This is a genomic window from Altibacter sp. (assembly GCF_019913785.1).
Lineage (GTDB): Bacteria > Bacteroidota > Bacteroidia > Flavobacteriales > Flavobacteriaceae > Altibacter.
Genome location: NZ_JAIOHK010000055.1, coordinates 1 through 115343, shown reverse-complemented (window position 1 = coordinate 115343; position 115343 = coordinate 1). Strand labels below are relative to the sequence as shown.

The following is a 115343-nucleotide window of genomic DNA, read 5'->3' as shown; positions in this document are numbered from 1 at the left end:
TCATTAGGTCTTGGGTCCAAGGAGGATCGAAAGTGATTTCCACTTCGGCATCCTTGACCAGCTTGATGGACCTCACCTTATCTTCAACCTCGGCAGGTAATGACTCGGCTACTGGGCAATTGGGCGTCGTTAGTGTCATTAATACTTTCACCTCGAAGTCGTCATTTACCATTACATCGTAAATTAGTCCTAGTTCGTAGATATCTACGGGGATTTCCGGATCGTAAATGGTCTTTAGCACCTTGACGATCTTTTCGCCTAATTCGGTTGTGTCTATTTCAGTTGTTGTTGACATTGTTAACTATTTAAGTTGTGCTTGATATGCAACAGCATATAATTTCATTTGCTTGATCATCGAAACCAATCCGTTTGCACGGGTTGGGGACAAGTGGTCTTTTAAACCTATTTCATCAATAAAGTTAGTATTTGCATTAAGGATGGCTTCTGGTTTTTGATTGGTAAAAACTCGTATGAGTATGGCAACAATACCCTTTGTAATTATGGCATCGCTATCGGCAGTGAATACTACATAGTCTCCTTTTAATTCGGCATGCAACCAAACCTTAGATTGACATCCTTTGATGAGGCGGTCATCTGTTTTGAGTTTGGGATCAATGATGGGTAATGTTTTGCCTAACTCGATCATATATTCGTACTTCTGCATCCAGTCGTCAAACAAGGAAAACTCATCGATCAATTCTTTCTGTATCTCCTCAATGGTCATATTTAATTTTCTTTATTTAAATCTTTTTTTGCCGTGAGTAGCACACTTCTATCTGTCTTTGAATACAGTGTGAGTACACCTTCCTCTATAGAATAGGATCCTGTATTTCGCAACGCCTCCATAAATTTGGTTTCAATAACCATGGTAGATTCGTCACAGTACATTTCGGTTTGCCCTACATCGCTAAAGGACAAAGCGTATAAATCCAGTGAATAATTTCCGAAGAATGAATTACAACCCGTATTTCCGCGAATGGTCTTATCCAACCCTGCGAATGAGATATAGACCTTTTTGTCGCCAGCTGCTGCAATCGCTTGACCACCTACATTTGAAATGGTGTATGTCCCCGATAATTGTACATTTCCTGCCACGTCGATTACTTTTTTGGTTTCATCACAACTGCTAACTACAATGGTGAGTATAAAGGTTGTTAATAAGCTTAGGAACTTCATAGTATAATATTTAGGTTAGCATTAATTTTGCTTTGATAACGCCTTGTACCAGGCTGTCTACTTCCTCTATTGTATTGTAAAAAGAAAAGGAAGCTCGTACAGTACCCGGAATATTGAAATAATCCATGATGGGTTGAGCACAATGATGCCCGGTTCGAACCGCAATACCAAGTTTATCAATTATAGTACCAATATCGTAAGGGTGTATACCATCAATATTGAATGATATGACAGAAGTCTTTTCGGAACCAGTGCCATAAATCTTCAATCCTTCGATAGCTAATAACTCCTTGGTCGCATAGTCCAATAGCATTTTTTCATGTGCCGCAATAGCATTAAATCCAATACTGTTAAGGTAATCAATTGCTGCGCCAAATGCAATTCCACCACAAATATTAGGAGTTCCGGCTTCAAATTTATGGGGTAGATCGGCATAGGTCGTTTTCTCGAAAGTTACCTCCTTTATCATTTCCCCGCCCCCTTGGTATGGAGGCATTTTGCGAAGCCAATCCTCTTTTCCATATAATATGCCAACTCCGGTGGGGCCACACATCTTATGAGCAGAGGTCACATAAAAGTCGACATCCAGATCTATTAGATCGGGCTTGATGTGAGAACAGGACTGCGCCCCATCGATCAAGACTGCCGCACCTATGGCATGTGCTTTTTCAATGATTTTTTTAATTGGGTTTATGGTTCCCAAGGCGTTAGAAATATGATTTACAAAAACCAGTTTAGTCTTTTCTGAAAGCAATTCTTCATAGGCTGAAAGGATCAATACACCCTCTTCATTTATGGGAATGACTTTAAGAATAGCACCGCTGCGTTCGCATAACATTTGCCAGGGCACTATATTAGAATGGTGCTCTAGCGCCGAAACAATAATTTCATCACCCTTATTCAGTAATGTGGAAAACCCATTGGCCACCAGGTTGATACCGTGGGTAGTTCCCGAAGTAAAAATCACCTCGTGCAAGTGGGCTATATTGAAGTGGGTTTGTATCTTCTTTCGCGCCATCTCGTAAGCGTCTGTAGCTTCTTGAGACAGGGTATGCACACCTCTATGGATATTGGCGTTGTAATTGCTGTAATAATCCACGATGCAGTCAATTACTACTTGAGGCTTTTGTGAAGTGGCTGCATTGTCTAAATATACCAGCGGATATCCATTTACCTTTCGTTGAAGTATGGGAAAATCGTTTCGTATTTTTTGAACATCGAAAGCCATTAACTAGGGAGCGTATTTATAGTTTATACTTCGAATCCTAAGTTTACCCCAATTTTATGGGCGATTAACTTATTGATACGTCTTTTCAACTCAGGAATTTTAACGCTTTCTAAGACCGTATTGGCAAAGGCATACATGAGCAAAGCGCGAGCTTCTTTTTTTGCAATTCCCCGTGAACGCATATAAAATAAGGCATCCTCATCTAACTGACCAATGGTGCAACCATGTGAACATTTCACATCATCGGCAAAGATTTCTAGTTGTGGTTTTGCATTAATAGTGGCCTTATCGTCTACCAAAATATTGTTGTTTTGCTGAAAGGCATCTGTTTTTTGTGCATCTTTTTCAACGATAACTCTACCGTTAAAAACTCCCGTTGAAGCATCGCCGAAAATACCTTTGTAGTCTTGATGACTCTCACAATTGGGAGCAATATGATGTACCAAGGTGTTATGGTCAACATGTTGTTTGTTTTCCAAAATGGTGACTCCTTTTAGGGTTGAATTACAATACTCTCCATTTTGATAGAAGTTCAAGTTGTTTCGGGTTAATTTTCCCCCGAAAGAAAACGTGTGTACCTTACAATTGCTTTCGCGTTCTTGGGCAATATAGGTATTGTCTATCAATGAGGCTGAAGCTACATTGTTTTGTATTTTATAATAATCAACAAAGGCTCGTTTTTCAGCAAAAATTTCGGTCACACTGTTGGTGAGCACTTCATTTTTAGACAAGCTTTGGTGTCGTTCAATAATTTGGACGTGTGCATTTTCTCCAACAACAATTAAATTCCTGGGTTGTAAGAATACCGCCGCTTCATTTCCTGTTGAGAAATAAAGGATCTCAATAGGCTTTTCAACTTCCTTATGCTTCGGAATATGAATATAGGCTCCTTCTTTAGCAAAGGCTGTATTGAGAGACGTGAGGCTGTCATCTTCAGCAATTTTGTTATAATAGGCTTCTATAACGGGCTTGTATTTCGTCTTGTTCAATGCCGAAGACATCAAACAAACATCTATTTGATCGTGGGTAGTTTCAGAATGAAAAGAACTGTAGACTCCATCGACAAAAACAACTTTATAGGTGTCGATATCGTGAAGAAAATACTTCTTCACATCTTTAAAATCAATGGATTTATCTAATTGCTTCGGAAAAACACTGTAATCATTTTTCAACAAGGCATTTAAGGATGTATACTTCCAGGCCTCTTCTTTTTTGGTGGGAAACCCCTTTTGCTCGAAATTCTTGATTGCCTTATTTCGAAGCTCATGTATAGGAGAGTCCGCTTCCAAATTATCTTCGAAAGCGAGGTAGGAGGAAAGTAATTTTTCTTTTAAACTCATAAATTCAATCATCAAATTGCCGTTAGGCATTCACTTCTTCTTTAATCCAATCGTAGCCTCTTTCTTCTAATTCATGGGCCAATTCTTTTCCGCCGGACTTTACAATTTTACCGTCCATTATTACGTGTACAAAATCGGGAATTATATAATCTAACAAACGCTGATAGTGGGTTATAACCACCACGGCGTTGTCTTTATTTTTGAAGGTATTCACGCCGTTTGCCACTACTTTTAGTGCGTCAATATCAAGGCCCGAATCGGTCTCATCTAAAATGGCCAGTTTGGGTTCCATCATAGCCATTTGGAAGATTTCATTTCTCTTTTTCTCTCCTCCGGAAAAGCCCTCGTTCAACGAACGGGATAAAAATTTACGATCGATTTCCAGGAGATCTGCCTTTTCTTTGATAAGCTTTAGCATTTCACTAGCGGGCATATCGTTCATCCCTTTTGCCTTTCGGGTTTCGTTGATAGCGGTTTTTATAAAATTGGTAACGGAAACTCCGGGTATCTCAACCGGGTATTGAAAGGATAGAAAAACACCTTTGTGGGCTCTTTCTTCAGGATCGAGTTCGGTGATATCTTCACCATACAGGGTAAGTTCCCCTTTACTGACCTCAAACTCATCTTTTCCGGCAATTACCGAAGCCAAGGTGCTTTTTCCGGAACCATTTGGCCCCATAATAGCATGGACTTCTCCGGCTTTTACTTCCAGGTTGATACCTTTTAAGATATCTTTTTCCTCAACACCAGCGTGCAAATCTTTAATGTGTAACATGTTTAGCTTTTCTTATCTTCAATTTTAACGTCGGCTTTTGCCGGTACGGGACTCACTTCGAGAATTTCAGTAATGGTTAAGATCTGATCCCAACCTTCTTGGTCTTTTTCTTTATGTGACACGGTCCCCTTTACAATAACAGGCACCATATCGAATTCATCTGTTTTAATGGGTGCCACGCGCTCCCCCAATTTTGCAGCCATCTCGTCCATTTTCACTCCAAAAATGTAAGTGTCTCCTTTAAGTACTGCCGCATCGGCCATATAGATAAACTCACCTTTATACATTTTACTTGGAACATAATTGGCACTGTCTTCTGTTTCCGCAGTGTTGTCTACGGTCTTTTCTTCAGAATTTTTACAAGCAAATACAAAAATTGAAAGCGTAAATAGCAAAAAGATTTTTTTCATGACGATTACTTTATTTAATTAACCAACTGAGCCTTCAAGGCTTATTTCTAATAGTTTTTGTGCTTCCACGGCAAATTCCATGGGCAGCTTGTTTAACACTTCTTTACTAAATCCATTTACAATCAGCGCAATAGCTTTTTCGGTATTAATACCTCGCTGATTGCAATAAAATATTTGATCTTCACCAATTTTGCTGGTGGTAGCCTCATGTTCTACCTGTGCCGTCTTATTTTTTACTTCTATATACGGAAAAGTATGCGCGCCACAGTCATTTCCCATTAATAACGAATCGCATTGTGAAAAATTACGAGCATTATCGGCTTTGGGGTTAATTTTTACCAAACCGCGGTAGCTGTTCTGTGATTTTCCGGCCGAAATACCTTTGGAAATGATAGTGCTCTTCGTGTTTTTACCAATATGAATCATCTTCGTTCCGGTATCGGCTTGTTGGTAATTGTTTGTTACAGCGATCGAATAAAATTCACCAATTGAATTATCTCCTTTTAGTATACAGCTCGGGTATTTCCAGGTAACAGCGCTTCCTGTTTCAACCTGTGTCCAAGATATCTTCGCATTGGCTTCACAGATACCTCGCTTGGTTACAAAATTGTAAACTCCTCCTTTTCCATCTTTTCCGCCGGGATACCAGTTCTGGACCGTAGAATACTTAATTTCGGCATTGTCCAATGCAATGAGTTCGACCACAGCGGCATGCAATTGGTTTTCATCTCGGCTAGGCGCTGTACAACCTTCTAAATAGCTCACATAACTTCCCTCATCGGCAATAACTAGGGTGCGCTCGAATTGTCCGGTACCGGCTTGATTGATTCGGAAATAAGTGGATAATTCCATTGGGCACCGCACCCCTTTCGGGATATAACAAAAGGATCCATCACTAAACACCGCACTGTTCAAGGCGGCATAGAAATTATCGCGTTGTGGGACGACACTTCCAATATATTTTTTAACAAGTTCTGGATGTTCTTTTATGGCTTCGGAAATAGAGCAGAAAATAATTCCTTTTTTGGCCAAGGTTTTCTTAAAAGTAGTGGCCACCGAAACCGAATCCATCACAATATCTACCGCTACTCCGGCTAATTTTTTCTGTTCATCTAACGAAATACCCAATCTTTTGAAGGTGTCTAAGAGTTCCGGATCTACTTCGTCTATACTGTTGTATTTGGGCTTTTTATTGGGCGCCGAATAGTAGGAGATATTTTGGAAATTTGGTTTTTCATAGTGCACATTGGCCCATTCGGGTTCCACCATTTCTTGCCAATAGCGAAAGGCTTCCAAACGCCAAGTAGTCATCCATTCGGGTTCTTCTTTCTTTTCTGAAATGGCCCGAACAATACCTTCGTTTAAACCAACAGGAAATGTGTCGGACTCTATATCGGTATAAAATCCGTATTCGTACTCTTTGGTTTCGAGTTCTTTCTTTAAATCGTCTTCTGTAAACTTACCCATCTTTCTTTTTCAGCAATTATTAAAGTGAAAAACTTTCACCGCAACCACAGGTTCTGTTGGCATTGGGATTGTTAAATACAAATCCCTTTCCGTTAAGTCCGCCACTGTATTCCAAGGTAGTACCTACGAGGTACAAAAAGCTTTTTTTGTCTACCACAATTTTAACCTGATTTTCTTCGAAAAGCTTATCGGTATCTCCCAAGGTCTTGTCGAAAGTAAGTTCGTAAGACAGCCCGGAACACCCACCACTTCTCACACCAACGCGTACAAAGTCATTGGCTACATTATAGCCTTCTTCAGACATAAGCTGCGAAATTCTGGTTTTTGCAGTGTCACTAACTTTAATCATTTAAAATAGATTTATTCTAAATTAGAGTGCAAATATAAGCTAAATCGGCTGTTAAACCATGATTCGGAAAGAATTTAAACTTATGGTATAATAGATTTAGGTAATAATTAACAATTCACTTTTAAGGTGTTGAAAAGCAAGTATTAATACTGTGGAAATTCGATATACTTATTTTAATTGGGATCTTGAAAATCTGGATTTGAAATAAACGAAGGATCTGAGAGGCTCAGCAAAAATGCCTTGAGATCTGCTTTGTCTTGTTCGGTTAGATGAACACCTCCTGCAGATACAGTTTTCATTAAGGGATCGATGGTTTCTGAATAAACCAGTCCTTCGCTATAGTGATTGATCACTTCTTCCAGCGTAGCAAATCTCCCATCATGCATGTACGGTGCAGTGTACGCTAAATTCCGAAGCGAAGGTGACTTAAATTGTCCAAATTCTCTGGGGTCACCGGTTACCATACCTCGCCCTCGATCTGTAAAACTAGCATCTAAACCGTTGTTATGAAAGATATTATCTGTCCAAAGCGGACTGTTAGGATTCCCGTGACAGTGGAAGCAATCACCCCTGCCTTCATCCAAAAATACATTCAGGCCGTTTAATTCGGAAGGGGTTAATTCAACCTCTCCACGAGTATATTTATCAAATTTTGAATTGGCAGATATAAGTGTGCGTTCAAATTGTGCAATCGCCTTAGTCACCATCGTAGAATCAATTGTTGAGGTTCCAAATGCTGCTAAAAAGAGATCGGGATATTCCGAATCGGCCTGCAAACTAGCAACGGCATTCGGCCAAGTATTTTTCATCTCTACAGGATTAACTACGGGGCCGAAGGCCTGATCCTCGACGCTGGTTGCACGTCCATCCCAAAAGAAAAGTTCATTAAAATTCCAAGCAACGTTAAAAATAGGCATTGAATTACGGGTACCAATACTTCCATCAATGCCCACGCTAAATTGTCTTGGATCTGTGAATGCGTTTTCGGGGTTGTGGCAGGTGGAACAGGATTGTGTTCCGTCTCCAGAAAGGATAGGATCGAAAAAGAGTTTTCTTCCCAAGGCAATTCCTTCCACCGTTTGTGGATTGTCTGCCGGTATGACCGGATCGATCAATTTGTCTTGAAACAACTGCGGAATCACTAGCGGACTTGGAGTTGCCTCATATGGGTCTCCACCATCACCTCCTGTACTACAGGAGATGATCGTTAGAGATACGAGTATTGCTATTATAGTTAAGCGCATGTTATAAAATCATTTTAGTTTTGTGTCACGGCACCTTTACTGAAAACGGTAGCACCATTTTCCGACATCATTACTTGAGCATCGAAGTTCGGCATTAAAACAGTGTGAAGTATATTTAAATCCCATTCGTGAGGATTGTCATACCATTCGGCTACGTTCATTTTTACTTCAATTTCGGTGTTATTTGCTATGGTCACTGTTCCAAGGTTTACTTCGAAAGAAGTGTCTTGTAGTGTTATAGGCGTTGTGCTCGCATCGGCCGCTCTAATGGCGTGATATGCATACCCTACCTCGGCAGCTGTATTGTCGATGAACTTACCTTCCATACGCATATAGTGATAACCACCACCAAGCATCATGGGAACATTCCAACCACCGTCGGCTGAATTTAAATCCTGATAGACACCATCAATATTATCTTCATCATCAAAACCAAAGGTAAAGGAAACGGTATAGTCTCCGGGTGGAACCTGTATATTGGGGGTGAACATCAAGTTAGTTTCTTCTCTCACATTTACCAAGTTATAGTCTCCTGCATCATACACATCACCATTCGCATTGGTAAATGTAATATCAGAAATCAAGTATACCAATTTTGAAAGACTCAATTCCTCTCCATGTGCATTGGTGTATTGAATTACTTCAAAATCTGAGTTTTCGATGGCACTGCCATCCCAGTTATGCGTAAATAGAAAATCAACATTTACAGGTGTGCTGCTATTATCGTCATCGTTATTGCAACTCATGGCCACCATGGCAATCATTGCAAATAGGGCAATTTTTTTCATTTAATAATAAGTTAGGTTTTTAATTATTTGATCTTTATTAGTAATAAATCCTTAATTCCTCGATTGGATGGAATATCAAAATCATTGCTCTCGGTATTTCCAACAGCAACAATTTTATTGTCTGGAGTTTCAATAGCCGCGGTTGCAAAATCGAGACCCGAACCACCGGCTGTTATTTGAAACTTAAGCTCACCTTGCTCGCTAATCTTATAGATCCAGGCATCATTTTGACCGCGATTTACGGTAATATCACCGTTGGCACTTCGGGTGGAGCCGGCAACCAAATATTCGCCATTTGAGATTGGAAGAATACTTCTACCCGACTCAAATTGATCGCCACCAAAGCTTTTTTGCCAAATTAGATTTCCGCTATCGTTAAACTTTACCGCCCACGCATCGGCATTACCCAATGGATTGCTAACATCTTTGTCTTCACTTCGAGAATCACCTACTAAGATATAATTTCCATCATTCGATTTGGTAACAGCATATCCTACATCAATTTCGGAACCACCAAAAGATTTGGTCCACAGCAGGTCGCCGTTTTCGGTTAAGCGCACTGCCCAATAGTCATAGCTTCCTTTGTCATCGGTAATATCAAAATCGGCACTTTCGGAAGCACCTACCATCAAAAACCCGCCATCGGAGGTTTCTAAGGCATCATAACTTCTGTCGTTGTTAGAGCCTCCAAAATAACGTCTCCACTGCTTTGTTCCGTTGGCATTCAGCTTTATGGCCCAGTATTCTCCTACGCCGTGCAGTCCACTCTTGGATTCGATAGGATCTTCACCATCTACGAGGTCGCTCCCGGGGCAAAGATTGGCACCGCATGCACTTACATCGAAGAATCCGGTTAGAAAATAACCGCCATCGGAAGTTTGAAATGCATCATAGGCTTGGTCGCTTCCGGGAAAACCAAAATTGAGATCCCATTGAATAGCACCCTCGCTATTCACTTTAACAATCCAGTAATCATGAAAACCTTCATTCCCCGATACATCGCCATCGTTACTGGCACTATAGCCCGATAGAAGATATCCTCCATCGTTGGTCTTAGAGATTCGAGATCCTTTTTCATCTTCAGTACCCCCGTAGGTTTTACTCCAAACTAATTCCCCTTCGGGAGAAAGTTTCAGCAACCAATAATCTGCATCAATTCCGGCCTTATCTGTGATGTCTCCATCATTACTACGTGTAGAACCAAAAACAATATAGGATCCATCGGCAGTTTGAAGAATTGCTGATGCTTCATCTTCTCCGCTTCCTCCAAAGGTTTTAACATATTCTAATTCGCCAAGGAATCCAGTTGGGGGGTCATCATCGTTGGGAGTCCCACCGTCATCCTTTCCACAGGAAAACAGCACTCCTAAGATCATAAACACTCCAATAAGATTTAAATTTTTCGTTTTTTTCAATAGCATAGGTTATTTGGGGGTTAATTCACTACCAATCTTCTTGTAGTGTTATCGTTAATTTTTACCAAGTACATTCCGGCGGTCAAGTTCGAAACATCGATACTTTCGGAAATACTATCTTCAAAAGACCTATCTAAGACTTGTTGTCCCAAAAGATTAAAAATAGTTACTTGCGAAATTTTATTTTCTTTTGAAGTAATGGTCACCATATTATCGGCTGGGTTAGGAACCATTAAAAATTCGTTGGCTGCAATATCGTTAACTGCTAAGCTCGCATCTTTAACAAGCGTAAATCCATTCGATCCGGAGATTACAATATTTCCACTTGCAAAAAACGGGTATACATTCCAGCTACCGTTGTAATTTGCATTGTTATTACTTGGATATGAATCAAAAAATCCTGATTCCGACATATTTTGATTAGCAAGGTCACTTATGTCCATAACACGCAGTCCTGCGGAGTAATTGGCTAGATAAAAAGTGTCTCCAATTACATATCCGTTGTGATCGACAGAAGGAGTTGTTCCATAATATTCGAAGGAAAAAGAAGGATTATCTAAATCGGATACATCAAAAATCACGGTTCGGGTATTAAATCCAAAGTCGAATTCGTCTCCTTCATCCCCTAACAAAAAGTAATTGCGATCATCGGTCAACCAACCTTGATGTGTATAGCCAACTGAAGGATACACTATTGTTGATATAAGTTGTGGATTGGCCTTGTTGGTTACATCCACTATAGCCACATGTGTTTCGTTGCTGCCAAAAAATATTTCTTTTCCCACGTGCTCGGTATCGGGGCCATCATAAATAATAACTTGTGCGTCGTGTGTATATCCTTCACCTGCATATCCTCCTGCAGCTACCGGATTAAGCGGGTCTTGAATATTAATGAAATGAGGGCCTCCACTAAAGGTGTTGTTTCCTACTGCATAGGCATAACCAGTTTCTTCATTAATCACAATATTGTGACTACTTCCAAAACCACTGTAATGTTGATCTTCGGTGAAGGTAGCGGGTGGATTTGCCACATTTCTTAATTTGGTTAAATCGAAAATCTGCATACCGTGATTTCCGTTTACATCACTAACAATAAAAGCATAATTATTATACACTTTTACATCTCTCCAAGAACTCGATCCAGTAGAGGTATTTAATTTTCCAAGATAGGTTGGATTGGTAGGTGTTGAAATATCAAAAAAAGCGGTTCCATTGTTTAAACATATAATCGCGTATTCGGTGCCATCATCGGGATCGGTCCAGCCCCAAGAGTCGTTTGCTCCCGAAGCACCCATTATTCCAGAAACAATGTGTGTTTGTAAATCATATCCACTGCAGGGATATCCGGCTGCAATTCCTCCAACACATGGAGTTTGACTAATGGCGACTGCGGTTACCATGCTTATTAATAGGGGTAGTAATTTTTTCATTAGTTTGATTTTATTTAGATGTAAAAATAATTATATCAGTACACTAAGCCTAACGTAAAAGGTTAAAACTTAGTGCTGCGTAGTGAACAAGCCGTTAAATTTTTAATAAAGTACTCTTCTCGACTATTTTTTAATAATCTTTTTGGTAGTGTTGTCGTTGATCGTTACAAAATACATGCCTTTAGAAAAGGACGAAATATCAATGGTCTTATTGGTAACATTGATAGCTGATTCTGAAAACAACACCTTTCCAAGCATGTCAATAATCCGAACACTTGAAATCGACTGATGTGCGGATTCTATTTGTAATATTTCCGAAGCGGGATTTGGATAAACAGCAAACTCCCCCTGAGATAAATCGTTGATGGCAAGTATCGAAGGACTCACAAGAAAGAAACCGCCACTGCGATCTGTAATAATAACTTTCCCATTACTAAAATAAGGGTACACATTCCATGCACCATTGTAACTAGCGTTATTATCTGCCGGATAGGTGTCGAAGTAACCCGTTTCTACCATATTGTCATTAGCGATACCGCTAATGTCGATTCTGCGAAACCCAGCCGCATAATTTGCCAAATAATAGGTGCCGTCTAAAACATATCCATTGTGATCTATTGCAGTAGTAGGACCGAAATATTCAAAGTCTTGCTGCGGATTATCCAGATCGCTGAGGTCGAAAATTATCGTACGTGTATTAAACCCGACATCCGATTCATCAAACTCATCTCCTAAAAGAAAGTACCGTTGATCTTCAGTAAACCAGCCTTGGTGCGTATACCCTACATTAGAATACGACAAGGTAGATATACTAATAGGATTATTTTTATCAGTCACATCGACAATAGAAACAATTTGCTCGCTACCACTGGCACTAATTAATATTTCATGACCGGTATAATCTGAATCGGGCCCGTTATATGTTACCACTTGTGCATCGTGCGTATAGCCATTAGATGCAAATCCTCCTGCATCCACCGGATTCAATGGATCTTGTATGTTTACAAAATGAGTGCCTCCACCATAGGTGTTAGCTCCAACACCGTAAGCATAACCGGTATCTTCATTGATCACAATATTGTGTGCGCCTCCAAAACCATTAAAATGAGCATCGTTGTTGAACGTTACAGGGGGATTGGCTACCGAACGCAAACGGGTTAAATCGAAAATTTGTATCCCGTGATTGGACGCTTCACTCACGATAAAAGCATAATTATTATATGTTTTGATGTCCCGCCAAGTGCTGCTGCTGGTTTGTGTAGGAAGTTTGCCTAAATATATAGGATTGACAGGGTCTGAAATTTTAATGAATGCGGTTCCATCTTCTAGGCCTACCAAGGCGTATTCATCTCCGTTATCGGGATCTGTCCAACCCCATGAATCATTGGCTCCCGACGCATTCATGGTGCCTAAACTAATATGCGCTTGTAAATCGTAACCACTGCATGGGTAGCCTCCTGCAAATCCTCCTGTACATGGAGTTTGGGCAATAGCAATCATACTCGTAGCTGCAATTAAAAGGGAAAGTAACTTTTTCATCAAAATTTTATTTTTTTGTAAGGTGCGTAAAGCTAATAATAAAAAACCATTATGACTAACATAACGCGTTAAAAATTAATGCTCTACTAACTTACTAGGTCAATAAACACGCTACTTTTTGATGATTTTCGCAACGGTGTTGTCATTAACTTTTACAAAATAAATTCCTTTAGAGAAACTAGATACATCGATGGTTTTTACTTCAGAATTTATATTTTTTTCTGAAAAAAGGAGGTTCCCTAATACACCTGAAATTGAAATAGCGGAAATAGGAGTCCCTTTTGAATTGATCGTTATTTGTTCTGAAGCCGGGTTAGGATATACGGCAAAATCATCTTTAACCATTTGATCTTCAATTCCAAGTGCCGAAGGTCTTACCAAAAGGAACCCTTGGGTTCGATCACTAATTACTATATTTCCGCTATCAAAAAAGGGGTACACATTCCAAGCTCCATTATATCCTGCATTATTATCCGGAATATACGAATCAAATGAACCTTCTTCGGTCATGTTTTGATTGGCCAGATCGGATATATTGACTACCCGTAGCCCGGCTGCGTTGTTAGAAAGGTAAAACTTGTCACCCTTTACATATCCATTGTGGTCGGTTGCCGCTGTTGGGCCGGTATAGGCAAAATGAAACTGTGGATTATCAAGGTCGTTGAAATCGAAAATTAAAGTTCGGGTATCAATTCCCAGATTTATTTCATCGGCCTCGTCACCTAAAAGAAAATACCGATGGTCTTCGGTTAGCCACCCTTGGTGTGTGTATTCAACATTGGCATAGGCAATGGTGGATATGGTCTGTGGGCTTCCTTTATCGGTTACATCCACAATAACAATTTGTGATTCGTTACTGCCGAATAGGATTTCACGCCCTGTATAATCGGTATCCGGGCCGTTGTAGATAACCACCTGTGCATCGTGGCAATAGCCTTCGGCCGAATAGCCGCCTTCTCCTACAGGGACTAAGGGATTCTGAATATTAATAAAGTGTGGTCCGCCACTATTGGCATCGGTACCAACACCATAAGCATAGCCCGTAGCCTCATTGATAACAATGTTATGTGCTGCTCCAAAACCGCTATAATGTGCATCTTCCGTAAAGGTAACCGGCGGATTGTTTACAGTCCGCAATCTGGTTAGATCGAATATCTGTACACCGTGGCCTGCATCTTCGCTTACAATAAAGGCGTAGTTGTTATAAGTCTTGGCATCCCTCCAGGTACTACTACTGTTTTCAGTTGGGAGTTTTCCCAGATAGACAGGATTGATAGGATCTGAAATGTCAATGAATGCGGTTCCTTCAATCAGGCAAATAATGGCGTACTCTTTTCCGTCCTGAGGGTCGGTCCATCCCCAAGAATCATTTGCTCTGGTAGAATTCATGCTTGCTAAGGGAATTTGGGAGAGCAGGTCATAGCCATTACAGTCGAAGGGTCCGGCCATCCCGCCTTCACAGGGTGTTTGAGCGGTGATTGTGAACGATATAAGGCCTATAAAAAGCGGAAGAAATATTTTCATCAAAAAGAGTTTTTAATCAAAGTTTGCTAAAACTACCAATAAAAAAGCACCAACCATAACCAAAAGGTTAAAAGTTAGTGCTTTTTCAAAATTATAATCGTTGGTACTAGGCCTAAGCGCTTAGTTTTTAATGATCTTCTTCGTAGTACTGTTATTGATCTTTACAAAGTACATTCCCTTCGAAAATCCTGAAATGTCAATAGTTGTAGTTTCTGAATCGATCGTATTGGCAGTATATACCTGCTTTCCTAATACGTCCATAATGGCAACCGATGAAAGATTTACATGCTTCGAACTTATTGTTATAACATTTGAAGTCGGATTTGGATAAATAGCCAAACCACTTTCCAAATTAACATCGTTGGTGCCAAGCACCTCTTCTACCGTAAGCTCGAAGGTACAGGTATTTGTATTTCCTGAACCATCTGTTACTTCACAGCTAATAGTGTATGTTCCCACTGTTAATTGAGTTCCCGGAGTAGGATTTTGTGTAATCACTAGTCCAGCCGCACAATTGTCGGTGGCAGTAACCACTCCGGTGGTGTCATAATTAGGAACTGTATAATAAGGGTTGCCGGAGTCATATCCTACCGTAAAGTCTGCAGGACATGTAATAGCAGGATCAATATCGTCTACAACAGTTACTGTTGCCGTGCAATAGTCTCTGTTTCCGAAGTCGTCATATACCTCTAGCTGAACCGTATTAGCTCCTAAATCACCACAATCAAAGGTGTCATCACAAAGCAGGAAATAAACGGTTCCGCTGTTGTCTGTAGAGCCATCGTTAATTTGAGCCGCTGTAACCGAAGCATTTCCGTTTGCATCTAACATAATTGTTACATCTTGACAATTTGCTACAGGCTCTATTAGATCACTTGTTGCTGCTTTTACTAAAAGGAAGCCTCTGTTAATATCACTGATAACAATATTTCCACTCGCAAAATAGGGGAATACACTCCAGGCGCCGCTAAAATTGGCATTGTTATTATTTGGGTAACTGTCAAAATAGCCTTCTTCAGAGATATTCTGATTCGCGATATCGGATATGTCGATAACTCGAAGCCCGGCTCTGTAATTTGCCATATAGTACTTCGTTCCCTTCACATAACCATTGTGGTCAATCGCAGGCGTAGGACCTGTATATTCGAAATGGTGTTGCGGGTTGTCTAAATCGGTGAAATCGAAAATGATCGTACGGGTGTTAAATCCAATATTTTGTTCATCTAATTCATCTCCTAAAATAAAATAGGTCTGATCTTCGGTAAACCATCCTTGGTGGGTATATGCCACATTTGAATAACTAATATTTGAAATTCCAACCGGATTTCCTTTGTCGGTAATATCGACAATCACCACTTGTGACTCATTGCTGCCAATTAGGATTTCTCTTCCGGCATAATCGGCATCCGGACCACAGTAGGTTACTACTTGGGCATCATGGCTATAGGAGCCTAAGGAATATCCCCCTTCGCCAACTGGATTCAAAGGATTTTGAATATTTACAAAGTGAGGGCCGCCATTAAACGATCCTGTTCCAACTCCATAAGCATAGCCCGTATCTTCATTGATCACCAGGTTATGTGCACTTCCAAAGCCGTTGTAATGAGCGTCTTCGGTAAAGGTAATCGGTGGATTGTTTACATTTCGCAATCGGGTAAGATCGAATACTTGCATCCCGTGGTTGTTTGCCTCACTAACTACAAAGGCATAGTTGTTATACACTTTAATATCTCTCCAGGTAGAACTGTTTGTATGTGTTGGAAGTTTTCCAAGGTATACCGGGTTTACTGGGTCTGATATATCGATAAAGGCAGTTCCGTTGTCTAAACCTACCAGTGCGTATTCATCACCATTTGAAGGGTCTGTCCAACCCCAAGAGTCATTACCGGCGCCGGCATTTAAATCGCCCAAAGAAAATTCGGACTGTAGGTTATAACCACTGCAAGGGTAAGGACCTGCAGATCCTCCGGCACAAGGGGTTTGCGCATTCGCAAAACCAAAGCCTAATGCTAAGATGGGGAGTAATAGTTTTTTCATTTGTTGGTTTTTAAATTACAATAATAAGATGGTAACGATAAAATTGAATTAATAGTACATATAATTCAACAAAAACACAGGTTTTAATGAATTATATTCAAAAAAAGAGCTTTTGGGACGCCAAAAATATGAAAAATTCAATATAGCACAATATGAATTATGTTAAATAATAAGCAGCCTTTAGGTCTCTTAGTCGGGTGAAATTCAAGCGAATTGATCTTTGGATTTTTGCCTTAATTGAATATGAAACCGTATTTTTGTCGCCTGCTAAAATAGTTATCATGTTAGAAGATAAAAATCCCTTAAAAACCAATATATCTCAGTTGGGAGAATTTGGATTGATTGACCACCTTACCAAGAATTTCAAACTGAAACAAAAAACTAGTATTCGGGGAATAGGTGATGATGCGGCAGTAATTGCTGTTGAAAAGGGTATGCAGTTGGTCGTTTCAACCGATTTACTAGTGGAAGGGGTTCATTTCGATCTTAGCTATGTCCCATTAAAACACTTGGGGTATAAAGCCGTTGTGGTGAACCTGTCCGATATCTACGCGATGAATGCTACGGCCACACAAATTACGGTTTCTATTGCAGTTTCTAATCGGTTTCCTGTCGAAGCTTTGGAAGAAATATACGCGGGTATTGCTACGGCAGCCAAATTGTACCATGTCGATGTGGTAGGGGGAGATACCACCTCTTCAACCACCGGATTGTTGATTAGCGTTACGGCAATTGGTCAAGCAAAACCAGAGGTCTTGGTATATCGCGATGGAGCCAAAGAAAATGACCTGTTGGTGGTTAGTGGCGACCTGGGCGCAGCCTATTTAGGATTACAAGTGCTGGAACGTGAAAAAGAAGTTTTTAAGGTGAACCCAAATTCACAACCCGATCTAGAACCTTATACCTACCTCATTGAACGCCAATTAAAACCTGAGGCCAGAAAGGATATTCCAAAATTGTTGGCCGATTTAGGAGTGCAGCCAACAGCAATGATAGACATTAGCGACGGACTGTCATCCGAAATACTCCATATTTGCAAACAGTCTGAAGTGGGTTGCAATTTATACGAAGATAAAATTCCTTTAGATCCTCAAGTAATAAGTACTTCCGAAGAATTTAAATTGGACAGCACAACGATTGCCCTGAGCGGAGGCGAAGATTACGAGTTACTATTTACGATAAGTACCGAGGATTTCCCAAAAATAAAAGCGAATCCGCATCTTACCGTGATTGGACATATAACGCATAAAAAAGAGGGAACTCATTTGATCACTCGGGCAAATACAAAGATTCCTTTAATCGCTAGAGGATGGAACGCATTACAAGAAGACTAGTTTAAGAGGCGGCCTGTTTGGTAAAATGTCTTTCAAAAAATTGATGGTTGCTCTGCCAGTATTTGGTAAGTTTCACCATACGGCCATACCCGTCCGTCGTGTACCGCTGCTTACAATGTAAACATTCGTATTCCTCGATAAGAAGTTTCTCTTTTTTAATGGGGATATAGGTATGCCCTTTTAGTTTACAAACAATTTTCTTCATAAGCTATTGGATGGTGACTCGGTTGGTTCTTTTCTGAAAAAATTCTGCAACATTGGTATTTACCTCTCTGATCTTTTGAGTAAGGATTTCCAGTTTTCCACTTTGGTTATCAGTCACTTCGCGACCGCAGTGGGTACATTTGTATTCGTTAATATGGTTGGTAACTTTTCGGGTCACTGTGTAGTGGTGACCAATCGTGGCGCAGAAAACGCCCATTAGCGAAACCGATGTTTTTGGGGATGTATTGCTCATGGTTTTCAGTTTTTATTTTGTTAAATATATAAAAATAACAATACAAAAATCGTTTAAAAGCAAAATTATTCGATGAAATGCAAAAAATTAACAATTTCCTCCTTCTGTTCAATATGACTCATATGCCCTCCCGATACTTTTATTAGCGTAGCGTTGCAAAATTTAGCCCAGATTGCAGCTATTTCAAATGGCATTATGGGATCTTCGGTGGCGCAGATCATATATTTTTTCTTGCTGAATTGTTTTAAAACCGAAGTCCTGTCCTGGCGATCCTTCATACCTTTTATAGCGGCAATAATCCCGGCCAACGGAAACCGAAGCGCTATATTTTTTATAGTGGTTATTTCCGAAGCATATACTTTTTGAGAGCCTTCGGCAAATAAATTGGTGATGGCCATACTGATAAATGCCGTAGGATTCTTTTCAATAACCGAAAGAGCCCGCACCCGATTCTCCTTCCGTTCCGCCGAATCTTCAGCAGGGGTCGAATTCAATAGTACCAAGCTGGTGACCTCAGCTTCAAATAATTCGGCATACGCTAGTGCCACATAACCTCCCATGGAATGACCCACAAAAATCGCTTCAGAAATTTTTAGATGCTGCAATACAAATCGTACCGCATGGGCCATCTGTTCCATCGAATGGGTTTCAGACAAGATGCCACTTTTTCCATGACCGGGTAGGTCGATCGCTACTACCTTATAGTTCTGTGAGATTTCGGGAATTAATTCTTTCCACATCTCACTGCTTTCAAGAAATCCGTGGAGTAGTACCATCACAGGCCCCTGACCGGCAACCGTATAAAAGAGTGAGGTGTTGTGATAGTTCAGCTTCATTTTTTTATATTCGGCAACAAATATCTGTCAATGAACCACAGCAAGCAAACCTTTGTCACTGCTTTTGCACTTTTCTCACTTTTCTTTGGCGCCGGAAATTTAATTCTCCCACCTTTTTTAGGGTATAATGCCGGAGAAAGCTGGTTGTGGGTTAGCTTGGGTTTTGCTGTTTCCGCAGTGCTCATCCCTATTTTGGCAATCTATGGCTACGCTCGGATACAAGGTACCATGCTCGATTTTGCCGGCAAAGTATCACCTGTCTTTGCCATGGGGTATGCTGTTATGGTCTATGTTATTTCTGCAGCACTGCCATCCCCCAGAACTGCCTCCGTAGCCTATGAAATGGCCATACAGCCCTATTTTGATATTTCGTCATTATGGGCTAGCACCATCTATTTTGTCTTGGTATTAATGTGCGTCCTAAACCGCACGAAGCTGCTTGACCTCATAGGGAAATTTTTAACTCCGTTAATTATTGTCAGTCTATTGATCATTATTTCCTTCGGTCTTTTTGGCAATGTGGAACCCTTACGCGCCTCCATTTTTGAGAATTCTTTTGCTGAAGGCATTTTAGAAGGGTATCAAACCTTTGATGCCATTGGAGGAGTTGTGGTGGGTGGTGTGATTGTGATTTCTTTTAGGTTACAAGGGAGGTATAATTATACAGAGAAGAAACGGATGATTGCCAGATCGGGTTTGTTCGCCGGACTGGGATTGTTAATTATCTATGGAGGGCTAATAGCTCTAGGAGCCAGATATAGCGGGACCCTCGAGATTGAGAATCGGACCGAATTATTAACAGTACTAAGTACCCAAACTCTTGGAAATATTGGAACCGCATTTTTAGGGGTGTTGGTGGCGCTTGCCTGTTTTACGACAGCCGTCGGGATTGTAACCGGAACGGCCGATTTTGTAAAGGGCATAGCGGGTAATTCTCCAATCGCCTATAGGGTCACAGCGGTATTGGCGTGTGTTCTTGGGGTAGCCGTGGGACAATTTGATGTACATTATATTATAGACATAGCCGTTCCTGCGTTGATGTTCATTTACCCGATTACCATAGTATTAATCTTACTGAATTTAACTCCTAATCGCTATGCTTCAAAAAGGGTGTTTAGGGCGGTGACAATTGTGGCCATCCTTTTTAGCATACCCGATTTTTTAGAGGTTTTAATTTCTGAAGAAACCGTAACAGCGATAAAAAACTGGATTCCCTTTTCAAAAAATAGTTTGGGATGGGTGCTGCCGGCCTTACTTACTTTTGCGGTTGCCAATATGATCCGGTCATTCCGAAACGCATAAGACCGCTAATTTTTGTTTGCAACCTTGTAGTGAGAAGTCAATTAGACAACGAATTATAGTAGTTTACAATCTTTAACAAATCTTCTTGGCTCGTTATTTTGAGGTTGTTGGATGCTATATAGTCTTTAATGGAATTCTTTTTTTCGGTAAAAAGGGCATAGAACTGTTTTTTCCTTCTCGGGATCTCCACTAGGGTTTTATCAATTTTGAAATAGAAAATATCTCTCATTCTTCTGAAGCTATTTGGGGTTCCATTAACAAATGAGCTAGCTGCTTTTTTCTCCTTTATAAAGGAGACGGATTCCTTTTTAAGCAGCGTACATTTCTGTGTATCGTCTTTCGAGAGAATAACAAAAAAACCGATCGTTCCATTCATTTCATAAGCGCGATATGTTTTTTCGCCCAAGATTATATACAGGAAGTTGGATTTTTTTTTGAGTAAATAATAATCTACGCCATCTTCGAGTAATGACACTTCCATATTATCTGTAAATGCATTGTATCTGGCTAGGGCAGTTTCCATATATTCAAACTCCGGGGTATAAAACTTGCCGATAGGAAGATTTTTATTTGCTCCAACAGCATTGTCTATATATGGCGACCCTTCAATATGTTCATAGGTAAGGGTTTTGGGATTCGACTCTAGAGAGAGGTTTGAAGAATTTAGATTATCAAATATGGAAACATTCGAACCGGTGATCACTTGACCGCTACCCTGTGTGGGAATCTGACCAATGGAATTAGAAAAAATAAGCAGGAACAAAAAGATTTGAAAAGTTTGTTTCATTGCTACATTTTTGTTTTAGGACAGTTTCAATACTAAAAATACAAAAAATAAGCGCTTTTCAAATTGAAAACGAGGTGTTTAACTTTTGCTATGCATCAAGGCCTCTATCTCATCGGCTTCAATGGGAATATTGCCCATCAGGTTGAATGGCGCACCTTTTTTCTGAATCACCACATCGTCCTCTAGTCTTATTCCGAAACCTTCTTCCGGAATATAGATACCCGGTTCTACCGTAAAGACCATATTGGCTTTCATAGGTTCCCACAAAATTCCGTAGTCGTGAGTATCAAGCCCCATATGGTGGGAGGTACCGTGCATAAAGTATTTTTTGTAGGCGGGCCAGTCTGGGTTTTCGTTTTTCACATCGGCCTTGTCAATAAGCTTCAGTTTTAATAATTCGGAAGTCATTAATTTCCCCACTTCCACATGGTATTCTTTCCAAAAAGCACCCGGAACCAGCATTTTTGTAGCTTCATTTTTTACATGTAAAACGGCATTATAGACCTCGCGTTGCCGTTTTGTAAATTTTCCGTCAACGGGAATGGTTCGGGTCATATCACTACTGTAGTTGGCATATTCGGCTCCTACATCCAATAAGATAAGATCCCCTTTTTTACACTGTTGATTGTTCTCTATATAGTGTAGTACATTGGCGTTGTTTCCGCTGGCGACAATAGGCGTATAGGCAAATCCTTTGGAACGATTCCGAAGAAACTCATGCATAAATTCGGCTTCGATCTCATATTCCCAAACGCCGGGTTTTACAAAATTAAGGATACGCCGGAAGCCTTTTTCGGTAATATTACAGGCGGTTTGTAACAAATCGATCTCAATGGCATCTTTTACCGAACGAAGTCGTTGTAAGATGGGATTGCTCTTTGCCCAGCTATGTGCCGGAAACTTTTCCTTCGTATGTTTTATGAATCGGTCTTCCCGGGTTTCGGTCTCGACCGATTGACGGTAGTGCTCATTGGTGTTAAAGTAGATGGTATCGGCCTGTGTCATCAATTCAAAAAATACCTTTTCGAATTCGCTTAGCCAATAGACCGTTTTAATACCACTTACCACCAAAGCCCGATCTTTGGTCAATTTCTCTCCTTCCCATACGGCAATATGATCGTTGGTTTCCTTCAGAAAAAGCACCTCCCGATTTTTTGCATCCGCTGCCTCCGGGAATAGCAGCAAAATACTTTCCTCTTGATCCACACCGCTTAAAAATAAAATATCCCTGTGTTGCTGAAACGGCATCGTGCTATCTGCACTAATAGGATATTGATCGTTACTGTTAAAAACAGCCAGACTCTTCGGCTGCATCTGCGCCATAAAGTTCTTGCGGTTCTTGATGTATAAGGCGTTGTCTATTGGATGGTATTTCATGGGTTGCAGTTCAGAATTTGTTCAAAAATAAGGAATTTAAAATATCTAGGGTAGCACTCTTTATATGAAAATGAAACACGGCCCCTTGCCCTGATGAGAGAGCTATCGAAGCGATCAATTTTAAAGCTTAATGAAGATGCCAATCGGCAAGGTCGAATGGAGACCCACGGCGTACAATTTTTGTGTTTTTCAGCTAGAGAAAGGATTGAAAAGTCTTTCTGTTATAATTTAGAATAACATCCATCCATACTGAAGCACATTGCTGGTACATCGCTCTTCACCCATTCTTCAAAAGAGGAGGTTTTAGGGTGTATTCGGCCACAGCAGTATTAGCCATCATAAAATTTTGCAAACCAATCGCATTTCAGTAAATTCCACTTTCTAAATTTTCAACTTCATGAAAAAGCTATTCTTCCTTACTTTTTTCCTTGCTACGCTGATTTCTTTTGCACAACAAGCTGCCACTTCTGTAAACGATGTGGAAGCAGGATTGGCTCAAAAGGCCTTGTTTACAGAAAATTCCATCGTTAAAAACCTTCCCTTTAAGAACATTGGCCCTACCATTATGAGTGGCCGTGTAGTTGGTTTTGCGGTTAATCCCGATAATCCTATAGAATTTTATGTAGGCTACGCCAGTGGCGGAGTATGGCATACCAAAAACAACGGAACGAGTTTTAGTCCAATTTTGGACGGCAGTCCTACACAAAATGTAGGGTGTTTGGCTATGGATTGGAAAAACAACACTCTATGGGTTGGAACCGGTGAAGTAAATGCTTCTCGGTCTTCGTATGCTGGAATTGGTTTGCTGAAATCTTCAGACAATGGAAAAACCTGGGAAAATGTTGGCTTGAAAGACTCACATCATATTAGCAGTATTTTAATCAATCCGAACAATTCGAATGAAGTGGTTGTAGGGGTCTTGGGACATTTATATTCTACCAATGACGAACGGGGTATTTACAAGACCATGGATGGTGGAAAATCCTGGAATAAGACCTTGTTTGTGAACAATCAATCCGGGATCATTGAATTGGAGCGGGATCCGAATAATTTTAATCTGATGTACGCTGCTGCATGGGACAAGGATCGTAAAGCCTGGAATTTTACCGGAAACGGGGAAGGTAGCGGAATCTATAAGAGTACCGATGCAGGAAATACCTGGACCAAGGTTTCGTTGGATGGTAGTGGCTTTCCCCAGGGTAAGGGTGTAGGACGCATTGGGTTGGCCATCTATGACGCCAATACCGTATACGCCATTCATGACAATCAGGCGAGACGTGAAGGAGATGACGCCTCCGATACGAAAAGTGATGTGCTTTCGAAAGACGATTTTAAAGCAATGACAGCCACTCAATTTCTTGCATTGGAAAATGATAAATTAAACAAGTATTTACGCACCAATGGATTTCAGGAAAAATACAAGGCGGAAAATGTAAAGAATATGGTGAGAGGAGGTACGGTGAAACCGGTCGATTTGGCCAAGTACCTGGAAGATGCCAATTCGATGTTGTTTGATACGCCGGTCATAGGTGCTGAGGTCTATAAAAGTACCGACTCAGGAAAGACCTGGCATAAAACACACGATGGCTTCCTCGATGGGATCTATTATTCGTACGGCTATTACTTTGGAAAAATTCACGTGGATCCAAATAATAAGGACGGAATTTATATTTACGGGGTTCCAATTTTGAAATCCAAAGACGGCGGAAAATCGTTTACTTCTATAGATGCAGACAATGTACATGTCGATCATCATGCGCTGTGGATCAATCCGAAATTACCGGGGCATTTGATTGATGGAAATGACGGCGGAATAAATATTAGTTATGACGATGGGGCAAACTGGATCAAGAACAATGCGCCTTCCGTAGGACAATTCTATGCTATTAACGTGGATAATGAGGAACCGTACAATGTGTATGGAGGCCTTCAGGACAATGGTGTTTGGGTAGGGCCGCACGATTATGAGGCAGGGCCATACTGGCATCAAAGTGGACAGTATCCTTATAAAATGATCCTTGGTGGCGATGGTATGCAGGTTCAAATTGACAACCGTAATAGCGATGTGGTTTATACCGGATTTCAATTCGGAAATTATTACAGAATCAATCGCAAAACCGATACATACGATTACATCCAGCCGAAGCATGAGTTGGGTGATAGTCCGTATCGTTTTAATTGGCAGACGCCTATTTTGTTGAGTCCGCACAACCAAGATATTTTATATTACGGTGGAAATAAATTGATGCGAAGTATGAATCAGGGAACCGATTGGGAAGCCATTTCTGGAGACTTGACGCAAGGCGGAAAACCCGGGAATGTGGCCTATGGAACTTTGACATCGATAAGTGAATCTAAATTCCAATTTGGACTATTGTATACCGGTAGCGATGATGGGATGGTATATGTTTCTAGAAACGGGGGAGGAAACTGGACCAATATCTCAACTACCTTCCCGAAGGAGCTGTGGGTAAGTAGGGTGATTGCTTCTGCGCACAAAAAGGAACGCGTTTATGTAAGTCTGAATGGCTACCGTTGGGACGATTTTAAGCCGTATGTATATGTAAGTGAGAATTATGGAGCTACTTGGCAATCCATTGGCGGAAGTCTTCCCACCTCACCGGTAAATGTTATTAAGGAAGATCCCGAAAATGAAAATCTGCTCTATGTGGGGACAGACAACGGGGCATATGTTTCTTATAATAGAGGAGAAAACTGGGAAGCATTTTCCAAGGGATTACCCAATGTGGCAGTGCACGATCTGGTGATACAGGCGAAGGCAAAGGATCTGGTGGTAGGTACCCATGGCCGCTCTATTTATGTGGCCGATGTATCCTTGCTTCAGCAATTAAATGCATCAAATAGGAACGATTTACTTCTTGCTGAAGTTTCTGCCATTGATGCCTCACGACGTTGGGGTGATAGTTTCAGTCCGTGGAGCGAGCCAAGAGAACCATCGGTATCGCTTCAGGTGTTCGCCCCTGAAAGTGGAAAAGTAAAGGTGTCCATTCAAACCGAAGACGGAAAAGAAATCCAGCAATTTTCTGCCGAAGTTGACAAGGGATTGAATGTGCTTTCGTATGATGTAACCGTTTCAGAAAAGGGAGTAAAGACATTGGAAAAAACCGGGACAACGTGGAAAAAAGCAAAAAATAATAAGTACTATACACCCAAAGGAAAATATAGCATTGTGATTTCTCAGAATGGTAAAACAGCAAAAGCTACCTTTGAAGTTAAATAGTGTTTATAACAGTTCTAAATAGGAAGTAAACAAATGAGATTGTTTGGCAAAAATGGCAGTGCGCCGTATTTTTGTTGTATAATTTCTCTTTAAAAGAAAATCATAATGGGAATACTCTCCTCTTCAATAGCCAGAAAGGTTGCTATGGCACTTTCGGGCTTGTTTCTTGTATTTTTTCTTGCACAACATTTTACAATCAACCTCACCTCGATAATTGCCCCGGATACCTTTAATAGCTGGTCTCATTTTATGGGAACAAACGGCTTGGTACAGTATCTGTTACAGCCGGTGTTAATCTTTGGGGTTGTCTTTCATTTTGTGATGGGATTTGTTCTCGAATTGAAAAACCGAAACGCACGCGCCATTGGTTACCAAGCGTATAAAGGAAATGCTAGTTCTAGTTGGGCCTCCCGGAATATGATTATTTCAGGAGTGGTGATCCTAGCTTTTTTAGGGTTACACTTCTACGATTTTTGGATTCCTGAAATCGTTCATAAGTATTTTGAGTCGAACCCGGAAGACCCCACTAGATATTATGCCGAGACCGTTCATAAGTTTGAGAGTCCGGTACGGGTTGGACTGTATGTATTCGCCTTTGTGTTATTAGCCTTGCACTTATGGCATGGCTTTTCATCTGCTTTTCAAAGTATGGGATTCAACAATGCGTATTCCAAAGCCTTGAAAGGTTTTACCAAACTATTTGCGGTGATCATTCCGTTAGGGTTTATTTTCATTGCACTATATCATCATTTTAATCAATTACCCCACTAAACAAGCACGCTATGTCGATATTAGATTCTAAAATACCTAAAGGACCCTTAGCCGATAAGTGGACAAATTATAAAAATAAGATCAATCTGGTCAATCCTGCCAATAAGCGAAACATAGATATAATCGTGGTGGGCACAGGTCTTGCAGGGGGAAGTGCTGCTGCTACCTTAGCCGAGCTAGGCTATAACGTAAAGGCATATTGTTATCAGGATTCACCAAGAAGGGCACATTCTATTGCTGCTCAGGGTGGTATCAATGCCGCAAAGAATTATCAGGGTGATGGAGACTCTACTTACCGCCTTTTTTACGATACCGTGAAAGGAGGAGACTATCGTTCTCGTGAAGCCAATGTGTATCGATTGGCCGAGGTGTCGGCAAATATTATCGATCAATGTGTGGCACAAGGCGTGCCGTTTGCACGCGATTATGGAGGTTTGTTAGACAACCGTTCCTTTGGAGGCGTCTTGGTTTCCCGAACTTTTTACGCCAAAGGACAAACCGGACAACAGCTGTTGTTAGGGGCGTATTCGGCGATGAATCGTCAAATTGCGCGTGGTAAGATAAAGATGTACAATCGACATGAAATGCTCGATGTAGTAAAGATCAACGGCAAGGCAAGAGGAATCATAGCCCGAAATTTGGTTACTGGTGAGATTGAACGTCATTCGGCGCATGCCGTGGTAATCGCTTCAGGAGGGTATGGGAATGTCTATTTCTTATCGACCAATGCCATGGGCTCTAACGCCACTGCTGCCTGGAAAATTCACAAGAAAGGCGCCTTTTTTGCCAATCCGTGTTATACACAAATTCACCCAACCTGTATCCCGCGTTCGGGAGATTATCAGTCTAAATTGACCTTGATGTCTGAATCGCTTCGGAATGACGGGCGTATTTGGGTTCCGAAGAAAATGGAGGATGTATTGGCGATCCGTGAAGGAACGTTGAAACCCACTCAGATACTCGAAGAAGATCGCGATTATTATCTCGAGCGTCGCTATCCAGCATTCGGGAATCTGGTGCCTCGTGATGTGGCTTCCAGAGCCGCCAAAGAACGTTGTGATGCTGGCTTCGGAGTGAATGCCACAGGGGAAGCGGTGTATTTGGACTTTACATCGGCCATTCAGCGCTACGGTACGGAACAGGCAAAGTTGCATCATATTGAAAACCCTTCCGAAACAAAAATCACAGAACTCGGTGAGGCGGTCGTGGAAGAAAAGTATGGAAACCTTTTCCAAATGTACGAGAAGATCGTAGATGAAAACCCGTATAAGACACCTATGATGATTTATCCGGCGACCCATTACACCATGGGAGGCGTTTGGGTGGACTACAACCTAATGACAACGGTCGATGGCCTGTATTGTATTGGCGAAGCTAATTTCTCGGATCACGGAGCTAACCGGCTAGGGGCTTCGGCGCTTATGCAAGGTTTGGCCGATGGCTATTTTGTCTTGCCGTATACCATTGGGGATTATCTGGCGAATGATATTAGAACCGGAAAGATACCTACCAATACACCCGAATTTGATGCTGCGGAAAAAGAGGTTACGGATAAAATCAATTTCTTCGTCAATAATAAAGGAGAACACTCTGTAGATTATTACCATAAAAAACTAGGTAAGATCATGTGGGATAAGGTTGGAATGGCTAGAAACGCTAAAGGATTGACCGAAGCCATGGCCGAGATCAAAGCCTTACGTGAGGATTTTTGGAAAAATGTAAAAGTGCCCGGATCGTCGAATGAAATGAACCCCGAATTGGAAAAAGCAGGTCGTGTGGCCGATTTCTTAGAGCTAGGTGAATTGTTTGCAAAAGATGCACTGATGCGGGAAGAATCCTGTGGTGGACATTTCAGGGAAGAATCGGTCGAATTGGACGGGGAGCAAAAGGGAGAAGCCAAACGGAACGATGTTGATTATGCTTTCGTGGCTGCTTGGGAGTACAAAGGAGATCCGGGAGCGGCGGTGCTACACAAAGAGGATCTAGAATTTAAAGATATTGAGTTAAAACAACGTTCGTATAAATAGAAGACAGTATGAATCTTACATTAAAAATTTGGAGACAGAAAGACGCTGAGACGAAGGGTAAAATGGTCGTTTATAAGGTGACCGATATTTCGGAACATATGTCTTTTTTGGAAATGATGGATGTCCTTAACGAACAGTTGGTCAATTCGAATGAAGAACCGGTGGCCTTTGATCACGACTGTAGAGAAGGAATTTGTGGTATGTGTTCTATGCAGATCAATGGGGAGCCACACGGTCCGGATAGGGGAGTTACAACCTGTCAACTTCATATGCGGATGTTCAAGGATGGTGATACCATCACAATAGAACCTTTTAGAGCAAAGGCATTTCCGGTCATTAAGGACTTAGTTGTTGATAGAAGTTCGTTCGAACGAATTCAGCAGGCTGGAGGGTTTATTTCGGTAAATACTTCCGGAAATACGCAGGATGCCAACGCAATCCCAATTCCGAAGTATGCTGCAGATGAGGCTATGGATTCTGCTACCTGTATTGGATGTGGGGCCTGTGTAGCCGCTTGTAAAAACGCATCGGCCATGTTGTTTGTAGGAGCTAAGGTGTCTCAGTATGCGCTATTACCACAAGGGCGTGTTGAAGCGACAGAGCGGGTTCTAAATATGGTGGAGCAAATGGACAAGGAAGGCTTTGGAAATTGCACCAATACAGGTGCCTGCGAAATTGAATGTCCCAAAGGCATTTCCCTAGAAAATATTGCGCGGCTAAACAGAGAGTATTTGAGTGCGAGCTTGAAGGGGTAGTTAAATAGCTTTCAAATTAAAGCTACCTTTCTGGTACTGGGGAGTTCCGGACAAATTCTTGGAGATAGTTTGAATAAATTTTGTTACATCGTATGGTTTTACGATTATATCGTTCATGCCCGATTCCAATATACTATAACGCATTTCTTCAACTTCAACAGCCGTTAGCGCCAAGATAGGCGTCGTTGTATTAAATGTTCTAATTTCCTTCGTGGCAGTTATTCCGTTGACAATAGGCATATTAATATCCATCAAGATAAGGTCAAAGCTTTCCTTTTTCGCATAGTCAATAGCAATTTGACCATTTTCTGCGATCACGCAGTTCATATTATTCTTTTCAATAATTTTCTTGGTAACTATTTGATTGATTCGGTTATCCTCTACAATTAGAATACGTTTGCCTTTTAAAAAGCTGGTGTCAAGTAAGGCCGGAACCACTTCCTTTTGATTTTCAGCCACAATGCCATATTCCAATATAAATGAAAACATGGACCCTTTCCCCGATTCACTTTTTAGGGAAATGCTGGCGTTGTCTAATTGCAACAATTTTTTAACAATGGGAAGCCCTAATCCGGTGCCTTGATATTTGTAATTGTGGTTGTCTAATTGTGAGAATTCTTCAAAAATACGCTCTTGCTTTTCGTGGGGAATTCCTATCCCGGTATCTCGAATATAAAATTTAATCCCCGTCTTATCGGTTGTTTGCTTAGTTGTTTCAGCGATGATATATATGTTACCGTCTTCAGTAAACTTACAGGCGTTACCAATAAGGTTCATTAAAATTTGTGACAGGCGTACCGAATTTCCGTAAATAAGCTCGGGCACCGAGTCGGAGATATGAATGTGAATTTCGTTGCTATTTTGAATACGCATATACTCAAAGGACGAAGCAATCTTTTTGATAAGCTCCCGCAGACTAAAGGTAGTTTGCTCATTCTCGATGGTGTTTGAATCTATTTTGTTAATTTGTAACACATCGTTGATCAGAGCCAAAAGATAGTCGGCTGAAAATTTTAGAGACTTGAGGTCCTTTAAATGACTTTTAAGCGATTTGTCTTCCAGGAGGATGGTTGTTAATCCTATAACACCATAGAGTGGGGTTCGCAATTCATGACTTATGGTGGAAAAAAAGGTGCTCTTGGCCTTGGCTAGCTTTTCACTTTCTTCTTTGGCTTTTAAATATTCTTTGTTTTTTTCTTTCAATTTTAATACCAGATCCTTTCTGTTGCGATATGCGAAAAACAATGCGACAAATAATATTAAGAAGATGGCAAATCCAATGATCAAGAAGGAATTTAAGCGACTTTTATTCTTTACTATTTCGGCCTGCAATTGGTATTGTATTTCGGCTTCTTCCACATCTTTTCGGTATTCTTCTACCTGAAAATTGGCTGAAACTGCTTCTACCTCAGAAGAGATAATCTTTTGCTGATTTTCAGCTAGAAATTCCTCATACTGCATTCGGGCGGTATATGCCTCCTTAAATTTATTTTGCTCAAATAAATTTTCACTGTAATAGTAATACGCATCTTCCAATATCAAGACTAGCTGACTTTCTTCCGCAATTTTGATAGCCTTCTTGAAATAGGCATTGGCCATATCGAATTTTTTTACCTGAAAATAGTACTGTCCTAATAGGCTTTCCAAACCGGCTTCGTAACCGGGATCTCCATAGGGAATAAACTTTTTGGCCTTTATTATATGAAGATAGGCTCGTTTAAAATCTTTATTCTCCAGCGCGGTTAAAATAGTGTTGTAATGCGCCTTTGCCAGCCCGTTCGAATCTTTCAATTTTTCGAATAGTTCGATGGATTTGTCATGATATTCAAAAGCATGGTCTGCACTATTTCCAGTAATCGAATAAATATTGGCCAGATCCATATAAGTTTGGGCTTTGGCGGTATCATTTTTGGAAAGATGTGCTTGTTTTTCCGATTTCTCGAAACTCTCCTGCGCCAATAAAGTGTCGCCTAAAACAAGATAGTCATAGGCTAAATTGCGATACCCCTTATGTTTATAATAGGGCTCATCTATTTCCAGCGCTAGCTTCAAGAGTTCAAAGTTTAGAGCAAGATCTTTGCGATAATCACCGTTGTTATAATGTTGGTTGGAAGAGTCCATCAAACGCTCAAAGCGTTCTTTCTGAATTGATTTTTCTGAATCATCGAATCCCTGCGAGAACAAGAAATTTTGTCCGCTTGCGGGGAATATAACCATAGAAAACAACAAGAAATAGAAAAATTTCTTCATTGGTTAAGTACATTTGGGGAGGGCAATATACGTTTTTTCCTACAAAAACAATAAAAAAATCAATTTAGGGCTTGACAATTAATAACTTACAATCATGCACAACATCTTAGATTCAAAACTTCCAACAATCACTACCTCAATATTTTCCGTAATGAGTAAAATGGCATCCGATTATAAAGCCCTAAATCTATCTCAGGGTTTTCCTAATTTTCAGAGTGATCCACTCTTAATCGACCTGGTTGCTAAGGCCATGCGCGATGGATACAATCAATATGCCCCCATGGCTGGGGACATAGGATTAAGAGAGGAAATTTCAAAAAAGATGAAGTCCCTATATAATAAAGTGTACAATCCAATTTCGGAAATTACCGTTACAGCGGGTGCTACACAGGCCATCTTTACAGCCATAGCGGCCGTTGTAAATAAAGGCGATGAAGTCATCATCTTTACACCGGCCTATGATTGTTATGCGCCTGCTATCCAATTGTTTGGAGGAGTTGTAATTCCAATTCAATTGCAAGCGCCAAACTATCAACCCAACTGGAGCGAAGTAAGTGCTAAGATTAGCCCAAAAACAAAACTGATCATTATAAATTCTCCCCACAACCCCAGCGGAATGGTTTTTTCTGAAAACGATATGCTTCAGCTACAGCAATTAGCCGAAAAACACAATTTATTGGTCATAAGTGATGAGGTGTACGAACATATAATTTTTGATGGTTTACCGCATGAAAGTGCTGCCAAATATACCTCACTTTCGCTACGAACCTTTATAACCGCTTCTTTCGGAAAGACCTTTCACAATACCGGGTGGAAGATGGGCTATTGTGTTGCGCCAGAAATCCTTATGAAAGAGTTTCAGAAGGTGCATCAATACAATGTATTTTGTGTAAATCATCCCATTCAGAAGGCATTGACGACCTACCTTCAAAAACCTGAGCACTACCTTCAGCTTTCGGCTTTCTATCAAGAGAAACGGGATTTCTTTCTCAACGCGATAAAAGGCTCCAGATTTAGGATAATTCCCGCTAAGGGCACTTATTTTCAGTTGTTGGATTTTTCTGAAATTTCTTCTGAAAGTGATATTGCCTTTGCCGAACGACTTACAAAAAGACATAAGATAGCAACCATTCCCACTTCAGTATTTAACGCAAATGGCGAAGATTTTAAACACATAAGAGTGTGTTTTGCCAAAACGGAAGCGACACTAAAGGAAGCAGCCGAGATACTGCGAACGATTTAATCGAAAAAAGCAATACAGAAAGTTACATCTTATCAGTTTTATCGATAATTAAATTGCAACATACAATTGAAGCGGCTGGAATACACTGTTTTAATTTATTAATTTTAGGCTAATACTTACACTAAACTAAAAACAATTTAAATTATGGACGATACAAACAGCTACAACTTGAATGAAAATGGTGATATGGCCAAATGCCCATTTATGGGTGGAACTCAAAATAAAACCGCTGGTGGAGGTACTTCAAATAGCGATTGGTGGCCCAACCAGTTGAAGTTGAATATTCTCCGACAACATACCTCCAAATCGGATCCTATGAAACCCGGGTTTAACTACGCCAAGGAATTCAAGAACCTCGATTTGAAGGCTATAAAAAAGGATCTCTACAAATTAATGACAGACTCTCAAGGCTGGTGGCCGGCAGATTACGGTCACTATGGACCACTGTTTATACGTATGGCTTGGCACAGCGCCGGCACCTATCGCATACGTGACGGTCGTGGAGGCGGTGGCTCTGGGAGTCAACGATTTGCCCCACTTAACAGCTGGCCGGATAACGGCAACCTCGACAAAGCACGCCTGTTGTTATGGCCTATCAAGAAGAAATACGGCAAGAAAATTTCTTGGGCAGACTTACTGATTCTCGCCGGTAATTGTGCCTTGGAGTCTATGGGCTTTGATACTTTCGGATTTGCCGGAGGACGTGAAGATGTTTGGGAGCCTGAGCAAGATATCTATTGGGGTTCAGAAACAGAATGGCTTGGAGATAAGCGATATTCAGGCGATCGGGAACTTGAAAATCCGCTGGGTGCTGTCCAAATGGGACTTATCTACGTAAATCCTGAAGGTCCAAACGGCAAACCCGATCCGCTTGCATCGGCTAAGGATATTCGGGAGACATTTGGTCGCATGGCGATGAACGACGAAGAAACCGTGGCGCTTATAGCCGGAGGACACACTTTCGGAAAGGCGCATGGCGCTGCTGACCCCGGCAAGTACGTAGGTAGAGAACCGGCTGCAGCAGGTATCGAAGAACAGAGTTTAGGATGGAAGAATACATTTGGCAGTGGTCATGGAGACGATACAATTACGAGTGGTATTGAAGGTGCCTGGACTCCAAACCCGATTCAATGGGATCACGATTATTTTAAAATGCTGTTCGATTACGACTGGGAACTGACTAAGAGTCCGGCCGGGGCACACCAATGGACTCCTACTGCCGCCTCCAAGGCGAGAACCGCACCGAGAGCCGGAGATGCTAGCAAGACACAAGCACTTATGATGACTACGGCAGATATGGCACTAAAAATGGATCCTATCTATGCGCCAATTTCGAGACGTTTTCTTGAAAATCCGACTGAGTTTGCAGATGCCTTTGCGAAAGCCTGGTATAAATTGACACATAGGGATATGGGCCCAATTTCGCGTTATTTGGGACCCGAAGTTCCCGCAGAAGAACTTATTTGGCAGGATCCTATTCCGGCTGTTTCTCATTCGTTAGTTACCAATGAAGATATTGCTTCTTTAAAGCACACAATTCTTAACTCAGAACTTGCTATTAGCCAATTGGTTACAACTGCTTGGGCTTCGGCAGCCACCTATCGAGACTCGGACAAGCGCGGAGGTGCCAATGGAGCTCGCATTCGTTTAAGTCCGCAGAAACATTGGGAGGTAAATAACCCTGCTGAGCTTTTAAAAACCTTGGCTGTATTGGAAGGAATTCAGAAAGAATTTAATAGCGCTCAATCTAAGGGTAAAAAAGTTTCCTTGGCAGACCTCATAGTATTAGGAGGATGCGCCGCCGTTGAGCAAGCCGCTAAAAATGCTGGTCACAATGTAGAAGTGCCGTTTACCCCCGGTAGAACAGATGCGTCACAGGAACAGACCGATGTCGCATCCTTTGCGGTTCTTGAACCGGTTGCAGACGGATTCAGAAATTATCTGAAAAAAGGACAGCAGGCTTCTGCGGAAGAATTGCTAGTGGACAAAGCACAACTTATGACACTTACGATTCCCGAAATGACAGTACTTGTTGGTGGAATGCGTGTACTAGGAGCCAATTTCGATCAGTCGAAAAAGGGTGTTTTTACAAGGGATTCAGAAAAACTAAATAATAAGTTCTTTCTAAACCTCCTCGATATGGGAACGACTTGGAAGGCGATTTCAGATGATCAAAATGTATTTGAGGGTCGTGACCGTAAAACAGGTGAACTGAAATGGAAGGGCACTCGTGTAGATCTAATTTTTGGGTCAAATTCTGAGTTAAGGGCGATTGCTGAGGTGTACGCCTGTGATGATTCGCGGGAGCAATTTGTAAAAGACTTCGTCGCTGCATGGGCTAAGGTGATGGAGCTGGATCGATTCGATCTGGCGTAGGGACAGATGTACCACTGAAAACGAAAATAATTCCTTAGCTTAGGTATTTTAACCGGAGCTAAGGAATTTAATTATTATTTGGACCACACAATTATGCAAAAAACACTTACCGTTACCATTATACAAGCAGATCTCCATTGGGAAAATCCTGTGGCGAATCGCACGCAGTTTTCAGAAAAAATCAAAAATATTTCTGGAAAGACAGATCTCATCGTCCTTCCTGAAATGTTTACAACCGGTTTTACCATGAATGCCGAAAAACTTTCAGAAGAGGACAACGGTGAGACACTACAGTGGATGATTTCCGAAGCGAAAAAAAATAACGCTGCGATTACGGGAAGTATAATCATTTCAGAAAATAATACTTTTTATAATCGCCTCTTTTTTGTGTTTCCCAACGGAACATACAAGATCTATGACAAGCGCCACACCTTTACATTGGCCGGTGAGGATAAGACCTATACGGCGGGAACACAACGATTGATCGTTGATTACAAAGGATTTAAGATCTGCCCGTTGATTTGCTATGACCTTCGCTTTCCGGTCTGGGCTCGCAATACCGAGAACTACGACCTCTTACTTTACGTAGCCAATTGGCCGGTAAAACGAATCGTCGCCTGGGATGTGTTGCTGAAGGCACGCGCCATCGAAAATATGAGCTATTGTATTGGTGTGAATCGAGTGGGACTGGATGGAACCGGCCATGAATATACAGGACATTCTGCGGTATACGATGTTCTGGGAAATTGCATTTCTACGCCCAATTTTGAAAAGGAACTTATTGAAACGGTGGTGTTAGAAAAGGAGCATATTGATACTCACCGAAAGCACCTTCAGTTCCTAAATGACCGAGATCACTTCAATCTAAATTAAAAGTTTCATTAAGACTCCAATTGGCTAAAATTTCCAATTGAACGGGGTAATAGATTATTTTTTCGGGCTGTAGTTTCGCTAAGAAATTACCGGTATCCCATATGCCATTTCGATTTTTATCCAAAACAATCCGCACATAATAATTTCCCGGAATGATATAATCAAAATACACCGTATTGGTTGCTGAAGGAATTTGTTCTGAAATTACTTTAAATTTAGGGTTCACCAGTTGTACAATTTTTGGAATCGAATCGGCAGAATTTACCGCAAGAGAAAGGGTGCCATAATCTGAAGCGACCTTCGTCCTAACAGCAAACCGTATGGAATCATTCTGTGCCTCGTAAAAATCGGTTAAAGCACCTGGAAGTAGCTGTATGACGTAGGCCTGTTCTTCGGTCTTGGGGAAGGCGATTTCGGCAAGATTATATTTGGTGTTTAGTTGTGCTGAAGCCGGAATTTGTACGGAATCCTTGTCAATGATCTTGATTTTTTCTGCATCGATAGCCACTAGAGGCGTGTTTGCGATCAGTTTTAATGTATCTCTTGGAAGTACTACTCCGGTGGTAATGGCACTCACCGAAAGCGAATCTTTATACAGATCTCGTATCCGTAGGTTTAGGCTGTCGGTCACCTCTTTATTGGTAGCAACGAAGAGCAGGGAGTCGTTTTCCACGGTTGGTTTAAACCAATAATGTAGGGTGTCTGTTTTCAGATCATGAAATAGTCTCGATTCAAATTCGGCAGCAACCTCCGATTTTAAATCGATGGATAATTCTTTTATATCCCCCTCAAAACCAAAGAGTATATGGTTTTTAGATACGTGTTTGGGCCGCGTAATGGAATATGCAGGATTTTCTTTAAACAGCGTCAGTTGATAGGTACTGTCCGTAGGAAGCGTAATCACCTGCTCTACAAACCCTATTTTATCGGTTTTTGGTTGAAAGGTATAGTCGTTATTCTTTTCTTTTAATGCCACCAGTTTGTAATTGCCCTCCTTTAAATTGGAAAGCTCGAACGTATTTGTAGTATCTCGTGTTGAAGTAATGTACATGGGTTTTTCCGAAAAGACCATCGAATCTTTGTACGTTTCGTTTACTTCGTACAGTAAAATCGTGGTAGGGCTTTCCGGTTTTGCCAGCAAGGCGTCGGCAATATTGCCCGAAAGTTTTAGACTGTCAATATAGGTTCCGGTTGAAAAAACATACTTAAAGTAATCGTATGCATTTTCTTCGTTGTTATCGACTATACTCTGTCCAAAATTGAAGGAATAGGTAGTGTTCGGCAGTAAGGTATCTGAAATTTTGATCTTGATAAATTTTGAAGTGCTCAAGGGGGTGATTACGGGAGGATACTTGAGCGGTGGGGAAATTATAAGGTTGGATTGAAGGTTTTTCAGTTTTATATATTCATCAAAATAGATTCGTATTTCAGAATCGGTGAAATTTATACTGAAATTTTCGGGAACACTTTTTACAATTACCGGAGGGATAGAATCCTTTTTTCCTCCTGAAGGGGTGCCTTTCTTGGCACAATCCACGAAAGACAGCAAAAACAGGATTGCAATTGGAATGTACAACAGGCGGTGTTTCATAAAGGCAAAAGTAGTAAGATTTTTTGAAGTCTAATCGCCATTTAAAGGATCATTTCTTTAGTGAGTTTTAGGCAATGGCTATGGTCGCGAGGCTTACTTTTGCATCGGTATTTTTTAGTAAGCGAAGGGTGCAATTTTCCAAGGTAGCTCCTGTGGTAACAATGTCATCCACCAAAAGGATGTGTTTGTTGTGTATGGCATCCAGCTGCTGTACTGTAAATTGTTCATCCACTTCAAAGCGGGTAAAACGCTTTTTAAAAACCTGCGAGTTGGTTTTGGTAATTTTGATCAGGACATCATCCCGATAAGGAACATGCAACGATTTAGCGATTTCTTTTCCGAAGCCGGCCACCTGATTGTACCCTCTTTTTTTCAGTCTTTGTTTGTGAAGTGGAACCGGAATTACCAGTTCGATTTGTTGGTAACGTGGAATTTCAGCTAATTCGGCACCCAGCCATTGACCAAAGAACGCGCTAATCTCCTCTTGCCCTTTGTATTTTAAATTGTGCAATATATGCTGAGTGAGTCCCTTTTTCTGAAATTGAAGCAGGGCAGTGGCAGATTCAATTTGGCATCTTCCATAAAAAATCTTTTTCATGGCCTCATTTCCGGTTCGGTGATGGCAGGCAAGTGGGAGTGCGTGTATACACTGTGTGCAGAGGGTTTTCTCCTCCTTTAATAGCACTTCTTGGCATCCATTACAAACCTTTGGAAACAAGATATTTAACATAATTTAATAATTTTTCTAAATTTTTACCATTTTGTAAACGTTTCCGTCTACTTTCTCGCAGTACTTTAGCACTCTAAATCTATTATAACCTTTTAATTATGAGTACAGAAAATAACAGTACAAAATTTAAAATATTAATCGGAGTACTTTCCGCATTGTTGATCGCACTAGCGGTTTATACGGTAACACTTTACAACGATAGTAAAAATACGGTAACCGGACTAGAGAAGCAAAAAACTGAAATTCAGAACGAATTGGAGGAGTTGATCACCAATTATGACGAGATTATTCAGGACAACCAGTTAAAGGACAAAGATTTGTTGGCAGCCAGAGAACGAATTGAAAGTTTGTTGGATTCTGTCAAAGGAATGGAAGCGAATATTGGTCTTATTGAGCGCTACAAGGCCGAAGTAGGTAGATTGAAAATAGAGCGCAAGATGCTGTTCAAAAGAGCAGATAGTTTAATTGCAGCTAACGAAATGTTAGCGCTTGAGCGCGACAGTACCAATGTGGTATTGAGCAATACCATTAAAGTGGTAGATTCTGTGAGTCAGAAAAACGTCGCAATGGCCGAAACCATTAAAAAAGGATCGGTAGTAAATGCGATTGATCTTCGCGGTGAAGCAGTTATTATCAGAAATAGTGGAAAAGTGGTTGATACCAAACGTTCTAGTCGCGCCGATAAAGTAAGAGCTTGTTTCACATTAACACCAAATCCAATTGCTGAAAAAGGAGACAGAACCTTGCTTATTCAGGTTATCAATCCAAAAAACAACCTCTTGGGTTCGAAGGCAACACTACAGTTAGAAGATAAGACACTTAACTATAGTACTAGTACCAAAGTGTTCTATGAGAATGAAGAATTAGATGTGTGTGTGCTTGTTGATGCCAAAGAAGAAGATCTTATTGAAGGAAGATATACCATCAATGTTTTTGACGGAGGCAAACAGGTGGCAACTACCACTATGGAGCTGAAGTAAAAAAATGATTTAAAAAAGTGAAACCGCTGCGATGTTATCGTAGCGGTTTTTTTATTTTTGCGCCATGGCAAACAACGAAGATCAATTCAAGAAGGTAATATCGCACGCAAAGGAGTATGGATACATTTTTGCGTCTAGTGAAATTTACGACGGACTTAGTGCTGTATACGACTACGGTCAAAACGGAGTAGAGCTCAAAAAGAACATACGAGAGTATTGGTGGAAGAGTATGGTGAACATGCACCAAAACATTGTTGGAATCGATGCGGCTATTTTAATGCATCCAACTACTTGGAAAGCTTCAGGTCACGTAGATGCATTTAACGATCCGCTTATCGATAATAAAGATTCAAAAAAGCGTTATCGCGCCGATGTATTGATTGAGGACTATGCCGAAAAATTGCATCAGAAAGCCGAAAAAGAAATTGAGAAAGCACGGAAACGCTTTGGTGATAGTTTCGATGAAGCCCAGTTTGTTGCTACCAACGAGCGTGTAATTCGGTATAAAACCGAACAGCGCGAAGTCTTGGAACGTATGGCGCGTTCTTTGGAAACAGAAAATTTGGCCGATGTAAAGGCGCTGATCGAAGAACTGGGAATTGCCGATCCCGATACCGGAAGTAAGAATTGGACCGATGTACGACAGTTCAACCTAATGTTTGGCACCAAATTGGGTGCTTCGGCAGATAGTGCTATGGACTTGTATCTTCGTCCAGAAACAGCCCAAGGAATCTTTGTAAATTTTCTAAATGTTCAGAAATCGGGGAGAATGAAAATTCCATTTGGAATTGCTCAAACTGGGAAGGCATTCCGCAATGAAATAGTGGCGCGCCAGTTCATCTTCCGAATGCGAGAATTCGAACAGATGGAAATGCAATTTTTTGTACGCCCTGGCGAGGAGATGAAATGGTACAATTACTGGAAAGAAACTCGGTTGCATTGGCACCTTTCCTTAGGAATGGGTGAAGAGAATTACCGTTTCCATGATCACGAGAAGCTAGCACACTATGCCAATGCTGCAGCCGATATTGAATTTAATTTTCCGTTCGGATTTAAAGAATTAGAAGGGATTCATTCCCGAACCGATTTCGATTTAAAGGCACATGAAGAATTTAGCGGTAAAAAACTTCAATTCTTCGATCATGAATTGAATAAGAATTACACACCTTATGTAGTCGAGACATCCATTGGTTTAGATAGAATGTTTCTAGCCGTAATGAGCAATGCCCTTCAAGAAGAAACCTTGGAAGATGGCAGCAGCCGAACAGTGCTTAAAATCCCGTCCATCCTTGCCCCGGTAAAAGCGGCGGTATTACCCCTGGTTAAAAAAGATGGCCTTCCGGAAATTGCACAGACGATCATCGATGACTTACAGTGGGATTACAATGTTAGTTACGATGAAAAGGATGCAGTAGGGCGACGCTATCGACGTCAAGATGCAGCCGGGACCCCGTTTTGTATTACGGTAGACCATCAAACAAAGGAGGATAATACAGTTACCATTCGCTACCGGGATACTATGGAACAAGAACGAATTGGGATTTCGGAAGTTTCTGAAAAAATAAAAGAAAGCATATCGTTTAAAATCTGGCTTAAATAGCTGGTTTTTAAAATATAATACTATAAAAGCGGAGTTTTACTCCGCTCTTTTTTGTATATCGACAATGGATATGGGGTTAGCTTTTTCACATCGGTTCATCATGCGAAGCCCATTGTAAGTGACCCAAACTTTCGTCCCATCGATACTGAATTGAGCATCCTTGTCATTCAAATTGATAGGATCTAAAAAAGTAGTTGTGTCTTCCAGTTTAAGTGTCACTGGGCAATCACCCTCAATTTGTGATACCACTACGATCGCTTTTTGATAGCCTGCATCTGTCATTTTGGAAGCTGTTGCTGCTATTTCAGCCTTAGAAAGACTATTTTCTGTTCCCTCCTTTGAGCTTTTAGTAGAGGTGCAACTCGAAACAATAGTCAACGCAAAAATTACGAGTGTTGTTTTAAGATAATTCATAAAATACGGTATTGTAAATATTGGGGTTGAAGGTACAAATAATGTGCCGTTTGGAATTGTTGTTTGAAGAGGATTAGCCCTTTTGAAGTTAATTCTCTAGTACACTAATAGGGTTTCTTTTTTGTAAAAGTCTGAAAAACAAGCAAATAAATCAATTAATTATTTTTTTTACCCTGTGGAATTTTGAAAAATAGTTATTATTTTGAAGACCCTTAAACAAACCATAAACTACTATTAACTAAACACGTATGTATGAAATCTAAAATTTCTTTATTATTAATGTTGTTTGCAGTCGTCTTTGTTACTACTGCACAAGAAAATGGAGGTGAGAAAGCCAGTTATGTTGGCAAGATCACTTCAATCGATTATGTCCCCTCTATTGCTTCCAGAGGAACCAATTTGGTTCCGGCGAATACCGAAGAAAAAGAAGCGAAGGATGGAAGATCTTCCAGAGCCCGAGCGGTAATTGGAAAGGACAAACAGACTGAAAATGATTACTTTTTTGTAAATCAGGACCCCCTAACTCAAAAATTACAAGGAAAGGCTCCTACACTGGTTTTCGATGCATATACATCGGGTTCACAACCAACCGATCCTTCTATGGCGGTAGGGCCTGACCACGTGATTGTGGTATTTAATACTGGTTTCAGAATTTTCGATAAAGACGGAAACCCATTGACCGGACAAATTTCTCCGAATCCAACAATTTTCCCAAATGGAGGTTGCTGTGATCTTACTGCTTCGTACGACTCGGCGGCAGATAGATGGGTGCTTTCGTTCTTAGGGGGAGGTGCACAGGTAGCCGTTTCGGACGGACCAGATCCAATTAATGATGGATGGTATAACTACAATGTGCCTCAAATTTCAGATTACCAGAAACTTTCTGTTTGGAGTGATGGGTATTATATCACAGAAAATACAGGAAGTGCTAACAAGGTTCATGTCTTAGAGCGTGATCAAATGTTATTGGGAAATGCAGCCGGACTTCAGTCTTTTAACTTACCCGGTATTGTAACGAGTGGCTTCCACAGTCCACAGGCGTTAAACGTTACCGATGATACGATGCCGGCTCCCGGAAATTGTCCAATTATCTATATGCAAGATGATGCTTGGGGCGGAGTGACCACAGACCATATTAAGGTTTGGACTATCAATGTTGACTGGGCTACACCAGCTAATTCAACTGTTTCTGCTCCAAATGAATTAACGACAACTCCTTATATTTCTGTATTTGATGGAGGTAGTTTTTCAAACTTGACCCAACCGGGTGGAGCTACACCAATTGATGCGTTACAAGCTACTATTATGAACCAAGCTCAATTTAGAAAGTTTGGAAGCCATAACTCAGCGGTATTCAACTTTGTGGTAGACGTTGATGCTACTTCCGGCGAACATGCCGGAATTCGATGGTTCGAATTGCGTCAAACAGGAGATGGACAACCGTGGAGTATCCACCAAGAAGGAACCTATACAGCACCTGATAATAAGCACGCATGGCACGCCAGTATGATGATGGACGTACAAGGAAATATTGGAATGGGATATACCGGAATGACCATTGATCCTAATGACCCAAATCCTGTACGTGTAAGTTCGTATTACACAGGGCGATTTGCGAATGACCCTATCAATACCATGACTATAGCCGAAGAGTTAATCGCCAATGGAAACCAGAATATTCCAGGATTGCGTTATGGAGACTACAGCAAGATTGATATTGACCCATTTAACGACAAGACCTTCTGGTTTATCAACGAGTATATGAATTCAGGTCGTAAAGGTGTGGTGGGAGTGTTCCAAATTGCACCTAACTTTAACAACGACTTGGGCGTTGTAAATTTAGTCAGCCCTGTTACCGGGACACTAACCAATTCAGAAACAGTAACGGTTACTATATTTAATTACGGGCAATTGCCTGCTACAGGATTTAACGTAACATTCCAAGTGGATGGCGGCCCGGTAATTTCGGAACCCTATGTAGGTTCTATTCCGTCTTCTACAACGGCTCAGTTTACCTTTGCTGCGACAGCAGATTTATCGAATGTAGGACAGACCTATACCATTACAACTGGGACTGTTTACGGAGCCGATGAGGACAACTCAAATAATTCAATTTCGGTAGATGTTACGCATTTGCAACCAAACGATATTGGAGTAATCGCTATTACCTCTCCTACTTCAGGAACCAATTTGTCGAATGCTGAACCAATTACCGTTCAAATTAACAACTTTGGAGGGGCAACTCAGACAAATTTCGATGTGAGTTATGATCTAGACGGAAATGTAGTAAATGAAGTAGTGCCTGGTCCCTTAGCCGGAAACTCTTCAATGTCCTATACGTTTGCTCAAACGGGTGACTTTTTCGCTTTTGGTTCATATAACCTGAGCGCTACCACTTCCTTGGCAGGAGATAGTGATACGACGAATGACGCTACTTCCGTTGTTATTAACAATGCGAACTGTACACCATCTATGGATTGTTCGTTTGGAGACGGATTCCAATTGTTTAGTGTGACCGATATCAACAACCCATCTGGTTGTGAAGGATATGCAGATTTCACCAATTTGGTCGCCAATATGGAAGCCGATACCACCTATGATCTAACTGTAACCACCGGTTATGGAGATCAATTTGTAAAGGTTTGGATTGATTTTAATGATGACTTTATTTTCACTGCCGATGAAGTAGTTGTAGATAACTATGAAATCGCAAGCGGTCAGGGATCCGGTACGTATACCGAAACCATGGATTTAGTAGTTCCGGCGGGAGCTGCTGCCGGACAGCATATTATGAGAGCCAAAACCAATTGGAATGCTCCGGTGCCCAACGATCCTTGTGACGAAACTACTTACGGAGAAACAGAAGACTATTCGGCCAATATTGGATCTTTAGGTGTTAACGACAACCTTTTAGAGGATGCTCACTTTAGTGTTATTGAAACGGCGAACAATATCTTTGATGTTACCTTGAGCAATACAAGTTTTGATGACAAATTGGAGCTTCAAGTGTATAATATCTTAGGTCAGAGAATGTTGTACTACCGTGTTGAAAAGGAAAATAATATGTATCAATATCAACTGGATATGTCGTACGCATCAAGTGGCGTTTACCTTGTAAAACTAGGAAATGCAAATGGAGGAAAAGTTAAACGAATCGTCGTTAAATAATTTTTTCTGAATTACATTCCATTTCATAAAAAAGAGCCCTCAAGCAATTGAGGGCTCTTTTTAGTTTAAAAGAAGGCTCTTAGCTGAATGCTTCCGGTATGAATAGTAGCAGATTCTTTACTCTTTCTTCCGAAGTAGGAAAGGTTGGCATCTAAATACTTTGTGATTCGTTTCTGAAGCAACAGACTCCAGGTAAAATTTACGCCCGGCTGAAGCCCTTCCAGCATTTGATAGGCTACCGGAGAGAATGGGCTTCCGGTAAATGCATTGTCTATATAATTGAATTCACCATTCAATGAAATTTTTTGCACATTGCTATAGGCAAATGAGAATCCTAATTTTTGTTGCTCTAGCGCCTCCATTTCACCTATGGTATTGTCTTCATTTAAAAAACCGTAGAACACATCAAATCGTGTTTGCGCATTTAATAAATAGGAAATCTTAGGGGCTATTTCATAATTTTCCAATTCGTAGTTTCTGGCCGTAAAGTTTTCAGAAGTACTTTCATTACTGCCAAGAGTTCCTTTTAGGTTGAGGAGCCAACTTTCCCAAAATTTATGGTTAAAGTTCAATTGATGGCTTTTTAATCTGTTTTGCTGAAGTCCTAATGACAATAAATTATCACTTGAAGAAGAAATATAGGTATAACTCGTTGTGTATTTCTGCCTGCCGCGATTAAAAAAAAGCGCATTTCTAAAATTCAACACCAGTCCCAATTGATCATCACCCCCATCTTCAAAGGGGTTAATATTGAAGGCATCATTTTTACGTCGCACTTTTCGGTCTAATACATAAGAAGTCTGGTTGTAAAAATGCGATAGGAACTTTTTAAATCCGGTGGCGTTTTCCCAAGTCCTAGGATTTAAGGTGAGGATCTGACTCAATTTATTTTCCCGAATTTTTACAAACACCTGATTGGGAAGCAGTACTCGGATATATTCTGCCTCATCCTGGAATTGAGCTACTTCAAACTCCCCCAAGTCCTGAATGCCGTCGTTGTTGTAGTCGATCCAGGTGAAAATTCCTTCCCCGGGTTCTACCTTTACATAGGTGAATTCTTGTTGTGGAATCACCCCGTTATTGGCAGATATAGCAGTATTGATATTGATACCGCCCTTGAGTAAATTCTGGTTGTACAACAATCGCGAGTTCAATGATTTTTCATCTTCATTGGTCCCAAACGCATCTTTTAAAACCCGATAATTGGCAAAGATCGAAAGCTGAGTGTTTTGAGTGTTTATGAGTCGCGACTTGGCGAAAAAGGTGTTGGATGTATTTACCTTTTGAAGGAACCCGTTCCGAAGGCTATCGTTCACTTGAAACCGGTAACCGGCTTCCACATAAACATTGGTGCTGTCCCCTTTTCCGGCAAACAGTTCGTAGGCACCATACTTCTGACTGTTGAAAGTAAGGCTGTCCGTGGGGATATTCCGAATCTGATTATCCTCCAAACTAAGCTTGCCACCTACCCATGCTTTATGAAACGAATAGGCCGTGTTATTGTGAATTCGGATAAATTTCGAGTCCAAGGAATCTCCGGTTCCTTTTAAATAGCTCGCATTGGTTTGAGATGCTAATTTTCCGAAACGCAGGTGGGTAGTAACCACATGACGATTGCCACTGTAGTTTTCCGAGAATTCCAATTTCTGAAATTCGTACGTTCCACCCCCTATTTTTGGATGTTGAAGTTCAACGCCTGATATTAGAAAGGTCTGGTTGCCCATGGGGGATACCAAATTCCAATCGCGGCCAAACTCCACATTATAGACCCGCTCCACATTTCTGAAATCCTTGTTTACAAAATCAACCGAAGCAATCCCGTCTATTCGCAAACTGTCTGTTGAGGTAAATAATCGTTGTTTTCCTGAAAGCCTTCCTGCAAAACCATCATTATTTCCATCATCTAGATCAGAGAAAAGGTTTAGGTCCCTTTTGCTGCCGGCCAATTCGAAATCTATAATTGTCTTCTCGGAAGGATGGTAGCTCCCCAACACACCTCCAATTTGCAGTTTGTTAGGTGCCGTGAGTTGGATAATGGGTTCGTAATTCCCCTGGGGCAAGCCTCCAACCGGAGGTATGTATTCGAAAATACGACTAATGGCACTGTTATCACTTATCACATAATTCCCTTGGTTATCCCCTACCAAAGTAAAGCGCACATTGAATAATTCGTCGTTGGGATCATTTGAAAAAACAAAGACCTCAATCCCGTTTATCGTTTCTTTCTTATACAGAATTTTATTTTCTGAATAGGTATCAGGAACCGCCGAAGGAGCCGTCATATTTTCACGATCATCACCGGCAGCCTGTAAAATAGCTACCTGCTCTTCCGATAGATTTTGTTGTAATGGTTGGTTTTTCGAATCACTTTCAGAATAGACATACACGCCCACATCGAAGCTGTCATTACTGTATTTTCCACCTCCATAGCCAATAAACCGGGTATAATTTCTATCGGTAAACTGATATTCCACCGTGATCCTCATATTTGCGGTAATAGGATAGGTGGGGTTAAATTTTAGCTCTCCGGCATTGTAATCAATCACATAATCTTCATTCTCCCCTCGGTTAAGGAGTAGGCCATTCACATAGACTCGTTCACTCCCCGAAACAATAAGAATAAATAATTCTCCATTCGGACCAATCAATTTATAGGGTCCCTGATTACCCTCCTGACCGGTAAATTTACTTTCGGCAAAAACCCCGCGTACCAATGCTCCTGCTAAAAACGCACTGGTCTTAGATCCATCTTGATGCGTGAGCGTTCCGCCCAATGAAATACCCTGTACTTTTTTATTGAATTTTCCGAAATAACTATCCTGATTTTGTAGATCTACATCCCCGGCTCGGATATTCCAATTAGCTCCGTAAAGCTCCATAAAAATTTGATCAAATTCATCCAAACTTTGAGAATACCCCCCTTCCTGAGTGGGGATATTAGCATCCTGAATAGACGCTCGAATGGACACCTTATCACTTAGCTTTCCTGTAATTTGCAGATCGAGTTCCGAATTTACCACGGCGTTTTGATTGTTTCCAATAGTAACACCTCTGGAAATACTTCCCGCCGTACTAAGTCCGTCAAATGGGGTAAATTCTCGCTGCGTGGTACTTTCCTCAAGCGAATACAATTTTTCGATGGCTCCGGTATTTTCAACAATTATTTTTGGGTCGAGACCAAAATAATCTTTGGTTAAAAAGTCGGGATACCTAAGATATGCTATGTTGATAGAATCATGCATTCCTTTGGCCTTTTCAGAAAGAATTAGAATCGAATTTTTGAAATCAATCTGGTAGTCGAGAGAATCGATTAGATTTCCGGCTCGGTCTAAAATTTGAAATCGCGCCGAATTAATACTCACACTGTCAATTACAATGGTATCCTGTACGGCAACTTTTTTGCTTCGGAAATTAGAAGTCGCGTCTTGCGCATAGCCAAAGCCAACAACAAAAAGCAGAAAAAAAGAAAGACACAACTTCATTAGGTATACAACTTAACACAAGGCCGTTTATTTTGTTGATTGTTTTTTAAAATCTTTTTGGCGATGTTCCCTGTAAAAATACAATGTTATTTAATTTAGTAGTTCAAATTGAAAAGTACTTCCATGAAGATTATTTCGTACAACGTCAATGGCATACGAGCAGCCATGAAAAAAGGTTTTATCCAATGGCTTCAAGCCTCAAATCCCGATGTGATCTGTATTCAGGAGACCAAGGCCATGCAGGAACAGGTCGAGATCACCGAAATAGAGAATGCGGGATATCCCTATCACTATTGGTACAGTGCCCAAAAAAAAGGCTATAGTGGAGTAGCTATTTTTTCGAAAATCGAACCCAAGCATGTGGAATATGGTACCGGGATTGATTATATGGACTTTGAGGGACGGAACATTCGGTTGGATTTTGATCAATTGTCCGTGATGAGTCTATACCTTCCCAGTGGAACAAATATGGATCGACTGGATCACAAACTAACCTATATGGCCGATTTTCAACAGTATGTCAATGCCTTGAAGAAAGACATTCCAAATTTGGTGATCTGTGGCGATTATAATATTTGTCACAAGGCAATCGATATACACGATCCAGTTCGAAACGCCAAAGTTTCGGGCTTTCTACCTGTAGAGCGAGAATGGCTGGGTAATTTTATTGACAGTGGCTTTATCGATTCCTTCCGCCATTTCAATAAAGAACCTCATAATTATACGTGGTGGAGCTATCGCGCCAATTCGAGAGCCAATAACAAAGGCTGGCGTATCGATTACAATATGGTTGCCCAACCCCTGCAAGAAAATCTAAAACGCGCCGTTATATTATCGGAGGCGGAACACAGTGATCACTGTCCACATATGGTAGAATTCCAATTTTAAGTGAATGGGATTTCCGACTGATTTTTTTACACATTTGAAGCAATACAACTATGTCGAGATCAAAGGAGGCTTAGACCGAATCACCTTTCTCGAAATTTGGATGGTGGCAGTGGGAGAACGTGTTTTCGCCAGAAGCTGGAACAAAAGTGAACGCAGTTGGTTTACTGCATTTTTAGAAACAGGAGTTGGAGAACTGAAATACGGACAAACGGTTCTGAGTGTTTCCGGGGTGAAAGTGGAAAAAGAAGATAAAATACAACCATTCGTTCACGATGCATATCGCAAGCGATTTACCGAAAAAGAAAATATCTATTACGTCGATGGAATCACCCAACCCGAATACGAGGCGTATACGATGGAATTTTTTACCAAATAAAACAAACCTACTATGAAATTGATGTTACAAAAAGCTTTCTTCGGAATTGCACTAGCAAGTCTTTTGACTTCCTGTGTTTCTTCACAAATTTACGACGACCTGAAAAGTAAGTACGACTTGTTAAAAACCGAAAACGAATCACTCATGTCACAATTGGATGCTTCGGAAGGCAATGGCGATCGATTTACCGTGGCAAATCTGCGCGAGGAGATTGAAAAGCTCAATGCAGAGAAAAGTAGATTGGCAATGGAATTGGCCGCTTCCGAAAGCAATTACGAGCGACTAAAAACTTCCTACGATGCATTGGAAGCGAACAGCTCTTCGGCCTTGACAGAAAACTTAGAACGAAACAGAAAATTGCTACGGCAGCTGGAAGAAAAAGAAAAAACATTGGCCTTGGAAAGTTCCCGACTTGAAAAGCTCAAAAAGGATCTTGCCGCTCGTTCGCAGCGCGTGGAAGAACTGGAAGGGATCATTGCGGCAAAGGATGCAAAAATGAACGCCTTAAAAAATGCAATTTCAGCAGCATTGACAAATTTTGAAGGTAACGGCCTTACCGTAGAACAACGCGATGGCAAGGTGTATGTGTCCATGGAAAATAAGTTGTTGTTCGACAGTGGAAGTTGGGCTGTGAATGACAGAGGGCGTGAAGCGGTTGTCGCCTTGGGGAATGTCCTAGCTCAAAATAAAGAGATTGCAGTGCTCATTGAAGGGCATACCGATAATGTGCCATACGGCGGAAGTGGCAATATCACCAATAATTGGGATCTTTCCACCAAACGAGCAACGGCCATCGTTTCTATTTTAACTGAAAACTCAGGAATTCCTAGAGATAATCTCACGGCGGCCGGACGAGGGGAATATGCCCCTATCGCTCCCAATACCACCTCCGAAGGAAAGGCAAAAAACAGAAGAATAGAAGTCATTCTCACGCCAAAACTGGATGAGATTTCCAAATTGCTAAACGAATTGTAATTCCGCTAAAATACTTTCTTGGCCGTTGTTGAGAAATCTTGATATGAAATATACCACCCTTACGAATACCGATCTTAAAATAAGTAAAATTTGCCTGGGAACCATGACCTGGGGGCAGCAAAATACAGAAGACGAAGGCCATGCACAGCTTGACTTTGCCATTGATAAAGGAATTAATTTTATCGATACGGCCGAAATGTATTCGGTGCCGGGAAATCCTAAGACACAGGGAAGTACCGAACGAATTATTGGTAGTTGGCTCGCCAAAAAAGGAAACCGTAGCAAGGTTATCCTTGCTTCCAAAATTACGGGGCCCAATCGTTTTTTTGAACACATCCGCAAGGACCTTAATTTCAGTAAAGCATCTTTGGAAGATGCCATTCATAAAAGTCTGACCCGGCTACAAACCGATTATTTGGATTTATATCAGCTGCATTGGCCGGAGCGCGGCGTTAATGTGTTTGGGGTACGAGATTATAAGCACAATGCAAAATGGGAAGATAACACTGGCCAGATTATTGAGCGGCTGCAAGGCTTTGTAAAGGAGGGTAAAATACGCCATATTGGACTGTCCAATGAGACACCTTGGGGGTTGATGCGATATATGGAAGAAGCCAGAAACGGCGTATTAAAAATGGTTTCGGTACAAAACTCTTATAATCTCCTAAACCGAAGAGACGAAGCGGGCCTTACGGAGGTAGTACTTCGTGAAAATGTAGCGTATTTACCCTATTCTCCCTTAGCGTTCGGGGTGCTTTCAGGAAAATATTTAAACAATCAAAAACCTTCAGACGCCCGAGTAACATTATTTCCAAATTATAGTCGGTACAGCGGTGACGGTTCGCTAAAAGCGACTAAATTATACTCAGAAATTGCTAAGAAACACAATCTTAGTTTACCACAAATGGCGCTGGCCTTTGTGAGGCAACAACCTTTCGTTACTTCTACGATTATCGGAGCTACCTCTTTGGCACAGCTTTCAGAAAATATAGACAGTGTAAACGTACGCCTTTCAGAAGAAATTTTAAGAGAGATCAACGATGTACACAGCCGGTTTCCCAATCCGGCGCCTTAACCAAATAAATGCCGCACCAGGTCGTGTACCTTGGTTACTTTTATAATGTTGATGGTATAATTTTTTCGTTCGATCTTACAGTATTTCGAGATCACTATGCTTCCGAAGCCCAATTTTTCTGCTTCCAAAATACGCTGATCTACCCGAGTGACCGCCCGCACTTCTCCGGCTAAACCTACTTCGGCGGCAAAGCACATAGACTTATCTATGGCCACATCGATATTGGAAGATAGCACGGCGGCCACAACTGCCAGATCGATGGCAGGGTCGTCCACTGTGATGCCTCCGGTAATATTTAGAAAAACATCCTTGGCTCCTAACTTAAATCCGGCCCGTTTTTCCAACACCGCCAAAATCATATTAAGTCGCTTTGCATTATACCCAGTGGCACTGCGCTGTGGGGTACCATAAACAGCGGTGCTTACCAGAGCTTGTATTTCGATCATCAACGGGCGCATGCCTTCGAGTGTCGCCGAAATAGCTGTTCCACTGAGGTCTTCCTCATTTTTGGAGATAAGTATTTCGGAAGGATTTGCTACTTCTCGCAAGCCGCTTCCCTGCATTTCGTAAATTCCCAGTTCGTTGGTGCTTCCAAAACGGTTTTTATTTGCGCGAAGGATACGGTAGATATGATTGCGATCTCCCTCAAACTGGAGCACGGTATCTACCATATGTTCCAAGATCTTGGGGCCGGCAATATTTCCATCCTTGGTAATATGCCCAATCAAAATGACCGGAGTATCGGTTTCCTTGGCAAATTTGATCAGTTCGGTGGTGGTTTCTCGTATTTGTGAAATACTTCCGGCACTGCTTTCAATAGAATCGGTGTGTAAGGTCTGAATAGAATCGATCACGACGATGTCGGGCTCAATTTCTTCGATCTGGCGAAAGATATTTTGTGTCTTTGTTTCGGTAAGAATATAACAAGTTTCTGAATTTGGATGAATGCGTTCGGCTCTCATTTTAATTTGCTGGGCACTTTCTTCACCCGAAACATACAAGGTTTTATAAGGTAGTTGCAAGGCGATTTGAAGCATCAACGTACTTTTTCCAATACCGGGTTCACCTCCTAATAAGGTTAGTGATCCGGGCACTAATCCGCCACCCAGCACCCGATTGAGTTCGTTGTTCTTGGTATCAAGGCGCGCTTCGGCTGCAGTAGAGATTTCACTTATCTTTTGAGGTTTTGAGGCGCGCTTCGAGCTGCTTTCCGACTTCCAGGCTACTTTTTCGGCCTTTTGAATAATCTCCTCGGCAATGGTATTCCATTCTTTACAAGACGTGCATTGTCCTTGCCATTTGGCAAATTGTGCCCCACAGTTTTGACAAAAATAAGACGATTTTGTTTTAGCCATAATACATTCGCTAAATTACTTATATTTACCACAAGAATTGTTACCCTCAATGCAAGTAAGATTACTTTTTTTCACTTTTCTACTTTGTTTTTCCAGTTTGGCTCAAGACAATTCTTCAGAAAAAAGGATTGAAAACCTCTTGTTGAAGATTGAAAAATCCCAGAAAGGGGAAAAGCTTCAATGGATGGATAGCCTTTCCAATTTCATTGTTAAGGATACCAATTTTGAAAGCGATTCTATTGTCAGACAGACAGTCTTCTATGCATTGGAATTGGATTCACTTAGAATGGCTACCTGGCATACTGCCAACCTAATCTATTTTCAGAATAACATTATCGGAAACCCGGAAGAAGGGAAACAGTTGTTTGAAAGCTTTCTTGCAACTGCAAAAAAAATAGATAACCACAACACTTTAGCTAAGTTCTATATCGAAGGAGCAGATAGCTATTACTTTGTTGAAGATCACAAAGCATCGATAATCTATTACGATCTGGCTGAAGAAAATGCTGCCAAGGCCAATAACCAAAGATTTGTAGGGCTGGCCAAATTGTATAAGGGAGGCACTTTGAGTTTTTTGGGAAATTTTTCTGAAGCCTCACAAGTACTGCAGGAGGCCAGTAAGGTGTTTCAAGCCTCGAAGGATACCTTCAATATTATTAGCGCCAAGAATTCTTTGTCTATTTTATACAGTCAGAATGCTTTTTTTAAAGAAGCGGAGACCGAACGCAATGAGGCCATAGTGTTGGCAGATAAAATTAAGAGTTATGGTCATCTTACTTCTTTTTACTACAACGCTGCTACTGATGCCAGAAAACAAGGGAAGCGCAAAGAGCGTATTTTAAACTTGGAGCGCGCGCTGAAAGCAAGTCAGAAAACACGCAATCCCGATTTCTACGAGCCAATTCTTTTAGGGGGGATTGTGATTGCTTATGCTCAGATGGATAGTATTTCTCAAGCAGAACAGTATTTAGATACATTTGAAAAAAGATCGGAGAATACAAATAACAGAGAGCCGTATGTGGACGCCTTAAAGAATTTAGCCTTTGCAAAAGGGGAATATCAGAAGGCGCTACAATACGGAATGGAACACCTCGAAATTAAAAAGGGAGGTACTCACTATGAAGAGATACAGGAATCGGAAGAATTTATGGCTCATGTGTATGAGGCTATGGGGGAGCATGAAAAGGCGTTTGTACATTTTAAGAATTTCGCGGCCATAAAAGACTCTATAAACAATGTGCAAAAGGTAAAGGCATTGTCGTATTACCAAACCCTCTACGAAACAGAAAAGCGGGATGCGAAAATCGACGCTCAAAAAAAGGATATTGCCCTTTTAAATGCTCAAAATAAAGTAAAGAGTCAGTGGATTATTTTTGGAGGATTGGGCCTGCTGGGTTTCTTTGGAGTTGTGGTGCTGATGCGGTCTCGAAATGCGGCAAAAAGAAGACAATTACTTCAGGAAAAATTTTCGCAAGAACTCATTAAGACACAAGAACAAGAGCGTATACGCGTAGCTAGGGAATTACATGATAGTGTTGGGCAAAAACTAATGCTACTCACCAAAAAGACCAAGGGGAAAGGAGATCCTGAAATGGAATTGCTTGCGGATACTACATTGGAGGAGCTTCGCAGCGTATCGCGAGGGTTGCATCCTGCTACCCTAGAAAAACTGGGAGTGACTGCTGCCATCAAATCGATGATTAATGAGGTAGACGCCAATTCGAATATCTTTTTTACCAATGAAATTGAAGATATTGATGGGATGCTTAGTAAAGATGCCTCATTACATCTGTATCGAATTATACAAGAGGTACTAACCAATATGGTAAAACATGCCGAAGCCAAGGCTGCTTCGGTTACAATTGAAAGAAAAGAAGGAGTTATTAATACAATTATTGTAGATAATGGCAAGGGGTTTGATTTTTCGGAAAAGGTAAGGTCGGGGACTTCATTAGGAATGAAAACACTTCTGGAACGAGCCAAAATCATTGAGTCCAAACTTGAAATAAAATCACAACTTGATAATGGAACGAAAATTACATTAGTAACCCCTATTTAAAATGATGGCCAAACGCAACATTTCGGTAATTATAGCAGATGATCATCCGTTGATACTAAAAGGCTTGTTCGAAGAACTCACGGCAGCCGGATATAATGTGGTGGAGACGGCGACCCAAGGAATGGAGGCACTTGAATTAATTTTGACCCACAAACCCAATGTAGCTCTGTTGGATATTGATATGCCCTTACTAACAGGATTTGATGTGATTAAAACAGCCAAGGAAAAAGGTTCTAAAACAAAATTTATTGTCCTTTCCTTTCACAAGGAATCTGAATATGTCGCACAGGCAAAAGCGTTGCAAATACAGGGATACTTACTGAAGGAGGATTCTTTTTCAGAAATTGAAAAATGCATTCAGGCTGTCATAGATGACAAAACCTATTTTAGTTCGTCCTTCGATTCATTTTCGCTCCAAAATGCTTCCGATGAATTGCGCAAATTACAATTACTAACGCCATCCGAAGCTACTATATTAAAGTTGATTGCGCAACAGACCACTACTAGCGAAATTGCAGAAATGTTAAGTGTTTCCAGTCGAACTGTAGAGAAACACCGAAGTAATATTATTGCAAAATTGGGACTTGATCAAGCTTCTAATTCGTTGATAAGTTGGTCATTAGCAAATAAAAACATAATAGCACAACTGTAGATTCTTAATCCCTACGTGTTACTACGTAGTATTTACGTAATACTACGTATTTTAAAAATCAATTAATAGAAATATCTTAGTACTTGAATTAGTAGCTTAAATTATTGAGGAGTAAACAAGGTACTAGGAACTAACTAACCAATTGTAAATCCCTGCAAAATGTATGTTTTGGAGGGATTACTTTTTTTAATCCAATCGTATCGATTAGTACCCAAAATCTGTTTTAATTTTATCGGCCTTATCCAACATGAGGTCAACGGTTATAAAGTCTACCTCTTCCTTGTCGAATGCACCTTGAAAAGTTCGCATCGCCTTTTTGGGATCGCCCGTTTCTTCGTAATAGCGCGCCAAATAATAGTCTCCCAAAACGGTATCTGGGTATTGTTTTTTTGCTAAAGTGGCGATATCTCGAAGCGATTCCCACTGTTTCTGTTTTTCCGAAGCTTTGCAGACGGCTATAAAATCGTTCACGCGTATAACATTGGTAATTCCGAAGAGATCTTCTATGGTTTTATATTTATCGATCAAATACTGATAAATTGAGGTATCCATCTTGAGGAGGACATCGGTATATTCTTGTTTACTAATAGGACGGTATACCGAAAATATTTTCTCCATAGCCGATGGAATGGCCCGAGCCACCAAGGAATAATGCGTGGCACCATCAAAATTATCGTAGAAATAACTAAAGGTGTCACTCTCCAATGGTTTTAGTGAGGCATTCATCCTTTCGGCGTTTTCCATAAGATCTTTTATATCATCTGTACCCGTTGCCAAATAATAAAAGAGTTTGGTTTTTATTTCTGGAATCCGCTGTGGAAGTCGTTCATCCATCAATGGAGCGGGATCCGGACTTAAACTAATATATCCGTTAAACAAGGGAGGATCCTTGAACAAGTAGAAATTGATAAAGTTGGCCGTAAAGTCATGACCAACTGCGATAATAAATTGTGCCGTTCTAAAGGTAGCATCGATATAAGGAATAAGTTCTAGGCCGATAAATTCAAAAAAATCGGCTCCTTTTTCAGCCGGCAGAAAGTTGGTGTCGTCATAATCACAATCCTCATACCGACTGTCACCCTGCATAATTCCTACAATGATCGATTCGGGCATATCTTCCCAGTACCCAAAATAATCTGCGTTTCCGGCGACAGGCTCGAAAAGATAGTTGGCGTCTAAAACAACCACAATAGGGTAAACCTTATCTGTGTTGGCTTCATAATCTCTGGGAAGTTGAATTTTTAGCTGTCTTGTTTCGCCCAGTTTATTTGAACTAAATTCTTCGTATATAATTTTCGACTGACCTATAGTCGCCAGCGACATTAAAAGGCATACAGAAAAAAGTAGGAATTTCTTCATAAGAACTAATTTAAGATGTCGAAAGATACTAAATTTTGAATTTGCTTTCTTCAAAAAAAAATTACTTGATCACCTTATTATATATAGGAAGCATAAAGAAGGAGAGTGCTCCAAAAAACACAATGGATGCAATATTCGAGGTCCACACAATCCATCCGAAGGCAGTTCCAACGGTTTCAGTAATCCCAAAGACGGCTAAAATTCCGGCGACAAAGAACGGGTAAGACCCAAAGCCGCTATTGGTAAAGGCGAAAGAAAAGCTTCCTACCACAAAAGTAATGATTAGGGCACCCATAGTAATGGCCGATGTTTCCTCTAAGGCAAAGGTTGCCGTATAGAAGGAAAGCAGATATAAACCCCAAATAAAGACCGTATGCAATATAAACGCCCCCTTTTTTTTCATTTTAAGAATACTAAAAACGCCCTCTTTCAATCCTGAAAAAAAATGTTTTACCTTTTGCTGTAAAGCCGATTTGGAAAATTTCAGAAATAAGAAAAATAGCACGGCTAGGATTGCTAATCCACCCAGAGAATAATACAGTTTAGATGCAGGGATGTTTTCCGAAAGATAAGTGTACAGTACATCAAACTGCAGAAACAGCGCAGCGAGGGTAAACCCAAAAAGGAACAAGAGGTCGACCACGCGTTCAGAGATAATGGTCCCAAAGGCTTTGTCGAAAGGAACTCCTTCATATTTATCAATCACCAATGCCCTAGAAACTTCACCGCTTTTTGGAATAAAAATATTCATTAAATAGGCGATATACACGGCCATGAAATTATTGAGCAGTTTTGGTTGGTATCCCAAAGGGTCTAACATAAAATTCCAACGATACGCACGGGAAACATGGCTCATTACACTAAAGAATACAGCCATAGCTACAATGCCATAATTGGCATTTTGGAAGTGTATTTTTATTTCTTCGAGTTGTTCGGGAGAAAATTTTGAGTACGAATACCAAATTAAAAAGACACCCAATCCAAGTGGGATGGCAATCTTTAAAAATTTAACCAAAGAGGTTTTCAAATTAAGTGAGTAAGTTATTTTCTTCGTTCGGGAAGACAAGAGCCGGCTTAAATGCTTTTGCTTCCTCAACTTCCATGATCGCGTAGGTAATAAGGATAAGAATGTCACCTGGAGCTACGCGACGTGCAGCAGCGCCATTTAGCGTAATTTCACCACTATTTCGAGAACCCGGTATGGCATAGGTTTCAAAACGTTCCCCATTGTTGTTGTTTACAATCTGAATCTTTTCACCTTCAATGATATTGGCGGCATCCATAAGATCTTCATCTATGGTAATACTTCCTATGTAGTTAAGGTCTGCACCTGTAACTTTGACTCTGTGAATTTTAGATTTTACTACATGTATTTGCATGGTGCAAAGGTATTAATTTAAAGGCATATTATCTATTAAACGAACCGATCCTGCAAAAGCGGCTATAAAAGCGCGGTATTTATTGTTTTTTCGTTTGCGTTCGGCCGTTCTAAGGGTTATTTCGTTTGCAATTTCAAAATATTCTAATTTCAGTGAACTGTTCAAAAATCGTTCCGCAACCAATTGGTTTAACTGGGCAATGGAGTGTGTTTTAAATTTCTTCCGCACTTCTGTTAGGGTGTGAAAGATTAGGGTAGCTTCTTCCCGTTGTTTTTGAGAAAGCCGGCTGTTTCGAGAGCTTAGAGCTAAGCCACTCTTTTCTCTAACAATGGCACAACCCGAAATTTTTACGGGAAGTTTTTCGAGTGCAACCAGTTTTTTGATGATCTGTAATTGCTGAAAGTCCTTTTCGCCAAAATAGGCAGTATGGGGTTGGACTGCTTTTAAAAGTAAACGTACAATGGTTCCCACGCCGTTAAAATGTCCTTTTCTGTATTTTCCTTCCATTTGTGAGGCAATACTTCCAAAATGGTATTGAGTTGAAGTGATCTTATTTGGGTATAATTGGGAAACTTCCGGGGAAAAAATAAGGATTGTTCCTTTTAGGGTTCGCAAAAGGCTTACATCTTGTGCTAGGGTGCGAGGGTATTTTTCTAAATCGGTCTTATTGTCAAACTGGGTTGGATTCACAAAAATGCTTACCACAACACAACTATTCTCCTTAAGCGCTCTTCGTACTAATGATAGATGTCCCATATGTAGCGCACCCATGGTGGGTACGAAGCCTATCTTTTTTTGTTTCCTGTAAGAAGAAAGAGCAAGTTGCAGGGAATCGATTTGATCGTAAATTTTCATAAAAATGAAATAAGAGCGAGCAAAATTAAGATATTACAGGCAATCTGCATAAATTTTCGTAATTTTGCGTGTTTTTAGCAGCAAAGTCAGCAAACAATAATTGTAATAAATTGGCCTTTTTCAATTGATCCTACCGAATAGGGGTAAGATTTTAGGGAAAGCTGTCAAGCCAAATTAATAAATTAAATATAGATGAAAGATAAGAGAGTCTTGTATGTGTCTTCCGAAGTAATTCCTTACCTCCCCGAGACCGAGATTTCTTCAATGTCGTTTGAAGCTCCCCGAATGGTTAACAATAATGAAGGTCAGATACGGATTTTCATGCCTCGTTACGGAAATATTAATGAAAGAAGACATCAACTGCACGAAGTGATTCGGCTTTCAGGGATGAATTTGGTGATTAATGACATGGATGTTCCGTTAATTATTAAAGTGGCTTCTATTCCAAAGGAACGCATGCAGGTGTACTTTATTGATAATGAAGATTATTTTAAACGTAAGGCGACCTATGCCGATGAGGATGGTAAATTCTTCGCAGATAATGATGAGCGTGCGATCTTTTTTGCCAAGGGCGTTATTGAAACGGTTAAAAAATTGAACTGGTCTCCAGATATTATTCACGTACACGGTTGGCTGGCTTCTTTTTTACCTTTGTATCTAAAGAAATACTACGACAATGAACCCTTGTTCGAAAATAGTAAAATAGTGACCTCTGTATACAATCAAGGCTTCGATGGCACGTTAGATACACAGGTTATTGAAAAAATTAAATTTGACGGGATCGACGAAGAAATGGTGCTTGAATTAAAAGTTCCGGATTACGTAAATATGATGAAGGTCGCTGTTAAAAACTCAGACGCGGTTGTAATTGGTTCCGAAGAAATCCCAAAAGAACTAGAGCTATTTCTTAATAATCTCGAAATACCGGTGTTAAAATATCACAATATGGATGTTTTTTCTGAAGCTTATTTAGACTTTTACCATTCGAAAGTATTGGTGTAACACACATTTTTGCATATGAAAATCAAGTATACATTGCCAAGAATAGCGGCAATATTTTTATTTATTATTGGTCTGGCTTCCTGTAAAGAAGATTTTGACCCATTGGTATCGGATATTGGAGTTCAGAATTTTGATTCCGACTTATATATAAGCGATAATGTGGTAGCTTATAGTAAGAAGTTATTACCTGTACAAACGAACGCATTGCCCGTATATCAATTAGGAATTTATAATGACCCAACCTATGGGAAATCTACTGTGAATCTCTTATCGCAGATTACAATGGATGCACCTAACCCCGATTTTGGCGACAGTACGGAGTTAAAAAGTGTATTTCTTTATATTCCATTTTTCGCTTCAGGAATATCCACTGATGGGGTAATAACCTATACATTAGATTCTATTTATGGCAACTCGCCTATCAATATATCTATGTACGAGTCTAATTATTTTCTAAGAGATTTCGATCCGGCTACCAACTTTGAGGAGGCTCAGCAGTACTATAGTAATCAAGGACAGCTCTTCGATAATTTTATGGGATCACTTATCACAACCATAGAGGATTTTGTTCCGAGTGCAGATGAAATTATTGAAATAGTAGATGACCCTGCTACCGATGATAATGAAGAAGTTAAACTAACCCCGGGCTTGCGAGTTGAATTACCCGTTGAGTTCTTTGAAGAAAAGATCATTGACCACGAAGGGGAACCCGAATTGCTGAACAATAATAACTTTAAGGAATTCTTCAGAGGAGTTTATTTTAAAGTTACTTCGAACAACAGTGATGGGAACTTATTTGTTTTCGATGTTAGCCAGGCAAAGTTTACCCTTAACTATTCACATGTGGTCACTACTACCACCGATGGTACAACTACTTCAGAAACAGAAGACGAAACATTTTTAATGTCCTTAGGTGGGATCAGTGTAAACACCTATTCAAACGAATTAAACCCCACAATTGCAACTGCCTTACAAAACCCGGACGTAGATAATGGTGAAGCGAACTTATATCTAAGAGGAGGAGATGGTATTATTACGGTCGTTGACCTTTTTAGAGATATAGACGTACTAAAAGTAGTAAACGGTGAATTGGTTGCCGGCGAGAATGGTGTGCCGGATGAGTTGGATGAAATACGGGTTAATAACTGGCTTATAAATGAGGCCAATCTAATTTTTTACGTTGACCAAAGTAAAATTACAGGGGGTTCGGCCGAACCAGATCGAGTTGTTATTTACGATATGAATAATAGCCGACTCTTACCCGATTATTCGTTTGATGTTTCCTCATCATCGGTGCCAATCGATGCCAAAACAGAACATTTAGGTAAACTGGAACGCGGTAGCGATGAAAATGGAGAATTCTATAAGATAAGAGTTACTAATTTTGTGAGTAATGTAGTGCGGAAGGATTCGACCAATGTGTCTTTAGGGCTAATGGTCTCCAATAACGTATTGGTTACCGATTTTCAGGATCTAGAGAATACCCAATCGCCGGGAATTAAAAAAATACCTGCAGCCAGTATTGTTTCCCCACAAGGAACAGTTCTATTTGGGAATACTACCTCAAATCAAGAGAAAAGACTAAAGCTCCAAATTTATTATACGAAACCTAATTAATTAATGCCCTATGTGTGGAATTGTCGGTTATATTGGTAAAAGAGAGGCCTATCCCATTATTCTAAACGGACTAAAAAGACTAGAATATAGAGGGTATGACAGTGCCGGGATCGCCTTGTACGATGGGACCGATATTCAACTTTGTAAAACCAAAGGCAAGGTTGCCGATCTGGAATCCAAAATAAATGGCGCTATGTCATCCAGCGGAAGCCTTGGAATAGGACACACTCGATGGGCTACACACGGAGTGCCCAACGATATCAATTCACACCCTCATTATTCACAAAGCGGTGACTTGGTGATTATCCATAACGGGATTATTGAAAACTATGCTTCGATAAAGCAGGAGCTGATTAAAAGAGGATACACCTTTGTTTCGGATACCGATACCGAAGTCCTCGTCAATTTAATTGAGGATGTTAAAAAGAATGAACAGGTAAAGCTTGGAAAGGCAGTCCAAATCGCTTTAAATCAGGTGGTTGGGGCCTATGCCATTGCGCTGTTCGACAAAAATAAGCCCGATGAAATTGTAGTTGCCAAACTTGGTAGTCCGCTGGCTATTGGCATTGGGGATGACGAATTTTTTGTGGCAAGTGATGCCTCACCCTTTATTGAGTTTACCAACAACGCCATCTATCTTGAAGATGAAGAAATGGCTATTATCCGAAGAGGAAGAGATATTAAAGTCAGAAAAATAAAAGACGATAGTATTGTAGCGCCTTATGTACACGAACTACAGCTTAATTTAGAGCAAATTGAAAAAGGTGGTTTTGACCATTTTATGCTGAAGGAGATTTATGAACAGCCCTCCGTTATTAAAGACACCTATCGCGGTCGATTACTTGCCGATGAAGGTATCATAAAATTAGGCGGACTAGAAGATTATATTCAAAAGTTTATTAATGCCGATCGAATCATCATCGTTGCATGTGGCACTTCTTGGCATGCAGGATTGGTAGCCGAATATATCTTTGAAGACTGGGCACGAATTCCGGTGGAGGTAGAATACGCTTCCGAATTTAGATATCGAAATCCTATAATAACCGAAAAGGATGTGGTGATTGCCATCTCTCAAAGCGGGGAAACTGCCGATACATTGGCGGCCATAAAGTTGGCCAAGGAAAAGGGAGCTTTTGTCTATGGCATTTGTAATGTAGTAGGTTCTACCATTTCGAGAGAAACTCACAGTGGCACCTATACACACGCCGGACCCGAAATTGGCGTGGCGAGTACAAAGGCCTTTACTACGCAGATCACAGTGCTTACCATGATTGCTTTAAAATTGGCCAAGATAAAAGGGACAATTTCACATCGCAATTATATGCTGTTGTTGCGTGAGTTAGAAATGATTCCCTCAAAAGTTGAAGAGACACTAAAGACGGATGCCAACATAGTTAAAATAGCTGAAATATTCAAAGATGCTAGGAACTTCTTATACCTTGGGAGAGGCTGTAATTTTCCCGTGGCCTTGGAAGGGGCACTTAAATTGAAGGAAATATCCTATATCCACGCCGAGGGTTATCCCGCCGCCGAAATGAAACACGGTCCCATTGCACTTATTGATGAACATATGCCGGTAGTGGTGATTGCGGTGAACAGTAACCATTACGAAAAGGTGGTGAGCAACATTCAGGAAATTAAATCACGTGCGGGAAAAATAATTGCAGTTGTTACTGAAGGGGATACCACTGTTCGGGAATTGGCCGATTATATCATGGAGGTTCCGCTTACGCCCGAATCCTTGACACCATTGGTAACCACAATTCCGTTACAATTACTTTCGTATCATATTGCGGTGATGTTGGGCAGAAATGTGGACCAACCGCGTAATCTAGCTAAATCGGTTACTGTAGAGTAAGAGCGCCGGTCATTGAGACCGTATCATGATTTGGTGCTTAAATTTCTGATTTTTTATTTATTCCCAATTTTTTTTAAGCGTATATAGAAGTATACAGTTTCGACTATTGTCTGTCCTTGGGGCAGCGATTGCAGCGGCATCCTTTTTTATTGTTCTTTTACACTGGCAAAGGCCAAATACCCAAATAAAAAAGATATAGCGGAAAGCGCGGTGCTACAAATCCGCCTTTGGCGGAAAAGGAGCAGCCCCTATAAAAATCACTTCAAAAAATTTGAGCATTCCGTTGCAATATTCTTAGAGAAAAAACTATCTTTGCACCGTTGAAAAACGGGGTGGTTTTCTCACCCGTAGATAACTAAAAAATAAACAGTTAATAATGTCACAAGTTACAGGAAAAGTTGCACAGATTATTGGCCCGGTAGTAGACGTTGAGTTTGCAAGCGGAGCGGAACTTCCAAAGATCTACGATTCGTTAGAAGTAAATAACAACGGAAATTTATTGATACTTGAAGTACAATCTCACATTGGTGAAAACACGGTACGTACCATCTCGATGGACTCCACCGATGGTTTGAGCCGTGGTGTTGATGCAGTTGCAACAGGTGCTCCTATACAAATGCCTATTGGAGAAGATGTGTATGGACGCCTTTTTAATGTAATTGGTGATGCTATCGACGGAATTGGAAACTTGCCAAAGGCCGGTGATCACGGATTGCCAATTCACCGTGAGGCTCCAAAATTTGAAGACTTATCCACTTCTACCGAAGTATTATTTACCGGAATTAAGGTAATCGATTTGATCGAGCCGTATGCAAAAGGAGGTAAGATTGGATTATTTGGAGGTGCAGGTGTAGGTAAGACGGTATTGATTCAGGAATTGATCAACAACATTGCAAAAGGACACGGTGGACTTTCAGTTTTCGCAGGGGTAGGAGAACGTACTCGTGAGGGGAACGACTTACTTCGTGAAATGTTGGAATCGGGTATTATTAAATACGGTGACGACTTTATGCATTCGATGGAAGCCGGAGGATGGGATTTATCTAAGGTAGACAAGAAGGCGATGAAAGAGTCGAAAGCAACTTTTGTATTCGGACAGATGAACGAGCCACCTGGAGCACGTGCACGTGTAGCCTTATCTGGTTTGACTATTGCGGAGTATTTCCGTGATGGCGCAGGTGATGGACAGGGGAAAGATGTACTTTTCTTCGTAGATAACATTTTCCGTTTTACACAGGCAGGTTCTGAGGTATCGGCACTTTTAGGCCGTATGCCATCTGCGGTAGGATACCAGCCTACATTGGCCACGGAGATGGGGGCGATGCAGGAGCGAATTACTTCAACCAAGCGAGGATCTATTACTTCGGTTCAGGCGGTATATGTACCTGCAGATGACCTTACCGATCCGGCACCGGCAACAACCTTTGCCCACTTGGATGCAACTACAGTATTATCTCGTAAAATTGCGGAATTAGGTATTTACCCAGCGGTGGATCCATTGGATTCTACTTCTCGAATACTTTCTGCAGATATTTTAGGAAATGAACACTACGGTTGTGCACAACGCGTAAAAGAGCTGTTACAACGATATAAAGAATTACAAGATATTATTGCCATTCTTGGAATGGAAGAATTGTCTGAAGAAGATAAGTTGGCGGTACGTCGTGCACGTCGTGTACAACGTTTCTTATCACAGCCTTTCCACGTAGCAGAACAGTTTACGGGTATCCCAGGAGTTTTGGTGGATATCAAGGAAACCATCAAAGGATTCAACATGATTATGGATGGTGAATTGGATCACTTACCGGAAGCAGCCTTTAACCTAAAAGGTACTATCGAAGAGGCGATTGAAGCCGGAGAGAAAATGTTGGCCGAAGCATAATATTGATTAGAGACGCCGGATTTTAGAGGTAAATACCTCAAATCTCGAATCTCGAATCCCAATACGAATAACTATGTACTTAGAAATTGTAACCCCTGAAGCATCCATTGTAGCCGGTGAAGTAGAATCGGTAACCGTACCGGGTACAGAAGGACCTTTTCAAATGTTGAATAATCACGCAGCCATCGTATCATTGCTGGATGCGGGTAAAGTGAAATTTCGTGGAAATCCGACGATCAAAGAAGGGTTCGAAAAGAAATTTACCAAGGATGACAGTGGTAAATGGGTGTTGGAGATTACTGGAGGTACTGTGGAGTGTAAAGAGAATAGAATTGTTGTGCTGGCGGATTAAGTCAGAGAACAAAAATTGTTATATACGAATCTCAAATTCCTAACGGAGTTTGGGATTTTTTTTGCTTTCACACCTCCCTTTCTACTTTACTGAATTCTCTAGTTCCTATAGGCCTTACCAATACAGATTTGCCCGATTATTACAAATTTTTATGATTTTCACCTGCTTTTTTAAATGTGGATGTACAGCGGAACATTGACCGTAATTGCGGTAGAATAATTAAATTTGGTAAACCAAGGGTTACGATGGTTTACACCATAACTTGTTAGCGTATTTTATGAAGAACGGATCATTTCGATGTTGCTTAGGCAATACGATTTGGCTTCTTCTCGCATATTACAATATAGATCAACAACTGGAACAATTTTTTGAGCAACTGAAAAAAGTTTAGAAATCGTTTGATGAACCACCTTCCAAAAGCAATGGAATAATCTCTCCCGTCTCTTTGATTGTTACTTCCATGAGTTGATATTCCCAAACCTCTGTGTATTTATCGGCCACCACATGCAATACGGCTGCTCCTTTAGGCCCTTTGATGGGAATATCCAAGTTGGTATGCCCTTCGCCATTATTGTAGTTGATACCACCTTTAATCATTCCGCTTGTTTCTATGGGTTCTCCCAAGGCTTGTATTACCAGCTCGTTGGATTGGGCATTTGCTAGGGCTTCTTTATAAGGCTCCGAATCGGTAAAAATAGAGGTCACTCCTATAAACATGGTGCCTGCAAATACCACAAATAGAATAATGATTAAGAGACATCCTCCGGTGGGAACGGCCCATTTCCAATTCCTGCCAAACCAACCTTTGTGTTCAGTATTTTCTTCCATTTTATTCCAAATTTAGTTACTTTAAAATTGTGAGACCTCTTATTTTTGATCCAAATTACTAAAAAAATTACACCTACCTATATCAATTTCTTCAATAACCGCTGCCTCAGCCAAGGAGTGTCCAACTGTTTAAACTTAGGATAAAATCGAAATTAATATCCACTGTTCACAACGTCCAGTGATTTGAACGAAACGGAATTTTTTGTGTAAATGCTGTTAGTATTATTATTTCAAAAGCGAATTCCTAAGGTGTTTTATAACTAAATTTGAAAAAGTATTGTAAACGGTTTGCACCATTGTCAATTTAGACGTGGAAATGTTTAAAACACGGGATTAAAATTTCAATATCCTTTTGTGAGAAACAGCGGCCTGCATCGGTTGAAGCGATGGCCTCACAATTTTGGCCGTTGGCAGAAATCCTAAGTGATCAAGTACCGGATATGATTGCCCGAAATAAAGAGGCAAGACATAGGGTCAAGGTTTCGAATTGAGTATAAGATTTTTAGAGTTTTTTAAATATTTAGAATTAGTTTTCGTTTAACTACAAACAAAAAGCACTTTTATGAAAAAGATATTTTTATTGCTATGTCTGGTGGCTACCATTATTTCTTGTAAGAAAGATGATGATGGAAATGCCAATTGTATCAAACCGGCATCCATTGTTGCCATTCAAATAAACAGTACCTCCATATTTTTTGAATGGGATACGAGTAACGGTACCGCCTGGCAGTTTGAGTACGGGCCTACCGGATTTCAGTTAGGAACCGGTATTATTGTACAAACCTCACAAGAAGAATATCTAATCCCCGGATTGTTACCTTCTACCGCCTACACCATCTATCTGCGGAACAATTGCGGTAGCGATGGTTATAGTGATTATATTACCTTAGACTTTATTACTTCTGAACCTGCTGTAACATGTAATGCCCCAACAGGACTGCAACAAACAAGTATTGGATCTACTTATATCGATATTACTTGGGAAGAGAACAACGAAACGGCATGGCAGGTTGAATATGGGCCGGTTGGACATCCTATAGGTTCAGGAACCATTGAAGAGACCTCACAAAGTAATTATAGAATCGACGGATTGACCCCTGCCACTACTTACGAAATTTATGTTCGCGCCAACTGTGGTAGTCAGGATGGTTTTAGTTTATGGACACCCAGATTAGTGATTACTACAAACAATTAGGGTGACAAGGAAATAAATAAGTATAAGACCGGTGAAACGCCGGTCTTTTTTTTGTAGCCTTTTTAGGGAAGGATGGTAGGATTTGTCAAATTAGCGCAAGGTTAAGCTTAACTTTTGTAATTTTGAATTTTATTGATTTTATGCAATTACAGGAAATAGATAGGGTTGAAACCATCACCAAAGAACAGTTTTTGGCCAATTATTTTAGGCCACAACGCCCCGTGGTGATTGAACGTATTATTGAAGACTGGCCTGCATTTACAAAATGGAATTTTGATTATATGGTCGAGGTGGCAGGTGACAAGACCGTACCATTGTACGATAATCGGCCTGTCGATTATAAAGACGGCTTCAATGAACCGCATGCCAAAATGAAGATGCGAGATTATATTGAACTAATTAAAAAGGAGCCCACCAAGTTTCGGATCTTTCTCTGGAATATTTTAAAGGAAGTGCCCGAACTTCAAAAGGATTATTCGTATCCCGATTTTGGATTGAAGCTTCTGAAGGGTTTGCCCATGTTGTTCTTCGGAGGGCGTGATAGCTACACCTTTATGCATTACGACATTGATCTTGCCAATATCTTTCATTTTCATTTTCAAGGGAAAAAGGAGATTATTTTATTTGATCAAAAGCAGAACGATTTTCTATATAAGATTCCGCATTCATTAATTACCAGAGAAGATATAAATTTCTCCAATCCCGATTATAATAAATGGCCTGCCTTGAAAAAGGCCAAAGGCTATACTACCCAGTTAGAACACGGGAATGTGCTCTATATGCCCGAAGGTTATTGGCATTATATGAAATATATTACGCCCGGCTTTTCCATGAGTCTACGTGCCATTGCCAGAAATCCTGCAAATTTAAGCAAGGCCTTGTACAATATTTTTGTCATGCGGCATTATGATAACCTCATGCGCAAACTAAAAGGACAACAATGGATAGAGGCTAAAAATGAAAAGGCCATTCGTAGAACCCACAAGAAATTGGGGATTTCTTAGCGTATTAGTTCACGAACCTTTTCGTACACCAAACCCGATTCCCAACCGCGATATAACAGGTAGTCCGCAAGTTTCTTTCGTTTTTTCTGAAGGTTGGTTTCTGAAGTGAGTTGCGCTAGTCGTTTATCGGCCAAAGCGTGGAATGTAGCCATATATTCTGTCTCTGAAATTTCTTTAAGCGCCAGGCCTATATTGTACTTCGAAATCTCCCGAAGCTTAAGTTCGTTTACAATTCTTCGTTTTCCCCATTTTTTGGCGCTAAACTTCCCTCGAGCAAAGGCTTGTGCAAATCGGGTTTCGTTGAGGAAGTTATGCTGTAAGAGATGATGGACAATTTGATCGATGGCTTCGGGAATCATACGCATATCCTTCAGCTTTTGCTGTACTTCTTTATGACAGCGTTCCTGATAGGCACAGTAGCGCTCCATACGGGATGTTGCTTCGGAAACGGTATATGTTTTGTGTGTTTTCAGAATTGAAATTTAGGAAATCTTTTCAGAAAAAGACATAAAAAAACCCTCCTTCGCATACTGCTTGGAGGGTTTGTTTTACTTAATCAATTCCCCGTCTTTATCGTGGAAATGATATTCAAGATACGTGTAAGCGTCTCTAGGTTGAATTTTTACCCATTTTTTGTGCTCCATAAACCACTTGGTTCGCACAGATGGAAAACCTTTGGTTAAAAAGGCCGCTATAAAAGGATGCGCGTTTAACGTAAACTTCTTATAGTCTTTTTGGAAAAGGCGTTTCACCTCTTCATTAATTCTATCTACCACTATGATAGGCGCTTCAATTTCACTGCTTTCATCACCACCAACATGGTTGGGGTCTTCTTCGCGTGTTTTAATATTCATTTCAGGCCGTACACGTTGGCGAGTAATCTGTATTAGTCCAAATTTACTTGGGGGAAGGATCTTGTGTTTTGCACGGTCGTCGCTCATTTCATCGCGAAGATGATTAAACAATTTCTTGCGGTTATTGGCATTGGCCATGTCGATAAAATCGACCACAATGATACCACCCATATCTCGTAAGCGTAATTGTCTTGCTACTTCTGTAGCGGCAATTAAATTTACCTCGAGCGCTGTGTCTTCCTGGTTTTTGGATTTGTTACTACGGTTTCCACTATTCACATCTATAACGTGCATGGCTTCCGTGTGTTCAATTACCAAATACGCTCCTTTACTGCCGGAGACGGTTTTACCGAAGGAAGTTTTAATTTGACGCTCGATCCCAAATTTTTCGAAGATGGGAACTTTCGAGTCGTAATACTTTACGATATTCTCTTTATTAGGTGCAATTTCTTGCACATAATCTTTTATTTGTAAATAGAGGGTTTCGTCGTCTATATATATACCCGTAAATGCATCATTTAATACATCACGGATCATAGAAGTTCCTCTACTTAATTCACTTAACACCTTACTAGGATGGTGTGCTCCTTGTAGCTTTTTACACATCGCTGTCCAGCGATCTGTGAGATTTTCTAAATCTCTATCCAGTTCTGCTACTTTTTTGCCCTCTGCTACGGTTCGAATAATTACGCCAAATCCTTTTGGTTTAATGCTTGTTATCAAGCGTTTTAACCTGTCTTTTTCTTCGTTCGATTCTATTTTTTGTGAAACAGAAACGCGGTCGGAAAAAGGAACCAATACAATATAACGCCCGGCTATGGAAAGCTCGGAGCTAATTCGTGGTCCTTTTGTGGAAATGGGTTCTTTTACGATTTGTACCAGAATAGATTGATTGGATTTAAGGGCGTCGTTAATGCCTCCATTTTTATCAATCTCTTTTTCAAATGGGAATTCTTTTAAAGAGTACTCTTTAAGTTTACCTGTGCTTACACGTTTTACGAATTTTAAAAGAGAAAGAACTTTTGGTCCTAAATCATGATAATGCAAAAATGCATCCTTTTCGTAACCCACATTCACAAATGCGGCATTTAGACCGGGGACGGTTTTACGGATCTTAGCGAGATATACATCTCCCACCGAAAACTTGTTGTCCTCTTCCTCTTTGTTTAATTCGACTAATTTTCCATCTTTTAAAAGGGCAAAATCAACTTCTTGTGAACTGGATCTAATGAATAATTCGTAGTTCACTTTTAATTAATTTTTATCCATCACGCAAGGCGTGACAAATGGATTAAACAATAATTTATCACAGGTTTTTTGTCGTCCCGCATAAACAGCGGGATAAACCCGTCGAAATCACTTACTTTAAGGTATTAAAGTATTGCAATTTCATTTTCAAAGAACGATTTTTTGTTTCCTGATAATGCTCAGGAGTATTTTTAAAACAAAAAAGTAGTTGTGAAAACTACTTTTTCTTGTGGCGATTAGCGCGTCTTCTTTTCTTGCGCTTATGCGTTGCTACCTTATGTCTTTTTCTTTTTTTACCACTAGGCATACTAACTTTTTTTTATGTTATTATTATTTTACTTCAACATTAGTTTTAACACCTTCTACAAATACTTTTGCAGGTTTAAACGCAGGGATGTTGTGTGCAGGGATCTTAATTGTTGTATTCTTAGAAATGTTTCTACCTGTTTTTTCGGCTCTTTTCTTGATAATGAAACTTCCGAATCCTCTTAGGTACACATTGTCGCCACTCTCAAGTGAACTTTTTACTTCATCCATGAAGGTTTCTACTGTAGCTTGTACATCACCTTTTTCCATTCCTAATTTTTCGGAAATTTTCGCTACGATATCTGCTTTCGTCATTCTTAATATTTTTTAATTATACTTATTAGGTTTATTTTTCGAGAGGGCAAATATAAGGATTTTAAAATCAATAATTCAAAGCATAATCCGTTAAATTATAATTAGATATAGGCTATTTTTGTGAAATGCCGAAAAAGACCACTTTTTTTTCTAAAAAACTCATTTCGTGGTATTTACAAAACAAACGTGACCTTCCATGGAGAAACACAACCGAACCGTACTTTATTTGGCTTTCAGAAATCCTGTTACAGCAAACCCGTGTTGCCCAAGGATTACCCTATTATGTAAAATTTGTCAAGAGATTTCCTACAGTTAAAAACTTAGCCGATGCCTCCGAAGACGAAGTTTTAAAATTATGGCAAGGCCTAGGCTATTATTCCAGAGCGCGAAACCTTCACAGCACAGCCAGGTATATCACCGAAGAACTTGGAGGAAAATTTCCAACCACCCATGCCGAACTTTTACGATTAAAAGGTGTTGGTGATTATACTGCCAGTGCTATTGCCTCACTTTCGTTTCAAGTGCCCGCTGCAGTAGTTGATGGCAATGTATATCGTGTGCTCTCACGTGTATTTGGCATTGAAACACCTATCAATGCGTCTAAAGGGATTAAAGAATTTAAGACGTTGGCGCAAGCATTAATCGATAAGTCACAACCGGGAATTTACAATCAGGCGATCATGGAATTTGGCGCGCGTTTCTGTGTACCACAAAATCCCGATTGTAATGCATGTATCTTTAAGGACATCTGTGAGGCCAATCGCCTGAATAAGGTTTCAGTACTACCTGTAAAAAGTAAAAAACAGAAAATACGCAAACGCTACTTTAATTATATGGTATTGCTTTCGGAAGATAATAAAACAATGCTTCAGCAGCGAAAAGGGAAAGGAATATGGCAAAAACTATACGAATTTCCGCTATTGGAAAGCACTTCAGAAATACATCCTAATCAGTTGAATAAATGGCAACCCTATCTGGATTTTTCAAAGAAGTTCGACTCCTATTCCACATCCTTATATAACGAGACTTCTGTAATTCATAAACTATCACATCAACATTTATATACGCGGTTTTGGATTGTTGAAGCAGCTCCATTAGACGATTTGGGAATTCCTCTTTCCGAAATTTCAAACTATGCCGTTCCTGTGCTGATCGAAAATTTTATTTCGGATTTTTACCGGATGAAAAACTGAAAAATTACCTATATTTAAATTGCATGATATACCTTTGTATATTATTTAAAATTGAAAATCATGAGTGGTACATTGAACAAAGTAATGCTAATAGGACATACGGGTGATGAGGTAAAAATGCACTATTTTGAAGGAGGAGGTAGTATAGGAAGATTTCCTTTGGCAACGAATGAAACCTATACCAACCGTACTACCGGAGAGCGGGTTTCCAATACCGAGTGGCATAATATTGTAGTGCGAAACAAAGCCGCCGAGATTTGTGAGAAATACTTAAAAAAGGGAGATAAGATCTACGTGGAAGGGCGTTTAAAAACGCGTAAGTGGCAGGATGATCAAGGAAATGATCGATATAGTACAGAGATACAGTGTACAGATTTTACGTTCTTAACACCTAAAGGAGAAACCGGAACAGTCCCACCGGCGGGAAGTGGAAATGCCGATACCACAAAGGCAAATGCAAGTGCTCCACAAGTGGAAGAACACATAGGCGAAGACGACGATTTGCCGTTTTAATGTCTAACCTGCCTGCCGAAAGGCAGGCGAAAACCAACACTTTGGATACAGAGCCTCCTAGTTTATTACTTTTTGCCATTATCGACATTGCGCATATATCAGGTATTGTTTTACTACTTGTATTGCTGTTGTGCTCTGCGCTCATATCGGGTGCCGAAGTAGCATTCTTTTCATTAACCTCAACCGATTTTGACGGGAATGGAGAAAGAACTCCCTCTAAGAAATTGGCGATCGTTCAGAAGTTACTTTCAAAACCCAAAAAATTATTGGCTACTATTTTGGTGGCCAACAACTCCATTAATATTGCCATAGTTTTATTATTTGAATCCTTAAGTTCGGTTTGGTTTGAAGGATGGGGCTACCCACTTAATTTTTATTTCTTTCATGTTGAGGCCGTATTTCTCATTAAAATTGGGCTTGCTACCTTCCTTATTTTGTTGTTCGGGGAGATTCTTCCTAAAGTGTATGCCAGTAGGAACAAAGTATCGTTTGCCTCCTTTATGGCCTATCCGCTTAACGTGTTGGATAAACTATTTGCGCCTTTGAGTCTGCCCATGCGATCAGCGACGATTTACATTCATCAAAAATTTGGAAAGCAGAAGTCCAATATTAGTGTAGATCAACTTTCACAAGCTTTGGAGCTCACCAATGAGGCCGATACTACCCATGAAGAGCAAAAGATTCTCCAAGGAATTGTCACGTTTGGGAATACAGATACCAAGCAGGTAATGAAACCCAGAATGGAGATCTTCGCCTTAAATGAAGACAGTGCGTACAAAGACATTATGCCCGAAATTATTGCAAGGGGTTATTCCCGAATTCCGGTGTATAAAGACAATATCGATACCATAACCGGGGTATTATATGTGAAGGATTTGATTCCGTATATCGACCGAAAGACCCTAGATTGGAAGTCGCTTAAACGCGAGGCTTATTTTGTGCCGGAAAATAAGAAATTGGATGATTTGTTGAACGAATTTAAGGACATGAAAATGCACCTGGCCATAGTAGTGGACGAATACGGAGGCACTAGCGGACTCATTTCTTTGGAAGACATTATTGAAGAGATTGTAGGGGAGATTAGTGATGAATTTGACGATGAAGACTTGATCTTTTCGAAATTAGATGAACACAATTTTGTGTTTGAAGGAAAAACTCCTCTAAAAGATTTCTATAAGGTAGTACAGGTAAAAGATACTGAACTCTTTGAAGATGAAAAAGGGGAAGCCGAAACCCTTGCCGGCTTTCTTCTTGAAATCTCCAAAGGCTTTCCCAAAAAAGACGAGGTAATAAGTTTCCACAACTATGCGTTTACTATTGAAGCGTTCGACAATAAACGCATCAAACAAATCAAACTTTCAATTGTAACCTAATGCTATGCGTTATTTCCTATTACTGGCTTTAGCCGGCTTTTTTATTTCCTGTGAAGACACTGTAGTGGTAAAGCCAAGTGCGATGCTTCGGTTAGAGTATGAAATGCCAACCTATAGCAAGGTTAACGAAGACTGTCCTTTTTCGTATGAGAAGAACGAACAGGCAGTGCTTCAGAAAAAAAAAGATTGCTGGATGAATTTGTATTATCCCGAAATGAAGGCGACTATATACTTAACCTATCGCACCGTCAAAAACAACAATTTGGATTCGTTGTTGTACGATGCACAAAAGCTCACCTACGATCATACCATAAAGGCCGATGCCATTTTCGAGCAACCACGGGTGGATTCATTACATAAGGTGTATGGCATGTTTTATATGATCAATGGGAATGCCGCAACCCAGTCGCAATTCTATGTTACGGACAGCATTCACCATTTTGTCACAGGATCCTTATATTTTGAATCCAAGCCCAACTACGATTCTATTTACCCCGCTGCGGTATACCTTCGGAATGATATCCGCCAAATTATGGAGACCATTACCTGGAAATAATAGGGGCTTTTTTTCGTGCCATCTTTTATTTAGCTTCTGCTTTTTCTTAATAAAGTTTTAATTATCAGTCAATTCTGAAAAATTTTAGCGAAATTTATAGGAGTCATAATTCTATACCTTATGGGAAAGTTCTATATAAAATACGGAATTGCCATTGCCATTGCACTGGTCGCTTATTTCTTGTTCACCAAATTACTCGGCTTGCATAAATATCCAATTCTTAGTGCAGCGAATGCTGTTATTTTTGGTGCCGGAATTTTATTTTCTATGAAGAAATATAAGTCGGAGAAATCCAACTTCAAGTATGAAAAGGGATTTCAGGTGGGCTTGTTCACCGGAGGAATTGCCACAATCTTGTTTTCTGTTTTTATGGCGATTTATATCTTTCAGATCGATACCCAATTTGCACATGCCATTCTAGATTCCTGGGGATTGAACTATAACAAGGGCGGACTTATAGTAATTATCTCTCTGGTGATGATGGGATTTTCTACTACTTTGGTGCTTACTTTGGCCTTTATGCAACTCTTAAAAGAAACCTGGAACCCCAGCTCTTAAATCACCCTCTTTTATTTTATAGAAACTGTTTGCGGTTTAATTATTTAGAATTATATTTGCACCCGCCTTTGCGCAAGCTGAGGTAGCTTTTATCATAGAGATAGAAGATTTGTATAACCAATATAATAAACGATTACGCTATGTACGCAATTGTAGAGATAGCAGGGCAGCAAATAAAAGTTGCGAAAGACCAAAAAGTCTTTGTAAATCGTCTACCGGTTGAAGAAGGTAAAGCAGTGTCTTTTGACAATGTACTTCTTATAGGTGACGGAGACAAAGTTACTATTGGCGCCCCGGCTATAGACGGCGCTCAAGTTGGAGCAAAAGTCGTGAAGCACCTTAAAGGTGACAAAGTTATTGTTTTCAAAAAGAAACGTAGAAAAGGCTACCAGAAGAAAAATGGTCACAGACAAGCCCTTTCTCAAATTATCATTGAAAGCATTGTGGCTTCAGGAGCTAAGAAAGCAGCTCCGTTAAAGGCTGCCAAAGCAGCACCGGCTGCACCTAAGGCGAAAGCTGAAGTTAAAAAAGAAACCAAAGCTGCCGCACCAAAGGCTGCTGCTAAGGCGGAACCTAAAAAGGAACCCAAGGCAAAGGCACCGGCTGCAAAAGCGGCTCCTAAGAAGGCGGCTCCAAAAAAAGCTGCAACCAAAGCCGATGATCTTAAAAAGATTGAAGGTGTAGGGCCAAAAGCTATGGAAGCGATGGTGAATGCAGGATTGGATACATTTGCGAAAGTTGCAAAAGCGAAGCCAGAAGCAATTGCCACGATTTTAACAGAGGCAAGTTCAAGAATGGCACATTTAGTGACCGATACTTGGCCGGAGCAAGCAAAATTAGCTGCCGACGGCAAGTGGGATGAACTAGCTGCATTACAAGCAAAATTAGACGGCGGGAAGAAATAATCCTGCTTACGTATAACTTATCCTGTAGAAATACAGGAACATAAAACCTTAAGAAAATGGCTCATAAAAAAGGAGTTGGTAGTTCTAAGAACGGTAGAGAATCCCATTCGAAACGTCTAGGCGTGAAGATTTTTGGAGGACAGGCTGCCGAAGCTGGGAATATCATCATAAGACAAAGAGGTAATACACATCACCCGGGTGAGAATGTATATGGTGGAAAAGACCACACCCTTCACGCAAAAGTGGACGGGGTTGTAAAATTCACCAAAAAGAAAGATAACAAATCATACGTTTCTATCGTACCAACGGCAGAGGCTTAAGATCTTGTGATACAATTTAAAAACCCTCAACCGGAAATGGTTGAGGGTTTTTTGATTTAGATAAGCAGCTTGCTTGTTTTTGTTTTTTCGTAACTTGGAATTTAAATTTTAAGATGATGAAAAACCTTGCTTTAATCACACTATTTGCACTTTTATTAGTATTTAGTTCCACCCGTCTTCTTGCGCAAAGCATTCCACAGTACGATTATATAGAGGTTATTGTAATCCAAAAAGCAAATAATCGAGGAAAGGTGAAACGTATAAAGGTAGAGGAACAGGCATCGCTTGAAGGTAAATCAATCACTATCGATGAAATAGAAGACATAAAGGATACCTCGGCCTTATTGAGGTATATGAATGAGGCAAATTGGGAATTTTTAGAGCGCCAAGCGGTGGTGTCTGAAGATAACGACCCTGTTTGGATGAGTTATATTTTTAGAAAGGCAAAATAAAAAACCCTCACGTTAAAGCGAGGGTTCTTTTATAATTTGATCCTGAATCAAGTTCAGGATGACAAATCAGGTTCAGGATGACAAATCAAGATCAGGATGACGAATCTAGTACAGGATGACAATTAATAACGATAGTATTCGGGCTTGAAGGGTCCGTTAACGTCTACTCCGATATAATCGGCCTGCTCCTTACGCAATTCTGTAAGTTCAACGCCAATTTTGGCCAAATGCAATCTCGCCACTTTTTCATCTAGATGTTTTGGCAGCATATACACCTTGTTTTCGTAGTTGTCGCTGTTCTTCCAAAGCTCAATCTGTGCCAAAGTTTGGTTGGTGAAGGAGTTACTCATCACAAAACTTGGATGTCCCGTAGCACAACCTAGGTTTACCAATCGACCTTCGGCCAAAAGAATGATGTCCTTTCCGTCGATAGTATACTTATCTACCTGTGGTTTGATCTCTACTTTTGTGTTTCCGTAGTTTTTGTTCAACCAGGAAACAGCAATTTCGTTATCAAAATGACCAATATTACACACTATGGTCTTGTCTTTCATCGCCTTGAAGTGCTCTCCGGTCACAATGTCCTTATTTCCGGTAGTCGTGATCACTATGTCCGCGTTCGCCAGAACAGTTTCTAATTTTTTCACCTCAAATCCGTCCATGGCAGCTTGCAAGGCACAGATTGGGTCAATCTCGGTTACTGTTACGATAGAGCCGGCTCCTTTAAACGATGCCGCAGTTCCTTTCCCAACATCTCCATATCCACAAACCACTACGCGTTTTCCGGCCAACATAATGTCGGTGGCACGTCGCACCGCATCCACAGCACTTTCGCGACATCCGTATTTGTTGTCGAACTTCGACTTTGTTACACTGTCGTTTACATTGATAGCGGGCATCATCAAAGTGCCGTTGGCCATGCGTTCGTAAAGACGGTGTACTCCCGTGGTGGTCTCTTCAGATAGGCCTTTAATTCCTGAGGCTAGTTCTGGATATTTGTCGAATACCATATTGGTAAGGTCTCCTCCATCATCAAGAATCATATTTAAAGGTTTACGTTCTTCCCCAAAGAAAAGGGTTTGCTCGATACACCAGTTAAATTCTTCCTCGGTCATTCCTTTCCACGCATAGACAGGAGTGCCTGTTGCAGCAATGGCAGCGGCAGCCTGATCCTGTGTAGAGAAAATATTACATGAACTCCAAGTAACTTCGGCACCCAAAGCTTGTAAGGTTTCGATCAAAACGGCCGTTTGAATGGTCATATGCAAACATCCGGCGATTCGCGCACCCTTCAGTGGCTGTTCATTTTTGTATTCTTCACGTAATGACATCAAGCCGGGCATCTCTGCTTCGGCAAGCTCAATTTCTTTTCTTCCCCAATCGGCAAGGGAAATATCTTTAACTTTATACGCGGTGTAAGGCACTGTTTTAGTAGACATATTACTATATTTGAATTTATAATTTAACTGTTTCCGAATTACTTTTCGGACTGCAAAAATACATAATATCCGCAATATTATATGCCACTTTACAAAACTATAACAGTTAATCCTACTACTAAGGTCCTCATTTGGAAGATAGAAGAATCCTTTGAAACACTTTCAGAAGGGATAAACCTTACGCCACCCTGTCGGCAACGGGTGGATGGTATGAAAAGTGATTTACACCGTCGCGGATTTATGAGCGTGCGACATTTAATGGCGGTTGAAGGATATGTCGATGCCGATTTGTATTACGACGCGAATGGAAAGCCGCATCTTACCGACGGTAAACATATTTCGATCACACATTCCTTTATTTTTTCGGCCATTATTATAAGTGATATGGAAGTAGGGATCGATATTGAAATGCAGCGGCCTAAGATTATAAGAATCGCTCATAAATTTACACCCATAGAAGAATACAGAACGTTGGCCAACGATGATGCCATTATGCGGAAACTGACCATGGTATGGGGTGCCAAAGAATCCTTATATAAGAGTTTTGCGAGTCCGGGAGTGAGTTTTTTACAACATATATATGTGGATGATTTTGCGTTGGAGGATATGGCTTCGGTTGCCATAGTATCGTATGAAGATAAAACCGCACAGTACAAGGTATGGTTTTTGGAATTTGAAGGATTTACCTGTGCGTATGCTTTAATTTCTGAAGAAAACCAAAGATGACGCCATCGTATTACCAAAGTTTGCTTGATAGGATTTCGGAAGAAAAGAAATGTTTGGCAATTCTTGTCGATCCCGATAAATTCGACACAAAGCAAGTCGTTTCCTTTTTAAAAAAGATTCCTTCTGAAACAACCCATTTATTTGTTGGAGGGAGCACGGTGTTAAACGGACATGCCGAGGCTACCGTAAAAGCGATTAAGAAACAGTGCACGATACCTGTTTTTTTATTCCCTGGCGATTATTCCCAAATAACCGAAGCGGCAGATGCCTTGTTGTTTTTGTCCTTACTTTCGGGACGAAATGCAGAGTATTTGATAGGACAACAGCTGCGTTCAATCCCAAGACTGCTCGATACCGAGTTGGAAGTAATTTCCACCGGATACATTTTGTTGGACGGTGGGAGCAAATCGGCCGTAGAACGTATTTCGGGGACCGACCCAATTTCTCAAAATGATTTGGAAACCATAGTTCATACGGCCTTGGCAGGGCAATTCCTGGGAGCCAAGTTGGTATATTTGGAAGCGGGCAGTGGTGCGCGATTTCCGGTAAGACCTGAGGTTATTTCGGCGGTAAAAGAGGTGATAACCATCCCACTACTGGTAGGTGGAGGGATTAGGACTGAAGTCCAAAAACAAGCCGCTTACAAGGCGGGAGCCGATCTGGTGGTCATGGGAACTGTGTTTGAAGAATTGCTTAAATACTAACTTCTTACCTGTGCCTGCACGCCGGCAGCGCTCAGGCGAAACCTATTTTTAGAAACATGAAGATATCTGTAGAACTAACCTTAACACCTATACAAGACGATTTCGAACCGGTCATCATCAATTTTATAAAAAAATTACGCGCTTCAGGATTGACGGTGCTTGAAAACCCGTTGAGCACGCAGGTGTACGGAGAATATGACGAGGTGATGAATTTGCTTCAGAAGGAAATAAAAACAGCCCTGGAGGCGGTAGAACGAGGCTTGTTATATATTAAAATTGTAAAATCGGATCGAAGCGATTATGAACCAGCTTTTTGAGTTTTTATTCGGCCAATATAACACCTATGATACCCTAGACATTGCTTTGGAAATCATTGCAGTGCTCTATGGGTTTTTGTCGGTATGGTTTTCCAAAGAAAATAAGATCTGGGTATTCCCTACCGGGATGATCAGTACCGCTATTTTTGTGTACTTGTTGTTTAAATGGTCGCTGTTGGGAGATATGATGATCAATGGCTATTATTTCGCCATGAGCGTTTACGGTTGGTATATCTGGACACGAAAAGTAGATCCTACCCACTTTACACCCATAACCACTACCACACGGAAAGAGAAAAACTATTCCATAATAATATTCGTAGCAACGCTGCTTTTTGTATTTGTGGTGTATAAGGTCTATGACAAATGGAATGATTGGACGGCCTATGTCGATACCGTTACCACAGCTATCTTTTTTGTGGGTATGTGGTTGATGGCAAAACGAAAGATCGAAAACTGGATATATTGGATCGTGGGCGATATCATCTCCGTTCCGCTCTATTTTTACAAGGGCTTTACTTTTACCAGTTTTCAATACCTTATTTTTACCTTCATCGCTATCTTTGGTTATCTCGCATGGAAAAAACACTTGAACAACAGCCTGCAACCTGCTTAAAGGTGGTTTTATTCGGTCCCGAATCTACCGGAAAAACAACCTTGGCGAAGCAACTGGCTGCACATTTTCACACCGAGTGGGTGCCGGAATATATGCGTGAATACTTGGAAGAAAAGTGGGAAACCAAAAAAGAAAAAATTTCGAAAGCAGATTTGCTACCCATTGCCCTAGGACAAATGCGGGCCGAAAATAGCGCTTCGGAAAAGGCGAACAGAATCCTTTTTTGCGACACGAACCTGCTGGAAATCAAGGTGTATTCTGAATATTATTACGATGGATTCTGCCCTTCAGAAATTAAAGAATTTGCATTAAAGAATACCTACGATCTATATTTTCTTACCTATATCGACACGCCTTGGATTTCGGATAATTTACGCGACAGACCCAATGATAGGTCGGAGCTATTTTGTATTTTTGAATCGGAACTTAAACGGCTTCATCTCCCTTACAAGACGTTGCAAGGATCCAATTCGGTGCGATTAAACAGTGCTATTTCTGAAATTCAAAAACTACTTAAGCAGCAGAGCGGATGCTAACAAAAAAAGACCTACAACAAATTGAAAAGCATGGCCTGTCTGTCGACACAGTGGTAAAACAGCTTGAAACCTTTGCACGTGGAATTCCTTTTATGGAGATCGTTACAGCAGCTTCTGTGGGAAACGGGATTGAGGCGATCCCCGCCGATGTACAACAAAAGTTAATTTCGCTCTACGAGACCAAGCAAGACAAATTGGAAATTGTAAAATTTGTCCCTGCTTCGGGTGCCGCTACTCGGATGTTTCGGTTTTTACATCAATTTTTGGAGGAATACAATCCGGAGGAAGAACGACTGAATAAATTCTTAAAGACTGAAGGCAGGGAAGAACTTGTCAAATTCTTTGGTGCGCAAAAGGACTTTGCCTTTCTGAATCCGCTTCGAAAAAAAATTCGGGAGAACTACCCCGAATACAAACATTGTAAAAAGGGGATGCGGAGCTATCTTTTGGTAAAAACCATGTTGGATAAAAAAGGCCTTAATTTTAATAAGCTGCCAAAGGGGCTGATACCGTTTCATAAATATACAAAATATGCCACTACAGCCTTCGAGGAACAATTGTTTGAAGCGGCTCATTACGCTTCGGTAAAAGAGGAAGCCTTAATCCATTTTACCTTTGCTGAAGAACACGTCTCCTATTTTAAAAAGGAATTTAATTCAGTTAAAAAAAGGGTAAGCAAAAAAACCAAGACCAATTTCAATATCTCCTATTCCTTTCAGAAAAAAGAGACCGATACAATTGCGGTTACACTAGAAAACAAACCCTTACGAGATGCCGATGGCCGATTGATTTTTAGACCTTCGGGTCATGGCGCACTTTTGGAAAACCTGAACGATGTGGATGCCGATCTGCTCTTTATAAAGAACATTGACAATGTGGTTGCCGAAGAATATGTGGAAACCATTGCGCATTACAAGAAATTACTTGCGGGGAAATTGCTTTGGCTGCAGCAAAAAATATTTAACTATTTGGAGGAACTTCACGGCAATAATGGGATGGAAGCCATTGCCAAGGAAGTCCGATCCTTTCTGTGGAACGAACTTAGTGTAAAGGAAATTCCTGAAAGTATAGAGGAATTAAAGTATATTTTAAACCGTCCCATTCGTGTTTGCGGGGTGGTGAAAAATACGGGAGCTCCGGGCGGAGGGCCATTCTGGGTGAAAAATGAAACCGGGATTACTACTTTGCAGATTGTAGAAACAGCGCAGATTGACATGGAAGACAAACGACAACGTGCGATGGCCTATGAAGCTACCCATTTTAATCCGGTGGATATTGTTTGTGGGGTTAGGGATTTTAAAGGAAACAAATTCGATCTTACTAAATTTTGCAATCCGAAGGCAGGATTTATTTCGGAAAAGTCACAAAATGGTAAGAAATTAAAAGCACTAGAATTACCCGGGCTTTGGAATGGCGGCATGTCCAATTGGAATACGGCACTTGTGGAAGTGCCCGGTCTTACCTTTAATCCGGTTAAGACCGTGAACGACTTGTTGAGCAAGGAACATCGACCCAATGCCTGATGCAGACGGATTTACTCATAAAAGAATTTACATTTAAGGCAGTCCGAAGCAGTGGTCCCGGAGGGCAGCACGTCAATAAGACCGCTACCAAAGTGGAGGTCTCTTTTCTCATCTTGGCCTCCGAAGCCTTGTCTGAAGCCGAAAAGCAACGACTTTACACGAAATTGGCTTCTCGAATTTCTTCGGAAGGAACCCTGACGCTACAATGTGGGGAAACTAGAAGTCAGTCCCGCAATAAAGCCATAGTTATCGAACGCTTGCTAAGGCTTCTGAAGGAAAACCTGAAAGTATCAAAACCCAGAAAAAAAACGAAACCGACCAAGTCGGCTATCGAAAGAAGACTGAAAGCCAAGAAAACGCAAGCCTTAAAAAAATCTTCGCGTAAACCTCCCCCTCTAGACTAATTTCTTATCTTTGCCCTACATCTCAAAGGGGTGCCGTAAAAAGCTGAGATTATACCCAATGAACCTGGGCGGATAATGCCGCCAAGGGATAGGATACAAAAGTGTCCGCATTGTATACCCCTATTAGTTCCTATAAGTGCTAATAGGTTTTTTTATGCTGTGTTTTTATAAATCTATAACAAAAGAGTAATACCCCTTTTATTCGTGCTAATTTTTTACGAATGAAACAATTTTATGCGACATGCTGTTTTGTATTTCTTTTTCTGTCTGCTTTTTCACAGGAAATTGTAACCGATTCTACCCATGTGGAAAGTCTTGAAGAGGTGATTGTAAAATCGGTTCGTGTGGATGCCGATTCTCCAATTACACACTCCAATCTTAACAAGGGCGAATTGGAGAAGCGGAATTTAGGTCAGGACATACCCTATTTACTCAATTATCTACCATCGGTTGTAACCACCAGTGATGCCGGAGCAGGCGTGGGGTATACGTATATTCGCGTACGCGGAAGTGATGCGTCACGGGTCAATGTTACCCTCAACGGTATTCCATTTAACGATGCCGAGAGTCAGGGGACTTTTTGGGTAAACCTCCCGGATTTCACTTCTTCGGTACAAAATTTACAACTGCAAAGAGGGGTTGGGACTTCTACCAATGGTTCGGGAGCCTTTGGTGCTAGTTTGAATTTATTGACAGATGCTGTTGCCGAAAATGCTTCCGGTGAATTTTCCAATTCATTTGGTTCATACCATACCCGAAAGCATACATTAAAGTTTAGCACCGGTCTATTGAATGAGCACTTTGAAATAGCGGGAAGGCTTTCAAATATCGCTTCAGACGGATATATTGACAGGGCGCGTTCCGATTTGAAATCCTATTTTTTACAAGCCGCTTTTAAGGACCACAACACTCTGGTTAAAGCGATTGCCTTCGGCGGAAGGGAAGAAACCTATCAGGCCTGGAACGGGATCGATGCCGAAACCTTGGAAACAGACCGAACCACCAACTATGCCGGGATGTATACCGATTCCGATGGCACCACTAAATTTTATGATAATGAGGTTGATAACTACGCTCAGGACCATTATCAACTCGTTTGGAACCAGCGCTATAACAATCGTTGGAGCAGCAGCATAGCTTTTAATTACACCTATGGACGCGGATATTTTGAGCAGTATAAAGAAGACGAGGATTTTGCTTTTTATAATTTCGAACCCGTTGAAATAGGAGGTGATACCATTAATACAACCGACCTTATTCGGCGCCGATGGTTGGACAATAATTTTTATGCGTTAAATGCCAATGTCAATTATAAAGATGAAATGGTTGATGTGGTAGCCGGGGCATTTTTTAGTACGTATACAGGAGATCATTTTGGAGAAGTAATTTGGGCACAATATTCGGGTGGAAGTGAGATTAGGGACCGGTATTATTTTGGGAGAGGTGACAAGACCGAAGCCACCGTTTTTTCGAAAGCAACGTGGCGTATCAATCCACAATGGAGTGTCTTTGGAGATCTTCAGGGGAGGTTTGTCAATTACAAAACCAATGGAGAAACTTCAGACCGTTTGCCCTTGGCAATAGATGAAAACTACAATTTTTTTAATCCGAAGGCGGGTGTTTCGGTCCAACTTAATAGAAAAAACCAACTGTACATTTCGTATGGAAGGGCGCATCGTGAGCCTAGAAGAAGCGATTACGAGCAGGGGATCACTACTTCAGAAAAACTAGACGATATTGAACTGGGTTGGCGTTTTGCTTCAGAAAAAATACAAATAAACAGCAATCTCTTTTATATGGATTATAAAGATCAGTTAGTGCTCACAGGAGCGCTGGATGATGTGGGTGCTCCAATTAGAGCCACCAGTGGAAAGAGCTACCGACTGGGATTGGAAGTGGATGCAAGCATTGAGGTGACCCCCAAGATCGCGTTACGTCCCAATGTGGCTTTTAGCACCAATAAGAATGTAGATTTTATAACTTCCTTAGACGGCGAATTGGTTGATCTTGGGAATACTGATATCTCTTTTTCTCCACAGATCATCGCAGGGAATGTCATCGAATTTCAGCCGCTACCTAATTTGCAATTGGGGCTGCTTACAAAATTTGTTGGTGAGCAATATATGGGAAATACAGCCAGTGAAGTTTCAAAACTGGATAGCTTTTTTATAAATGATTTCAACATTAGGTATACTTTGAACAATGTAGCTTTTGTTCGGGAAATTGTATTATCTGCTTTAGTGAATAATATGTTTAATGTGCACTATGTATCCAATGGTTATTACTATAGGTTTGATGATGACTATAGTACTCCGGGAACGGTCACTACCATTGAAGGTGCCGGATATTATCCACAGGCCACAATTAATTTTTTAGCAGGAGCAACCATAAAATTCTAATTGCCTATTTGAATATTATCCCCGGTACGTGTAGCGATATATTGAAGCATTGGGTATAGGTTTTCATCGGCTTGGTGTTGGCCGGTGACTATGTCGTAAGAGTTATCGTCATTGCACGGACAGCTGGCGACAATACCTTCTATGGTCATCCGAGAACAACTATTCGGCGTGTGATTGGGGTCACTTAGTTCGAAGGCGGTGTAAAGATCATTGTTCACATTGTAGATTACAATCCCTTTAATGCCTTGATGATTGATCGTTATGCTATTTCCTGGGAATTTCAAAGGATTGTATTCGGGTAGGTTCAGGTTGAGGGTTAGGTTGACTAATGGATCCACCAGATAGGGATTGTCATTTCTAACGCCATCATCCTTTTTGCAGGCGATTAGAACTAAAAAAGTGATGAGGATATAAAGTTTCGTTTTCATAACGGTAAAAATAGTGTGGCGAAAGTACAATAAAATGGGCAAAATGAATTTTTTAGTATATTTGTAATACGAAATCCCGGCACTTATGGGATTTTTTTATGTTTTAATAAGCGTACCCCTAAATTTACAAGGATTTGCTGAAAAAGTTGAACAAGCGTGTTACAATAACACAAACGATGAAGTTATGAGTAAAGTATCATATTATACAGCCGAAGGATTAAAAAAATTAAGAGATGAGTTGGACTATATGCGTGATGTAGAACGGCCAAAGGCCTCCAATGCCATTGCCGAAGCGCGCGACAAGGGTGATCTTAGTGAGAATGCCGAATACGATGCAGCCAAAGAGGCCCAAGGAATGTTGGAAATGAGAATTTCGAAATTGGAAGAAATTGTTGCCAATGCGCGCCTTATTGACGAATCTCAACTGGATGTATCCAAAGTATTGGTGCATTCCAATGTGAAAATTAAAAATAAGACCAACGGTATGGAGATGAGGTATAAGTTGGTTGCCCAGAGTGAAGCCGATTTAAAAACTGGTAAAATTTCGGTTGATTCTCCCATTGGAAAAGGACTTCTTGGAAAAAAAGTTGGCGAAATCGCCGAAATCCAAGTGCCAAATGGAGTGATGAAATTTGAAATATTAGAAATCTCAAGAGACTAGGATGGCATCGATCTTTACGAAAATAATCAACGGAGAAATTCCCTGTTACAAAGTAGCAGAGGACGAAAATTTTATAGCTTTTCTGGATATTAATCCCAATGCAAAGGGTCACACACTTTGTGTCCCGAAAGACGAAGAGGATAAGCTTTTCGATATGGGGGAGCATATGTACCTTCAGTTGATGCAGTTTTCCCGAAAAGTGGCCATTGCCGTAGAAAAATCGGTCCCGTGTAAGCGTGTTGGAATGGCCGTAGTAGGCTTGGAAGTGCCGCACGTACACGTGCATCTAATTCCGTTAAACGATATGAAGGAGATGACCTTTAAGCACAAAGTCACCATGCTCCCCAAGGATTTTACCAAACTTGCCAAAAAAATCCAAGGCCATATTTCTTAATAGTTCATAGCGAGTAGCAGCCCGGTTGCAACCAAAACTACAAATAGCAATAGCAAAAGATAGGCGCTTGTTTTTAACCGAATGGTAGTGTTTTTTGGGTTGACTAACTTTTTGTTGTATTGATAGACCCTTTCAATATCGTCGGTCCAATTCACCGGATAGATGGTATTATTACAGCTATGACAGTATAAAGACTCAAAAATCCTGCTACCTGCTTTTGTATAGTATTTCGTTTCTGTCTCCTCTTGTGAAAAAGTAAATTCCAATCCCTGATTTGCAAAACAAGTTGGGCAATTGTTAGTGAGTTGGGCCGTATGTAAATTATGTTTGGTAATCTGCATTTTATAAATTTAAACGGAAAGAGTACCTCGAAAAGTATGTAACTATTTTCATTATACCATAAACCCTCGAGGTTTTTCTTAAAGATAGTTTGATTTTGTAAATGAATAGCTTATCTAATTATTAAAAAGCTATGCTTCTTAGGGTTACTTTTTTAGCACTTTCTCGATAAGAGTGCCTTTTCCCGTTATGATTTTTAGAAAATATACACCACTCTTTAGAATCGAAGTGTCAACAAAGTAGAGGTTCTCGGTTTTAGAAAGCACTAATTCTCCAATGAGATTATAGAATTCAATAGATTCTATTTGAAATGTAGAGTTATTTTTAATTCTTAAAGCTCCTTTTACTGGATTTGGGAAGACATTAAAAAGTGATCTCAATTTATTTTTAGTAACTGAAAGATTGTCACAATCTTCTATATTCTCCACTAGGGTTGTATGAGCGTCAACGATGAAATTTGTATTGGGGGCATTGGTGTCATCTACAACCACACAGGATAATTCTGGACAGTCAATGGCGATAAATGCAACTAGATCTTCATTAGATCCATTATTCATATTTACAAACTGTAAATTAGGATTATCGTCAATTCTAATAAATGAAATGTCCGTATTGTGAGAAAAGTCCATCTCCTCAAGCATATTATAATTTAATTCAACATCGTCTAAAACAAAATTATTGGACAAATCTATAATCCCTGTTAGGTTATTATTTCTCAACCAAAGCCAACTTAAATTTGGATTATTTGTTACATCAATACTGCTCAATGAACTATTATTCCCAGAAATAATTTCAATATTAGTATTGTTACTAAAATTCAACTGAGTAATATTTGTATCATTAAAATACAGTGAGACAAGACTCTGGCAGTTTGATATATCAAGTTCAGTAAGCAGTGTATTACTAACTGATAGATAATCTAATAATGGATTGTTTGGAAGATTAATATTTGAGAGAGGAGTGTTTTGAATCTCTATTTCTTCAATATTTGGGTTATTTAAAAAATCCAATGAGGTAATTTGAGAATCTCGAGCGTTAAAATAGGTAAGGTTTACACATTCTGATAAATCTATTGAATTTAGTGAAGTTTCTACACATCTCAATGAGGCCAAACTCGTGCAATTCGTCAAATTCAAATTGGTAATATTTTGATTAGAGAGATGAAAAATAAACAGACTGGAGAGATTGGAAGCATCTATACTAGTAAAATTATTACTGCCAAGATATAGGTTGACAATTTGAGGGACATTGCTTAAGTCGATATCCGATAGGTTGTTATCATTCAAGCCTAAGGTAAATAAATCGGAAGGAACCATTGACAGATCAAAACTGCTTAAATTATTACTACTTGCAAACAGCTGTTCTAAATCTATAAATGCTTCTATACCTGTCAAATTATTTATATTTTTTTCATCCAAATTTAAAGTTGTAATCCCAATAGCATTTGTTGTTAAGAACTGCCCATTTAATCCGTCATCATCTATACCCAAATCTATAAGTGCTTGTTCGAAATTAGGATCTGGTACTTGAGTGTACTGGCCATAGCTAAGATGCAAATGCAAAAAACAATATATCAGAATTATTTGTTTCATGGTTATTCCCAATAAGAAAATAAATTGTAATTCACGCAGTAACTAATTTACTAATTATTAGCCAATTCAATTAATTAGATATGTCAGTGTTTTATTTTTCTGTTCTAACAATCAAAAATCCAACTTAATGGTTAATAATTAAAATACTACTTAGCAACAGAACGCCCCCATCATTATAGACATGCAAATAGTAGGTGCCATTTTCTAAATTAAAAGTATCAATACTCTTTACGATATTGGAGCTTTCACCTGAATATTCAATGGTTTGGCTTTGATCATATATCACAATATCGAAAGTGCCAAATTCTTGTAATGAAAGATCTACTTCTAATATTGAATCTGCGGGGTTTGGGTAGTAGATAATTGCTATTGGATCTGGCTCACAATCAGGGGCGCCATCACCTGTGTTTTTAACACAGATTTCATTAATTTCACCACCTTCCCCCACTCCACAAGGATTAATTCCTGAAACCCTTACCCAGCCAGTGGTGCTACCTGAATTGGAAGATTCAATATTAAAAAACTTATTATATTCTATATAATTCCAAACTTCTGGGTTTGATGGCAAGGAGGAATAAACAGGTTCATTCGGGTTGGGATACTCCCAATTCATATAATCAAATCCTCCAAAACGATATTGCAACCCCCCTAAAGTATGGGAAACTGGTGTGCCAGGTAAGATTGGTATGTTATTATCACCAGTACCAAATAATAATCCGTCAGGTAAAGTTTGCGGTTTCCCTACCCAAAGATTTTGTCTACTCTTAAAAACGCCAACTCCGACTCCCATGTCAATAATATCAAAATATCCCTAAGAACCTTCACTATTCCCAATTAAACTAGTCACAATTACATGAAATGAATTTTGCGAAATTGGAACTATTTCGGTCTCAATATTAACAGATGATTCTATCTCTAGGGAAGCAATATCCAAAGTAGTATAAACTTTAAATGTACTAGTACCGCATACATAACAATCGTCTTGAGGTCTTATGTAGATATAATCGGACAAATTTATGGTGCTAAAATGTGGCAGGTTTAGTATTGCTCCTTTCATTAACTTTGATTGCCCATATGTAAAACTGTTCATACAAGAAAAATTAGAAAAACTCATATAATTACTTGTATCCGGAATTTATCCCATGCCAAGAGGATCTAGAGGTGGATTAACAGGAAAATATTGAGGGTCATAACTACAATTTTCATCAACATTTAATCCGTATGGGCCAATATACAATCCAGGGTCTGCAGGAGTATCATAAATATAATCTCCGCAAATATATCCGTTCGTACCATTAACATATTCAGCACATCCTCCCTCATTCAGGTATGGACTTCCATAATGCGTATGCCATAAATTTCTTGATAGAAATATTGGCTATGAGTGTTGTAATAGCATATTTCCGCAATATAGATACAACTATCGTTTGAATAGATTCTAGTCCAATGAGCTAGGGTTCTTGATAAATACGTGATCTATCATTAAGTGGCACACTAAATAGATTGTGCAAGTCGGAAAGATATTTCCATTATAGTACCTCCATCGGGAGTGCTCTTTAGCACACGGATTTTTCCCTTATGGTATTCTTCAATAATCCTTTTTACAAGCGAAAGGCCTAATCCCCAACCTCTTTTCTTGGTAGTAAATCCGGGGTTGAATATTTTTGAGTAGTTTTTCTTCGGAATTCCTTTCCCTGTATCGGCCACCCGCACCAAAGCATATTTTGTGCCGCTTTCAATGGTAATCTTGATCTTCCCCTTACCTTTCATGGCATCGATCGCATTTTTCACTAGATTCTCAATAACCCAACTGTACAATTGCGGATTCAGATTCACAAAAACGGGCTCGTCTAGGACCTCTAATTCGAATTCGATAAGCTTCGAACTTCTCAGTTTTAAATAATCGAAAGAACCACGGGTTTCCATCACAAGGTCTTTTCGTTCCAGCTTCGGCATGGATCCAATCTTCGAAAAACGCTCAGTGATCGTTTCGAGTCGGTCAATATCTTTTTCCATTTCGGTAATATATTCGGGATTTACCGCTTCCGACTTTAAGATCACCGTCCAACCTACTAGGGAAGACAGAGGTGTGCCAATTTGATGCGCTGTTTCCTTTGCCATTCCGGCCCATAGCCGGTTTTGTTCGGCCGATTTAGAAGTTTGGTAAAAGAAATACAAGGCTAAGAAGAAGAGGACGATGATAAGGATCAAGACCATCGGATAATATTTTAACTTATTGATGATGGGAGAATTCCCGTAGTAAATGGTCTGTAACAATTGATCCTTATAGGTAACTTCTATCGGTTTGTATTCGGAAGCAAATTGCTTGGTAAGCGCTTCGCGTTTTTGCCGTAGTTTAGCGGGATCTGTCTCCTTTTCGACAATATTCCGAACCGTATACGAATCTTCTTTGTGCGTATACACAATCATGGGAGTAGTGGTGTTGCCTTGCAATACATCAAGCACTATCTTGTTGATCTCACCATCACCCAATCCCACTTTTTGAAACTCCTCTTGAGCCGCGGCCCATATTTGCATTTTCCCCCTTTCGTTTTCCTTCAGTTGATTGAAAAAGGCGTAGGTATTCCATAAGATCAAACTAATAATACAAATTGAAATAATACTAAATAGCCATCGAGTGTGGAAGGTTCGGTTTTGCATAAACTACTTCTGTGAATTTGATTTAAATATAAAGGAAATATGTTAATATTATTGTGCAATCAAATTTTTACAACCTATATACTTTGGGTACATTTGTAAGCTATGATTTCAATTAATCCATTGGATATTAGTACCGGGAAATTGCACGGTTACCTCTTAGGCGCTGTGTCACCTCGCCCTATCTGTTTTGCAAGTACCGTCGATTCTAAGGGGAATGTAAATTTATCACCCTTCAGTTTTTTTAATGTGTTTAGTGCCAACCCACCTATTATGGTCTTTTCTCCGGCGAGAAGAGTGCGGGATAATACGACCAAACATACGTTGGATAATGTGCTAGAGACAAAAGAGGTAGTGATCAATTTAGTAAGTTATGATATGGTGCAGCAAATGTCACTTGCTTCCACCGAATACGACAAAGGTGTCAACGAGTTTATAAAGGCAGGTTTTACTCAAATTGCTTCGGAAGTAGTTGCACCTCCTCGTGTGGCCGAATCGCCTGTGCAGTTTGAATGCAAGGTGCTCAATGTAGTTGCCTTAGGTGAAAATGGCGGAGCAGGGAATCTGGTGATCTGTCAAGTGGTTAGATTGCATATTGATGAAGCTATTTTTGATGCGAACGGACACATTGACCCATTGAAGATCGATACCGTGGCGAGAATGGGAGGTAACTGGTACAGTCGTGCAAAAGAAGGAATTTTTGAAGTGCCCAAACCGCTTTCAACCCTCGGAATTGGAGTGGATGCATTGCCTGAAGCGATCAAGAACAGTACGATCCTTACCGGAAACGATTTGGGAATGCTTGCCAATGTTGAAGTGCTGCCTGTTGCGGCTAATTCGATCGTAAGTGCTTCAGAAGAAATACATAAAAGGGCACAGCAATGTTTAAAGGAGGGCAATATTTCGGAAGCATGGAATTTACTCGCACAACAATAAATATTCAAAAAAAATACCAATAGTCAATAAATAGGAAAACAATGGAAGTACAAGGAAAGATTAAACTGATAGACGAAACCAAAACCTTTGGAAATAACGGGTTTCGTAAAAGAGAACTGGTAATCACTACCGAAGAACAGTATCCGCAACATATAATGATAGAGTTTGTACAGGATAAGACCGAATTATTGAATAACTTTCAGGTAGGACAAAATGTAAAAGTTAGTATCAACCTACGCGGACGAGAATGGACCAACCCGCAGGGAGAAGTAAAATATTTCAACTCCATCCAAGGTTGGCGCGTAGAAAATGTAGATCAATCCGTTTCGGCTAATATGCCGCCCATGCCTCCTGAAGATGCCTTCGAGCCGGCAAACGATCTAAACGAAGAAGATCACGACGACCTGCCTTTCTAAGGAAACAAATCAATGTCACTGCAAAAGCCTGAGAAATACCTGTCAAAGTATTCTTGGGCTTTTCTTATTTTAGCAGGATGAAGATCACACAAACCATCGAAGTATTGTTTAATCGATTTTTGCCTTCCCCATTTGCCATTGCCATTATTCTAACCCTCATCACCATTCTTTTGGCACTCTTTTTTACAGAGGCGCCCACAGAAGGAAATCATTTTTTTGCCGTATTGTCCTTTTGGGAAAGCGGCATATGGAACAACGACCTTCTGGTCTTTGCCTATCAAATGATGTTAATTTTGGTCTTAGGCCATATTCTAGTACTGAGCAAACCAATTAATTTTCTCATACAACGCCTCACAAATTTGGTGAGTAATACCTCAAACGCCGTGCTTCTGGTAAGCGCCGCCACGATGTTAGTTTCTTTCTTCAATTGGGGATTGGGCCTTATTTTTGGAGCGATTATGGCACGAAAAGTGGCCGAAGCTGCACAAATTCGAGGATTTCAAATAAACTACCCTTTGGTGGGCGCGGCGGGATATGTGGGGCTGATGGTCTGGCATGGCGGAATGAGTGGCTCGGCGCCCTTAAAAGTGGCCGAAAGTGGTCATTTGGCAAGTTTGATGAGCGGGATAGGCGATTCGTCACTGACCGCGCAGTTTCCGGAATTTATTCCCTTTAGTCAAACCATCTTCAGTGGGTTTAATTTATTGCTCTTCGGAATTTTACTCGTCCTGCTACCGCTGTTTTTATATTTTTTGGGCAAGAATGCCCCAGTTGCCATTACCAATTTGCCTATCTATAAAGGGATGGCGGCCGAAACAGGATCGCCAAAGGGAGCAGATCGTATCGATAGGTCCAGGGTATTTGGAATTGGCTTCGGAATTTTGATTCTAGCGGCTTTTTTTATACAGTATTACGAAGACATAGTGGCCTTTGCCATCACGCCTAACTTGTTAAATTTCTTTATGCTAGGCTTGGCCTTGTTGCTGCACGGTAGTTTTTCGAGCTTTTTGAACGCCCTAGAAGAAGCCATCAGCGGGGCTTCTGGAATTTTAATTCAGTTCCCCTTGTATTTTGGGATCATGGGAATTATGCGCGACAGCGGAATGGTCGTACAGATTTCCGACTTTTTTGTCTCCACAGCCACAGCGACCACACTACCTATTTTTACATTTTTCAGCGCGGGTCTGGTAAATATTTTTGTACCTAGTGGAGGAGGACAATGGGCCATTCAAGGTCCTATTGTGGTCGAATCGGCCTTAAAACTGGGAGTTCCTTTGCCAAAAGCCATCATGGCATTGGCGTATGGCGATCAGATCACCAATATGCTCCAGCCTTTCTGGGCTTTGCCATTGCTTGGCATCACAAAACTCAAGGCCAGAGAGATCCTACCCTATACCTTGTTGTTAATGTGCCTTGGGAGTGCGGTATTCTTATTAGGGCTTTGGTTGTTATAATAAAGAAACCTCGTTGGTATTGTATAGCAACATACAAAATAAACGAGGTTAGTAAAGTGGTTATGGTTACTTTTTTGAAAATTTCAAATTCAATGATGAACAATTGTGGCCTCAAAAAAGCAAATAAATATCAAGAAAAAAGTTTGTTTCGCAAATTGAAAATTAATTTTTAACATAGTTCGTTTCTATAAAAAATGCATTTTCTCACATCCGAATTGGTTTTCCCATCTGTTACCGAAGCTTCGGAAGAAGGTTTGTTGGCTATTGGTGGGGATCTTTCAGTAGAGCGACTGTTATTGGCCTATCGCTCCGGAATTTTTCCTTGGTTCGATAATGAAAGTCCCATATTGTGGTGGAGTCCCGATCCCAGAATGGTGCTGTTTCCTGAAAATTTGAACGTGTCGAAAAGCCTTCAGAAAAAAATAAGTAGCCATGTATTTAGGGTGACCTTTAATACTGCTTTTTCGGAAGTAATACAGGAGTGTGCCTCGGTAAAGCGATCCGGCCAATCCGACACTTGGATCACGCCTAAAATGGTAGCCGCATATGTAGGATTACATCAGCATGGGCATGCTTTTTCTGTAGAAGTCTGGCAGGATCAAAAATTGGTCGGAGGGATTTATGGCGTGGATTTACCCGAAAGGGGCATTTTTTGTGGAGAAAGCATGTTCAGTCATATAACCGATGCCTCAAAGGTAGGATTGTATCATCTAGTCGCTTTTTTAAAATCCAAAGAATATCAATTGATAGATTGTCAGGTATTTACCAAACATTTGGCGAGTTTGGGAGCCGAAGAGATCCCAAGAGACACATTTTTATCCTACCTTAAGTCGTAAGATGCCAATGAGTTGCCCATAAATAATATAAATAAAGTATATTCGTAATCTAATTTAACCCATATATCATGAAGCGTTTTTACCCCAATGTAACAGCGACCTTATTACTTCTTTTAGTCACAACGTTTATGTTTGCCCAAGAAAGGGAAGTACTTCCAAAAGGCCTTACCGATACCGAAAAGGGTATTTTGTCCGGTTTTCAGTTTTCCAATACTAGAATGACTCCACCGCCCTCAGGGCCGGTGCGTGCTGCAGCCGAATGGGAAGAAATAGAGTATTTGGTAATTACCTGGGAGTCTAACTTTCAGAATATCTTACGACAGATCGTCGCGGTGGGTGTAAACGAGTGTAAGGTGATTATCACTACTCAGAATCAGGCTTCGGTGGCCTCCTATTTGACAGCCGGCGGAATCGATCTTACCAACGTCATCTTTATGGATGAGGATTGGGATAGTATTTGGATCCGGGACTATGCCGGAAATACGATCTATTCGGACGATGTGGGCGAACTCGCCTTGACCGACTGGATCTATAACCGACCAAGACCAAATGATAATGTGATGCCATCAGCGCATGCAAGCCTATTGGGAATTCCTATTTATATAACAGATACGGCCCCGGCAGATCTTGTAAATACGGGCGGCAACTATATGTCGGACGGATTAGGAAACGCCTTTGCTTCTAAACTTATTTTGAATGAGAACGCGTCTGGCAATCCATATGGAGTAACAGTGAAAACGGAGGCAGATATCGACGATATCATGATGGATTATATGGGTATTCAGAACTATATTAAGATGGAAACGCTTCCCTACGATGCGATACATCATATCGATATGCATATGAAGTTGTTGGATGAAGAAACCATTATGGTAAGCCAATACCCCGAAGGAGTTGCCGATGGACCACAAATACAGGAGAACATTGATTACGTGCTCAGCAATTTTGTCTCTCCTTTTGGAACTCCCTACGAAATTGAATGGATACCTGCGCCTCCAAGTCCGGGAGGACAATACCCGGACAATGGCGGGTCGTATAGAACCTATTCCAACGCGGTGTTTATTAATAAATCCATTATTGTTCCTACGTATCGCCCGGAAGTTGATACCCCGGCATTGGCCCAATGGCAGGCGTTGATGCCAGGTTATAATATAGTTGGGATCGATGTGGATAATCCCGGTGAAAACCTAATAGCACTTTTTGGGGCAATTCACTGCATAACACATAGTATTGGCGTGGACGAGCCATTGTGGATCGTACACCAACCGGTGGATGAAGCCAACCAAAATACATCGGTGACCATCGATGCCATGGCGAAACATATTTCGGGGGTGAACAATGTAAAGGTAATGTGGCGAGCCGAAGGGACTTCCAGCTTCAACGAGACACCTATGACCTTTGTAAGCGATGATAACTGGACGGCCAATTTGACCGTTACCACCAACAATATTGAGTATTATATTTTAGCGGAAGCCAATTCGGGAAAGACATTGGCGCGCCCTATTGTAGCTCCTGAAGGGTACTGGACGATCAATGTGGGCAATCTTTCTGTTACCGATTGGGCCGAAACACATATTTCGGCACCCTTTCCAAATCCAACGACAGGTGATGTGTTCTTTAATTTGAATAACATCCAAGGTCCTATTCAAGTAACGATTCATAACCTCTTAGGGCAGCAATTGTTCGAAACCCAATTAGAAGTCGGAAACGGGATCTTACATTTGGATTTGAACTCCAATTGGAAAGGGACACTTTTTGTCACTTTTGAAGGGGATTTTGGAAGGGTGAACAAAAAAATCATCAAACTGTAAGCAACAGAGACCTCGCCTTATTTTAACAAAAAACGCTGCAATAATTCGCAGCGTTTTTTGTTTTTAACCTAGTTAGCACCTTCAAAAAGAACATTTAATCGATTTTATTTGCATAACTCTCGAATATATAACATATTTACCTTCAATAATTTAATGCCCTAAATTATGAATCTTAAAAAGCTACTTATTTTCCTATTTATAGGATGCATGTCATTTGCATCCTTCTCTCAGACAGAACCCAAGCAGAAAACAAACGTCAACACCGATGTGGATGTTACTGTTGTGTATGAGCAAGTTGTAAAAGAAGGGTATGGAACAGCCTTTATTTATCAAGAATTAGCAAACGCCCATTATTTTAAGAATAATCATGCTCAGGCTAAAAAGTGGTTCGAAAAACTGTTTGAAGTGGAAAAACCAACCGATGAAACCTTAAAGTTTCGCTATAAGCAGACCTTAAAGGCTCTGAACGTTCCCTTCGCTGCCAATCAGTACTTATCTGCCGTAGACGGAGGATCCAACTAGTTTACACTTCATGATATCGGAAACAGCTTACCAGATGGTCATTCACCATCCCGGTGGCTTGCATATGGGCGTACACTACGGTCGAACCCACAAATTTGAATCCGCGTTTTTTTAGATCTTTACTGATAGCATCACTTAGCGCAGTATTGGCCGGTGCTTCCGACAAGGATTTTAACGTATTCTTGATGGGTGTGCCATTCACAAAACCCCAGATATAGTTACTGAAACTGCCAAATTCTTTCTGAATCTCGATAAAAGCAAGGGCATTGGTAATGGCAGCCTTTACTTTTAGTTTATTCCGAATAATTCCTTCATTCTGAAGCAAGGTCTCCATCTTTTTCTGATCGTATTTCGCAATTTTTTTATAATCGAATCCGTCGAATGCCTTTCTGAAATTTTCCCGCTTCCGAAGCACCGTGATCCAACTGAGTCCCGCCTGAAAGGTTTCAAGTGTTAAAAATTCGAACAGGGTGGCATCGTCATAGACGGGAACACCCCATTCGGTGTCGTGGTAGGCCACATACAGCGGATCCTCACCACACCAGGCACATCGTTGTTTTTCCATAACGGTAAGATAAAAAGATTTCAGAAAAAAGGAACTAGTACTGTCCCGGAAAATGATAACTAATAGTGCCTAACTGACTGGTTTTGGCACCATCGGTGGTAAACCTTGCTTCACGGGCATATTCCAAGGCACTGTCGATAAGACATTCGTTGGTGGTGGTGGATGCACTTTTATTATAATCGGTTCTCACCACTTTTCCCAACTGATTCACTTCAATGGAAATCACCACTTTTCCGAAGCCGTCACAGGTATACACCGGATTGGGAAGCGCCATGGCTTTCCGATTTACCAGACTATAGCTTATGGTTGTTTTTCTATTGGCCGAGCTGCTGCTTCTTAGTGTCTTTTTTGAAGTTTTGGCTAAGGTGGCTTTGGTTTCTTCAATTTTCTTCTTGGCCTCCTTAATGGCGGCGGCATTCCCATCTCCTGTTACATTGTCAATGGCCTCATTCATGGCTTGAAGCTTTGCTTCGGTGGATTCGGTAGGTTCCTCCCGACTGTCTTCCAGTTCCGAAATAAATTTTTCGGCCTCGTTATAGGCGCGATTGGTTTCAACGTTAACTCGTTCGGCAGTATTCTTTGCCAAGGCTTCCTCCTCTTCAATAGGAAGGTCTTCTAGGGCATATTCCACGTTAAACTCCTTTTCGGCCACTTCAGTATAACGAGATAGTTTGATGCTATACATGCCCAAAAACAGAATCCCAAAGAGCAGGGATGTAATCAAAAAAGCGCGATATGAATAATCAAAATTCATGGGTGCAAGTACCGAAATTTTATCTGAAAAATCGTACAACAAACTGATTTTAAGACATTTTTAATACGCTTAGGTGCTGAAAACAGGCCTGTATGAATGTTTTATTCGTTTCGTAATAATCATATTTGAAACTCTTTTTCGGCTTCTAAAACACGAATTAGTGGGTTTGTTGTATCTTTAAGTGGCGACTCCCCAAGTTGAGACACAGATTATGAAAAAATATACACTTATTTTCCTGCTGTTTGTATCAAGTTTTGGATTTGGGCAGGAACTTATGAATTTCTATCTGGAGCCAGATTCTTATACTGGAAATATTAGTTTGCGAACTACATTTTTTCACTATTCGGGAGGTGGATTGGATAATATGACATATACCATTAACGAAAACGTTATTGATGTTACCTTGTGTTATGGAGTAGGATCCACGACAGTCATTACTTATGACGAACAAATTTTTGGGTTAGAAATTCCAACCAACGGAACATATAAATTAAATATTAAACTACTTGCCAACCCCGATGGTATTTCGTGCAATCCTGCTGTAATCTACGGATCGGGGACTAAAGTTTTTGACTTCCCATACCATCCAACAGAAACAATAGAGATTCCTGATGATAATTTTGAAAGTTTTTTGGAACAGTTTCGATTGGGAGACGACATTCCAGACAATAATTTGGTATACAAGCATAGAATTGAAAATCTGGTTCGCCTAAATCTGGACTATTATACGTTAAATACAATGGGTTTAAATGCGATTACTTCATTAACAGGTGTTAAAGAATTTGAGGCTCTTGAGATTTTATACTGTCAATATAATTTTATTAATGAAATAGACGTATCGTATAATTCGAATTTAAAGTGGCTAATATGTCACGGCAATCTTTATCCTTTCTTGGACTTATCCCATAACAGTAAATTGAGACGATTGAATTGTGGAAATCTAAATTTAGAAGGTATAGAGGTTTCCAACAGCCCTCTTTTATATGAATTGGCTTTTAGTGGAAATATTTCAGAAATCGACTTGACTCATAATATTAATTTACAAAGATTGGAATTTAGCCAAACCCAGCTTACAACGCTCGACCTAACCCAAAATACATTATTGAATTATTTTCGTTGTAATTTCAACAGCCAACTAAATTCAATACAATTTGGTAATAGTCCGGAACTTGCACAACTACATATTGGAGATAATGCATTAAACGACTTGGATGTCAGTAATTTAGTAAACTTAAAAGAAATCAATGCGTTGAACAACCAATTAACAGATTTGGATGTAAGCAACAATGCTCAGCTAGAAATAGTGTTCTTATTGTCAAATAATTTATCATCTCTGAATGTTAAAAATGGAAACAATGAGAATCTCAATTTTCTCATGACTATAAATAACCCCGACTTATTCTGTATTGAAGTAGATGATGAAATCGCCGCCTATACCTATGGCTGGCAGGTGGATTCACAAACCGAATTTAGCGAGGATTGCAACCCGCCAGACCCTTTAACATCAAGTATCGTTTCGAAGAATTTAGATGTTCTCGATGTTGTGATATTCCCTAGCCCGGTTCGAGATGTATTATATGTAGAAGCCAATACGGTAGTTTCGGGTAAATTATTTGTTTATTCACTACAAGGAACACTTGTAAAATCGGAAATGTTTGACGGGAACACCCAAGTCGATGTTTCTCATTTGCCTTCCGGTATCTATTTTTTGAAAATTCAGACCAAAGGGCAATCAATAACTCTTAAGTTTATTAAAGAGTAATTTTTGGGAAGAATTGTATCTTTCACACTATGGAGAGAAGGTATACCATATTGTTACTGTTACTTTTTGTTTTTTCAGCAAACGCCCAAATCGTAGACATTCCCGATCCCAATTTTAAAAATGCCTTGGTCCATTTTGAAGTGGTAGATACCACCGGAAATGGTTTAGGGGATAGTGTTGCCGACACCAATGGCGATGGTGAAATACAGCTCAGTGAAGCCGAAGCAGTGATCGGTTTGATTGTTTCCTACTACAGTATCACCTCGTTAGAAGGAATCCAAAGTTTTACCAATTTGGAAGTGCTAAAAAGTCGGGGCAATTTTGTGGAAACCGTCGATCTGTCCCAAAATGTACAACTCGAATGGTTGCACCTTTCTACCAATCCGCTGATAAGTATTGATGTCTCACATAATACAAACCTAAAGCGTTTGTTCGTCTATAATAATGAGCTTACCACACTTGATGTTTCTCAAAATGTCAATTTAGAATCGCTTCGTTGCTATACCAATAATTTGACCGAATTGAACATTGCTAACGGGAACAATACTACACTGGATAATTTCCTGGCCTACGAAAACCCTGAATTAACTTGTATTCAAGTGGATGATGAAGATTTTGCCAATGCCCAACCCGATTGGATAAAAGATGATAGTGCCGTCTATAGCGAGGACTGTACATTGGGTGTTGCCGATATTGAAAATGAATTTCAATTAACGCTTTTCCCAAATCCGGTGACGCAAGTTCTTTTTATTGATTCACCACTTCAAATACATGGAGCAATTTTAATTCTAGATGTTCAAGGACATGTGATACGGCATATTGCAGCTTCAAACACCATCGATGTTTCCGCATTGCATTCAGGAATTTATTTTCTGAAAATTGCTTCGGAAAGACAGACTGTTGTTAAGAAATTTATAAAGAAGTAGCGTTTAGATCGGCTTCAAAGGCTTCCAGCGAGACCGCGTCCTCTACCAAAAAATCACCAATTTTTGTGCGTCGTAAGGCCGAAAGATGGGCCCCATTGTCCAACGCCTTTCCGAAGTCGTTTGCCAGCGAACGAATATAAGTACCCTTACTACATACCACTCTAAAATCGACTTTGGGTAAATCGATGTTTGTTATTTCAAAGACTGAAATGTTTACGGTTCGCTTCGGAATTTCCACTTCTTCCCCGGCACGGGCAAATTCATACAAGCGTTTCCCGTCCTTTTTTAAGGCCGAAAAAACCGGTGGTTGCTGTTGAATCTCTCCTATAAATTGTAAAGCCGTAGTTTTTATTTTTTCTGAAGTGATTCCGGACATATCAAATTCTTGATCAATTTCAGTTTCCAGATCGTAGCTGGGTGTAGTAGTGCCTAAGCTAAAGGTTCCGGTATACTCTTTTTCCTGTGCCTGATAGGTGTCAATTTGCTTGGTAAATTTTCCGGTACAGAGGATCAATAAACCGGTTGCCAAGGGATCCAAGGTCCCGGCATGCCCTACCTTTATTTTTTTGATATCAAATCGTTTCCGAAGCAACCATCGCACCTTATTCACCACCTGAAACGAGGTCCATTCCAAGGGTTTGTCGATTAAAATTACCTGTCCGTTTTTGTAGTCTTCTCCGGTCATCAGGTAAAGAAACTAAAGGTGATGGCGAGTAATCCAACAATCACACAGTAGATTGCAAAATACTTCAACTTGCTATTCCGAACCAGTTTGATCATCCAGGTACAGGCGATCAATCCGCAGATAAAGGCTGCGACAAAACCTAGTCCGAGTGTCGTGAAATTGGTAGTTTCCGATGTGAGTTCCCCACTCATCACGTCCTTGGCAATCTTTCCGAAGATCAATGGTACCACCATCAAGAACGAAAAGCGCGCTGCCTTGCCTTTGTCATTGCCCAACAATACAGAAGTTGAGATGGTAGCTCCGCTTCGGGAAATTCCCGGTAACATGGCCACGGCCTGTGAAATTCCAATGACCAAGGCATTGGTAAATCCTACTTTTTTCCCGGTATTCTTTGCCCTATCGGCCAACCAAAGCAAAATAGCGGTAACGATAAGCATACAGCCTACAAAGGCAATATTTCCACCGAAAAATGCTTCCAATTCAGATTCAAATAACAAGCCGATGATCACCGCGGGAAACATAGATACAACAATCTTTGCCGTGAATTGGGTTTCTTCGTTCCACTTAAATTTCAGTAATCCGCTTACTATTTCCCAAATGTCTTTTCTGAACACCACCAAGGTGCTCAAGGCCGTAGCAAAATGCAATACGACGGTAAACAACAAACTTTCTTCAGGAACCGAAGTATCGCCTAAAATGGCCTTTCCCAATTCCAAATGCCCACTAGAGGAGACGGGTAGAAATTCGGTAAAACCTTGAACGATGCCAAGTACAATAGCTTCCCAAGCATCCATAAATTATTTTTTCTTGTGAGGGTTCAGAAGGATGGCATAGACCTCAATACCAAAACCAATAAGGATTAAAGCAGGTGCCAGACGAATACGGCGCCAGCTGTAAATTTCGGGATTAAACACGTTGGGATCGTCACTGCCTCCACCGGTCATTAAAATAAAGCCCAGGGTAATAAAGGCGATGCCAATAAGCATAAATTTATAATTCTTACGCTCAAAAATAAAGTAGCCTTTTTTTGCTTCCTCTTTTCGTTTTTGTTCTCCCATAATTACTCGAATTCGGTATAAATAATTGTAGCTCCCAGTCTCAATCGCGCGATCTCTTTTGACCCGTCTAATTCGGTTTTTGCCAGCTGCAAGATACTTTTTTTATTAATAATACAGTTCATCGGTTCGCAGGTTTAAGAAGCGCTGGGTGGCAAAGAAGGTACTAATCCAGGTAATGAATAAGCCCATTAAAAAGATGAATAAAAACAAAACACCTATCAATAGTTGATCTTTTAACAATTGAAGTTCGGGAAAGCCTTTGTTGAGGTAATACAGCACCACCGCCATCCCAATCATTGCCAAAACAGCACCTAACATTCCTAATCGCACACTATTCCATATAAAAGGACGTCGGATAAATTGTTTGGTAGCCCCCACCATCTGCATTGTTTTAATAGTAAAACGCTTTGCATAAACCGACAGCCGGATGGAACTATTAATTAGTAGCACTGCGATAAAGGTGAACAGCGCACTAATAATCAAGATCCAGACACTTATCTTCTTTACATTTTCATTCAACATGGCGATCAGTGGCTTGTCGTAGATCACTTCATCTACAAAATTCTTGGTGGCTATTTCGGCGGCGATCTCCTCCAGTTTTTCGGGCGAAACGAAATCGGCCAACAAATGGACATCTATGCTATTCTGCAAGGGGTTGTAACCCAAGAATTCCATAAAGTTCTCGCCAATGGTAGCACTGTGTTCTTCGGCGGCCTGTTCTTTCGATATAAATTCGGCAGATTTGGTGTATTCGGCCAATGCCAGACTTTGCTTTAATTGGGTTATTTCAACCTCTTTGGCGCTGTCTTTCAAATACACCGTCAGGGCAATTTGTTCTTTAAAATGATCGGCTACTTTTTTTGTGTTCAATACCAATAAACCCAATAGCCCTAACAAAAATAATACAAGCGAAATACTAATCACAACTGAAAAGTAGGAGGATATCAACCTGCGTTTTTGGTATTTTTCGAAAGAAGATGCCATAAAGGATTCGTATTGGTGGTGTAAAAATACAATGATTTTTACATCTGCAAGTATGTAACGGTTAAACTTTTGTCTTTCGTACAATAGATGTAAATTTGCAGCTGCCTATTGATAGCGAGCGGCATTCTTAGAAGACATCTATGAGTAAATATCACTTCAACAAGATAGAAAAAGATTGGCAGGAATACTGGGCCAAGTACCAGACTTTTAAAGCCGAAAACCAGAGCGACAAACCCAAGTATTATGTCTTGGATATGTTTCCGTATCCCTCCGGTGCCGGATTGCACGTAGGGCATCCGCTGGGGTATATTGCCAGTGATATCTATGCGCGTTATAAGCGTCACAAGGGGTTTAACGTACTGCATCCGCAAGGATACGATTCCTTCGGTCTACCCGCCGAACAATACGCCATTCAAACGGGACAGCACCCTAAAAAAACCACCGAAGAAAATATAGCACGCTACAGAGAGCAACTCGATAAGATTGGTTTTTCGTTCGACTGGAGTCGGGAAGTACGAACCTCCGATCCACACTACTACAAATGGACACAGTGGATCTTTATTCAACTGTTTGAGAGTTGGTATTGCAATACCCACGAAAAAGCATTTTCTATTTCAGACCTGGTAAAGGTGTTTTCTGAAGAAGGAAACGGTAAGATCAATGCCGAATGCGATACTAATGTACCGCAGTTTACTGCCGCCGAATGGAATGCCTTTTCAGAAGAACGCAAAGAAAAAATTCTTTTGAAATACCGACTTACCTACTTGGCCGAAACGGAAGTCAATTGGTGCCCTCAGTTGGGAACCGTCTTGGCGAATGATGAGATTGTGAACGGTGTTTCGGAACGAGGTGGTTTTCCTGTTGTTCGCAAAAGAATGATGCAATGGAGCATGCGTATCACCGCCTACGCCCAACGCCTGTTGGACGGTCTGGATACCATAGATTGGCCACAACCGCTCAAAGATTCGCAGACCAATTGGATTGGACGATCCAAAGGAGCTTCGGTGCATTTTAAACTAAAAGATCACGATGGCAACATAGAGGTATTTACCACTCGCCCCGATACCATTTTTGGCGTGAGCTTTATGGTGCTGGCACCCGAACACGATTTGGTGGATCGAATTACCACTATGGAGCAGCGTTTTGAAGTTTCAAAATATATTGAAGCAACGGCCAAGCGAAGCGAACGCGAACGTATGGCCGATGTAAAAACCATCAGCGGAGTTTTTACGGGGGCCTATGCAGTCCATCCGTTTAGTGGAGAGGCTATTCCTATCTGGATTGGCGACTATGTATTGGCAGGCTATGGAACCGGTGCTGTGATGAGTGTCCCTTGTGGAGATCAGCGGGATTACGATTTTGCCAAGCACTTTGACATTCCCATCCCGAATATTTTTGAAGGAGTTGATATTTCTGAAGAGGCCTTTTCAGACAAAGACAATACCATCATTGCGAATAGCGACTTTCTAAATGGCTTGAACTATGCCGAAGCCACCCAAAAGGCGATAGAAGCTTTGGAAACCAAAGGGCTAGGCGAAGGAAAGATAAACTATCGCTTACGGGATGCTGTTTTCTCCAGACAACGTTATTGGGGTGAACCCTTTCCGGTCTATTATAAAAACGGCCTGCCACAGATGATCGATCTGAAGCATTTACCCTTAACCCTCCCCGAGGTGGAAAAATACCTTCCCACCGAAGAAGGCGAACCACCCTTAGGTCGAGCCGATGTGTGGGCCTGGGATATTGAAAAACACAAGGTGGTTGAAAATAATAAGGTAGACAACGAAACCGTCTTTCCATTAGAGCTCAATACCATGCCGGGTTGGGCGGGCAGTAGCTGTTATATGTTTCGATATATGGACCCGCATAATACGGAGGAGCTGGCTTCAAAAGCCGCAATGGACTATTGGGAAAATGTCGATCTGTACGTAGGTGGGAGCGAACATGCTACCGGACATTTGTTGTACAGCCGATTTTGGGTAAAATTCCTCTACGACCGTGGCGTTTTAAGCGTGGACGAACCTTTTAAGAAACTGATCAACCAGGGAATGATCTTGGGAGAGAGTGCGTTTGTATTACGAATTGCTGGCGAGAATAAGTTTATTTCAAAAGGCAAGGTTTTAAAGGAAGAAATACAGCCAATACACGCAGATGTATCATTTGTTAATATGCACAATGAACTAGACATTGAAGCCTTTAAGAATTGGCGAGAGGAATTTAAAGATGCCGAGTTTATTACCGAAGCCGACGGGACGTTTAAGGTCTCCCGAGAAGTGGAAAAAATGTCCAAGTCGAAGTACAATGTCGTCAACCCCGATGACATTTGTACCCAATACGGTGCCGACACCCTGCGCATGTACGAGATGTTCTTAGGTCCATTAGAGCAGGCCAAACCCTGGAACACGGCCGGAATTACCGGAGTGCATAGTTTTTTAAAGAAATTGTGGAAATTGTATCATACCGGAGCCGAGGAAGAATTCCAAGTCAGTGATGCACCCGCCGGGAAAGAAAGTTTAAAAACGCTACATAAGACCATAAAGAAGGTAGAGGAAGATATTGAGCACTTCAGCTTTAATACATCGGTTGCTACCTTTATGATCGCCGTGAACGAATTAACGGCTCAAAAATGTACATCCAAGGAAGTTTTGGAGCCCTTAGTTGTTTTAATTTCGCCCTATGCGCCTCATATCGCAGAGGAGTTGTGGAAGAAATTAGGACATTCAGAAAGTATAGCGACGGCGTCTTTTCCAACATTCGATGCGAGCTTTTTGGTAGAGAGCACCAAGGCATATCCAATTTCCTTTAACGGAAAGATGCGTTTTACCCTCGAACTGCCACTCGACATGACCAAGGCTGACATAGAGGCTGCCGTGATGTCACATGAGAAAACAGCCCATTATCTCGAGGGTCGTACGCCAAAGAAGGTGATCATCGTACCCGGAAAGATTGTAAATATTGTAGGTTAAAATCTAGCATACTTTTTGCTGATCAATTTGTAGTTTTGAACTTTTAAAATTAAAAATAGATGATTGGATATTATATATTAGCCGGTGTTATTTTCTTAGTGAGTATGTATGTGAGCAATAAGCTCAAAAGCAAATTCAAAAAATACTCTCAAATTCACCTGCAAAATGGCATGAGCGGTAAGGAAATTGCCGAAAGGATGCTGAGCGACAACGGGATTCACGATGTTAAGGTTATTTCGGTAGCCGGGCAACTCACAGACCATTACAATCCTGCGACCAAAACCGTAAATTTAAGTGAGCCTGTGTATTCACAACGCAATGCGGCTGCTGCGGCAGTGGCAGCACACGAATGCGGACATGCGGTACAACATGCAACGGCGTATAGTTGGTTGAAAATGCGTTCGGCCATTGTACCTGCTGTAGGCGTTTCGAGTAAGCTTTCAAATTTTGTAATCATGGCCGGATTAATATTGTCTGCCACTGGTTCCTTAATTGGGAATTCAATCTTCTTGGTGGGGATTTTATTATTTGCCATGACCACGGCCTTTGCCTTTATTACCCTTCCGGTTGAATTTGACGCGAGTAAGCGCGCCTTGGTGTGGTTACAGCAAAAGAATATTGTAACTCAACAAGAATTGGCGGGATCTAAAGATGCGTTGAAATGGGCTGCGAGAACCTATGTGGTTTCGGCTTTGGGCTCTTTGGCTACCTTGATCTACTTTATCAGTATCTTTTTAGGAAGGCGATAATTATTTAAGAAACTTAAAAGAACCCGTCAAGAGCTTGACGGGTTTTTTTGTTAGCCGGCGACATTATTAGGGTTATAGCCCATATAGGGAACCTCAGTTTCGTTAAAGGTAATTCCGTAGTCTTCCAATTCCTTCAGAATTGGTTCATATACTTCCTTGGCAATGGGCACTTGCACACCCGGAGTCGTTATCTCTTCGTTTAGGATCTTCAACGCAGCGATGGCCACCGGAAGCCCTACCGTTTTCGCCATGGCGGTATAGGTTTGATCATCCCCTTTAATCACCATATTGCTGTCTATTTGTTTTTGTTCGCCATTGAGTTCGTAACCGAACTTATGGTACATCACGATCATGTCCTTATCGTTTTTCTGAAGCGTCCATTTGTCTTCCAGTATTCGCTGAAGCGCTTGTGCGGGAGTGGCGTCCTTGATGCCAATCTTCTTGTTGGGATTGAAGATGTCCAGCTCCACCAATTTACCCCACATTAGGTCGTCCTGATCGATTTTTAGATTATGACGCAGTTTTAATTCCACCGAATCGGTTGGAGAATAGGGCAAGAACAGATTCACAAAAGCCCGGTAGGATATATTTTCAGAATCTGGGATGGTGTATTCATCGTCGGTCATTCCCAGTTGTACAAACATATTCCACGCCTTGCTAAAACCTACACAGCGAATGGTCCCGCGATACAAGGTAAGGATGTCTTCCATGCCATATACTTTTCGGTATTTTAATGAATTTCTATTGGCATAGGCTTCAAACCGACCGTGGCCTTCAATATCCAGGAATTCTGTTCTTCGGAACAAACGATGATAGGGAATGTATTTGTAGGTGCCTTCCTGAATGAATTCGGCAGCACCGCCTTGTCCGGCAAGTACTACATTTCTCGGGTTCCATGTAAATTTATAATGCCAGAGATTGTCATCGCTTTCGGGGGCGACCAAGCCGCCGCAAAACGATTCGAACAATAACATTTTACCTCCTTTGGCACGAATTCGGTCAATAACCTGCATGGCACTCATATGGTCAATACCCGGATCGAGGCCAATCTCGTTCATAAATACAAGACCTTTGGCCACAGCCTTGTGATTGAGGGAGAACATTTGGTCACTTACATACGAAGCGGTTACCAGATGTTTCCCAAATTCGATACAATCCTTGGCTACATCTACATGATATCGCGCGGGAAGCATGGAGATAACAAGGTCGCTACTCTCAACTGCTTTTTTACGCTGCGGTTCATTAAAAACATCTAAGAGAATACCTCGGCCGTTCGGGTGGCCATCTGTGAATTTCTGTGCGTTCTGTATAGAGATGTCACCAATGGTGATAAAGAGTTCCTCGGCTTCAGATTTGTCGAGTAAATACTGAATTAGGCTTGTGGCGGAGCGTCCGGCCCCAATGATCAAAATGTTTCTCATCCGTGGGTTTTTGGTTATCTTTGTAGGGATATTATCTAGCAAACGAAAGTACTAATTGTAACTGTATTTTATGGAAAAATTTGATAAAAAAATTATCGTCACAGCCTCGGTTCTTGCAGCAATTACAATTGGTATTGGTGCCTTTGGAGCACATGGTTTGAAAGAACTGGTGGATGCGGAAGCTTTAAGTTCGTTTGAAACAGGAGTGCGCTATCAAATGTACCATGTACTCGCCTTGTTGATCGTTGGTTTTGCAACGGTGATCCCTGCCGCAACCAAAAAATGGGTCTTTCGATTTTTTTGCTTCGGAATCCTACTTTTTTCGGGGTCTATCTACCTGTTAGCCCTAAAAAGTGTACTGCCTTTCTCGGTTTCTTTCCTTGGGCCGGTCACACCCATAGGTGGTTTATTATTTATGATGGGTTGGTTGCGAATGGCCTATGGTTTATTAACAATTAAGTAGGGATAATTATACTTTTTTAAACGTATTATCTCTTTCAGATTTATTATTTTTGTTCCATAACAATTAAATTTAGTTATGGTGAGTAAAAACCAAACTGCAAAAACAATTTCGTTAGCTTCGTACGGAATTAAGAATGCAAAAGTTAAGTATCAATTATCTTCACAAGAACTTCACAACGAGACAATAGCAAAGGGACAGGGCACAGAGGCCAATAGTGGTGCACTAGCTGTAAACACTGGAGAATTCACCGGACGATCCCCTAAGGATCGCTTTATTGTAAAAGACGATATTACCCGAGACCGCGTATGGTGGGGGAATATAAATCTTCCCTTTCCAACTCAGATGTTCGATGCCTTATACGACAAGGTAACGGCCTATCTTTCTGAAAAGGAAGTCTATGTTCGAGATAGCTATGCCTGTGCCGATGATGATTATCGATTAAACATTCGTGTAATCACAGAGTATCCATGGTGTAATATGTTTGCCTTTAATATGTTCCTACGGCCAACCGAAGCTGAATTAGATAGTTTCGATCCGGAATGGTTGATTGTAAACGCTCCCGGATTTGTTGCAGACCCTGCAGTAGATGGTACGAGGCAGCACAATTTTGCCATTTTGAATTTTACAAAAAAAATCGCTTTAATTGGTGGAACCGGCTATACCGGAGAAATTAAAAAAGGAATTTTTTCTGCCCTTAATTTTATCCTACCTGTTTATAAGAATACCATGCCTATGCACTGTTCGGCCAATGTGGGCGATGATGGTGAAACGGCTATTTTCTTCGGACTTTCAGGTACGGGGAAAACCACCCTCTCTGCAGACCCGAATAGAAAGCTTATTGGCGACGATGAGCACGGGTGGACTGAGGAGAATACAATTTTCAATTTTGAAGGCGGTTGCTATGCAAAAGTGATTAATCTTTCTGAAGAAAATGAGCCTGATATTTACCATGCCATCAAACCCGGAGCTATTCTGGAAAATGTGGTTATGGATGCAAAAGGCGAGGTAGATTTTGCCGATACCTCGATCACACAAAATACACGAGTAAGTTATCCCATTTACCATATTGATAATATTCAGGTACCGTCCATTGGACACAATCCTAAGAACATTTTCTTTTTAACAGCAGATGCTTTTGGGGTATTGCCTCCAATTTCGAAGTTGACACCGGGACAAGCTGCCTATCACTTTATTAGTGGATATACGGCCAAAGTAGCGGGAACTGAAGAGGGCATCAATGAACCAACTCCGAACTTTTCAGCATGTTTTGGGGCACCTTTTATGCCATTGCATCCAACCGAATACGGGGAGATGCTGAGTAAGAAAATGAAAAATGCAGGGGTAAATGTTTGGTTGATCAATACCGGTTGGACGGGAGGTCCTTATGGAGTAGGCTCCAGAATGAAGTTGCGCTATACACGGGCCATGATCACAGCGGCACTCAATGGTGAGTTAAAGAATGTGGCGTACGAATTACATCCTATTTTCGGATTAAAAGTACCACAGTCTTGCCCAAATGTGCCAAGCGAGGTGTTAAATCCAAAAGAAACATGGAAAAATAAGAAGGCCTACGATATTCAAGCAAAAGAATTGGCTGCATCGTTCAAAGAAAACTTTAAGAAGTTTGAGGAATTTGCCAACGATGAGATTTTGACAGGGGCACCTATTGGATAATCCAATCGTTATAAATTAAAAAAGGCTTCACGAAAGTGAAGCCTTTTTTTTGATGCGACAAGTGAGTTTATTTTTTATTTACTTCCTTGATATATTTTTCCAACGCCATGGTCATAGAAGGTGTTTCGGGCGTAGGAGCTTGTATGTCTACGCGCAATCCGCTTTCCGTAGCTGCTTTTACCGTTGTATTTCCGAAGACAGCAATACGGGTATCATTTTGTTTAAAATCGGGGAAATTGTGTAGCAAGGATTCTATTCCGCTAGGGCTAAAGAACACCAAAATATCGTAGTAGACGTTTCGCAGATCGGATAGGTCACTTACCACGGTTTTGTAGAATGTGGCCTGCTTCCAGTCGACGGAAAGGTCATTCAAAATAACAGGTACTTCGGGTTTCAATTTATCTGAAGAAGGTAATAAAAACTTCTCGTTCTTGTATTTTTTAATTAAGGGAGAAAGCTCGGCGAAGGTTCTTTTACCAACATAAATCTTTCTTTTTCGATACACCACATATTTCTGAAGGTAAAATGCGACAGCTTCACTGAGGCAAAAATACTTCATCGAATCGGGTACTTTGAATCGCAATTCGTCAGCAATTCGGAAAAAATGATCCACCGAATTTCTGCTATTTAGGATGATGGCCGTAAATTTTGTTAAATCAACTTTTTGAGAACGTACATCCTTGCCCGAAACACCCTCTACATGAATAAAAGGCCTGAAATCTATCTTTACTTTTTGTTTTTCGATAAGATCGAAATAAGGTGAGTTTTCAACCTTGGGTTCGGGTTGAGAAACAAGAATAGTTTTCACTTTCATAAGCAGCAGTTTTAAATTTACTCCTTATACCAGCGCCTTGTAAAGGATGATATAAGGTGAAATTTCAAGTGCGCAAAGATACAAAATAAAATAAAAGAAATTACCTAATATTAGATTTCCATTTGTTTTATAACTGTAAAACAGCGCAATACCATTGAGCAATAAAACGGACAAAGCGAAGATAAATAAGACACTTTGAGTGGGTTGCACCACATAGAAAAATAGTAGATTTCCTATAAAAAAAATCATGGACAACAAATTTCTATAGCTTAGTTTTTGATATAAATAGCTGTTTATGAGTTGATCCATAGAAAAAATTGCTCCGATGATCTTTTCTAAGACAAACTTTATATGGACAAATACCATATAGCCTGTACAAATTTGAACAAACAGCCATGGGTTGTTTTCAAGCATATCTGGCGCATTAAGTTTAAAAAATAAGAAAATAAAAAGGGACACCGAGATCACTTGTGCCACAAACAACAAAATATTGAACGGATGTTGGATTTCGTCATTTCTCCCTTGCACCAGAAAATATTTGTTGGTAATAGGCAGCATAATAAATTCCTGAAAGCGTTTGGGGTAACGTTGTCTTGCGAACGTAAATAACACAAAACATCCAACCAATAAGAGCGTCACCCAGTCGAGAGATTCGGTATGTCGTTCCAGATATTGCACGGTAAATTTTGAGGTAAAGGTACTTCAAAAATACTTTGTCAAAAGCGGTTCAATTAAAATTTCCTTCCCATGCTATTTACGCAAAAAGAGGTACATTTGCCCAAAAAGCGGAGTATGTCCAAAGCCGTAGTGGTAATACCCACTTACAATGAAATTGAAAACATTGAGCGCCTTATTCGCAATATTTTTTCGTTGCAAAGAGCGTTTGATATTTTGGTGGTGGAAGACAGCTCTCCGGATGGAACGGCACAAACGGTAAGATCGTTAATTGATACTTTTCCGAAGCGCCTTTTTCTTTTGGAACGAAAAGGAAAAATGGGGTTGGGGACAGCCTATATCGCCGGTTTTAAATGGGCACTTGAAGAGAATTACGAATATATCTTTGAAATGGATGCCGATTTTTCTCATAACCCTAATGACCTTATTCGTTTGTATAACGCCTGTGCCAGAGATGGTTTCGACCTATCCATTGGTTCGCGGTATGTCAAAGGAGTAAATGTAGTGAACTGGCCTATGAGCAGAGTGTTGTTATCGTGGATGGCTTCGAAATATGTCCGCTTTATCACCGGAATGAATATCTACGATACCACGGCAGGTTTTGTCTGTTATAAACGTGCTGTTTTAGAGAAAATCAATTTAGAGAAAATCCAATTTGTAGGGTATGCCTTCCAGATTGAAATGAAATTTAAGGCCTATCTCTTGAAGTTTAAAATTACTGAAGTCCCGGTGGTGTTTACCGATAGAACCCGAGGTGAATCGAAAATGAGCGGAGGGATTATTTCTGAAGCGATTTTTGGTGTAATAAAAATGAAATATAAAAGTTTATTTAAAGGATATAAATTGTAATGCATCCCATTTTAATAAAAAACGCTCATATTGTCAACGAAGGGATTATTTTTCGTGGAGACGTCTTGGTCGAAAAAGACCGTATTGTTGAGGTTTCCGAAAGTATTAGTGTAAAATCTGCCGATACAAAAGTGATCGATGCCGACGGTATGTATCTGCTTCCCGGCATGATAGACGATCAGGTTCACTTTAGAGAACCCGGATTGACGCATAAGGCAACTATCGAAACCGAGTCGAAAGCCGCAGTGGCCGGGGGAATCACCTCCTATATCGAAATGCCCAATACGGTGCCACAGGCGACTACAATTGAGCTATTGGAAGAAAAATTCGCCATAGCCGAAAAGACCTCATGGGCTAACTATTCGTTCATGTTTGGCGGTACCAACGATAATTTGGAGGAAATTCTTAAGGTAGACGATACTAAGGTGGCCGGACTTAAATTATTCTTAGGTTCCTCTACAGGGAATATGCTGGTGGACAATCCCAAGGTGCTCGAAAACATCTTCAGCAAAACCAAACTGCTTATTTCGGCCCATTGTGAGGATGAGACGACCATTCAAAAGAATATGGCCAAATACCTTGCACAGTATGGCGATGACATTCCGGTAGCGTTGCACCCCAAAATTAGAAGTGAAGAAGCCTGTTATATTTCTTCTTCAAAAGCAAT

General features: G+C 40.5%; 106 protein-coding genes, 1 pseudogene and 1 riboswitch (1 of these 108 running past the window's edge). Of the genes and pseudogenes, 57 read left to right on the top strand and 50 right to left on the bottom strand.

Annotation, left to right across the window (positions count from 1 at the left end):
* The 16 genes from K8F54_RS08740 to K8F54_RS13945 all read right to left on the bottom strand — a co-directional run.
* On the bottom strand, positions 1–295 hold the 5' portion of the coding sequence (locus K8F54_RS08740) for an SUF system Fe-S cluster assembly protein (protein ID WP_290789633.1). Its footprint begins 35 nt before the window's first position; 295 of the gene's 330 nt are visible here — the first part of the coding sequence; the start codon lies at positions 293–295; its stop codon lies beyond the left edge, outside the window.
* 6 nt (positions 296–301) lie between these two features.
* The gene (locus tag K8F54_RS08735; RefSeq protein WP_290789630.1) at positions 302–724 is read right to left on the bottom strand and encodes a SufE family protein; all 423 of its coding nucleotides are present in this window, start codon (positions 722–724) and stop codon (positions 302–304) included.
* 2 nt (positions 725–726) lie between these two features.
* The gene (locus K8F54_RS08730; RefSeq protein WP_290789628.1) at positions 727–1176 is read right to left on the bottom strand and encodes an META domain-containing protein; all 450 of its coding nucleotides are present in this window, start codon (positions 1174–1176) and stop codon (positions 727–729) included.
* 10 nt (positions 1177–1186) lie between these two features.
* Complete coding sequence (locus K8F54_RS08725) at positions 1187–2404, bottom strand: cysteine desulfurase (protein WP_290789623.1); 1218 nt, start codon at positions 2402–2404, stop codon at positions 1187–1189.
* A gap of 23 nt (positions 2405–2427) precedes the next feature.
* A complete protein-coding gene (sufD, locus tag K8F54_RS08720) occupies positions 2428–3744 on the bottom strand; it encodes a Fe-S cluster assembly protein SufD (protein WP_290789995.1) in 1317 nt (438 codons plus the stop codon).
* A 22-nt stretch (positions 3745–3766) separates the two neighbouring features.
* On the bottom strand, positions 3767–4519 hold the full coding sequence (gene sufC / locus K8F54_RS08715) for a Fe-S cluster assembly ATPase SufC (RefSeq protein ID WP_290789620.1): 753 nt from the start codon (positions 4517–4519) through the stop codon (positions 3767–3769).
* 2 nt (positions 4520–4521) lie between these two features.
* A complete protein-coding gene (locus K8F54_RS08710; RefSeq protein ID WP_290789617.1) occupies positions 4522–4929 on the bottom strand; it encodes a hypothetical protein in 408 nt (135 codons plus the stop codon).
* 18 nt (positions 4930–4947) lie between these two features.
* Positions 4948–6396, bottom strand: coding sequence for a Fe-S cluster assembly protein SufB (sufB, locus tag K8F54_RS08705; RefSeq protein WP_290789615.1), 1449 nt, complete (start codon positions 6394–6396; stop codon positions 4948–4950).
* 19 nt (positions 6397–6415) lie between these two features.
* Positions 6416–6745: an iron-sulfur cluster assembly accessory protein gene (locus tag K8F54_RS08700; RefSeq protein WP_290789613.1), complete on the bottom strand. Its 330-nt coding sequence runs from the start codon at positions 6743–6745 to the stop codon at positions 6416–6418.
* Between the two features lie 173 nt (positions 6746–6918).
* Positions 6919–7989 (bottom strand): cytochrome c peroxidase, encoded by a 1071-nt coding sequence (locus K8F54_RS08695; protein WP_290789610.1) that lies wholly within the window; start codon positions 7987–7989, stop codon positions 6919–6921.
* Positions 7990–8003: 14 nt separating this feature from the next.
* Positions 8004–8777: an MbnP family protein gene (locus tag K8F54_RS08690; protein ID WP_290789607.1), complete on the bottom strand. Its 774-nt coding sequence runs from the start codon at positions 8775–8777 to the stop codon at positions 8004–8006.
* A 23-nt stretch (positions 8778–8800) separates the two neighbouring features.
* A complete protein-coding gene (locus K8F54_RS08685) occupies positions 8801–10192 on the bottom strand; it encodes a hypothetical protein (RefSeq protein ID WP_290789604.1) in 1392 nt (463 codons plus the stop codon).
* Positions 10193–10212: 20 nt separating this feature from the next.
* Positions 10213–11622 carry a choice-of-anchor B family protein gene (locus K8F54_RS08680; protein ID WP_290789601.1) on the bottom strand — a complete coding sequence of 470 codons (1410 nt, stop codon included), beginning with the start codon at positions 11620–11622 and terminating at the stop codon, positions 10213–10215.
* Between the two features lie 123 nt (positions 11623–11745).
* A complete protein-coding gene (locus K8F54_RS08675) occupies positions 11746–13161 on the bottom strand; it encodes a choice-of-anchor B family protein (RefSeq protein WP_290789598.1) in 1416 nt (471 codons plus the stop codon).
* A 111-nt stretch (positions 13162–13272) separates the two neighbouring features.
* A complete protein-coding gene (locus K8F54_RS08670; protein ID WP_290789595.1) occupies positions 13273–14685 on the bottom strand; it encodes a choice-of-anchor B family protein in 1413 nt (470 codons plus the stop codon).
* A 120-nt stretch (positions 14686–14805) separates the two neighbouring features.
* Positions 14806–16722, bottom strand: a complete 1917-nt coding sequence (locus K8F54_RS13945) for a choice-of-anchor B family protein (RefSeq protein WP_363299542.1) — start codon at positions 16720–16722, stop codon at positions 14806–14808.
* 281 nt (positions 16723–17003) lie between these two features.
* Between K8F54_RS13945 and thiL the strand changes: the two genes are divergently transcribed.
* Complete coding sequence (gene thiL / locus K8F54_RS08655; RefSeq protein ID WP_290789591.1) at positions 17004–18056, top strand: thiamine-phosphate kinase; 1053 nt, start codon at positions 17004–17006, stop codon at positions 18054–18056.
* 1 nt (position 18057) lies between these two features.
* On the opposite strand, the gene K8F54_RS08650 is transcribed toward thiL, so the two are convergent.
* The 3 genes from K8F54_RS08650 to K8F54_RS08640 all read right to left on the bottom strand — a co-directional run bounded on the left by K8F54_RS08650 (position 18058) and on the right by K8F54_RS08640 (position 19349).
* Positions 18058–18261: a hypothetical protein gene (locus K8F54_RS08650; RefSeq protein WP_290789589.1), complete on the bottom strand. Its 204-nt coding sequence runs from the start codon at positions 18259–18261 to the stop codon at positions 18058–18060.
* A 3-nt stretch (positions 18262–18264) separates the two neighbouring features.
* Positions 18265–18513 carry a hypothetical protein gene (locus K8F54_RS08645; RefSeq protein WP_290789586.1) on the bottom strand — a complete coding sequence of 83 codons (249 nt, stop codon included), beginning with the start codon at positions 18511–18513 and terminating at the stop codon, positions 18265–18267.
* 65 nt (positions 18514–18578) lie between these two features.
* Complete coding sequence (locus K8F54_RS08640) at positions 18579–19349, bottom strand: alpha/beta hydrolase (RefSeq protein ID WP_290789583.1); 771 nt, start codon at positions 19347–19349, stop codon at positions 18579–18581.
* 30 nt (positions 19350–19379) lie between these two features.
* Here K8F54_RS08640 and brnQ point away from each other — a divergent pair, with 30 nt between their 5' ends.
* A complete protein-coding gene (brnQ, locus tag K8F54_RS08635) occupies positions 19380–20651 on the top strand; it encodes a branched-chain amino acid transport system II carrier protein (RefSeq protein WP_290789580.1) in 1272 nt (423 codons plus the stop codon).
* A 37-nt stretch (positions 20652–20688) separates the two neighbouring features.
* On the opposite strand, the gene K8F54_RS08630 is transcribed toward brnQ, so the two are convergent.
* The gene (locus K8F54_RS08630; protein ID WP_290789577.1) at positions 20689–21438 is read right to left on the bottom strand and encodes a hypothetical protein; all 750 of its coding nucleotides are present in this window, start codon (positions 21436–21438) and stop codon (positions 20689–20691) included.
* Positions 21439–21516: 78 nt separating this feature from the next.
* Positions 21517–22815, bottom strand: a complete 1299-nt coding sequence (locus tag K8F54_RS08625) for an aminopeptidase P family protein (RefSeq protein ID WP_290789574.1) — start codon at positions 22813–22815, stop codon at positions 21517–21519.
* Positions 22816–23212: 397 nt separating this feature from the next.
* On the opposite strand from K8F54_RS08625, the gene K8F54_RS08620 reads away from it, so the two are divergent.
* The 4 genes from K8F54_RS08620 (at position 23213) to K8F54_RS08605 (ending at position 29609) form a co-directional block, all read left to right on the top strand.
* On the top strand, positions 23213–26056 hold the full coding sequence (locus K8F54_RS08620) for a glycosyl hydrolase (protein ID WP_290789571.1): 2844 nt from the start codon (positions 23213–23215) through the stop codon (positions 26054–26056).
* 102 nt (positions 26057–26158) lie between these two features.
* The gene (locus tag K8F54_RS08615; protein WP_290789989.1) at positions 26159–26827 is read left to right on the top strand and encodes a succinate dehydrogenase cytochrome b subunit; all 669 of its coding nucleotides are present in this window, start codon (positions 26159–26161) and stop codon (positions 26825–26827) included.
* Between the two features lie 11 nt (positions 26828–26838).
* Entirely contained in the window at positions 26839–28854 is a 2016-nt protein-coding gene (locus K8F54_RS08610) for a fumarate reductase/succinate dehydrogenase flavoprotein subunit (RefSeq protein WP_290789568.1), read from the top strand.
* 8 nt (positions 28855–28862) lie between these two features.
* Positions 28863–29609, top strand: coding sequence for a succinate dehydrogenase/fumarate reductase iron-sulfur subunit (locus K8F54_RS08605; RefSeq protein WP_290789565.1), 747 nt, complete (start codon positions 28863–28865; stop codon positions 29607–29609).
* Here K8F54_RS08605 and K8F54_RS08600 read toward each other — a convergent pair whose 3' ends face one another.
* A complete protein-coding gene (locus K8F54_RS08600; RefSeq protein WP_290789562.1) occupies positions 29610–31859 on the bottom strand; it encodes a response regulator in 2250 nt (749 codons plus the stop codon).
* A 94-nt stretch (positions 31860–31953) separates the two neighbouring features.
* Between K8F54_RS08600 and K8F54_RS08595 the strand changes: the two genes are divergently transcribed.
* From K8F54_RS08595 to K8F54_RS08585, 3 genes are all read left to right on the top strand, one after another.
* Positions 31954–33102: a methionine aminotransferase gene (locus tag K8F54_RS08595; protein ID WP_290789558.1), complete on the top strand. Its 1149-nt coding sequence runs from the start codon at positions 31954–31956 to the stop codon at positions 33100–33102.
* 144 nt (positions 33103–33246) lie between these two features.
* The gene (gene katG / locus K8F54_RS08590) at positions 33247–35478 is read left to right on the top strand and encodes a catalase/peroxidase HPI (protein ID WP_290789555.1); all 2232 of its coding nucleotides are present in this window, start codon (positions 33247–33249) and stop codon (positions 35476–35478) included.
* 93 nt (positions 35479–35571) lie between these two features.
* Positions 35572–36351 (top strand): amidohydrolase, encoded by a 780-nt coding sequence (locus K8F54_RS08585; protein ID WP_290789552.1) that lies wholly within the window; start codon positions 35572–35574, stop codon positions 36349–36351.
* Here the strand turns inward: K8F54_RS08585 and K8F54_RS08580 are convergent.
* Together K8F54_RS08580 and K8F54_RS08575 are read right to left on the bottom strand one after the other, a co-directional pair.
* A complete protein-coding gene (locus K8F54_RS08580; RefSeq protein ID WP_290789549.1) occupies positions 36338–37942 on the bottom strand; it encodes an Ig-like domain-containing protein in 1605 nt (534 codons plus the stop codon). The genes K8F54_RS08585 and K8F54_RS08580 overlap by 14 nt on opposite strands.
* A 67-nt stretch (positions 37943–38009) precedes the next feature.
* Positions 38010–38672: a phosphoribosyltransferase family protein gene (locus K8F54_RS08575; RefSeq protein ID WP_290789546.1), complete on the bottom strand. Its 663-nt coding sequence runs from the start codon at positions 38670–38672 to the stop codon at positions 38010–38012.
* A gap of 98 nt (positions 38673–38770) precedes the next feature.
* Between K8F54_RS08575 and K8F54_RS08570 the strand changes: the two genes are divergently transcribed.
* A complete protein-coding gene (locus K8F54_RS08570) occupies positions 38771–39652 on the top strand; it encodes a hypothetical protein (RefSeq protein WP_290789544.1) in 882 nt (293 codons plus the stop codon).
* Positions 39653–39716: 64 nt separating this feature from the next.
* A complete protein-coding gene (locus K8F54_RS08565; RefSeq protein WP_290789541.1) occupies positions 39717–41252 on the top strand; it encodes a glycine--tRNA ligase in 1536 nt (511 codons plus the stop codon).
* 36 nt (positions 41253–41288) lie between these two features.
* On the opposite strand, the gene K8F54_RS08560 is transcribed toward K8F54_RS08565, so the two are convergent.
* Complete coding sequence (locus tag K8F54_RS08560) at positions 41289–41666, bottom strand: hypothetical protein (protein WP_290789538.1); 378 nt, start codon at positions 41664–41666, stop codon at positions 41289–41291.
* Positions 41667–41918: 252 nt separating this feature from the next.
* On the opposite strand from K8F54_RS08560, the gene K8F54_RS08555 reads away from it, so the two are divergent.
* Positions 41919–44834, top strand: a complete 2916-nt coding sequence (locus K8F54_RS08555; protein ID WP_290789535.1) for a GEVED domain-containing protein — start codon at positions 41919–41921, stop codon at positions 44832–44834.
* Between the two features lie 65 nt (positions 44835–44899).
* Here K8F54_RS08555 and K8F54_RS08550 read toward each other — a convergent pair whose 3' ends face one another.
* Positions 44900–48316, bottom strand: a complete 3417-nt coding sequence (locus K8F54_RS08550; RefSeq protein ID WP_290789532.1) for a hypothetical protein — start codon at positions 48314–48316, stop codon at positions 44900–44902.
* A 123-nt stretch (positions 48317–48439) separates the two neighbouring features.
* Here K8F54_RS08550 and K8F54_RS08545 point away from each other — a divergent pair, with 123 nt between their 5' ends.
* Genes K8F54_RS08545 through K8F54_RS08530 form a run of 4 tightly spaced genes read left to right on the top strand, consistent with a single transcriptional unit; the run spans position 48440 to position 51630 of the window.
* Positions 48440–49204, top strand: coding sequence for an exodeoxyribonuclease III (locus K8F54_RS08545; protein ID WP_290789529.1), 765 nt, complete (start codon positions 48440–48442; stop codon positions 49202–49204).
* Positions 49205–49208: 4 nt separating this feature from the next.
* Positions 49209–49580 (top strand): DUF2255 family protein, encoded by a 372-nt coding sequence (locus K8F54_RS08540; protein WP_290789526.1) that lies wholly within the window; start codon positions 49209–49211, stop codon positions 49578–49580.
* A gap of 21 nt (positions 49581–49601) precedes the next feature.
* Positions 49602–50555 carry an OmpA family protein gene (locus K8F54_RS08535; protein WP_290789986.1) on the top strand — a complete coding sequence of 318 codons (954 nt, stop codon included), beginning with the start codon at positions 49602–49604 and terminating at the stop codon, positions 50553–50555.
* 43 nt (positions 50556–50598) lie between these two features.
* The gene (locus K8F54_RS08530) at positions 50599–51630 is read left to right on the top strand and encodes an aldo/keto reductase (protein ID WP_290789523.1); all 1032 of its coding nucleotides are present in this window, start codon (positions 50599–50601) and stop codon (positions 51628–51630) included.
* Here the strand turns inward: K8F54_RS08530 and radA are convergent.
* On the bottom strand, positions 51627–52985 hold the full coding sequence (gene radA, locus K8F54_RS08525; RefSeq protein ID WP_290789520.1) for a DNA repair protein RadA: 1359 nt from the start codon (positions 52983–52985) through the stop codon (positions 51627–51629). The two genes, K8F54_RS08530 and radA, sit on opposite strands and share 4 nt — an antisense overlap.
* A 142-nt stretch (positions 52986–53127) precedes the next feature.
* Here radA and K8F54_RS08520 point away from each other — a divergent pair, with 142 nt between their 5' ends.
* Positions 53128–55044, top strand: coding sequence for an ATP-binding protein (locus K8F54_RS08520; RefSeq protein ID WP_290789517.1), 1917 nt, complete (start codon positions 53128–53130; stop codon positions 55042–55044).
* A gap of 1 nt (position 55045) precedes the next feature.
* Entirely contained in the window at positions 55046–55696 is a 651-nt protein-coding gene (locus tag K8F54_RS08515; protein WP_290789514.1) for a response regulator transcription factor, read from the top strand.
* 204 nt (positions 55697–55900) lie between these two features.
* Here K8F54_RS08515 and K8F54_RS08510 read toward each other — a convergent pair whose 3' ends face one another.
* From K8F54_RS08510 to panC, 4 genes are all read right to left on the bottom strand, one after another.
* Positions 55901–57055, bottom strand: coding sequence for an alpha/beta hydrolase-fold protein (locus tag K8F54_RS08510; RefSeq protein ID WP_290789511.1), 1155 nt, complete (start codon positions 57053–57055; stop codon positions 55901–55903).
* A 61-nt stretch (positions 57056–57116) separates the two neighbouring features.
* Positions 57117–58070, bottom strand: coding sequence for a lysylphosphatidylglycerol synthase transmembrane domain-containing protein (locus K8F54_RS08505; RefSeq protein ID WP_290789508.1), 954 nt, complete (start codon positions 58068–58070; stop codon positions 57117–57119).
* Positions 58071–58083: 13 nt separating this feature from the next.
* Complete coding sequence (panD, locus tag K8F54_RS08500) at positions 58084–58434, bottom strand: aspartate 1-decarboxylase (protein WP_290789505.1); 351 nt, start codon at positions 58432–58434, stop codon at positions 58084–58086.
* A gap of 12 nt (positions 58435–58446) precedes the next feature.
* On the bottom strand, positions 58447–59289 hold the full coding sequence (panC, locus tag K8F54_RS08495) for a pantoate--beta-alanine ligase (RefSeq protein ID WP_290789502.1): 843 nt from the start codon (positions 59287–59289) through the stop codon (positions 58447–58449).
* A 192-nt stretch (positions 59290–59481) separates the two neighbouring features.
* Here panC and K8F54_RS08490 point away from each other — a divergent pair, with 192 nt between their 5' ends.
* The 5 genes from K8F54_RS08490 (at position 59482) to K8F54_RS08470 (ending at position 66000) form a co-directional block, all read left to right on the top strand.
* Positions 59482–60291 carry a glycogen/starch synthase gene (locus tag K8F54_RS08490; RefSeq protein ID WP_290789499.1) on the top strand — a complete coding sequence of 270 codons (810 nt, stop codon included), beginning with the start codon at positions 59482–59484 and terminating at the stop codon, positions 60289–60291.
* A gap of 15 nt (positions 60292–60306) precedes the next feature.
* Positions 60307–61908, top strand: a complete 1602-nt coding sequence (locus K8F54_RS08485; protein ID WP_290789496.1) for a DUF4270 domain-containing protein — start codon at positions 60307–60309, stop codon at positions 61906–61908.
* Positions 61909–61918: 10 nt separating this feature from the next.
* Positions 61919–63766: a glutamine--fructose-6-phosphate transaminase (isomerizing) gene (gene glmS, locus K8F54_RS08480; RefSeq protein ID WP_290789493.1), complete on the top strand. Its 1848-nt coding sequence runs from the start codon at positions 61919–61921 to the stop codon at positions 63764–63766.
* Between the two features lie 376 nt (positions 63767–64142).
* Positions 64143–65648, top strand: coding sequence for a F0F1 ATP synthase subunit beta (gene atpD / locus K8F54_RS08475; RefSeq protein WP_290789490.1), 1506 nt, complete (start codon positions 64143–64145; stop codon positions 65646–65648).
* A 73-nt stretch (positions 65649–65721) separates the two neighbouring features.
* The gene (locus K8F54_RS08470; protein ID WP_290789486.1) at positions 65722–66000 is read left to right on the top strand and encodes a F0F1 ATP synthase subunit epsilon; all 279 of its coding nucleotides are present in this window, start codon (positions 65722–65724) and stop codon (positions 65998–66000) included.
* Positions 66001–66387: 387 nt separating this feature from the next.
* On the opposite strand, the gene K8F54_RS08465 is transcribed toward K8F54_RS08470, so the two are convergent.
* Positions 66388–66828 carry a cytochrome c oxidase assembly factor Coa1 family protein gene (locus K8F54_RS08465; RefSeq protein WP_290789483.1) on the bottom strand — a complete coding sequence of 147 codons (441 nt, stop codon included), beginning with the start codon at positions 66826–66828 and terminating at the stop codon, positions 66388–66390.
* Between the two features lie 562 nt (positions 66829–67390).
* Between K8F54_RS08465 and K8F54_RS08460 the strand changes: the two genes are divergently transcribed.
* Positions 67391–68023 (top strand): fibronectin type III domain-containing protein, encoded by a 633-nt coding sequence (locus K8F54_RS08460; RefSeq protein WP_290789480.1) that lies wholly within the window; start codon positions 67391–67393, stop codon positions 68021–68023.
* 140 nt (positions 68024–68163) lie between these two features.
* Complete coding sequence (locus tag K8F54_RS08455; RefSeq protein ID WP_290789984.1) at positions 68164–69027, top strand: cupin-like domain-containing protein; 864 nt, start codon at positions 68164–68166, stop codon at positions 69025–69027.
* On the opposite strand, the gene K8F54_RS08450 is transcribed toward K8F54_RS08455, so the two are convergent.
* The 3 genes from K8F54_RS08450 to K8F54_RS08440 all read right to left on the bottom strand — a co-directional run bounded on the left by K8F54_RS08450 (position 69024) and on the right by K8F54_RS08440 (position 71750).
* Positions 69024–69455 carry a regulatory protein RecX gene (locus K8F54_RS08450; RefSeq protein ID WP_363299528.1) on the bottom strand — a complete coding sequence of 144 codons (432 nt, stop codon included), beginning with the start codon at positions 69453–69455 and terminating at the stop codon, positions 69024–69026. The two genes, K8F54_RS08455 and K8F54_RS08450, sit on opposite strands and share 4 nt — an antisense overlap.
* A gap of 120 nt (positions 69456–69575) precedes the next feature.
* Positions 69576–71129 carry an Rne/Rng family ribonuclease gene (locus K8F54_RS08445; protein WP_290789477.1) on the bottom strand — a complete coding sequence of 518 codons (1554 nt, stop codon included), beginning with the start codon at positions 71127–71129 and terminating at the stop codon, positions 69576–69578.
* A 330-nt stretch (positions 71130–71459) separates the two neighbouring features.
* The gene (locus tag K8F54_RS08440; protein ID WP_290789474.1) at positions 71460–71750 is read right to left on the bottom strand and encodes an HU family DNA-binding protein; all 291 of its coding nucleotides are present in this window, start codon (positions 71748–71750) and stop codon (positions 71460–71462) included.
* 125 nt (positions 71751–71875) lie between these two features.
* Here K8F54_RS08440 and mutY point away from each other — a divergent pair, with 125 nt between their 5' ends.
* The 8 genes from mutY to K8F54_RS08400 all read left to right on the top strand — a co-directional run bounded on the left by mutY (position 71876) and on the right by K8F54_RS08400 (position 77620).
* The gene (gene mutY, locus K8F54_RS08435) at positions 71876–72943 is read left to right on the top strand and encodes an A/G-specific adenine glycosylase (protein ID WP_290789471.1); all 1068 of its coding nucleotides are present in this window, start codon (positions 71876–71878) and stop codon (positions 72941–72943) included.
* Positions 72944–73003: 60 nt separating this feature from the next.
* Entirely contained in the window at positions 73004–73456 is a 453-nt protein-coding gene (gene ssb / locus K8F54_RS08430) for a single-stranded DNA-binding protein (protein WP_290789468.1), read from the top strand.
* A 41-nt stretch (positions 73457–73497) separates the two neighbouring features.
* Complete coding sequence (locus K8F54_RS08425) at positions 73498–74829, top strand: gliding motility-associated protein GldE (protein WP_290789465.1); 1332 nt, start codon at positions 73498–73500, stop codon at positions 74827–74829.
* Between the two features lie 4 nt (positions 74830–74833).
* Entirely contained in the window at positions 74834–75385 is a 552-nt protein-coding gene (gldD, locus tag K8F54_RS08420) for a gliding motility lipoprotein GldD (RefSeq protein WP_290789464.1), read from the top strand.
* A 120-nt stretch (positions 75386–75505) separates the two neighbouring features.
* A complete protein-coding gene (locus tag K8F54_RS08415) occupies positions 75506–75943 on the top strand; it encodes a DUF4199 domain-containing protein (protein WP_290789461.1) in 438 nt (145 codons plus the stop codon).
* A gap of 140 nt (positions 75944–76083) precedes the next feature.
* Positions 76084–76848, top strand: coding sequence for a 50S ribosomal protein L21 (gene rplU / locus K8F54_RS08410; protein ID WP_290789459.1), 765 nt, complete (start codon positions 76084–76086; stop codon positions 76846–76848).
* 56 nt (positions 76849–76904) lie between these two features.
* Positions 76905–77168 (top strand): 50S ribosomal protein L27, encoded by a 264-nt coding sequence (gene rpmA, locus K8F54_RS08405; RefSeq protein WP_290789455.1) that lies wholly within the window; start codon positions 76905–76907, stop codon positions 77166–77168.
* Positions 77169–77281: 113 nt separating this feature from the next.
* Complete coding sequence (locus K8F54_RS08400; protein ID WP_290789452.1) at positions 77282–77620, top strand: hypothetical protein; 339 nt, start codon at positions 77282–77284, stop codon at positions 77618–77620.
* 122 nt (positions 77621–77742) lie between these two features.
* Here K8F54_RS08400 and ahcY read toward each other — a convergent pair whose 3' ends face one another.
* On the bottom strand, positions 77743–79059 hold the full coding sequence (gene ahcY, locus K8F54_RS08395) for an adenosylhomocysteinase (protein ID WP_290789450.1): 1317 nt from the start codon (positions 79057–79059) through the stop codon (positions 77743–77745).
* A gap of 81 nt (positions 79060–79140) precedes the next feature.
* On the opposite strand from ahcY, the gene K8F54_RS08390 reads away from it, so the two are divergent.
* The 8 genes from K8F54_RS08390 (at position 79141) to K8F54_RS08355 (ending at position 86284) form a co-directional block, all read left to right on the top strand.
* Complete coding sequence (locus K8F54_RS08390; RefSeq protein ID WP_290789447.1) at positions 79141–79785, top strand: 4'-phosphopantetheinyl transferase family protein; 645 nt, start codon at positions 79141–79143, stop codon at positions 79783–79785.
* The gene (locus K8F54_RS08385) at positions 79782–80489 is read left to right on the top strand and encodes a geranylgeranylglyceryl/heptaprenylglyceryl phosphate synthase (RefSeq protein WP_290789444.1); all 708 of its coding nucleotides are present in this window, start codon (positions 79782–79784) and stop codon (positions 80487–80489) included. Before K8F54_RS08390 ends, K8F54_RS08385 begins: the two co-directional genes overlap by 4 nt.
* Positions 80490–80545: 56 nt before the next feature.
* Positions 80546–80806: a thiamine-binding protein gene (locus K8F54_RS08380; protein WP_290789441.1), complete on the top strand. Its 261-nt coding sequence runs from the start codon at positions 80546–80548 to the stop codon at positions 80804–80806.
* A complete protein-coding gene (pnuC, locus tag K8F54_RS08375; RefSeq protein WP_290789439.1) occupies positions 80790–81422 on the top strand; it encodes a nicotinamide riboside transporter PnuC in 633 nt (210 codons plus the stop codon). The genes K8F54_RS08380 and pnuC overlap by 17 nt, the downstream gene beginning before the upstream one ends.
* Positions 81383–81958 carry an ATP-binding protein gene (locus tag K8F54_RS08370; RefSeq protein WP_290789436.1) on the top strand — a complete coding sequence of 192 codons (576 nt, stop codon included), beginning with the start codon at positions 81383–81385 and terminating at the stop codon, positions 81956–81958. The genes pnuC and K8F54_RS08370 overlap by 40 nt, the downstream gene beginning before the upstream one ends.
* Positions 81952–83481, top strand: coding sequence for a DUF4301 family protein (locus K8F54_RS08365; protein ID WP_290789433.1), 1530 nt, complete (start codon positions 81952–81954; stop codon positions 83479–83481). Before K8F54_RS08370 ends, K8F54_RS08365 begins: the two co-directional genes overlap by 7 nt.
* On the top strand, positions 83481–83885 hold the full coding sequence (gene arfB, locus K8F54_RS08360; protein WP_290789430.1) for an alternative ribosome rescue aminoacyl-tRNA hydrolase ArfB: 405 nt from the start codon (positions 83481–83483) through the stop codon (positions 83883–83885). Before K8F54_RS08365 ends, arfB begins: the two co-directional genes overlap by 1 nt.
* Positions 83886–83901: 16 nt before the next feature.
* A riboswitch (TPP riboswitch) is annotated at positions 83902–83991 on the top strand.
* Between the two features lie 115 nt (positions 83992–84106).
* Positions 84107–86284: a TonB-dependent receptor gene (locus K8F54_RS08355; RefSeq protein ID WP_290789427.1), complete on the top strand. Its 2178-nt coding sequence runs from the start codon at positions 84107–84109 to the stop codon at positions 86282–86284.
* Here K8F54_RS08355 and K8F54_RS08350 read toward each other — a convergent pair.
* Complete coding sequence (locus tag K8F54_RS08350; RefSeq protein ID WP_290789424.1) at positions 86281–86712, bottom strand: hypothetical protein; 432 nt, start codon at positions 86710–86712, stop codon at positions 86281–86283. The two genes, K8F54_RS08355 and K8F54_RS08350, sit on opposite strands and share 4 nt — an antisense overlap.
* 184 nt (positions 86713–86896) lie before the next feature.
* Between K8F54_RS08350 and greA the strand changes: the two genes are divergently transcribed.
* Together greA and K8F54_RS08340 are read left to right on the top strand one after the other, a co-directional pair.
* Entirely contained in the window at positions 86897–87373 is a 477-nt protein-coding gene (greA, locus tag K8F54_RS08345; protein WP_290789421.1) for a transcription elongation factor GreA, read from the top strand.
* Between the two features lies 1 nt (position 87374).
* A complete protein-coding gene (locus K8F54_RS08340; protein WP_290789418.1) occupies positions 87375–87767 on the top strand; it encodes an HIT domain-containing protein in 393 nt (130 codons plus the stop codon).
* Here K8F54_RS08340 and K8F54_RS08335 read toward each other — a convergent pair.
* The 4 genes from K8F54_RS08335 to K8F54_RS08320 all read right to left on the bottom strand — a co-directional run bounded on the left by K8F54_RS08335 (position 87764) and on the right by K8F54_RS08320 (position 92359).
* The gene (locus K8F54_RS08335) at positions 87764–88108 is read right to left on the bottom strand and encodes a hypothetical protein (RefSeq protein ID WP_290789415.1); all 345 of its coding nucleotides are present in this window, start codon (positions 88106–88108) and stop codon (positions 87764–87766) included. The two genes, K8F54_RS08340 and K8F54_RS08335, sit on opposite strands and share 4 nt — an antisense overlap.
* Positions 88109–88252: 144 nt before the next feature.
* Positions 88253–89698 carry a T9SS type A sorting domain-containing protein gene (locus K8F54_RS08330; protein WP_290789412.1) on the bottom strand — a complete coding sequence of 482 codons (1446 nt, stop codon included), beginning with the start codon at positions 89696–89698 and terminating at the stop codon, positions 88253–88255.
* 124 nt (positions 89699–89822) lie between these two features.
* The gene (locus tag K8F54_RS08325; RefSeq protein WP_290789409.1) at positions 89823–90488 is read right to left on the bottom strand and encodes a T9SS type A sorting domain-containing protein; all 666 of its coding nucleotides are present in this window, start codon (positions 90486–90488) and stop codon (positions 89823–89825) included.
* A 704-nt stretch (positions 90489–91192) separates the two neighbouring features.
* Entirely contained in the window at positions 91193–92359 is a 1167-nt protein-coding gene (locus tag K8F54_RS08320; protein WP_290789405.1) for a HAMP domain-containing sensor histidine kinase, read from the bottom strand.
* A 102-nt stretch (positions 92360–92461) separates the two neighbouring features.
* Between K8F54_RS08320 and K8F54_RS08315 the strand changes: the two genes are divergently transcribed.
* The 6 genes from K8F54_RS08315 to K8F54_RS08290 all read left to right on the top strand — a co-directional run bounded on the left by K8F54_RS08315 (position 92462) and on the right by K8F54_RS08290 (position 98331).
* Complete coding sequence (locus K8F54_RS08315; protein ID WP_290789402.1) at positions 92462–93292, top strand: flavin reductase family protein; 831 nt, start codon at positions 92462–92464, stop codon at positions 93290–93292.
* A 41-nt stretch (positions 93293–93333) separates the two neighbouring features.
* Complete coding sequence (locus tag K8F54_RS08310) at positions 93334–93708, top strand: DUF3127 domain-containing protein (RefSeq protein WP_290789399.1); 375 nt, start codon at positions 93334–93336, stop codon at positions 93706–93708.
* 77 nt (positions 93709–93785) lie between these two features.
* Positions 93786–95162, top strand: a complete 1377-nt coding sequence (locus K8F54_RS08305) for a TIGR00366 family protein (RefSeq protein ID WP_290789396.1) — start codon at positions 93786–93788, stop codon at positions 95160–95162.
* 194 nt (positions 95163–95356) lie between these two features.
* Positions 95357–95998 (top strand): leucyl/phenylalanyl-tRNA--protein transferase, encoded by a 642-nt coding sequence (gene aat, locus K8F54_RS08300; RefSeq protein WP_290789393.1) that lies wholly within the window; start codon positions 95357–95359, stop codon positions 95996–95998.
* 68 nt (positions 95999–96066) lie between these two features.
* The gene (locus K8F54_RS08295; RefSeq protein ID WP_290789390.1) at positions 96067–97809 is read left to right on the top strand and encodes an agmatine deiminase family protein; all 1743 of its coding nucleotides are present in this window, start codon (positions 96067–96069) and stop codon (positions 97807–97809) included.
* 165 nt (positions 97810–97974) lie between these two features.
* On the top strand, positions 97975–98331 hold the full coding sequence (locus K8F54_RS08290; RefSeq protein WP_290789388.1) for a hypothetical protein: 357 nt from the start codon (positions 97975–97977) through the stop codon (positions 98329–98331).
* Position 98332: 1 nt separating this feature from the next.
* Here the strand turns inward: K8F54_RS08290 and K8F54_RS08285 are convergent, their stop codons facing one another.
* Together K8F54_RS08285 and K8F54_RS08280 are read right to left on the bottom strand one after the other, a co-directional pair.
* On the bottom strand, positions 98333–98896 hold the full coding sequence (locus K8F54_RS08285) for a DNA-3-methyladenine glycosylase I (RefSeq protein WP_290789386.1): 564 nt from the start codon (positions 98894–98896) through the stop codon (positions 98333–98335).
* Positions 98897–98930: 34 nt separating this feature from the next.
* Positions 98931–99689, bottom strand: coding sequence for an energy transducer TonB (locus K8F54_RS08280; RefSeq protein WP_290789384.1), 759 nt, complete (start codon positions 99687–99689; stop codon positions 98931–98933).
* A 172-nt stretch (positions 99690–99861) separates the two neighbouring features.
* Here K8F54_RS08280 and K8F54_RS08275 point away from each other — a divergent pair, with 172 nt between their 5' ends.
* Positions 99862–101412, top strand: a complete 1551-nt coding sequence (locus tag K8F54_RS08275) for a T9SS type A sorting domain-containing protein (protein ID WP_290789382.1) — start codon at positions 99862–99864, stop codon at positions 101410–101412.
* A 29-nt stretch (positions 101413–101441) separates the two neighbouring features.
* Positions 101442–102338 (top strand): T9SS type A sorting domain-containing protein, encoded by an 897-nt coding sequence (locus tag K8F54_RS08270; protein WP_290789380.1) that lies wholly within the window; start codon positions 101442–101444, stop codon positions 102336–102338.
* Here the strand turns inward: K8F54_RS08270 and truB are convergent.
* From truB to K8F54_RS08250, 4 genes are all read right to left on the bottom strand, one after another.
* Positions 102325–103023 (bottom strand): tRNA pseudouridine(55) synthase TruB, encoded by a 699-nt coding sequence (truB, locus tag K8F54_RS08265; protein ID WP_290789378.1) that lies wholly within the window; start codon positions 103021–103023, stop codon positions 102325–102327. The genes K8F54_RS08270 and truB overlap by 14 nt on opposite strands.
* Positions 103023–103817, bottom strand: coding sequence for an undecaprenyl-diphosphate phosphatase (locus tag K8F54_RS08260; protein WP_290789361.1), 795 nt, complete (start codon positions 103815–103817; stop codon positions 103023–103025). Before K8F54_RS08260 ends, truB begins: the two co-directional genes overlap by 1 nt.
* A gap of 3 nt (positions 103818–103820) precedes the next feature.
* Positions 103821–104081 (bottom strand): DUF3098 domain-containing protein, encoded by a 261-nt coding sequence (locus K8F54_RS08255; protein WP_290789359.1) that lies wholly within the window; start codon positions 104079–104081, stop codon positions 103821–103823.
* Between the two features lie 105 nt (positions 104082–104186).
* Positions 104187–105065, bottom strand: coding sequence for a permease-like cell division protein FtsX (locus K8F54_RS08250; protein ID WP_290789978.1), 879 nt, complete (start codon positions 105063–105065; stop codon positions 104187–104189).
* 140 nt (positions 105066–105205) lie between these two features.
* On the opposite strand from K8F54_RS08250, the gene leuS reads away from it, so the two are divergent.
* Positions 105206–108031 carry a leucine--tRNA ligase gene (gene leuS, locus K8F54_RS08245; RefSeq protein ID WP_290789357.1) on the top strand — a complete coding sequence of 942 codons (2826 nt, stop codon included), beginning with the start codon at positions 105206–105208 and terminating at the stop codon, positions 108029–108031.
* Between the two features lie 59 nt (positions 108032–108090).
* Entirely contained in the window at positions 108091–108780 is a 690-nt protein-coding gene (locus K8F54_RS08240; RefSeq protein ID WP_290789356.1) for a zinc metallopeptidase, read from the top strand.
* Between the two features lie 50 nt (positions 108781–108830).
* Here the strand turns inward: K8F54_RS08240 and K8F54_RS08235 are convergent, their stop codons facing one another.
* Positions 108831–110201 (bottom strand): saccharopine dehydrogenase family protein, encoded by a 1371-nt coding sequence (locus tag K8F54_RS08235; protein WP_290789354.1) that lies wholly within the window; start codon positions 110199–110201, stop codon positions 108831–108833.
* 70 nt (positions 110202–110271) lie between these two features.
* Here K8F54_RS08235 and K8F54_RS08230 point away from each other — a divergent pair, with 70 nt between their 5' ends.
* Both K8F54_RS08230 and pckA read left to right on the top strand, forming a co-directional pair.
* A complete protein-coding gene (locus tag K8F54_RS08230) occupies positions 110272–110664 on the top strand; it encodes a DUF423 domain-containing protein (RefSeq protein WP_290789352.1) in 393 nt (130 codons plus the stop codon).
* Between the two features lie 75 nt (positions 110665–110739).
* Positions 110740–112338: a phosphoenolpyruvate carboxykinase (ATP) gene (gene pckA / locus K8F54_RS08225; RefSeq protein ID WP_290789350.1), complete on the top strand. Its 1599-nt coding sequence runs from the start codon at positions 110740–110742 to the stop codon at positions 112336–112338.
* A gap of 67 nt (positions 112339–112405) precedes the next feature.
* On the opposite strand, the gene K8F54_RS08220 is transcribed toward pckA, so the two are convergent.
* Both K8F54_RS08220 and K8F54_RS08215 read right to left on the bottom strand, forming a co-directional pair.
* The gene (locus K8F54_RS08220) at positions 112406–113152 is read right to left on the bottom strand and encodes a uroporphyrinogen-III synthase (protein ID WP_290789348.1); all 747 of its coding nucleotides are present in this window, start codon (positions 113150–113152) and stop codon (positions 112406–112408) included.
* A gap of 24 nt (positions 113153–113176) precedes the next feature.
* Complete coding sequence (locus K8F54_RS08215) at positions 113177–113830, bottom strand: DUF4271 domain-containing protein (RefSeq protein WP_290789346.1); 654 nt, start codon at positions 113828–113830, stop codon at positions 113177–113179.
* A 114-nt stretch (positions 113831–113944) separates the two neighbouring features.
* Between K8F54_RS08215 and K8F54_RS08210 the strand changes: the two genes are divergently transcribed.
* Together K8F54_RS08210 and K8F54_RS08205 are read left to right on the top strand one after the other, a co-directional pair.
* Positions 113945–114676, top strand: coding sequence for a polyprenol monophosphomannose synthase (locus K8F54_RS08210; protein WP_290789344.1), 732 nt, complete (start codon positions 113945–113947; stop codon positions 114674–114676).
* Positions 114676–115343, top strand: a pseudogene (locus K8F54_RS08205) (amidohydrolase family protein); the annotation flags it as partial. The gene K8F54_RS08210 and the pseudogene K8F54_RS08205, both read left to right, overlap by 1 nt.

What these genes read in the sequence shown, in the direction of transcription:
- K8F54_RS08735 (WP_290789630.1), bottom strand. Translation starts at nt 724, where the DNA reads ATGACCATTGAGGAGATACAGAAAGAATTGATCGATGAGTTTTCCTTG.
- K8F54_RS08730 (WP_290789628.1), bottom strand. Translation starts at nt 1,176, where the DNA reads ATGAAGTTCCTAAGCTTATTAACAACCTTTATACTCACCATTGTAGTT.
- K8F54_RS08725 (WP_290789623.1), bottom strand. Translation starts at nt 2,404, where the DNA reads ATGGCTTTCGATGTTCAAAAAATACGAAACGATTTTCCCATACTTCAA.
- sufD (WP_290789995.1), bottom strand. Translation starts at nt 3,744, where the DNA reads ATGAGTTTAAAAGAAAAATTACTTTCCTCCTACCTCGCTTTCGAAGAT.
- sufC (WP_290789620.1), bottom strand. Translation starts at nt 4,519, where the DNA reads ATGTTACACATTAAAGATTTGCACGCTGGTGTTGAGGAAAAAGATATC.
- K8F54_RS08710 (WP_290789617.1), bottom strand. Translation starts at nt 4,929, where the DNA reads ATGAAAAAAATCTTTTTGCTATTTACGCTTTCAATTTTTGTATTTGCT.
- sufB (WP_290789615.1), bottom strand. Translation starts at nt 6,396, where the DNA reads ATGGGTAAGTTTACAGAAGACGATTTAAAGAAAGAACTCGAAACCAAA.
- K8F54_RS08700 (WP_290789613.1), bottom strand. Translation starts at nt 6,745, where the DNA reads ATGATTAAAGTTAGTGACACTGCAAAAACCAGAATTTCGCAGCTTATG.
- K8F54_RS08695 (WP_290789610.1), bottom strand. Translation starts at nt 7,989, where the DNA reads ATGCGCTTAACTATAATAGCAATACTCGTATCTCTAACGATCATCTCC.
- K8F54_RS08690 (WP_290789607.1), bottom strand. Translation starts at nt 8,777, where the DNA reads ATGAAAAAAATTGCCCTATTTGCAATGATTGCCATGGTGGCCATGAGT.
- K8F54_RS08680 (WP_290789601.1), bottom strand. Translation starts at nt 11,622, where the DNA reads ATGAAAAAATTACTACCCCTATTAATAAGCATGGTAACCGCAGTCGCC.
- K8F54_RS08675 (WP_290789598.1), bottom strand. Translation starts at nt 13,161, where the DNA reads ATGAAAAAGTTACTTTCCCTTTTAATTGCAGCTACGAGTATGATTGCT.
- K8F54_RS08670 (WP_290789595.1), bottom strand. Translation starts at nt 14,685, where the DNA reads ATGAAAATATTTCTTCCGCTTTTTATAGGCCTTATATCGTTCACAATC.
- K8F54_RS13945 (WP_363299542.1), bottom strand. Translation starts at nt 16,722, where the DNA reads ATGAAAAAACTATTACTCCCCATCTTAGCATTAGGCTTTGGTTTTGCG.
- thiL (WP_290789591.1), top strand. Translation starts at nt 17,004, where the DNA reads ATGTTAGAAGATAAAAATCCCTTAAAAACCAATATATCTCAGTTGGGA.
- K8F54_RS08650 (WP_290789589.1), bottom strand. Translation starts at nt 18,261, where the DNA reads ATGAAGAAAATTGTTTGTAAACTAAAAGGGCATACCTATATCCCCATT.
- K8F54_RS08645 (WP_290789586.1), bottom strand. Translation starts at nt 18,513, where the DNA reads ATGAGCAATACATCCCCAAAAACATCGGTTTCGCTAATGGGCGTTTTC.
- K8F54_RS08640 (WP_290789583.1), bottom strand. Translation starts at nt 19,349, where the DNA reads ATGAAGCTGAACTATCACAACACCTCACTCTTTTATACGGTTGCCGGT.
- brnQ (WP_290789580.1), top strand. Translation starts at nt 19,380, where the DNA reads ATGAACCACAGCAAGCAAACCTTTGTCACTGCTTTTGCACTTTTCTCA.
- K8F54_RS08630 (WP_290789577.1), bottom strand. Translation starts at nt 21,438, where the DNA reads ATGAAACAAACTTTTCAAATCTTTTTGTTCCTGCTTATTTTTTCTAAT.
- K8F54_RS08625 (WP_290789574.1), bottom strand. Translation starts at nt 22,815, where the DNA reads ATGAAATACCATCCAATAGACAACGCCTTATACATCAAGAACCGCAAG.
- K8F54_RS08620 (WP_290789571.1), top strand. Translation starts at nt 23,213, where the DNA reads ATGAAAAAGCTATTCTTCCTTACTTTTTTCCTTGCTACGCTGATTTCT.
- K8F54_RS08610 (WP_290789568.1), top strand. Translation starts at nt 26,839, where the DNA reads ATGTCGATATTAGATTCTAAAATACCTAAAGGACCCTTAGCCGATAAG.
- K8F54_RS08605 (WP_290789565.1), top strand. Translation starts at nt 28,863, where the DNA reads ATGAATCTTACATTAAAAATTTGGAGACAGAAAGACGCTGAGACGAAG.
- K8F54_RS08600 (WP_290789562.1), bottom strand. Translation starts at nt 31,859, where the DNA reads ATGAAGAAATTTTTCTATTTCTTGTTGTTTTCTATGGTTATATTCCCC.
- K8F54_RS08595 (WP_290789558.1), top strand. Translation starts at nt 31,954, where the DNA reads ATGCACAACATCTTAGATTCAAAACTTCCAACAATCACTACCTCAATA.
- katG (WP_290789555.1), top strand. Translation starts at nt 33,247, where the DNA reads ATGGACGATACAAACAGCTACAACTTGAATGAAAATGGTGATATGGCC.
- K8F54_RS08585 (WP_290789552.1), top strand. Translation starts at nt 35,572, where the DNA reads ATGCAAAAAACACTTACCGTTACCATTATACAAGCAGATCTCCATTGG.
- K8F54_RS08580 (WP_290789549.1), bottom strand. Translation starts at nt 37,942, where the DNA reads ATGAAACACCGCCTGTTGTACATTCCAATTGCAATCCTGTTTTTGCTG.
- K8F54_RS08575 (WP_290789546.1), bottom strand. Translation starts at nt 38,672, where the DNA reads ATGTTAAATATCTTGTTTCCAAAGGTTTGTAATGGATGCCAAGAAGTG.
- K8F54_RS08570 (WP_290789544.1), top strand. Translation starts at nt 38,771, where the DNA reads ATGAGTACAGAAAATAACAGTACAAAATTTAAAATATTAATCGGAGTA.
- K8F54_RS08565 (WP_290789541.1), top strand. Translation starts at nt 39,717, where the DNA reads ATGGCAAACAACGAAGATCAATTCAAGAAGGTAATATCGCACGCAAAG.
- K8F54_RS08560 (WP_290789538.1), bottom strand. Translation starts at nt 41,666, where the DNA reads ATGAATTATCTTAAAACAACACTCGTAATTTTTGCGTTGACTATTGTT.
- K8F54_RS08555 (WP_290789535.1), top strand. Translation starts at nt 41,919, where the DNA reads ATGAAATCTAAAATTTCTTTATTATTAATGTTGTTTGCAGTCGTCTTT.
- K8F54_RS08550 (WP_290789532.1), bottom strand. Translation starts at nt 48,316, where the DNA reads ATGAAGTTGTGTCTTTCTTTTTTTCTGCTTTTTGTTGTTGGCTTTGGC.
- K8F54_RS08545 (WP_290789529.1), top strand. Translation starts at nt 48,440, where the DNA reads ATGAAGATTATTTCGTACAACGTCAATGGCATACGAGCAGCCATGAAA.
- K8F54_RS08540 (WP_290789526.1), top strand. Translation starts at nt 49,209, where the DNA reads ATGGGATTTCCGACTGATTTTTTTACACATTTGAAGCAATACAACTAT.
- K8F54_RS08535 (WP_290789986.1), top strand. Translation starts at nt 49,602, where the DNA reads ATGTTACAAAAAGCTTTCTTCGGAATTGCACTAGCAAGTCTTTTGACT.
- K8F54_RS08530 (WP_290789523.1), top strand. Translation starts at nt 50,599, where the DNA reads ATGAAATATACCACCCTTACGAATACCGATCTTAAAATAAGTAAAATT.
- radA (WP_290789520.1), bottom strand. Translation starts at nt 52,985, where the DNA reads ATGGCTAAAACAAAATCGTCTTATTTTTGTCAAAACTGTGGGGCACAA.
- K8F54_RS08515 (WP_290789514.1), top strand. Translation starts at nt 55,046, where the DNA reads ATGATGGCCAAACGCAACATTTCGGTAATTATAGCAGATGATCATCCG.
- K8F54_RS08510 (WP_290789511.1), bottom strand. Translation starts at nt 57,055, where the DNA reads ATGAAGAAATTCCTACTTTTTTCTGTATGCCTTTTAATGTCGCTGGCG.
- panD (WP_290789505.1), bottom strand. Translation starts at nt 58,434, where the DNA reads ATGCAAATACATGTAGTAAAATCTAAAATTCACAGAGTCAAAGTTACA.
- panC (WP_290789502.1), bottom strand. Translation starts at nt 59,289, where the DNA reads ATGAAAATTTACGATCAAATCGATTCCCTGCAACTTGCTCTTTCTTCT.
- K8F54_RS08490 (WP_290789499.1), top strand. Translation starts at nt 59,482, where the DNA reads ATGAAAGATAAGAGAGTCTTGTATGTGTCTTCCGAAGTAATTCCTTAC.
- K8F54_RS08485 (WP_290789496.1), top strand. Translation starts at nt 60,307, where the DNA reads ATGAAAATCAAGTATACATTGCCAAGAATAGCGGCAATATTTTTATTT.
- glmS (WP_290789493.1), top strand. Translation starts at nt 61,919, where the DNA reads ATGTGTGGAATTGTCGGTTATATTGGTAAAAGAGAGGCCTATCCCATT.
- atpD (WP_290789490.1), top strand. Translation starts at nt 64,143, where the DNA reads ATGTCACAAGTTACAGGAAAAGTTGCACAGATTATTGGCCCGGTAGTA.
- K8F54_RS08470 (WP_290789486.1), top strand. Translation starts at nt 65,722, where the DNA reads ATGTACTTAGAAATTGTAACCCCTGAAGCATCCATTGTAGCCGGTGAA.
- K8F54_RS08465 (WP_290789483.1), bottom strand. Translation starts at nt 66,828, where the DNA reads ATGGAAGAAAATACTGAACACAAAGGTTGGTTTGGCAGGAATTGGAAA.
- K8F54_RS08460 (WP_290789480.1), top strand. Translation starts at nt 67,391, where the DNA reads ATGAAAAAGATATTTTTATTGCTATGTCTGGTGGCTACCATTATTTCT.
- K8F54_RS08455 (WP_290789984.1), top strand. Translation starts at nt 68,164, where the DNA reads ATGCAATTACAGGAAATAGATAGGGTTGAAACCATCACCAAAGAACAG.
- K8F54_RS08450 (WP_363299528.1), bottom strand. Translation starts at nt 69,455, where the DNA reads ATGGAGCGCTACTGTGCCTATCAGGAACGCTGTCATAAAGAAGTACAG.
- K8F54_RS08440 (WP_290789474.1), bottom strand. Translation starts at nt 71,750, where the DNA reads ATGACGAAAGCAGATATCGTAGCGAAAATTTCCGAAAAATTAGGAATG.
- mutY (WP_290789471.1), top strand. Translation starts at nt 71,876, where the DNA reads ATGCCGAAAAAGACCACTTTTTTTTCTAAAAAACTCATTTCGTGGTAT.
- ssb (WP_290789468.1), top strand. Translation starts at nt 73,004, where the DNA reads ATGAGTGGTACATTGAACAAAGTAATGCTAATAGGACATACGGGTGAT.
- gldD (WP_290789464.1), top strand. Translation starts at nt 74,834, where the DNA reads ATGCGTTATTTCCTATTACTGGCTTTAGCCGGCTTTTTTATTTCCTGT.
- K8F54_RS08415 (WP_290789461.1), top strand. Translation starts at nt 75,506, where the DNA reads ATGGGAAAGTTCTATATAAAATACGGAATTGCCATTGCCATTGCACTG.
- rplU (WP_290789459.1), top strand. Translation starts at nt 76,084, where the DNA reads ATGTACGCAATTGTAGAGATAGCAGGGCAGCAAATAAAAGTTGCGAAA.
- rpmA (WP_290789455.1), top strand. Translation starts at nt 76,905, where the DNA reads ATGGCTCATAAAAAAGGAGTTGGTAGTTCTAAGAACGGTAGAGAATCC.
- K8F54_RS08400 (WP_290789452.1), top strand. Translation starts at nt 77,282, where the DNA reads ATGATGAAAAACCTTGCTTTAATCACACTATTTGCACTTTTATTAGTA.
- ahcY (WP_290789450.1), bottom strand. Translation starts at nt 79,059, where the DNA reads ATGTCTACTAAAACAGTGCCTTACACCGCGTATAAAGTTAAAGATATT.
- K8F54_RS08390 (WP_290789447.1), top strand. Translation starts at nt 79,141, where the DNA reads ATGCCACTTTACAAAACTATAACAGTTAATCCTACTACTAAGGTCCTC.
- K8F54_RS08385 (WP_290789444.1), top strand. Translation starts at nt 79,782, where the DNA reads ATGACGCCATCGTATTACCAAAGTTTGCTTGATAGGATTTCGGAAGAA.
- K8F54_RS08380 (WP_290789441.1), top strand. Translation starts at nt 80,546, where the DNA reads ATGAAGATATCTGTAGAACTAACCTTAACACCTATACAAGACGATTTC.
- pnuC (WP_290789439.1), top strand. Translation starts at nt 80,790, where the DNA reads ATGAACCAGCTTTTTGAGTTTTTATTCGGCCAATATAACACCTATGAT.
- K8F54_RS08370 (WP_290789436.1), top strand. Translation starts at nt 81,383, where the DNA reads ATGGAAAAAACACTTGAACAACAGCCTGCAACCTGCTTAAAGGTGGTT.
- K8F54_RS08365 (WP_290789433.1), top strand. Translation starts at nt 81,952, where the DNA reads ATGCTAACAAAAAAAGACCTACAACAAATTGAAAAGCATGGCCTGTCT.
- arfB (WP_290789430.1), top strand. Translation starts at nt 83,481, where the DNA reads ATGCAGACGGATTTACTCATAAAAGAATTTACATTTAAGGCAGTCCGA.
- K8F54_RS08355 (WP_290789427.1), top strand. Translation starts at nt 84,107, where the DNA reads ATGAAACAATTTTATGCGACATGCTGTTTTGTATTTCTTTTTCTGTCT.
- K8F54_RS08350 (WP_290789424.1), bottom strand. Translation starts at nt 86,712, where the DNA reads ATGAAAACGAAACTTTATATCCTCATCACTTTTTTAGTTCTAATCGCC.
- greA (WP_290789421.1), top strand. Translation starts at nt 86,897, where the DNA reads ATGAGTAAAGTATCATATTATACAGCCGAAGGATTAAAAAAATTAAGA.
- K8F54_RS08340 (WP_290789418.1), top strand. Translation starts at nt 87,375, where the DNA reads ATGGCATCGATCTTTACGAAAATAATCAACGGAGAAATTCCCTGTTAC.
- K8F54_RS08335 (WP_290789415.1), bottom strand. Translation starts at nt 88,108, where the DNA reads ATGCAGATTACCAAACATAATTTACATACGGCCCAACTCACTAACAAT.
- K8F54_RS08330 (WP_290789412.1), bottom strand. Translation starts at nt 89,698, where the DNA reads ATGAAACAAATAATTCTGATATATTGTTTTTTGCATTTGCATCTTAGC.
- K8F54_RS08325 (WP_290789409.1), bottom strand. Translation starts at nt 90,488, where the DNA reads ATGGGAGTCGGAGTTGGCGTTTTTAAGAGTAGACAAAATCTTTGGGTA.
- K8F54_RS08320 (WP_290789405.1), bottom strand. Translation starts at nt 92,359, where the DNA reads ATGCAAAACCGAACCTTCCACACTCGATGGCTATTTAGTATTATTTCA.
- K8F54_RS08315 (WP_290789402.1), top strand. Translation starts at nt 92,462, where the DNA reads ATGATTTCAATTAATCCATTGGATATTAGTACCGGGAAATTGCACGGT.
- K8F54_RS08310 (WP_290789399.1), top strand. Translation starts at nt 93,334, where the DNA reads ATGGAAGTACAAGGAAAGATTAAACTGATAGACGAAACCAAAACCTTT.
- K8F54_RS08305 (WP_290789396.1), top strand. Translation starts at nt 93,786, where the DNA reads ATGAAGATCACACAAACCATCGAAGTATTGTTTAATCGATTTTTGCCT.
- aat (WP_290789393.1), top strand. Translation starts at nt 95,357, where the DNA reads ATGCATTTTCTCACATCCGAATTGGTTTTCCCATCTGTTACCGAAGCT.
- K8F54_RS08295 (WP_290789390.1), top strand. Translation starts at nt 96,067, where the DNA reads ATGAAGCGTTTTTACCCCAATGTAACAGCGACCTTATTACTTCTTTTA.
- K8F54_RS08290 (WP_290789388.1), top strand. Translation starts at nt 97,975, where the DNA reads ATGAATCTTAAAAAGCTACTTATTTTCCTATTTATAGGATGCATGTCA.
- K8F54_RS08285 (WP_290789386.1), bottom strand. Translation starts at nt 98,896, where the DNA reads ATGGAAAAACAACGATGTGCCTGGTGTGGTGAGGATCCGCTGTATGTG.
- K8F54_RS08275 (WP_290789382.1), top strand. Translation starts at nt 99,862, where the DNA reads ATGAAAAAATATACACTTATTTTCCTGCTGTTTGTATCAAGTTTTGGA.
- K8F54_RS08270 (WP_290789380.1), top strand. Translation starts at nt 101,442, where the DNA reads ATGGAGAGAAGGTATACCATATTGTTACTGTTACTTTTTGTTTTTTCA.
- truB (WP_290789378.1), bottom strand. Translation starts at nt 103,023, where the DNA reads ATGACCGGAGAAGACTACAAAAACGGACAGGTAATTTTAATCGACAAA.
- K8F54_RS08260 (WP_290789361.1), bottom strand. Translation starts at nt 103,817, where the DNA reads ATGGATGCTTGGGAAGCTATTGTACTTGGCATCGTTCAAGGTTTTACC.
- K8F54_RS08255 (WP_290789359.1), bottom strand. Translation starts at nt 104,081, where the DNA reads ATGGGAGAACAAAAACGAAAAGAGGAAGCAAAAAAAGGCTACTTTATT.
- K8F54_RS08250 (WP_290789978.1), bottom strand. Translation starts at nt 105,065, where the DNA reads ATGGCATCTTCTTTCGAAAAATACCAAAAACGCAGGTTGATATCCTCC.
- leuS (WP_290789357.1), top strand. Translation starts at nt 105,206, where the DNA reads ATGAGTAAATATCACTTCAACAAGATAGAAAAAGATTGGCAGGAATAC.
- K8F54_RS08240 (WP_290789356.1), top strand. Translation starts at nt 108,091, where the DNA reads ATGATTGGATATTATATATTAGCCGGTGTTATTTTCTTAGTGAGTATG.
- K8F54_RS08235 (WP_290789354.1), bottom strand. Translation starts at nt 110,201, where the DNA reads ATGAGAAACATTTTGATCATTGGGGCCGGACGCTCCGCCACAAGCCTA.
- K8F54_RS08230 (WP_290789352.1), top strand. Translation starts at nt 110,272, where the DNA reads ATGGAAAAATTTGATAAAAAAATTATCGTCACAGCCTCGGTTCTTGCA.
- pckA (WP_290789350.1), top strand. Translation starts at nt 110,740, where the DNA reads ATGGTGAGTAAAAACCAAACTGCAAAAACAATTTCGTTAGCTTCGTAC.
- K8F54_RS08220 (WP_290789348.1), bottom strand. Translation starts at nt 113,152, where the DNA reads ATGAAAGTGAAAACTATTCTTGTTTCTCAACCCGAACCCAAGGTTGAA.
- K8F54_RS08210 (WP_290789344.1), top strand. Translation starts at nt 113,945, where the DNA reads ATGTCCAAAGCCGTAGTGGTAATACCCACTTACAATGAAATTGAAAAC.